This window comes from Novilysobacter longmucuonensis, from assembly GCF_046600735.1.
GTDB lineage: Bacteria > Pseudomonadota > Gammaproteobacteria > Xanthomonadales > Xanthomonadaceae > Novilysobacter_A > Novilysobacter_A longmucuonensis.
Window position 1 is genome coordinate 57,263 of record NZ_JBJMAW010000001.1, and the last position, 110,736, is coordinate 167,998.

At 68.7% G+C, this 110,736-nt stretch carries 110 protein-coding genes, 1 tRNA gene and 1 pseudogene (1 of these 112 running past the window's edge); 51 read left to right on the forward strand and 61 right to left on the reverse strand.

Annotated elements, in window-relative coordinates:
- Positions 1-88 precede the first annotated feature (88 nt).
- From ACJQWM_RS00250 to hslU, 8 genes are all read left to right on the forward strand, one after another.
- On the forward strand, positions 89-2,257 hold the full coding sequence (locus ACJQWM_RS00250) for a S9 family peptidase (protein ID WP_332703775.1): 2,169 nt from the start codon (positions 89-91) through the stop codon (positions 2,255-2,257).
- Positions 2,258-2,365: 108 nt separating this feature from the next.
- Positions 2,366-2,785 (forward strand): YbaN family protein, encoded by a 420-nt coding sequence (locus ACJQWM_RS00255; protein ID WP_332703773.1) that lies wholly within the window; start codon positions 2,366-2,368, stop codon positions 2,783-2,785.
- Between the two features lie 36 nt (positions 2,786-2,821).
- Positions 2,822-3,136, forward strand: coding sequence for an LPS translocon maturation chaperone LptM (gene lptM / locus ACJQWM_RS00260; RefSeq protein WP_332703771.1), 315 nt, complete (start codon positions 2,822-2,824; stop codon positions 3,134-3,136).
- Positions 3,129-3,983: a diaminopimelate epimerase gene (gene dapF, locus ACJQWM_RS00265; protein WP_332703769.1), complete on the forward strand. Its 855-nt coding sequence runs from the start codon at positions 3,129-3,131 to the stop codon at positions 3,981-3,983. The genes lptM and dapF overlap by 8 nt, the downstream gene beginning before the upstream one ends.
- Positions 3,980-4,654, forward strand: a complete 675-nt coding sequence (locus ACJQWM_RS00270; protein ID WP_332703767.1) for a DUF484 family protein — start codon at positions 3,980-3,982, stop codon at positions 4,652-4,654. Before dapF ends, ACJQWM_RS00270 begins: the two co-directional genes overlap by 4 nt.
- A gap of 159 nt (positions 4,655-4,813) precedes the next feature.
- Positions 4,814-5,695 carry a tyrosine recombinase XerC gene (gene xerC, locus ACJQWM_RS00275; RefSeq protein WP_332703765.1) on the forward strand — a complete coding sequence of 294 codons (882 nt, stop codon included), beginning with the start codon at positions 4,814-4,816 and terminating at the stop codon, positions 5,693-5,695.
- Between the two features lie 222 nt (positions 5,696-5,917).
- Entirely contained in the window at positions 5,918-6,469 is a 552-nt protein-coding gene (gene hslV / locus ACJQWM_RS00280; protein WP_332703763.1) for an ATP-dependent protease subunit HslV, read from the forward strand.
- Positions 6,470-6,622: 153 nt separating this feature from the next.
- Complete coding sequence (hslU, locus tag ACJQWM_RS00285; protein ID WP_332703761.1) at positions 6,623-8,029, forward strand: ATP-dependent protease ATPase subunit HslU; 1,407 nt, start codon at positions 6,623-6,625, stop codon at positions 8,027-8,029.
- Between the two features lie 132 nt (positions 8,030-8,161).
- On the opposite strand, the gene ACJQWM_RS00290 is transcribed toward hslU, so the two are convergent.
- Positions 8,162-8,617 (reverse strand): nucleoside deaminase, encoded by a 456-nt coding sequence (locus ACJQWM_RS00290; protein ID WP_332703785.1) that lies wholly within the window; start codon positions 8,615-8,617, stop codon positions 8,162-8,164.
- A 174-nt stretch (positions 8,618-8,791) separates the two neighbouring features.
- Between ACJQWM_RS00290 and ubiE the strand changes: the two genes are divergently transcribed.
- From ubiE to ACJQWM_RS00310, 4 genes are all read left to right on the forward strand, one after another.
- The gene (gene ubiE / locus ACJQWM_RS00295; protein WP_332703759.1) at positions 8,792-9,553 is read left to right on the forward strand and encodes a bifunctional demethylmenaquinone methyltransferase/2-methoxy-6-polyprenyl-1,4-benzoquinol methylase UbiE; all 762 of its coding nucleotides are present in this window, start codon (positions 8,792-8,794) and stop codon (positions 9,551-9,553) included.
- A gap of 120 nt (positions 9,554-9,673) precedes the next feature.
- Entirely contained in the window at positions 9,674-11,629 is a 1,956-nt protein-coding gene (locus ACJQWM_RS00300; protein WP_411306596.1) for a M1 family metallopeptidase, read from the forward strand.
- A gap of 224 nt (positions 11,630-11,853) precedes the next feature.
- Positions 11,854-12,561, forward strand: coding sequence for a hypothetical protein (locus ACJQWM_RS00305; protein WP_411306634.1), 708 nt, complete (start codon positions 11,854-11,856; stop codon positions 12,559-12,561).
- Positions 12,562-12,935: 374 nt separating this feature from the next.
- Positions 12,936-13,403 (forward strand): aminoacyl-tRNA deacylase, encoded by a 468-nt coding sequence (locus ACJQWM_RS00310; RefSeq protein WP_332703753.1) that lies wholly within the window; start codon positions 12,936-12,938, stop codon positions 13,401-13,403.
- Positions 13,404-13,613: 210 nt separating this feature from the next.
- Here ACJQWM_RS00310 and ACJQWM_RS00315 read toward each other — a convergent pair whose 3' ends face one another.
- Positions 13,614-14,546 (reverse strand): carbohydrate kinase family protein, encoded by a 933-nt coding sequence (locus tag ACJQWM_RS00315; RefSeq protein ID WP_332703751.1) that lies wholly within the window; start codon positions 14,544-14,546, stop codon positions 13,614-13,616.
- Between the two features lie 325 nt (positions 14,547-14,871).
- Here ACJQWM_RS00315 and ACJQWM_RS00320 point away from each other — a divergent pair, with 325 nt between their 5' ends.
- The 13 genes from ACJQWM_RS00320 to rarD all read left to right on the forward strand — a co-directional run bounded on the left by ACJQWM_RS00320 (position 14,872) and on the right by rarD (position 31,113).
- Positions 14,872-15,918, forward strand: coding sequence for a rod shape-determining protein (locus ACJQWM_RS00320; RefSeq protein ID WP_332703749.1), 1,047 nt, complete (start codon positions 14,872-14,874; stop codon positions 15,916-15,918).
- A 266-nt stretch (positions 15,919-16,184) separates the two neighbouring features.
- Entirely contained in the window at positions 16,185-17,204 is a 1,020-nt protein-coding gene (gene mreC / locus ACJQWM_RS00325; protein ID WP_332703747.1) for a rod shape-determining protein MreC, read from the forward strand.
- Positions 17,201-17,686 (forward strand): rod shape-determining protein MreD, encoded by a 486-nt coding sequence (gene mreD / locus ACJQWM_RS00330; protein ID WP_332703745.1) that lies wholly within the window; start codon positions 17,201-17,203, stop codon positions 17,684-17,686. Before mreC ends, mreD begins: the two co-directional genes overlap by 4 nt.
- Positions 17,686-19,641 carry a penicillin-binding protein 2 gene (gene mrdA, locus ACJQWM_RS00335; protein WP_332703743.1) on the forward strand — a complete coding sequence of 652 codons (1,956 nt, stop codon included), beginning with the start codon at positions 17,686-17,688 and terminating at the stop codon, positions 19,639-19,641. The genes mreD and mrdA overlap by 1 nt, the downstream gene beginning before the upstream one ends.
- The gene (gene rodA / locus ACJQWM_RS00340) at positions 19,638-20,750 is read left to right on the forward strand and encodes a rod shape-determining protein RodA (protein ID WP_332703741.1); all 1,113 of its coding nucleotides are present in this window, start codon (positions 19,638-19,640) and stop codon (positions 20,748-20,750) included. The genes mrdA and rodA overlap by 4 nt, the downstream gene beginning before the upstream one ends.
- A gap of 680 nt (positions 20,751-21,430) precedes the next feature.
- Positions 21,431-22,648 carry a lytic murein transglycosylase B gene (gene mltB / locus ACJQWM_RS00345; RefSeq protein ID WP_332703739.1) on the forward strand — a complete coding sequence of 406 codons (1,218 nt, stop codon included), beginning with the start codon at positions 21,431-21,433 and terminating at the stop codon, positions 22,646-22,648.
- Positions 22,645-23,748, forward strand: coding sequence for a septal ring lytic transglycosylase RlpA family protein (locus tag ACJQWM_RS00350; protein WP_332703737.1), 1,104 nt, complete (start codon positions 22,645-22,647; stop codon positions 23,746-23,748). Before mltB ends, ACJQWM_RS00350 begins: the two co-directional genes overlap by 4 nt.
- 52 nt (positions 23,749-23,800) lie before the next feature.
- Positions 23,801-25,018, forward strand: coding sequence for a D-alanyl-D-alanine carboxypeptidase family protein (locus tag ACJQWM_RS00355; RefSeq protein WP_332703735.1), 1,218 nt, complete (start codon positions 23,801-23,803; stop codon positions 25,016-25,018).
- A gap of 150 nt (positions 25,019-25,168) precedes the next feature.
- The gene (locus ACJQWM_RS00360) at positions 25,169-25,447 is read left to right on the forward strand and encodes a DUF493 family protein (protein ID WP_332703733.1); all 279 of its coding nucleotides are present in this window, start codon (positions 25,169-25,171) and stop codon (positions 25,445-25,447) included.
- Positions 25,435-26,130, forward strand: a complete 696-nt coding sequence (gene lipB / locus ACJQWM_RS00365) for a lipoyl(octanoyl) transferase LipB (RefSeq protein WP_332703731.1) — start codon at positions 25,435-25,437, stop codon at positions 26,128-26,130. Before ACJQWM_RS00360 ends, lipB begins: the two co-directional genes overlap by 13 nt.
- A 181-nt stretch (positions 26,131-26,311) precedes the next feature.
- Entirely contained in the window at positions 26,312-27,322 is a 1,011-nt protein-coding gene (gene lipA / locus ACJQWM_RS00370) for a lipoyl synthase (protein ID WP_332703729.1), read from the forward strand.
- 360 nt (positions 27,323-27,682) lie between these two features.
- Positions 27,683-29,938 (forward strand): carboxy terminal-processing peptidase, encoded by a 2,256-nt coding sequence (locus ACJQWM_RS00375; protein ID WP_411306598.1) that lies wholly within the window; start codon positions 27,683-27,685, stop codon positions 29,936-29,938.
- 266 nt (positions 29,939-30,204) lie between these two features.
- Complete coding sequence (gene rarD / locus ACJQWM_RS00380) at positions 30,205-31,113, forward strand: EamA family transporter RarD (RefSeq protein WP_332703727.1); 909 nt, start codon at positions 30,205-30,207, stop codon at positions 31,111-31,113.
- Between the two features lie 10 nt (positions 31,114-31,123).
- Here the strand turns inward: rarD and ACJQWM_RS00385 are convergent, their stop codons facing one another.
- The 12 genes from ACJQWM_RS00385 to ACJQWM_RS00440 form a co-directional block, all read right to left on the reverse strand.
- Entirely contained in the window at positions 31,124-32,440 is a 1,317-nt protein-coding gene (locus tag ACJQWM_RS00385; RefSeq protein ID WP_332703725.1) for an ABC transporter permease, read from the reverse strand.
- A 29-nt stretch (positions 32,441-32,469) separates the two neighbouring features.
- A complete protein-coding gene (locus ACJQWM_RS00390; RefSeq protein WP_332703723.1) occupies positions 32,470-33,627 on the reverse strand; it encodes an ABC transporter permease in 1,158 nt (385 codons plus the stop codon).
- 73 nt (positions 33,628-33,700) lie between these two features.
- Positions 33,701-34,414 (reverse strand): ABC transporter ATP-binding protein, encoded by a 714-nt coding sequence (locus ACJQWM_RS00395; protein ID WP_332703721.1) that lies wholly within the window; start codon positions 34,412-34,414, stop codon positions 33,701-33,703.
- A gap of 150 nt (positions 34,415-34,564) precedes the next feature.
- Positions 34,565-35,812 (reverse strand): efflux RND transporter periplasmic adaptor subunit, encoded by a 1,248-nt coding sequence (locus tag ACJQWM_RS00400; protein WP_332703719.1) that lies wholly within the window; start codon positions 35,810-35,812, stop codon positions 34,565-34,567.
- A gap of 171 nt (positions 35,813-35,983) precedes the next feature.
- On the reverse strand, positions 35,984-37,369 hold the full coding sequence (locus tag ACJQWM_RS00405) for a leucyl aminopeptidase family protein (RefSeq protein WP_332703717.1): 1,386 nt from the start codon (positions 37,367-37,369) through the stop codon (positions 35,984-35,986).
- Entirely contained in the window at positions 37,366-38,082 is a 717-nt protein-coding gene (locus ACJQWM_RS00410; protein WP_332703715.1) for an HAD family hydrolase, read from the reverse strand. The genes ACJQWM_RS00405 and ACJQWM_RS00410 overlap by 4 nt, the downstream gene beginning before the upstream one ends.
- Before the next feature lie 746 nt (positions 38,083-38,828).
- The gene (locus ACJQWM_RS00415; RefSeq protein ID WP_411306599.1) at positions 38,829-39,947 is read right to left on the reverse strand and encodes an AI-2E family transporter; all 1,119 of its coding nucleotides are present in this window, start codon (positions 39,945-39,947) and stop codon (positions 38,829-38,831) included.
- On the reverse strand, positions 39,944-40,348 hold the full coding sequence (locus ACJQWM_RS00420; RefSeq protein WP_332703711.1) for a hypothetical protein: 405 nt from the start codon (positions 40,346-40,348) through the stop codon (positions 39,944-39,946). The genes ACJQWM_RS00415 and ACJQWM_RS00420 overlap by 4 nt, the downstream gene beginning before the upstream one ends.
- 28 nt (positions 40,349-40,376) lie before the next feature.
- Positions 40,377-41,054: a phage holin family protein gene (locus ACJQWM_RS00425; protein ID WP_332703709.1), complete on the reverse strand. Its 678-nt coding sequence runs from the start codon at positions 41,052-41,054 to the stop codon at positions 40,377-40,379.
- Positions 41,055-41,067: 13 nt separating this feature from the next.
- Positions 41,068-41,430: a hypothetical protein gene (locus ACJQWM_RS00430; protein ID WP_332703707.1), complete on the reverse strand. Its 363-nt coding sequence runs from the start codon at positions 41,428-41,430 to the stop codon at positions 41,068-41,070.
- 50 nt (positions 41,431-41,480) lie between these two features.
- Entirely contained in the window at positions 41,481-42,914 is a 1,434-nt protein-coding gene (locus ACJQWM_RS00435) for a Do family serine endopeptidase (RefSeq protein WP_332703705.1), read from the reverse strand.
- Positions 42,915-43,077: 163 nt separating this feature from the next.
- Positions 43,078-43,242 carry a hypothetical protein gene (locus ACJQWM_RS00440; protein WP_332703703.1) on the reverse strand — a complete coding sequence of 55 codons (165 nt, stop codon included), beginning with the start codon at positions 43,240-43,242 and terminating at the stop codon, positions 43,078-43,080.
- Between the two features lie 508 nt (positions 43,243-43,750).
- On the opposite strand from ACJQWM_RS00440, the gene ACJQWM_RS00445 reads away from it, so the two are divergent.
- The 3 genes from ACJQWM_RS00445 to ACJQWM_RS00455 all read left to right on the forward strand — a co-directional run bounded on the left by ACJQWM_RS00445 (position 43,751) and on the right by ACJQWM_RS00455 (position 47,728).
- Positions 43,751-45,916 carry an adenosylcobalamin-dependent ribonucleoside-diphosphate reductase gene (locus ACJQWM_RS00445; RefSeq protein ID WP_332703701.1) on the forward strand — a complete coding sequence of 722 codons (2,166 nt, stop codon included), beginning with the start codon at positions 43,751-43,753 and terminating at the stop codon, positions 45,914-45,916.
- Positions 45,917-46,083: 167 nt separating this feature from the next.
- Positions 46,084-46,818 carry a hypothetical protein gene (locus ACJQWM_RS00450; protein ID WP_332703699.1) on the forward strand — a complete coding sequence of 245 codons (735 nt, stop codon included), beginning with the start codon at positions 46,084-46,086 and terminating at the stop codon, positions 46,816-46,818.
- 97 nt (positions 46,819-46,915) lie between these two features.
- Positions 46,916-47,728: a TSCPD domain-containing protein gene (locus tag ACJQWM_RS00455; protein WP_332703697.1), complete on the forward strand. Its 813-nt coding sequence runs from the start codon at positions 46,916-46,918 to the stop codon at positions 47,726-47,728.
- Here the strand turns inward: ACJQWM_RS00455 and ACJQWM_RS00460 are convergent, their stop codons facing one another.
- From ACJQWM_RS00460 to ACJQWM_RS00485, 6 genes and pseudogenes are all read right to left on the reverse strand, one after another.
- Positions 47,729-48,040 carry a hypothetical protein gene (locus tag ACJQWM_RS00460; RefSeq protein ID WP_332703787.1) on the reverse strand — a complete coding sequence of 104 codons (312 nt, stop codon included), beginning with the start codon at positions 48,038-48,040 and terminating at the stop codon, positions 47,729-47,731.
- A 73-nt stretch (positions 48,041-48,113) separates the two neighbouring features.
- Positions 48,114-48,242 (reverse strand): annotated as a pseudogene (locus ACJQWM_RS00465) (FAD-dependent oxidoreductase); the annotation flags it as partial.
- Positions 48,243-48,450: 208 nt separating this feature from the next.
- Positions 48,451-48,600: a hypothetical protein gene (locus ACJQWM_RS00470; protein WP_332703695.1), complete on the reverse strand. Its 150-nt coding sequence runs from the start codon at positions 48,598-48,600 to the stop codon at positions 48,451-48,453.
- 343 nt (positions 48,601-48,943) lie between these two features.
- Positions 48,944-49,384: an EF-hand domain-containing protein gene (locus ACJQWM_RS00475; protein ID WP_411306601.1), complete on the reverse strand. Its 441-nt coding sequence runs from the start codon at positions 49,382-49,384 to the stop codon at positions 48,944-48,946.
- A gap of 54 nt (positions 49,385-49,438) precedes the next feature.
- A complete protein-coding gene (locus ACJQWM_RS00480) occupies positions 49,439-50,869 on the reverse strand; it encodes a M28 family metallopeptidase (protein WP_332703691.1) in 1,431 nt (476 codons plus the stop codon).
- A 111-nt stretch (positions 50,870-50,980) separates the two neighbouring features.
- Entirely contained in the window at positions 50,981-51,985 is a 1,005-nt protein-coding gene (locus ACJQWM_RS00485) for a GGDEF domain-containing protein (RefSeq protein WP_332703781.1), read from the reverse strand.
- Between the two features lie 163 nt (positions 51,986-52,148).
- Between ACJQWM_RS00485 and ACJQWM_RS00490 the strand changes: the two genes are divergently transcribed.
- From ACJQWM_RS00490 to ACJQWM_RS00515, 6 genes are all read left to right on the forward strand, one after another.
- A complete protein-coding gene (locus ACJQWM_RS00490) occupies positions 52,149-52,973 on the forward strand; it encodes an N-acetylmuramoyl-L-alanine amidase (protein WP_411306604.1) in 825 nt (274 codons plus the stop codon).
- Positions 52,974-53,101: 128 nt separating this feature from the next.
- Entirely contained in the window at positions 53,102-53,677 is a 576-nt protein-coding gene (locus tag ACJQWM_RS00495) for an EF-hand domain-containing protein (RefSeq protein ID WP_332703687.1), read from the forward strand.
- 248 nt (positions 53,678-53,925) lie between these two features.
- Positions 53,926-54,999: a pyruvate dehydrogenase (acetyl-transferring) E1 component subunit alpha gene (gene pdhA, locus ACJQWM_RS00500; RefSeq protein WP_332703685.1), complete on the forward strand. Its 1,074-nt coding sequence runs from the start codon at positions 53,926-53,928 to the stop codon at positions 54,997-54,999.
- On the forward strand, positions 54,996-56,030 hold the full coding sequence (locus tag ACJQWM_RS00505) for an alpha-ketoacid dehydrogenase subunit beta (protein WP_332703683.1): 1,035 nt from the start codon (positions 54,996-54,998) through the stop codon (positions 56,028-56,030). Before pdhA ends, ACJQWM_RS00505 begins: the two co-directional genes overlap by 4 nt.
- A gap of 87 nt (positions 56,031-56,117) precedes the next feature.
- Positions 56,118-57,554 carry a dihydrolipoamide acetyltransferase family protein gene (locus tag ACJQWM_RS00510; RefSeq protein ID WP_332703681.1) on the forward strand — a complete coding sequence of 479 codons (1,437 nt, stop codon included), beginning with the start codon at positions 56,118-56,120 and terminating at the stop codon, positions 57,552-57,554.
- A 90-nt stretch (positions 57,555-57,644) separates the two neighbouring features.
- Positions 57,645-58,028 carry a VOC family protein gene (locus tag ACJQWM_RS00515; RefSeq protein WP_332703679.1) on the forward strand — a complete coding sequence of 128 codons (384 nt, stop codon included), beginning with the start codon at positions 57,645-57,647 and terminating at the stop codon, positions 58,026-58,028.
- Positions 58,029-58,148: 120 nt separating this feature from the next.
- On the opposite strand, the gene ACJQWM_RS00520 is transcribed toward ACJQWM_RS00515, so the two are convergent.
- The 12 genes from ACJQWM_RS00520 to birA form a co-directional block, all read right to left on the reverse strand.
- On the reverse strand, positions 58,149-59,270 hold the full coding sequence (locus tag ACJQWM_RS00520; RefSeq protein ID WP_332703677.1) for a sensor domain-containing diguanylate cyclase: 1,122 nt from the start codon (positions 59,268-59,270) through the stop codon (positions 58,149-58,151).
- Positions 59,271-59,360: 90 nt separating this feature from the next.
- The gene (locus tag ACJQWM_RS00525; protein WP_332703675.1) at positions 59,361-60,287 is read right to left on the reverse strand and encodes an MBL fold metallo-hydrolase; all 927 of its coding nucleotides are present in this window, start codon (positions 60,285-60,287) and stop codon (positions 59,361-59,363) included.
- 137 nt (positions 60,288-60,424) lie between these two features.
- Positions 60,425-60,736, reverse strand: a complete 312-nt coding sequence (locus ACJQWM_RS00530; protein ID WP_332703673.1) for a hypothetical protein — start codon at positions 60,734-60,736, stop codon at positions 60,425-60,427.
- A complete protein-coding gene (locus tag ACJQWM_RS00535) occupies positions 60,733-62,064 on the reverse strand; it encodes a tryptophan--tRNA ligase (protein ID WP_332703671.1) in 1,332 nt (443 codons plus the stop codon). The genes ACJQWM_RS00530 and ACJQWM_RS00535 overlap by 4 nt, the downstream gene beginning before the upstream one ends.
- Positions 62,065-62,235: 171 nt before the next feature.
- Positions 62,236-62,436, reverse strand: coding sequence for a CsbD family protein (locus tag ACJQWM_RS00540; RefSeq protein ID WP_330970009.1), 201 nt, complete (start codon positions 62,434-62,436; stop codon positions 62,236-62,238).
- A gap of 42 nt (positions 62,437-62,478) precedes the next feature.
- On the reverse strand, positions 62,479-62,643 hold the full coding sequence (locus ACJQWM_RS00545) for a hypothetical protein (protein WP_330970010.1): 165 nt from the start codon (positions 62,641-62,643) through the stop codon (positions 62,479-62,481).
- 19 nt (positions 62,644-62,662) lie between these two features.
- Positions 62,663-62,815, reverse strand: coding sequence for an entericidin A/B family lipoprotein (locus ACJQWM_RS00550; RefSeq protein WP_330970011.1), 153 nt, complete (start codon positions 62,813-62,815; stop codon positions 62,663-62,665).
- Positions 62,816-62,922: 107 nt separating this feature from the next.
- Positions 62,923-63,846 carry an arginase gene (rocF, locus tag ACJQWM_RS00555; protein ID WP_332703668.1) on the reverse strand — a complete coding sequence of 308 codons (924 nt, stop codon included), beginning with the start codon at positions 63,844-63,846 and terminating at the stop codon, positions 62,923-62,925.
- A gap of 131 nt (positions 63,847-63,977) precedes the next feature.
- Positions 63,978-64,053 (reverse strand) — tRNA-Thr (locus ACJQWM_RS00560).
- A 46-nt stretch (positions 64,054-64,099) separates the two neighbouring features.
- The gene (locus tag ACJQWM_RS00565) at positions 64,100-64,765 is read right to left on the reverse strand and encodes an SPOR domain-containing protein (protein ID WP_411306605.1); all 666 of its coding nucleotides are present in this window, start codon (positions 64,763-64,765) and stop codon (positions 64,100-64,102) included.
- A gap of 49 nt (positions 64,766-64,814) precedes the next feature.
- On the reverse strand, positions 64,815-65,552 hold the full coding sequence (locus ACJQWM_RS00570; RefSeq protein WP_332704244.1) for a type III pantothenate kinase: 738 nt from the start codon (positions 65,550-65,552) through the stop codon (positions 64,815-64,817).
- Positions 65,549-66,547, reverse strand: coding sequence for a bifunctional biotin--[acetyl-CoA-carboxylase] ligase/biotin operon repressor BirA (gene birA / locus ACJQWM_RS00575; protein ID WP_332704246.1), 999 nt, complete (start codon positions 66,545-66,547; stop codon positions 65,549-65,551). The genes ACJQWM_RS00570 and birA overlap by 4 nt, the downstream gene beginning before the upstream one ends.
- A 292-nt stretch (positions 66,548-66,839) precedes the next feature.
- Between birA and ACJQWM_RS00580 the strand changes: the two genes are divergently transcribed.
- On the forward strand, positions 66,840-67,100 hold the full coding sequence (locus ACJQWM_RS00580) for a hypothetical protein (protein ID WP_332704248.1): 261 nt from the start codon (positions 66,840-66,842) through the stop codon (positions 67,098-67,100).
- Positions 67,101-67,147: 47 nt separating this feature from the next.
- Entirely contained in the window at positions 67,148-67,894 is a 747-nt protein-coding gene (locus tag ACJQWM_RS00585; RefSeq protein WP_411306606.1) for a M90 family metallopeptidase, read from the forward strand.
- A gap of 261 nt (positions 67,895-68,155) precedes the next feature.
- Here ACJQWM_RS00585 and ACJQWM_RS00590 read toward each other — a convergent pair whose 3' ends face one another.
- From ACJQWM_RS00590 to ACJQWM_RS00640, 11 genes are all read right to left on the reverse strand, one after another.
- Positions 68,156-69,550, reverse strand: coding sequence for an ATP-binding protein (locus ACJQWM_RS00590; protein ID WP_332704250.1), 1,395 nt, complete (start codon positions 69,548-69,550; stop codon positions 68,156-68,158).
- A gap of 170 nt (positions 69,551-69,720) precedes the next feature.
- Positions 69,721-70,404 (reverse strand): response regulator transcription factor, encoded by a 684-nt coding sequence (locus ACJQWM_RS00595; protein WP_332704252.1) that lies wholly within the window; start codon positions 70,402-70,404, stop codon positions 69,721-69,723.
- Between the two features lie 81 nt (positions 70,405-70,485).
- Entirely contained in the window at positions 70,486-70,881 is a 396-nt protein-coding gene (locus ACJQWM_RS00600; protein ID WP_332704254.1) for a PepSY domain-containing protein, read from the reverse strand.
- Positions 70,882-71,074: 193 nt separating this feature from the next.
- A complete protein-coding gene (locus ACJQWM_RS00605; RefSeq protein WP_332704256.1) occupies positions 71,075-71,998 on the reverse strand; it encodes an arginine deiminase-related protein in 924 nt (307 codons plus the stop codon).
- Positions 71,995-73,050 carry a tRNA dihydrouridine(20/20a) synthase DusA gene (gene dusA / locus ACJQWM_RS00610; RefSeq protein WP_332704257.1) on the reverse strand — a complete coding sequence of 352 codons (1,056 nt, stop codon included), beginning with the start codon at positions 73,048-73,050 and terminating at the stop codon, positions 71,995-71,997. The genes ACJQWM_RS00605 and dusA overlap by 4 nt, the downstream gene beginning before the upstream one ends.
- Before the next feature lie 145 nt (positions 73,051-73,195).
- Positions 73,196-73,624, reverse strand: a complete 429-nt coding sequence (locus ACJQWM_RS00615; RefSeq protein ID WP_332704259.1) for a hypothetical protein — start codon at positions 73,622-73,624, stop codon at positions 73,196-73,198.
- A 30-nt stretch (positions 73,625-73,654) separates the two neighbouring features.
- Positions 73,655-74,629, reverse strand: a complete 975-nt coding sequence (gene arsS, locus ACJQWM_RS00620) for an arsenosugar biosynthesis radical SAM (seleno)protein ArsS (RefSeq protein ID WP_332704260.1) — start codon at positions 74,627-74,629, stop codon at positions 73,655-73,657.
- On the reverse strand, positions 74,622-75,485 hold the full coding sequence (locus tag ACJQWM_RS00625) for a sterol desaturase family protein (RefSeq protein ID WP_332704261.1): 864 nt from the start codon (positions 75,483-75,485) through the stop codon (positions 74,622-74,624). The genes arsS and ACJQWM_RS00625 overlap by 8 nt, the downstream gene beginning before the upstream one ends.
- Positions 75,482-76,327, reverse strand: coding sequence for a TIGR04282 family arsenosugar biosynthesis glycosyltransferase (locus ACJQWM_RS00630; protein ID WP_332704263.1), 846 nt, complete (start codon positions 76,325-76,327; stop codon positions 75,482-75,484). Before ACJQWM_RS00630 ends, ACJQWM_RS00625 begins: the two co-directional genes overlap by 4 nt.
- The gene (locus ACJQWM_RS00635) at positions 76,324-77,046 is read right to left on the reverse strand and encodes a glycosyltransferase (RefSeq protein WP_332704265.1); all 723 of its coding nucleotides are present in this window, start codon (positions 77,044-77,046) and stop codon (positions 76,324-76,326) included. Before ACJQWM_RS00635 ends, ACJQWM_RS00630 begins: the two co-directional genes overlap by 4 nt.
- Entirely contained in the window at positions 77,039-79,207 is a 2,169-nt protein-coding gene (locus tag ACJQWM_RS00640; protein WP_332704267.1) for a dihydrolipoyl dehydrogenase family protein, read from the reverse strand. Before ACJQWM_RS00640 ends, ACJQWM_RS00635 begins: the two co-directional genes overlap by 8 nt.
- 398 nt (positions 79,208-79,605) lie before the next feature.
- Here ACJQWM_RS00640 and msrB point away from each other — a divergent pair, with 398 nt between their 5' ends.
- The 3 genes from msrB to ACJQWM_RS00655 all read left to right on the forward strand — a co-directional run bounded on the left by msrB (position 79,606) and on the right by ACJQWM_RS00655 (position 81,627).
- Complete coding sequence (gene msrB, locus ACJQWM_RS00645; RefSeq protein WP_332704269.1) at positions 79,606-80,130, forward strand: peptide-methionine (R)-S-oxide reductase MsrB; 525 nt, start codon at positions 79,606-79,608, stop codon at positions 80,128-80,130.
- Position 80,131: 1 nt separating this feature from the next.
- Positions 80,132-80,800, forward strand: coding sequence for a peptide-methionine (S)-S-oxide reductase MsrA (gene msrA / locus ACJQWM_RS00650; RefSeq protein WP_332704271.1), 669 nt, complete (start codon positions 80,132-80,134; stop codon positions 80,798-80,800).
- Positions 80,801-80,916: 116 nt separating this feature from the next.
- Positions 80,917-81,627, forward strand: a complete 711-nt coding sequence (locus ACJQWM_RS00655; RefSeq protein ID WP_332704273.1) for a DUF1499 domain-containing protein — start codon at positions 80,917-80,919, stop codon at positions 81,625-81,627.
- Positions 81,628-81,705: 78 nt separating this feature from the next.
- On the opposite strand, the gene ACJQWM_RS00660 is transcribed toward ACJQWM_RS00655, so the two are convergent.
- The 8 genes from ACJQWM_RS00660 to ACJQWM_RS00695 all read right to left on the reverse strand — a co-directional run bounded on the left by ACJQWM_RS00660 (position 81,706) and on the right by ACJQWM_RS00695 (position 86,529).
- Positions 81,706-82,248, reverse strand: a complete 543-nt coding sequence (locus ACJQWM_RS00660) for a GNAT family N-acetyltransferase (RefSeq protein WP_332704275.1) — start codon at positions 82,246-82,248, stop codon at positions 81,706-81,708.
- Positions 82,245-82,661 (reverse strand): GFA family protein, encoded by a 417-nt coding sequence (locus ACJQWM_RS00665; protein ID WP_332704277.1) that lies wholly within the window; start codon positions 82,659-82,661, stop codon positions 82,245-82,247. Before ACJQWM_RS00665 ends, ACJQWM_RS00660 begins: the two co-directional genes overlap by 4 nt.
- A gap of 9 nt (positions 82,662-82,670) precedes the next feature.
- Entirely contained in the window at positions 82,671-83,381 is a 711-nt protein-coding gene (locus ACJQWM_RS00670) for a hypothetical protein (protein WP_332704279.1), read from the reverse strand.
- A gap of 41 nt (positions 83,382-83,422) precedes the next feature.
- Positions 83,423-83,857: a hypothetical protein gene (locus ACJQWM_RS00675; protein ID WP_332704281.1), complete on the reverse strand. Its 435-nt coding sequence runs from the start codon at positions 83,855-83,857 to the stop codon at positions 83,423-83,425.
- 135 nt (positions 83,858-83,992) lie between these two features.
- Positions 83,993-84,478: a hypothetical protein gene (locus ACJQWM_RS00680; protein ID WP_332704283.1), complete on the reverse strand. Its 486-nt coding sequence runs from the start codon at positions 84,476-84,478 to the stop codon at positions 83,993-83,995.
- Positions 84,479-84,697: 219 nt separating this feature from the next.
- The gene (locus tag ACJQWM_RS00685) at positions 84,698-85,450 is read right to left on the reverse strand and encodes an HAD family hydrolase (protein ID WP_332704285.1); all 753 of its coding nucleotides are present in this window, start codon (positions 85,448-85,450) and stop codon (positions 84,698-84,700) included.
- 154 nt (positions 85,451-85,604) lie between these two features.
- Entirely contained in the window at positions 85,605-86,027 is a 423-nt protein-coding gene (locus ACJQWM_RS00690; protein WP_332704287.1) for an EF-hand domain-containing protein, read from the reverse strand.
- A 304-nt stretch (positions 86,028-86,331) separates the two neighbouring features.
- Entirely contained in the window at positions 86,332-86,529 is a 198-nt protein-coding gene (locus tag ACJQWM_RS00695) for a CPXCG motif-containing cysteine-rich protein (RefSeq protein WP_332704289.1), read from the reverse strand.
- Between the two features lie 444 nt (positions 86,530-86,973).
- On the opposite strand from ACJQWM_RS00695, the gene ACJQWM_RS00700 reads away from it, so the two are divergent.
- The 5 genes from ACJQWM_RS00700 (at position 86,974) to ACJQWM_RS00720 (ending at position 93,345) form a co-directional block, all read left to right on the forward strand.
- The gene (locus tag ACJQWM_RS00700; protein WP_332704290.1) at positions 86,974-87,471 is read left to right on the forward strand and encodes a hypothetical protein; all 498 of its coding nucleotides are present in this window, start codon (positions 86,974-86,976) and stop codon (positions 87,469-87,471) included.
- 93 nt (positions 87,472-87,564) lie between these two features.
- Entirely contained in the window at positions 87,565-88,737 is a 1,173-nt protein-coding gene (locus tag ACJQWM_RS00705) for a PQQ-dependent sugar dehydrogenase (RefSeq protein WP_332704292.1), read from the forward strand.
- Positions 88,738-88,923: 186 nt separating this feature from the next.
- A complete protein-coding gene (locus ACJQWM_RS00710) occupies positions 88,924-89,808 on the forward strand; it encodes a tryptophan 2,3-dioxygenase (RefSeq protein WP_332704294.1) in 885 nt (294 codons plus the stop codon).
- A 75-nt stretch (positions 89,809-89,883) separates the two neighbouring features.
- Entirely contained in the window at positions 89,884-91,461 is a 1,578-nt protein-coding gene (locus tag ACJQWM_RS00715) for an AbgT family transporter (protein WP_332704298.1), read from the forward strand.
- A gap of 300 nt (positions 91,462-91,761) precedes the next feature.
- Positions 91,762-93,345 carry a peptide MFS transporter gene (locus ACJQWM_RS00720; protein ID WP_332704300.1) on the forward strand — a complete coding sequence of 528 codons (1,584 nt, stop codon included), beginning with the start codon at positions 91,762-91,764 and terminating at the stop codon, positions 93,343-93,345.
- A 195-nt stretch (positions 93,346-93,540) separates the two neighbouring features.
- Here ACJQWM_RS00720 and ACJQWM_RS00725 read toward each other — a convergent pair whose 3' ends face one another.
- The gene (locus tag ACJQWM_RS00725; protein ID WP_330970082.1) at positions 93,541-94,023 is read right to left on the reverse strand and encodes a MarR family winged helix-turn-helix transcriptional regulator; all 483 of its coding nucleotides are present in this window, start codon (positions 94,021-94,023) and stop codon (positions 93,541-93,543) included.
- 115 nt (positions 94,024-94,138) lie between these two features.
- On the opposite strand from ACJQWM_RS00725, the gene hppD reads away from it, so the two are divergent.
- Entirely contained in the window at positions 94,139-95,230 is a 1,092-nt protein-coding gene (gene hppD / locus ACJQWM_RS00730; RefSeq protein WP_332704303.1) for a 4-hydroxyphenylpyruvate dioxygenase, read from the forward strand.
- A gap of 143 nt (positions 95,231-95,373) precedes the next feature.
- On the forward strand, positions 95,374-96,705 hold the full coding sequence (hmgA, locus tag ACJQWM_RS00735) for a homogentisate 1,2-dioxygenase (protein WP_332704305.1): 1,332 nt from the start codon (positions 95,374-95,376) through the stop codon (positions 96,703-96,705).
- A gap of 33 nt (positions 96,706-96,738) precedes the next feature.
- Here hmgA and ACJQWM_RS00740 read toward each other — a convergent pair whose 3' ends face one another.
- Genes ACJQWM_RS00740 through ACJQWM_RS00765 form a run of 6 tightly spaced genes read right to left on the reverse strand, consistent with a single transcriptional unit; the run spans position 96,739 to position 102,723 of the window.
- Positions 96,739-97,143 (reverse strand): Na+/H+ antiporter subunit G, encoded by a 405-nt coding sequence (locus ACJQWM_RS00740; protein WP_332704307.1) that lies wholly within the window; start codon positions 97,141-97,143, stop codon positions 96,739-96,741.
- 13 nt (positions 97,144-97,156) lie between these two features.
- Positions 97,157-97,426, reverse strand: coding sequence for a K+/H+ antiporter subunit F (locus ACJQWM_RS00745; protein WP_332704359.1), 270 nt, complete (start codon positions 97,424-97,426; stop codon positions 97,157-97,159).
- Between the two features lie 41 nt (positions 97,427-97,467).
- Positions 97,468-97,953 carry a Na+/H+ antiporter subunit E gene (locus ACJQWM_RS00750; protein ID WP_332704309.1) on the reverse strand — a complete coding sequence of 162 codons (486 nt, stop codon included), beginning with the start codon at positions 97,951-97,953 and terminating at the stop codon, positions 97,468-97,470.
- Positions 97,950-99,482, reverse strand: coding sequence for a monovalent cation/H+ antiporter subunit D (locus tag ACJQWM_RS00755; protein WP_332704311.1), 1,533 nt, complete (start codon positions 99,480-99,482; stop codon positions 97,950-97,952). Before ACJQWM_RS00755 ends, ACJQWM_RS00750 begins: the two co-directional genes overlap by 4 nt.
- Positions 99,479-99,913, reverse strand: a complete 435-nt coding sequence (locus ACJQWM_RS00760; RefSeq protein ID WP_332704313.1) for a Na+/H+ antiporter subunit C — start codon at positions 99,911-99,913, stop codon at positions 99,479-99,481. Before ACJQWM_RS00760 ends, ACJQWM_RS00755 begins: the two co-directional genes overlap by 4 nt.
- Positions 99,913-102,723, reverse strand: coding sequence for a monovalent cation/H+ antiporter subunit A (locus ACJQWM_RS00765; RefSeq protein ID WP_332704315.1), 2,811 nt, complete (start codon positions 102,721-102,723; stop codon positions 99,913-99,915). The genes ACJQWM_RS00760 and ACJQWM_RS00765 overlap by 1 nt, the downstream gene beginning before the upstream one ends.
- Before the next feature lie 262 nt (positions 102,724-102,985).
- Between ACJQWM_RS00765 and ACJQWM_RS00770 the strand changes: the two genes are divergently transcribed.
- A complete protein-coding gene (locus tag ACJQWM_RS00770) occupies positions 102,986-103,852 on the forward strand; it encodes an NAD-dependent epimerase/dehydratase family protein (protein ID WP_332704317.1) in 867 nt (288 codons plus the stop codon).
- A gap of 140 nt (positions 103,853-103,992) precedes the next feature.
- Here the strand turns inward: ACJQWM_RS00770 and ACJQWM_RS00775 are convergent, their stop codons facing one another.
- The 3 genes from ACJQWM_RS00775 to ACJQWM_RS00785 form a co-directional block, all read right to left on the reverse strand.
- Positions 103,993-104,880 (reverse strand): DMT family transporter, encoded by an 888-nt coding sequence (locus ACJQWM_RS00775; protein ID WP_332704319.1) that lies wholly within the window; start codon positions 104,878-104,880, stop codon positions 103,993-103,995.
- Positions 104,881-105,024: 144 nt separating this feature from the next.
- On the reverse strand, positions 105,025-105,501 hold the full coding sequence (locus tag ACJQWM_RS00780) for an Mpo1 family 2-hydroxy fatty acid dioxygenase (protein WP_411306607.1): 477 nt from the start codon (positions 105,499-105,501) through the stop codon (positions 105,025-105,027).
- Between the two features lie 100 nt (positions 105,502-105,601).
- Complete coding sequence (locus tag ACJQWM_RS00785; protein ID WP_332704323.1) at positions 105,602-106,543, reverse strand: phosphoribosylaminoimidazolesuccinocarboxamide synthase; 942 nt, start codon at positions 106,541-106,543, stop codon at positions 105,602-105,604.
- Between the two features lie 267 nt (positions 106,544-106,810).
- Between ACJQWM_RS00785 and ACJQWM_RS00790 the strand changes: the two genes are divergently transcribed.
- From ACJQWM_RS00790 to trpE, 4 genes are all read left to right on the forward strand, one after another.
- Complete coding sequence (locus ACJQWM_RS00790) at positions 106,811-107,146, forward strand: J domain-containing protein (protein WP_332704325.1); 336 nt, start codon at positions 106,811-106,813, stop codon at positions 107,144-107,146.
- 46 nt (positions 107,147-107,192) lie between these two features.
- A complete protein-coding gene (rpe, locus tag ACJQWM_RS00795) occupies positions 107,193-107,894 on the forward strand; it encodes a ribulose-phosphate 3-epimerase (RefSeq protein WP_411306608.1) in 702 nt (233 codons plus the stop codon).
- Between the two features lie 189 nt (positions 107,895-108,083).
- Positions 108,084-109,097 (forward strand): lipid kinase YegS, encoded by a 1,014-nt coding sequence (gene yegS / locus ACJQWM_RS00800; protein ID WP_332704329.1) that lies wholly within the window; start codon positions 108,084-108,086, stop codon positions 109,095-109,097.
- A 151-nt stretch (positions 109,098-109,248) separates the two neighbouring features.
- Positions 109,249-110,736 carry the 5' portion of an anthranilate synthase component I gene (trpE, locus tag ACJQWM_RS00805; protein ID WP_332704331.1) on the forward strand. Its footprint extends 33 nt past the window's final position, so the window shows 1,488 of its 1,521 coding nt (coding positions 1-1,488); it begins with the start codon at positions 109,249-109,251; its stop codon lies off the right edge, out of view.

Genomic DNA, 110,736 nt, shown 5'->3' on the forward strand with positions numbered 1-110,736 from the left:
CCGGCGTTCGCCGGGATGACTAGATCAGGGTGACGGACGTGCGAAAGTTGCGTCACCCGTTGCGTATCCCGCCCCCGGACCCCATGCCATGAAGCCCACCTTCCTGTTCGCCGCCGTGATGACCCTCTCCAGCCCGTCCATCGCCCATAACCTGCCCGAGCCCCCCGACGTCGAAAAACGGCCGCACGTGGTCACCGCCCCGCACGGCGCCGAGCGCCAGGACGAGTACTACTGGCTGCGCGACGACAGCCGCAAGAACCCGGAGATGCTGGCGTACCTCGATGCCGAGAACGCCTACGTCGACACGGTGATGGCGCCGCTCAAGCCGCTCGAGGACAAGCTGTTTGATGAGATCGTCGGGCGCATCAAGCAGGACGACAGCTCGGTGCCGTACCGCGAGCGCGGCTGGTGGTACTACAGCCGCTTCGAGACCGGCCAGGACTACCCGATCTACGCGCGCCGCCAGGGCGACATGGAGGCGCCCGAGCAGGTCCTGCTCGACGTCAACCAGATGGCCGAGGGCCGCGACTACTTCAACGTCGGCGACTGGGAAGTCAGCCAGGACAACACGCTGCTGGCCTGGGCGGAGGATGACATCGGCCGCCGCCAGTACGTCATCCGCGTCAAGAACCTGGAGACCGGCGAGATCCATCCCGACGAGATCCGCGGTGCCGCGGCGAACATCGTCTGGGCCGACGACAACCGCACGATCTTCTACGTCGAGAACGACCCCGACACGCTGCTGACGGTGCGCGTCAGAAAGCACGTACTCGGCACCCCGGCCTCCGAAGACGAGCTCGTGTACGAGGAGCACGACGACAGCTTCTACATGGGCGTTGGCCGCACCCGCGACGATGCGTACATATGCATCGGGGTGGAAAGCACCGTTTCCAGCGAGACCCGCTGTGCTCCGGCCAGCGACCCGCGCGAGTTCGCCGTGCTGGCGCCGCGCCAGCGCGACGTCGAATACAGCGCCGACCACCACGGCGGCCGCTGGGTGATCCTGACCAACGACGGCGCGCCCAACTTCAAGCTCATGACCGCACCCAGTGACAGCACCTCGCGTGCGCAGTGGCAGGAGTGGATCGGCCACAGCGACGAGGTGTTCATCGACAGCTTCGAGCTGTTCGACGGTTTCACCGCGATCGGCGAGCGCTCCGGCGGCCTGGAGCGCATCCGTCTGGTCCGACAAGCATTGGAAAGTCCGCACATGGATGTGCGGGGTGTTGCGCAGGATGCGCAAAGTGAATACGTCCAGGCCGACGAGCCGGCGTACTCGATGGGCCTGTCGGTCAACTCCGAGCCCGACACCGATTGGCTGCGCTACAGCTACACCTCGATGACCACGCCGGCGACCACCTTTGAGGTCAACGTACGCACCGGCGAGCGCCGGCAGCTCAAGCAGCAGCCGGTGATCGGCTACGACCCCGCGCAGTACGTCACCGAGCGGCTGTGGGCGAGCGCGCGCGACGGCACCAGGATCCCGGTGTCGCTGGTCTACCGGAAGGGCTTCCAGAAGGACGGCAGCGCCGCGCTGCTGCAGTACGCCTACGGCAGCTACGGCAACTCGATCGATCCCAGTTTCAACCTGCCGGCGGTGAGCCTGCTCGACCGCGGCGTGGTGTATGCGATCGCGCACATCCGCGGCGGTCAGGAAATGGGCCGCAAGTGGTACGACGACGGCAAGCTGTTCAGCAAGAAGAACACCTTCACCGACTTCATCGACGTCACCGATTTCCTGGTCGCGGAGGGCTACGCCGCGAAGGACCGCACCGCCGCCTACGGTGGCAGCGCCGGCGGACTGCTGATGGGCGCGATCGCCAACATGTCGCCCGACACCTACCGCGTGATCCTGTCGCAGGTGCCGTTCGTCGACGTGGTCACCACGATGCTCGACCCCAGCATTCCGCTGACCACCAACGAGTACGACGAGTGGGGCAATCCCGAACAGAAGGCGTACTACGACTACATGCTGTCGTACTCGCCCTACGACAACCTTGAGGCGCAGGCCTATCCGGCGACGTTCGTCGGCACCGGCCTGTGGGATTCGCAGGTGCAGTACTTCGAACCGGCCAAGTACGTGGCGCGGCTGCGCGATCTCAACACTGGTGATGCGCCGGTGCTGTTCCGGACCAACATGGACGCCGGCCACGGCGGCAAGTCGGGGCGCTTCCGGCGTTATCGCGAGCTGGCCGAGATGTACGCGTTCGCGCTCGATCAGTTGGGTGCCAATGCCGGCGAGCCTGAAGAGCGGTAGAGCCGAGCTTGCTCGGCTGCATTTTCCCGCGATCGCAGTGCAACAGGTCACCTGGCCGGTGCGCCCAAAAGCAGCGGAGCAAGTTCCGCTCTACGGTGGAGTGCGTACGTGAGCGATGGGCCCGTGCCGCGGCCGCCGCCGTCGGGCCTGCACTCCCGCCGCCGGCTGCGCTGGGCCTGGTGGCTGCTCGCCTACGCCAGCCTTGGCCTCGGCCTGGCCGGCGTGCTCGTGCCCGGCCTGCCTACGGTGCCGTTCGTGCTGCTGTCGGCCTATGCCGCCGCGCGTGGCTCGCAGCGCCTGCATCGCCGGCTGCTCGCACATCGCCAGTTCGGTCCGATGATCCGCGACTGGCAGGCGCACGGCGCGGTCGGCCGTCGCGCCAAGGTCCTTGCGCTCACCTCGATGGGCGCGTGCGCGGCAATCCTGTTCGCCACCGCGCCGCGGACCTGGATGGCCGCCACCGGCACCGGGGTGATGGCTCTGGTCGCATTGTGGCTGTGGCACCGCCCTGAACCGCCGCCGCGCTGACTTCGCAGCCGCCTTGGCGACCGCTACACTGCCGGCATGAACGCACGCCCTGCCTTGTTGATGATCGCGTTGTCGCTGGGCCTTGCCGCCTGCGGCAACAAGGGCCCGCTGGTGCAGGCGCCGGTGCCGGTCGAGGATCCGGCCACGCCCGCCGGCGCGGTGCCGGTCGAAGTTGAACCGCAGACCACGTATCCCCAGGCGCCTCCAGCCAACGTCCTGCGCGATCCGACCGCGGTCGATCCACTCATCGATCCTCTGGCCGAGCCGGCGCCGGAGCCGGCGCTGCCGATCGATCCCGCTACGGTGCCCGACCCCGGACCGCCGCCGACCGACGACGACGGGAATGGCTGAACGCGACATGCGTTTCAGCCGCGTGCGTTTCAGCAAGATGCACGGCGCCGGCAACGATTTCGTCGTGCTCGACCTGCGCGGCGGAATGGCGGCACCAAGCCCGGAGCTGTGCCGTGCCCTGGCCGATCGCCGCACCGGCGTCGGCTGTGACCAGGTCCTGACCATCGAGCCGCCGCGCAGCCAGCGTGCGGCCGCCAGTTACCGCATCTGGAATGCCGACGGGTCGCCATCGCAGCAATGCGGCAACGGCGCGCGCTGCATCGCGGCGTGGCTGGTTCGCGACGGCGCGATCGGCACGGAAGCGTTCGCGCTCGACAGCCCCAGCGGCAGCCACGCGGTCACTCGCCTGGGCAGCGACCGCTTTGGCATCGACATGGGCGTGCCGCAGTTTGAGCCGGCGCGGATTCCGTTGCTGGGCTTCGAACAAGCCGAGCACTACGCGGTCGAATGCAACGGCGCCCAGATCGGATTCGGTGCAGTATCGATGGGCAACCCGCATGCGCTGGTCGAGGTCGACGACCTCGACGCCGCACCGGTCGAGGCGCTGGGGCCATGGCTGCAGCGGCACGGGATGTTCCCCGAGTCGGTCAACGTCGGCTTCGCACAGGTCCAGTCGCGCGGCAGGGTGCGGCTGCGCGTGTACGAGCGCGGCGCCGGCGAGACACGCGCCTGCGGTAGCGGCGCCTGCGCCGCGGCCGCGGTACTGATCCGGCGCGTCCGCATCGGGCGCGAGGTGACGGTTGCGCTGCCCGGCGGTGAGCTGCAGATCGCCTGGCCGCGCGACGACGCGCCGCTGGTGATGGCGGGGCCGGCGACATTCGTATTCGAAGGGGAGTGGCTGCAATGACCGACACAAACGACAAGCCCGGCGCGCACGAGATCGCCGCCTGGTTGCGCCGCCATCCGCGCTTCCTGCAACAGTTTCCTGACCTCGCGCTGAGCCTGGTGGTGCCGCGCGACGAAGGCTCGGCCGCCTCGCTGGCGAGCTACCAGCTCGAAGTGCTGCGCGACAAGAACCGCGAGCTCTCGCGCCGCCTGCACGAGCTGTTCGGCAACGCCCAGGAGAACGAGCGGCTGGCGGTGCGCACCCAGCAGCTGACGCTTGCTTTGATGAAGCAGGACAGCGCCGCCGATACCGTGCGGGCGATGGCGGCAAGCCTGGCCGAGGACTTCAACGGCGATCTGGTACGGCTGGTGCTGTTCGAGCCGGTCGACGGGCTGGACGAGAACGAATGGCTGCAGGTGATCGCGCCGGGCGATGCCCGTCTGCAGCCGTTCCGCGACTGTCTTGAGAACGGCGATCCGCTGTGCGGCCGCCTGCAGCCACAGAAGCATGCGTTGCTCTATGGCGAGCGCGCCGAGGACGTGCAATCGACCGCGCTGGTGCCGCTGCCCGGCGTCGGCCTGGTCGCGGTCGGCAGCCGCGACCCGAACCGGTTTTTCCCCGGCATGGGCACGCTGTTCCTGCGGATGATGGGCGAGGCGCTGGAGACGGCGCTGGCGAGGTATGCGCGTTAGGCGCACCTTGCCTTTGCGCGCGCGCGCAAATCCCCCCTGCCCCCCTTTTCCAAAGGGGGGAACTGCCGCTCGCGCCGCTAGACGTGCAGTGCTTCTGGCTCCCTCCTTTGGAAAAGGAGGGCTGGGGAGGATTTGCTCCACCGACTCTCGGGTGGCGCGGTGACTGCACAAGCGATCGAGGACTTCCTCGCCCATCTCGCGGTCGAGCGGCGCGTGTCCGCGCACACCCTGGACGCCTATCGCCGCGACCTGTCGTCGCTCAATCAATGGGCGCAGGCGCAAGGCAGCGAGATCAGCAATCTGCAGGGCGAACAGTTGCGCGCGTTCATCGCCGCCGAGCATCGCCGCGGCCTGTCGCCCAAGAGCCTGCAGCGGCGCCTGTCGGCCTGTCGCAGCTTCTACGGCTGGCAGCTCAGGCACGGCCGTATCGACGTGAACCCAACCACCGGCATTCGCGCGCCCAAGGCGCCACGCAAACTGCCGCAGGTGCTCGACCCGGATGAGGCCAAGGTGCTGGTGGAGGTGCCGACCGATGCGCCGCTGGGGCTGCGGGACCGGGCTTTGCTGGAGCTGTTCTATTCCTCGGGCCTGCGCCTGAGCGAGTTGTGCTCGCTGCACTGGCGCGAGCTCGACCTCGGTGATGGGCTGGTGAGGGTGCTCGGCAAGGGCGGCAAGCAGCGCAGCGTGCCGCTGGGTTCGCATGCGCGCCACGCGCTGTCGAACTGGCACGCATCGACCGGCGCTGGCAACGACGCGCCGGTATTTCCCGGCCGCGGCGTTGGTCCGATCACGCCACGCGCGGTGCAGTTGCGCATCCGCCTCCTGGCGCAGCGCCAGGGCCTGTTCAAACGCGTGCACCCGCACCTGCTGCGGCACTCCTTCGCCAGCCACATCCTGGAATCCTCAGGCGACCTGCGCGGCGTGCAGGAGCTGCTCGGCCATGCCGACATCGCCACCACCCAGATCTATACCCACCTGGATTTCCAGCACCTGGCCAAGGTCTACGACGCCGCCCATCCGCGCGCGAAACGCAAGCGCTGAAGCTCGGGACCGGGGACCCGGGCACAGCGAAGAGCGTTCCGCAAAGGGCGCAAAACACGCAAAGTTGTGCATTGCAGTTGCTCTTCGCTGCGCCTTTCCCGGACACGGCTCCTGATTTCTCGGGTCCCCGGTCCCGGGTCTCGGCTCCTGCGCCGCCCCGAGTCCCGCCCTTGCGTCGCCAGTCCCGAATCCCCATCCAGGGGGTTCGACCCCGGAGGCCGCATGGACCCCAGCCACAACCCGACCCGCTTTCACGCCACCACGATCGTCTCGGTGCGTCGCGGCGAGCACGTCGCCGTCGCTGGCGACGGCCAGGTCACGCTTGGCAACACGGTGATGAAGGGCAACGCGCGCAAGGTGCGCCGGCTCGGCCGCGACAACCAGGTACTGGCCGGGTTTGCCGGCGCCGCGGCCGACGCGTTCACGCTGTTCGAGTTGTTCGAGGCCAAGCTCGAGAAGCACGGGCAGTTGCAGCGCGCCGCGGTCGAGATGGCCAAGGATTGGCGCACCGAACGCCGGTTCGGCAAGCTTGAGGCGCTGCTTGCGGTGGCCGACAAGGAGACCTCGCTGATCATCAGCGGCACCGGCGATGTGATCGAGCCCGAGGACGGAATCATCGCGATCGGTTCGGGCGGCATGTACGCCCTGTCGGCCGCGCGCGCACTGATGGCGCACACCCAGCTGGACGCCCGCACCATCGCCAGTGAGGCGATCGGTATCGCCGGGGACGTGTGCATCTACACCAATCGCAACGTGGTGGTCGAGGAACTCTGATTTTCGCCCCCCTCTCCCGCCTGCGGGAGAGGGTTGGGTGAGCGCGCGCGAATCGGCGGTTGCGCCGTTACTGCCGAGGCGCTTGCCCTCATCCGCCCTTCGGGCACCTTCTCCCGCACGCGCGAGAAGGGGACGACAACCCTGTGGATCGACATGCCGAACCAAACCGACAACAACAACGCCACCATGACCCCGCGCGAAATCGTGCAGGCGCTCGACCGCCACATCGTCGGCCAGCACGACGCCAAGCGCGCGGTCGCCATCGCGTTGCGCAACCGCTGGCGGCGGATGCAGCTCGAGCCCGAGCTGCGCAACGAGGTCATGCCCAAGAACATCCTGATGATCGGCCCCACCGGAGTCGGCAAGACCGAAATCGCACGGCGCCTGGCGACGCTGGCCAACGCGCCGTTCGTCAAGGTCGAGGCGACGCGCTTCACCGAAGTGGGCTACGTCGGCAAGGACGTCGAGCAGATCATCCGCGACCTCGCCGACACCGCGGTCAAGCTGTATCGCGAGCAGGCCAAGGCGCGCGTGCGCACCCAGGCCGAGGAGCGCGCCGAGGATCGCATCCTGGATGCGCTGCTTCCCGGCCGCGAGCGGCAGCCCTCCGGCTTTGGTTTCGGTGCGACCAGCCAGACCACCACCACGGTCGACATCGGTGCCGAGCCGTCAGCGCGCGAGTCGGACACGCGGATCAAGCTGCGCCGGCAACTGCGTGCCGGCGAGCTGGACGAGCGCGAAATCGAGATCGAGACCGCGGTCAACGTCGGCGTCGACATCATGGCGCCGCCGGGCATGGAAGAGATGGGCCAGCAGCTGCGGCAGATGTTCTCGCAGGTCGCCGGCGCCAAGACCCACAAGAAGACCTTGTCGATCAAGTCCGCGCGCCCGCAACTGATCGAGGAGGAAGCCGGCCGGCTGGTCAACGAAGACGACGTGCGCGAGGCGGCGATCGAGTCGTGCGAACAGCATGGCATCGTGTTCATCGACGAGATCGACAAGGTCGCCAAGCGCGTCGAATCAGGCATTACTGGCGGCGACGTGTCGCGTGAGGGCGTGCAGCGCGACTTGCTGCCACTGGTGGAGGGCTCCACCGTCAGCACCAAGTACGGCGCGGTCAAGACCGACCACATCCTGTTCATCGCCAGCGGCGCATTCCACCTGGCCAAGCCCTCGGACCTGATTCCCGAACTGCAGGGGCGCTTCCCGATCCGGGTCGAGCTCAGCGCGTTGAGCAAGGACGACTTCGTCCGCATCCTGACCGAGCCCAAGGCTGCGCTGACGTTGCAGTACGTCGAGCTGCTCAAGACCGAGGGCGTGGACCTGAAGTTCACCGACGATGCGATCGACCGCCTTGCCGAGATCGCCGCCACCGTCAACGAGCGGCAGGAGAACATCGGCGCGCGGCGCCTGCACACGGTGCTTGAGCGCCTGCTCGACACGCTCAGCTATGAAGCCCCCGACCGCGACGGCCATTCGGTCAGCATCGACCGCGCGTATGTCGACGAGCACCTGGGCGAGCTGGTGCAGGACCCGGATCTGAGCCGCTACATCCTCTAGCGCCCGAGCCAGCGACTCTCGGGCTCAAGGCGCGCATTGCTGTCATCGGCTGGGCTGCCAAGCCCAGCCGCCCGGATGTCGCGAGCGCTGGGCTTGGCAGCCCAGCCTACGAAAATCGACCTCCGGCGTAGCTCAATCCTCGCCGATATCCTCGTTCCATACCTCGGGATTCGCGGCGATCCAGTCGCCGAGCATCGCGATGCATCCGGCATCGTTGAGGTCGATCACCTCGGTGCCGTTCTCGCGCAGCCAGTCGATGCCGCCGCGGAAGTTCACCGATTCGCCGACCACCACGGTGCCGATGTTGAACTGGCGCACCAGTCCGCTGCAGTACCAGCACGGGGCAAGCGTGGTGACCATGATGGTGTCGCGGTAGCGGCGCTGGCGACCGGCTTTGCGGAACGCGTCGGTTTCGCCGTGCACCGACGGGTCGTTCTCCTGCACGCGCCGGTTGTGGCCGCAGCCGAGCAGGCGGCCGTCCTGGTGGTACAGCGCGGCACCGATCGGGATGCCGCCCTCGCCCAGGCCCTGGCGGGCTTCGGTCACGGCGGTGGCGAGCAGGGCGCGGTAGTCGGGGGTGGCGATCATTGGGGATTCCTGCGCTGGAACGGGACGGCTCCCGCAGCTTACGACGCTTTCGTAGGAGCGGCTTCAGCCGCGATCGCATGCCTGCTCGCTCCGCCGGTTTCAGATCGCGGCTGAAGCCGCTCCTACAAAAAACGGGGAGCCCGGCCGGGCAGGAACCAGTGCGATAATCGGCGCATGAGCGATCCCCACCAGAAACCCGGTACCACCCACTTCGGCTTCCGCAACGTGCTGGTTGCGGACAAGCAGAAACTCGTGGGGCAGGTGTTTTCCTCGGTCGCGGGCAACTACGACCTGATGAACGATCTGATGTCGCTGGGTATTCACCGGGTCTGGAAACGCTACTTCGTCTCGACCGCGCAGGTGAAGCGCGGCGATCGCGTGCTGGACCTGGCCGGCGGCACCGGCGATATCGCGCTGCTGCTGCAGGGCCGCGTCGGCGAGGCCGGCAGCGTGGTGCTCGGTGACATCAACGGCGAGATGCTGCGCACCGGGCGCGACCGCATGGTGAACCGCGGCAAGGTCGCCGGCTTCGAATACGTGCAGTGCAACGCCGAGCAACTGCCGTTCGCTGAGGCGAGCTTCGACCTGGTCACCATCGCGTTCGGCCTGCGCAACGTCACCGATAAGGACGCGGCGCTGCGCGAGATGCACCGGGTGCTCAGGGTCGGCGGGCAGGCGCGGGTGCTGGAGTTCTCCGAGGTGAAGTCCGAATGGTTCAAGCCGATCTACGACTTCCATTCGTTCAACGTCCTGCCGCGGCTCGGCAAGCTGTTCGCCAAGGATGCCGACAGCTACCGGTACCTGGCCGAGAGCATCCGCCAGCATCCGCCGCAGGATGCCCTCAGGACGATGATGGCCGAGGCGGGCTTCGCGCGCTGCGACTACCGCAACCTGTCGGGCGGGATCGTCGCGATTCATACCGGCTACAAGGTCTGAGCGGGCGCGGCGCGCCGGCAGCGGCTCGCCGTTGGCTGGAGTGCGGCGGGACCGGGCACTTCGCGCCGGCCCGGCCACGGCGCTAGACTCGACGGCTCACCCGATACCGTGGGCCTGCCAATGCGTTTGCAACTCCTGATGACCCGTCTGCTGACGATATGTTTCGCCGCCACGCTCGCGGCCGGCTGCTCGCGCGATGCCGCGCCGCCGGCCGACGGCAGCGCCGGCGCCCCCGCCGCGACCGACCAGGCCGAGATGACCACCGCCGCCGAGCACGACGAGTACTCCTACGCCGAGCCCGACAAGGTCCGCACCGAGGACCTGGCGTTGCAGCTCGACGTCGACTTCGACAATCGCCAGCTCACTGGCACAGCGACCTATACGCTGGACTGGCTCGACGAGGACGCGACCCAACTGGTGCTCGACACCCGCGACCTGAGCATCGAGAAGGTCGTCGGCGAGCGCAGCGATGGCCGCTGGGAGGACCTGGAGTACGAGTTGGCCGACGCCGACGAGAACCTCGGCAGCAAGCTCACGATCGAGGCGCCGCAGCGCAGCTCGCGCATCCGCGTGACCTACGCGACCTCGCCGGACGCCTCGGGCCTGCAGTGGCTGACCCCGGCGATGACCGAGGGCGGCGAAACGCCGTTCATGTTCAGCCAGTCGCAGCAGATCCATGCGCGCTCCTGGGTGCCGGTGCAGGACACCACCCGGGTGCGTTTCACCTACACCGCCAACGTGACCGCGCCCGACGACGTGATGGTGCTGATGAGTGCCGACAACGATCCGGACGCGGCGCGAGACGGCACCTATAGCTTCGAGATGCCGCAGCCGATCCCGTCCTACCTGCTGGCGATCGCGGCGGGCGATCTGGTGTTCGAGCCGATCTCCGAGCGCGCCGGGGTGTGGGCTGAGCCGGCCGCGGTCGAGGCCGCGGTGGCCGAGTTCGCCGACACCGAAAAGATGATCCAGGTCACCGAGGAGTTGTACGGCCCGTACCGCTGGGGCCGCTACGACCTGCTGATCCTGCCGCCGTCGTTCCCGTACGGCGGCATGGAGAACCCGCGGCTGAGCTTCATCACCCCGACGGTGATCGTCGGCGACCAGTCGCTGGTCGCTCTGATCGCGCACGAGCTTGCGCACAGCTGGTCGGGCAACCTGGTCACGTTCTCGACCTCCAATGACGCCTGGCTCAACGAGGGCATCACCAGCTACGTCGAAAACCGGATCGTGGAAGAGCTCTACGGCAAGGCGCGCGCCGACATGGAGAACGTGATCGGCCGCAACGAGCTGGCGGTGGAGTTCGAGGAGATCGACCCGAGCCTGCAGCGGCTCGCGCTGAAGCCGGGAACCCTGGACGACCCCGATGGGTCCTCCAGCGCCACGGTCTACACCAAGGGCGCGTGGTTCATGCAGTTCCTGGAGCAGCGCTTCGGCCGCGAGACCTTCGATGCCTTCCTGCGCGGCTACTTCGACCACTTCGCGTTCCAGAGCATCCCGACCACCAAGTTCATCGAGTACACCAAGGCCCACCTGCTGGAGCCGAACCCGGGCATCGTCAGCGCGGCCGAGCTCGAGGAGTGGATCTACGAGCCTGGCATTCCCGACAACGCGCCGCAGACCGATTCGCCGCGCTTCAACGCGGTCGATACCGCGCGCGCCGCGTGGCTCGACGACGGCACCGTGCCGGCGCAGTCGCTGACCTCCGAATGGACCACGCAGGAGTGGGTGCATTTTCTCGAAGGCATGCCGGAGACGCTGAGCATCGAGCAACTGGATGCGCTGGATGACGCCTACGGGTTCACCGGCACGCCCAACGGCGAGCTGGCGCAGCGCTGGTATCCGCTGGCGGTACGCAGCGGTTACACCCAGGCCAACGATGCGATCGCCGAGTTCCTGGTGGACATCGGCCGGCGCAAGTTGATCATGCCGACCTATGCGGCGCTGGTGCAGACGCCCGAAGGCCTGCAGCTGGCCGAGGAGACCTTCGCCGAGGCGCGGCCGGGTTACCACCCGATCACCACCGGCTCGGTCGAGGCGGTCATCGCCGAGGCCAAGCAGGCGCCGGCGCAGTAGCAAGCCCTGTCGCCGCCCCCGCGAAAGCGGGGTCGGCGTCTCAGGCGTGGTGGCCGGATCGGCTGATATGCGGCCTCGCTTCGAAGTCACTGGATCCCGGCCTCCGTGGCGATGACGAGCCAAGGCACAACGGCCATGTGGATTTTCGCGAAGTGCTGCGTCGCTGGAATGACGGTGGTGCATGCGACACATCCGATACGAGGAGATACACGATGAACCCGAAGTTGCCGCTACTGCTCGCCGCCACGCTGCTCGCGGTGGCCTGCCAACCCAAACCCGATCCGGAGGCGCAACGCGCCGCGCGCGAAGCAGCGCGGGAGCAGGCGGCTGAGGTCATGGCCGCACAGTTCGACGCCGCCATCGATGCGCAGAACTGGCAGCTCGCCCGCGCGCACGGCGACGTGCTGATCGCCGAGTACCCGGGCAGCGAAGCGGCCGAGCGCATCCAGGCCCAGCACGCCGACGTCAAGGCCAAGGCCGAAGCTGCCAGCGAGGCACGCCGCACCGCGGCCTTGTGGACCTACCAGAGCCAGCCGGTCGATGGCGGCGAGCAGTTGTCGGCGGCCATTCATGCGAAGGACCGGGTCGACGTCGACGGCAGTGGTCCGCAGCCGGTGCGGCTGATCTTCCGCGATCATCCCGACTGGGGCCGCAGCAGCTACCTGGTGCTGCAGGCGGGCGACTTCGACTGCTACGGCGGCTGCAAGGTGCAGGTCACGGTTGACGATTCGGAACCACGCGCGATGGACGCCAGCCGTCCCGACACCGACGAGGCGATCGCCATGTTCATCGAGGACGAGCGCGCACTGTGGAACCTCGCCAAGGACGCCGACGAGATCGCAATCGAGTTTCCGGTCAAGGTCGGCGGCACGCGCACGGTGGTGTACGAGGTGGCCGGCCTGGACAGCAACAGGCTACCGGCCTGGAACTAGCTCGCAGCCGCGGCACGGTGTGCCGGATGGCGAAATATTTTCAACGCGGATCAACGCGGATAGAAGCAAACAATTGAGCATGGCCACGTAGCGGGCCAGTTACTGACCGATTTTTTTTACGTAACTTCTTTGCTTGATCCGTGACCATCCGCGTTGATCCGCGTCAAACACTTCTGCCTTTCCGCACATCGCGCCTGAATGCCACAGGCTGCGGCGGCATCACGCCGCCGCGATGGGCGCGCGGCGTACGATCGGAATGACGGCGTCGGCGTGCTTCGCGGACGCCACGCTGACGCAACGCCGGAGGCACGCGCCAGTCCACCCCGGCAGCGGCGTCGGATCGGAACCGCCGGCACGCTGCAGCGGAGGCGACCATGCTCAGTCCACGCCTGTACCATTTCCTCGACGAGCGCCACGCCCATTACGCGACGCTCACCCACGACCGCACGATCACCGCGCAACAGACCGCCAACGCCGCGCAGATCGGCGCGCTGCATTTCGCCAAGACCGTGATGCTCAAGATCGACGGCCGGCTGGCGATGCTGGTGATGCCGGCGGCGTACCGCGTCGACCTCGATCGCCTGTCGCGCGCAATCGGCGGCGGCGACATCGCGCTGGCCGGGGAGTCGGACTTCCGCGATGCGTTTCCCGACTGCGAACTCGGCGCAATGCCGCCGTTCGGCAATCTCTACGGCATGCCGGTCTACGTCGACGAGCGCATGGCCGAGCAGCCGGAGATCGCGTTCAACGCCGGATCGCACACCGACCTGGTACGCATGCCGTATGCCGAGTTCGAACAACTGGCCAAGCCGCGGCAGGTCTCGCTGGCGCAGGTGATGTAGCGGGGCGCGCAGGACCCCGCGGGGAGTCGACGTCGCGCGGGAGCGACCGCAACAGCAAATCCTCCCCAACCCGCCCGGCCCTCAGGCACAGCCTTCGGGCGTTCAGCGGTCCGCGAACCGGTGGTTCGCACGCGGACCGCTTCACCCTTTTCCAAAGGGGGGAGCCAGTGCGGTATCGCCGTGGGCTGGGCGGCGGGTTGGAAACCCGCCCTACAGCGCGTAGCCGAACTGCTGGCGGAACTGCTCGGCGAACTCGTCGTAGTCGAAGCGCTGGTTCTGGGTGCCCGGGTGCTCGACCTTGAGCGCGCCCATCAGGTTGCCCATGCGGCCGACGGTCATCCAGTCGTAGCCCTTCTCGATACCGAAGATCAGCCCGGCGCGGAACGCGTCGCCGCAACCGGTCGGGTCGGTGACGCGGCGCTCGTGCGCCGGCGGGATGTCGTAGCTCTTGCCGGGCGTGTGGATGTGCGAGCCCTGCGGGCCGCGCGTGGTGATGTAGGCCTTGACCCGCTTGACGATGTCGGCCTCGCTCCAGCCGGTGCGCTCCTGCAGCAGGTTGGACTCGTAGTCGTTGACGGTGACGTAGTCGGCCTGCTCGATGAAGTGGCGCAGTTCGGCGCCGTTGAACAGCGGCATCGCCTGGCCGGGATCGAAGATGAAGGGGATGCCGGCCTCGGCGAACTCGACCGCGTTCTGCAACATGCCCTCGCGCCCGTCGGGACTGACGATGCCGAAGCTCACCCCTTCCACGTCGCGCACGTGGTTCTCGTAGCTGCGCATCATCGCGCCGGGGTGGAACGCGGTGATCTGGTTGTTGTCGTGGTCGGTGGTGATGAACGCCTGCGGGGTGAACAGCTCGTCGATCACCTTGACCTGGTCCATGCGGATGCCGTGCTCCTCGAACCATTCGCGGTAGGGACCGAAGTCCTGGCCGACGGTCGCCATCGGGATCGGATCGCCGCCGAGCAACTTGAGGTTGTAGGCGATGTTGCCGGCGCAGCCGCCGAACTCGCGTCTCATCCGCGGCACCAGGAAAGAGACGTTGAGGATATGCACCTTGTCCGGGAGGATGTGGTTCTTGAACTGGTCGGGGAACACCATGATGGTGTCGTAGGCCAGCGAGCCGCAGATCAGGGCAGACATCGGATTTGATTCCTGGTGGGGGTGCACTGGTGGTGCAGTTGGGAAGGTCGGCGACGCGGGGCGGGCAGCGGCGGCCGGACGCCGCGCGGCGCGTAGGGTAGCCGCTGGGCCGCCGGCCGGCCAGCGTGAGCGCCGTCACAACCGGCGCGGTATCGCCGTAACGGACCCTGACCCCGGACGGCGAAAACCGCCGCAGGGCGCGGTTTTTCCTTGCCGGGGGTGGGGGTGGTTGCTAGGCTAACCGACCGTTTCGCGCACCCTTCACGGGTGTCGCACTTCCCGGCCCGCCTGCCCCAGGCCCGCCTTCATCAAGGCAACCCTCTCGATGTTCAAGAAGTTCCGCGGCATGTTCTCCAACGACCTGTCCATCGACCTGGGCACGGCCAACACCCTCATCTACGTGCGCGGGCAGGGCATCGTGCTGAACGAGCCGTCGGTGGTCGCGGTGCGCCAGGACCGGGTGATCGGCGGCAACCGCTCGGTCGCGGCGGTCGGCATGGAGGCCAAGATGATGCTGGGCCGCACCCCCGGCCACATCACCACGATCCGGCCGATGAAGGACGGCGTCATCGCCGACTTCACCTACACCGAGGAAATGCTCAAGCACTTCATCCGCAAGGTGCACAAGTCGCGCTTCCTGCGGCCGAGCCCGCGGGTGCTGGTGTGCGTGCCGTGCGGCAGCACCCAAGTCGAGCGCCGCGCGATCAAGGAATCGGCCGAGGAGGCCGGCGCGCGCGAGGTCTACCTGATCGAGGAACCCATGGCCGCCGCGATCGGCGCCGGCATGCCGGTGACCGAGGCGCGCGGCTCGATGGTGGTCGACATCGGCGGCGGCACCACCGAGGTCGCGGTGATCGCGCTCAACGGCATCGTCTATTCGGCCTCGGTGCGGATCGGCGGCGACCGCTTCGACGAGGCGATCATCGGCTACGTGCGCCGCGCCTACGGCACCCTGATCGGCGAGGCCACCGCCGAGCGGATCAAGCTCGACATCGGCTGCGCCTACCCGCAGGACGAGCCGCGCACGATCGAGGTGTCCGGCCGCAACCTCGCCGAGGGCGTGCCGAAGATGATCACCCTGCACGCCAACGAGGTGCTGGATGCATTGCGCGAGCCGCTGTCGGGGATCGTCACCAGCATCAAGCTGGCACTGGAGCAGACCCCGCCGGAACTGTGCGCCGACGTCGCCGAGCGCGGCATCGTGTTGACCGGCGGCGGCGCGTTGTTGCGCGACCTGGACCGCCTGGTCAGCGAGGAGACCGGCCTGCACGTGCAGGTCGCCGACGACCCGCTGACCTGCGTCGCCCGCGGCGGCGGCCGCGCGCTGGAGCTAGTCGACATGCACGGCAATGAGTTCTTTGCGCCTGACTGAAGCCGTGAGCGCCCGCTGCGCGGGCTGGAAAGGGGGGTAGGCGCCTGCTGCGCAGGCTGGGTGAAGTCGGCCGCTGTGCGGCCTGTCAGTAAAAGCAGAAACAGCAGCAGCAACACCAACACCAACAGCGGGTAGGTCTTGCTCTTACTTACTACTTACCAGGCGCGCAGCGCCGAACTCGCAGCCCGCACCGCGGGCGACTTGCGCGCGCCGAAACCGCGCGGCTCCGCCAGCCCGCGCACCCCCGACGATACCCGATAGACTCCGTGCCCCACTACGCCAGTCCCGCCACCCCCACCCGCACCGGTGAAGTCGCCGACACGCTGCGGTTACTGGCATATCTGGTCCTGGCGTTGGTGCTGATCGTGCTGGACCATCGCGGCGGCTGGCTCAACCGCGCGCGGCAGCAGGCCGACGTGCTGGTGCAACCGCTGTGGATGGTGGCCGGCTGGCCCGGGCGCATGGCCGAGAAGCTCTACGACGATGCCGGCACGCTGAGCCAGCTGACCGCGGAGAACGAGCGCCTGCGCAACGAGATGCTGGTCAGCAACGCACGGCTGGCGCGGCTGCGCACGGTGGCGGCCGACAATGCACGCCTGCGCGGACTGCTCGGCGCGGCCGAGCGTGGCGGCCTGGACGTACAGCTGGCGCCGATCCTGGACATCGATCTGGACCTGACCCGCCAGCGGCTGGTGCTCGACGCCGGCAGTGCCGATGGCGTGCGCGTCGGCCAGAGCGTCATCGACGCCGGCGGCCTGCTCGGCCAGGTGATCGACACCACGCCGATGCACGCCAGCGTGCTGCTGCTGACCGACGCCTCGCACGCGGTGCCGGTGGCGGTCACGCGCAACGGCGTGCGCCTGGTCGCCTATGGCACCGGCAGCAGCGACCGGCTGCGGCTGGCGAGTATTCCGCTGTCGAGCGACGTCAAGGTCGGCGACCTGCTGGTGACCTCGGGCCTGGGCGCGCGCTTCCCGGCCGGGTTCCTGGTCGGCACCGTGGCCGCGTTGCGGCCCGATGACAGCCGCGCGTTCCTGCTCGGCGACGTGCGGCCGGCGGCGCAGCTCGATCGCGGGCGCGACGTGTTGTTGCTGCGCACGGCGCCTGCGGCGCCGGGGACCGGGGACCGGGGACCCGCAAGCGCAGCGTCGGAGCCCGAAGCTGCGCAGACTGATCCATCGGTCGAGCCGGGAGCGGCTGGCACCGGCTCTTCCCGGGTCCCGGGTCCCCGGTCCCCGGTCCCGGACGGCGGAGCCACCCCGATCCCGACGGGCGAAACCCCATGAGCCGCCAGCGCCACCCCTGGGTGCTGCCGCTCAGCGTGCTGGTCGCGCTGCTGCTGGGGCTGTTGCCGCTGCCGCCGCTGCTGCAGCCGGTGCGCCCCTACTGGCTGGCGCTGGTGATCGCCTACTGGGTCATCGAAAGCCCCGATCGGGTCGGGCTGGGCGTGGCCTTCGTCGTCGGCCTGATCGCCGACCTGACCTTCGGCAGCCTGCTCGGCGAGCAGGCGCTGAGGCTGGTGGTGATGACCTTCATCCTGCAGCGATTCCGTGCGCGACTGCGGTTCTTTCCGCTGTCGCAACAGGCGATCGCCATCGGTGCGCTGCTGCTCAACGACCGCATCGTCACCGGCGCGATCCACCTGATCCTCGGCATACAGACCCTGCCGCTGGCGTTCTGGCTGGCCCCGCTGCTGGGCATGCTGCTGTGGCCGATGGTCTACCTGCTGCTTGACGCGCTGCGCCTGGGCAACTGGCGGAAGCGCTGATGGGACCGCGTCGCCGCCTGCTCAAGAACCCCGTCGCCGAGGCCCAGCAGTTCCGCCGCCGGGCGCTGCTGGCCTTCGCCATCGTGGTGCTGGCGCTGGCGGGGCTGGCGCTGTGGTACTTCCGGCTGCAGGTCTGGCAGCACGATGCCTACGCGATGCGGTCGGAGGCCAACCGGGTCCGGCTGCAGCCGGTGGTGCCGGGACGCGGGCTGATCTTCGATCGCAAGGGCCGGATCCTGGCCGACAACGTGCCGGCCTACCGGCTCGAGGTCATCCCCGAGGACGCCGGCGATCCGGACCAGTGGCTGCCGCAGCTGGCGGAGATCGTGGAGCTGTCACCGCAGGACATCGAGACCTTCCAGGAGACCCGCCGCGCCACCCGCGGTTTCCGCCCGGTCACGCTGAAGCTGCGCGTGACCGAGGAGGAGGCGGCGAGCTTCGCGGTCGACCGCTGGCGCTACCCGGGCGTGGAGCTGGTGCCCTACCTCAACCGACGCTACCCGCACGGCGCGCTGTTCTCGCACATCATCGGCTACGTCGGCCGGATCGACGTGGACGACCTGGCCGAGCTGGGCGAAGGCAAGTCGGCGCTGACGCATATCGGGAAAACGGGCCTGGAGCGCGCCTACGAGGACGTGCTGCGCGGCGAGATCGGCTACGAGAAGATCGAGACCAACGTCGACGGCCGCGCGATGGGCGAGGTCGGGCGGGTGCCGGCGGTGCCCGGCGCCGACCTGCGGCTGAGCGTCGACCTGGACCTGCAGCGGGCGATGGTGAATGCGTTCGGGACGATGGACGGCTCGGCGGTCGCGGTCGATCCGCGCACCGGCGAGGTGCTGGCGATGGTCAGCCTGCCCGGCTTCGATACCAATTTGTTCGTCAACGGCATCTCGCATGCCGACTACGCCACGCTGACCGAGGACCCCTCGCGGCCGCTGTTCAACCGCAACGTGCTCGGCGGCGGCCCGCCGGGCTCGACGGTCAAGCCGCTGATCGCGTTGGCCGGGCTCGACAGCGGGCTGCGCACGCCGCAGGAAGAGACGCTGTCCACCGGCGAGTTCCACCTGCCCGGCGTGCGCCGCGGCTACCGCGACTCACATGCCGGCGGGCACGGCTGGGTCGACCTGCGCGAGTCGATCGCGCAATCGGTCAACACCTACTACTACGAGCTGGCCCACGAGATGGGCATCGAGCGCTTCAGCCACTACATGCACCGCTACGGGTTCGGCGAGCGCACCGGCATCGACCTGCTCGGCGAGAACGAGGGCGTGGTGCCGTCGGTGGAATGGAAACGCGCCAACAGCAGCGAGCCCTGGTATCCGGGCGAGACCGTGATCGCCGGCATCGGCCAGGGCTACTGGATCGCCACCGCGCTGCAGCTGGCGCGTGCGACCGCGGCGGTGGCGGACGACGGGCAGTTGCGCCGCCTGCACCTGGTCGACGCGCGGCGCGACGGCTACCAGGCGCCGTGGTCGCCGCTGGCGCAGGCGCCGCCGCGGTCGATCACCGATCGTCCCGACCATCTGCAGGCGGTGCAGGAGGGCATGCTGGAGACCATCCACGGCCGTGGCACCGCCACCGCGATGGCCCGCGGCGCGCCCTACCTGATGGCCGGCAAGACCGGCACCGCGCAGAAGATCAGCCGCCAGGGCGAGCTCAGCGTCGATCCGGGTTCGCTGCCATACCACCTGCGCCACCAGGCGCTGTTCGTCGGCTACGCGCCGGCCGACAACCCGACCATTGCGGTGGCTGTCGTGGTGGAGCACGGCGGCTACGGCGGCAGCACCGCGGCCCCGATCGCACGCAAGGTTTTCGATGCCTGGCTGCTGGGCAAGATGCCCGAGCCGGTGCCCGCTGAAGAGCCGCCAGAGCCTTCATCCGCGGCGACGGCGACGGCGCCGAGCCCCTCGCCCGCCGCGAGCGGCGCGCGGCCAGCGGCGGACCCCACCCCATGAGCGTGATCCTGCGCTGGCTGCTCGACCTGCTGGCGCGCCTGCTACGCACGCTCGACTGGCCGTTGCTCGGTGCGCTGTCGGCGCTGATGGCGATCGGGCTGGCAGTGCTGTACAGCGCCGGCGGCCAGTCCACGTCGCTGGTGATCGCGCAGGGGGCGCGTTTCGGGGTCGGCCTGGCGGCGATGTGGGCGCTGTCGCGGATGCCGCCCTCGCAGCTGCGCAACTGGAGCCCGCTGGTGTTCGGGCTGTCGCTGGTGCCGCTGGTGTTGGTGCTGTTCCTCGGCAGCGGCCGCAGTGGTGCGCACTGGCTGAACCTGGGCGTGTTCTATTTTCAGCCGGCCGAGCTGCTCAAGCTGAGCCTTCCGATGATGGTCGCCTGGTACCTCAGCCGCGACGCGTTGCCGCCGCGGCTGCCGGCGGTGCTGGTCGGCTGCGCAATCATCGCCGCCCCGACCGCGCTGATCCTGCTGCAGCCGGACTTCGGCACGGCAATGCTGGTGGCCACCAGCGGCGCGTTCGCGCTGTACCTGGCGGGGCTGTCCTGGTGGTGGTTCGCGGCTGCGGCCGGCAGCATCGCCGCAATCGCCCCGGCCGCCTGGCTGTGGCTGCTGCGCCCCTACCAGAAGGACCGCATCCTGACCTTCCTGGACCCCGAGTCGGATCCGCTGGGCGCCGGCTGGAACATCATCCAGAGCAAGATCGCGATCGGCGGTGGCGGCCTGACCGGCAAGGGCTGGGGCGAGGGCACCCAGGCGCACCTGAACTACATTCCCGAGCACACCACCGACTTCATCTTCGCGGTGCTCAGCGAGGAGTTCGGCTGGGCCGGCGTGGCCGTGACCCTGGCGCTGTACCTGTTCGTGGTCGGGCGCTGCCTGTGGATCGCCGCGGAGGCACGCGACGGCTATTCGCGGCTGATCGCTGGCGCACTGGGGCTGGCGTTCTGCGTCTACGTGATCGTCAACGGCGGCATGATCGCGGGCCTGCTGCCGGTGGTCGGGGTGCCGATGCCGTTGCTGAGCTTCGGCGGCACGTCGGCGGTGTCGCTGCTGGCCGGTCTCGGGGTGGTGATGGCGGTGCGGGCGCACCGGCCGGTGCACATGCACTGAGGCGGGGGTGCGCAGCCACTCCGTGCATCGGCTGCGCATTTGCAGCACAGTCGATCCCGACATGCCGTCCTCCCACGATTGGTGGAGCGGCGTAGCCCCTAGCCCTTGTTTGGCCGTGCCCTTGCTTGCAGCTGTTGCCGTTCCGTTGCCGTTGCCGTTGCCGTTGCCGTTGCCGTTGATCTTGATCTGGTCTTGTCGCGACTTCCAAAAAGATCCGCAGGCGGTAGACAGGCAAGGATCAAATGCTTTCGCCTGAAGGCGAGTTACTTTCTTTGAAGGGCCAAAGAAAGTAACCAAAGAAGGGCCCTTCCTCGACACTTCAAACACCTCGCCGTGCGGGCGACGCGGGGATTTTTCCGACTCGCCATCCATGGCTCGGTCGGAAAACGACGGCCATCCATGGCCGCCGCCCTTCGGGGTCTGTGGAGAGGCGGCGGTGATTGATTTGCGTTGTGGAGCAACGACAAGTGCAACGGCAAGTGCAACGCCAGAGCGGGGATCTAGGCAAGACGGGTCACTGTTCGCTGGTATGGCGAGGGGCTGGCAGGAGCTCGGTCGCGGTGCGCGCCGGGGTCGCGTGCCGGGCGCACTGCAGCTGAACAACAACAGCACCTGACTCACTGACGCCGTCGGCTGCTCACACACTTTGAACGCCAAAGTGCCGTGCTAACCTCATTCAGATGAATCGACGCCTAGCCCGCTGCGCCTTGATCTGCGCGCTCCTGCTTGCGCCGGTAGCTTGTGCCACGCAGGTGCCGCCACCGACTGCGCAACCCGTCCAGACGCTTCCAGCCGAAGCAGCCGAACCGGCCGACGCCGCGGGCGCGCCACCAGTTACGACGACATCCAAGACGACGCCGACGCCCGGCACCGATCCGCTGCCCGAACCGCTGCCGCAGATGTCGCTGCCGGAGGCGCGTGCCGCCTTCGTCGCCGACACCGCCGCGCGCTACGGCATCGAATCGGCCCATATCGAGTCGGTGCTGGCCGGGGCCGAGATCCGCGACAGCATCATCAACGCGATGTCGCGGCCGGCTGAAGCCAAGCCGTGGCGCGATTACCGGCCGATCTTCATCAGCCAGGCGCGCATCGATGGCGGCCAGGCGTTCCTCGCCAGGCACCGCGATGCACTGGCCAGGGTCGAGGCCGAAACCGGGGTGCCGGCCGAGATCATCGTCTCGATCATCGGGGTGGAGACCAGTTACGGCGGCAACACCGGCAGCTATCCGGTGGTCGATGCGCTGTACACGTTGGCGTTCGCCTATCCGCGCACCGGCGACCCGGCCAAGGCCGATCGCGAGAACCGCCGCGAGGCGTTCTTCCGCGGCGAGCTGGCGCAACTGTTCGCGCTCGGCCAGGAGCAGGACCTGGACATCACCACGCTCAAGGGCAGCTACGCCGGGGCGATGGGCTGGGGCCAGTTCATGCCGTCGAGCTACCGCGAGTTCGCCGTGGATGGCGATGGCGACGGCCGCATCGACCTGTTCGGCAGCACCGACGACGTGTTCGCCTCGATCGCCAACTATTTCGTCAACAAGGGCGGCTGGGTCCGCGGTGGCCCGGTCGTGGTGCGCGCCGAGCGCGACCCGGACGCGCAGGACCACGAACCGGAAGGCCTGGCGCCGGACATGAGCCTGGCCGAGCTGGACGCACTGGGCTATCGCCCGGCCACGCCGGTCGCGCCGGACCAGCGCGCGGTGCTGCTGAACCTGGACGGCGTCGACGGCATGGAGCACTGGCTGGGCTTTCGCAACTTCCATGCGATCACCCGCTACAACATCTCCAAGCTCTACGCGATGGCCGTGTACCAGTTGGCCGAGGCGATCGCCGGCCGCGAGAATCCGCTCGCCGCCGGTGGCAACACGGGCGATGAGCCCGGTCTCCGCCCGGCCGCATGAGGTGGCCACTTGCCGCGGCCCTGGTGCTCGGCCTGGCGGCCTGCGCCGGTACGCCGGAGAAGCCGCCCGCGCCCGCCGCGCCCCAGGTTGAGCGCGAAACCGCAGGCGCGGGCACGCCGGTCTCGCCGTACGCGCCCGCGAAAGAAGACCCCAGCACCCGCGGCGATTACGTCGCCGGCGGGCTGTACAAGCCCGGCGTCCCCGACAGCACGCCGGAGCATGTGCCCGACGTCGACCGCATTCCCGAGCCCGAAGTGGTCGAGCTGCCGCGTTCCAGGGTCGGCAACCGCGCCCGCTACAGCGTGCTCGGCAAGACCTACCGCGTGATGGACGACGCGCGCGGCTATGTCGAGCAGGGCGAAGCCTCGTACTACGGCAAGAAGTTCCACGGCCGGCGCACCTCCAACATGGAGGTCTACGACATGTATGCCTTCACCGCCGCGCACAAGTCGTTGCCGCTGCCGAGCTTCGCGCGGGTCACCAACCTCGACAACGGCAAGTCGGTGGTGGTCCGGGTCAATGACCGGGGCCCGTTCCACGAGGGCCGCGTGATCGATCTCAGCTACGCCGCGGCGGTCAAGCTGGACTACGTCCGCAACGGCACCGCGCGGGTCGAGGTGCGTGCGCTGACGCCCGGCGATCCCGCCACCAGCATGCACGCCGCGGCCTCGCCCACCGATTCGGTAGCACCTGCACCCGGACCGGGCGTGCAGCCGCCGGCGAGCGCGATGGACCACCTGGTCGAGACGATTCCGGTCGGCAGCGCCGCCGCGGTCGAACTGCCGCCGGGCGTGCGCATCGCCACCGGCCAGCCGTCGCCGATGCCGGCGCAGACCGCCGCGCCCGTGATGGCGAGCGGGCCGGCCCCCAGCGCGCTGACCCTGCAGGTCGCTGCGTTCTCCACGCGGCGCAACGCCGAGCGCGCGCTGGCAATGATGCGCGAGGCCGGCATCGACGGCGCCCGGCTGCTGGCCGGTGATGCCGACGGCCGGCCGGTGTGGCGCCTGCGGATCAGCCCGGTCGCGACTGCGGCCGCGCCGGATTTGGCCGCGCGCATAGTTGAACTCGGCTTCGGCCAGCCGCAGCACGTGCACGACTGACTTTTTTCTCGATCTTTGGCCGGCACGGTCCGGCTCCCGGAGTAGTTGAACAATGAAATCCCGCTTCGTACTTGCCGCGCTGACCGCCTTCGTCGTCGGCATCGCCCTGGCCCAGACCCCGACGCCGCCAATCCCGCCCGTGCCGCAGCCGAACGCCGCCGCGCCGGCCAGTGATGCGCTGCCGGTGCCGCCGCCGCCGGAAATCACCGGCACCGCCTGGCTGCTGATGGACGCCACCAGCGGCAACATCCTGGCCGGCGAGAACGTCGACATGCAGGTCGAGCCGGCCAGCATCACCAAGGTCATGACCAGCTACGTGATCGCCGCGGAAATGGCCGGCGGCAAGGTCGCCAAGACCGACCAGGTGATGATGAGCGAGAACGCCTGGCGCACCGGCGGCGCCGCCACCGACGGCAGCTACTCCGGGTTCGAGGTCAACCAGACCGCGCCGCTGCTGGAGATGGAAAAGGGCATGGTGGTGCAGTCCGGCAACGACGCCGCGATCGCCCTGGCCGAGCATGTCGCCGGCAGCGTCGATGCGTTCGCCGCGTTGATGAACCAGTACGCCGCACGCATCGGCATGCAGAACTCGCATTTCGTCAATCCGACCGGACTGCCCGGCGAGGGCCATGTCTCGACCGCGCGAGATCTCGCCCTGCTGGCCCGCGCGCTGATCCACAACTACCCCGAGGCCTACTCCTACAACAGCATCAAGGAGTACACGGTCGGTTCGATCACCCAGCCAAACCGCAACGTGCTGCTGTGGCGCGATGACAGTGTCGATGGCATCAAGACCGGCCACACCTCGGCCGCCGGCTACTGCCTGATGGCCTCGGCGCAGCGCGGCGACCAGCGCCTGATCTCGGTGGTGATGGGCTCGACCTCCGAGAAGCAGCGTGCCGACGACAGCCAGGCGCTGCTCAACTGGGGCTTCCGCTTTTACGAGACCCACAAGCTGTTCGATGCCGGCACCCAGATCGCCGAGCAGAAGGTGTGGAAGGGCCAGGCCGACCAAGTGCAGCTCGGCCTGTCCCAGCCACTGCTGGTGACCGTGCCGCGCGGGCGCTACGAGCAGTTGCAGCCGATGATGGACGTGCCCACCGCCCTGGTCGCGCCGATCGAGCAGGGCCAGGCGATCGGCACGGTCAAGGTGATGCTCGACGGCGAGGTGCTCGCGCAGCGCCCGCTGGTCGCGATCAGCGCGATCGAGGAGGCCGGCTTCTTCAAGCGGCTGTGGCACGAGCTGCTGATGTGGTGGCACTCGGACTAGTGGTGCCTGCCTGTGTAGGAGCGGCTTCAGCCGCGAGCTTTCCGGTCCGGTGCCGGTCAAGATCAACTGCTCGCGGCTGAAGCCGCTCCTACAGTGCCCGAGGGGCGCCCGCGCTTGGGTTCGCTCCCGCGCGGACCCATAATCCCGGCCATGGACATCACCTCCGACAACCCGGACCACGGCTTCCAGTTTCCGGGCACGTTCGAGCTCAGCGCGGTCGGGCCGGCCGCGGCCGGTCTGGAGCGCGTGCTGCCGCAACGGCTGGCCGAGGCCGGCATCGGTGTGCGGACCGACGCGATCGGGTGCAAGCCCTCCAGCAACGGCAAGTACGTGTCGGTGCGGATCGGGTTCCATGCCGAGACCCGCGCGCAGTACGAGCTCGCGCACCAGGTCCTGCGCGCGCACCCGGACGTGAAGTGGACGCTGTAGCCGCACCGGCCGTCCCGGCGCGGCCCGCCCCGCTGACCGCGCAGCTGCGTGACCTCGGCCGCCAGCCCTACGAGCCGGTGTGGCGGGCGATGCAGGCCTTCACCGATGCGCGCGCCGCCGACACCCCTGACGAGCTGTGGCTGGTCGAACACGATCCGGTGTTCACCCTGGGGCAGGCCGGCAAGCCCGAACACGTCCTGATGCCGGGCGACATTCCGGTGATCCACGTCGATCGCGGTGGCCAGGTGACCTACCACGGCCCCGGCCAGATCGTGCTGTACCCGCTGCTGGACCTGAAGCGGCTGAAGGTGGGCGTGCGCGAGTACGTGTGCCGCATCGAGCAGGCCATCATCGACACCTTGGCCGACTGGAACATCGAGGCGGTCCGCCGTGCCGGCGCGCCCGGCGTCTACGTCGCCGACGCCAAGATCGCCGCACTCGGCATCCGGGTGCGCCGCGGCTGCAGCTTCCACGGCCTGGCGTTCAATGTCGCGATGGACCTGTCGCCGTTCGCGCGGATCAACCCCTGCGGTTTCGCGGGGCTGCAGGTGACCTCAATGTTAGACTTGGGCGGCCCGTCGCGGCTGGAGGCGGTCAAGCCGGCGCTGGTCGGGCATGTCGCGCGGCAGTTCGGATTGAGGGTTGAATCGGCAGCATTGCCGGAGTTGCCGGCGACAGCCTGACTTCCCTTCTCCCGCAAGCGGGAGGGCAGTCGTTTTTTCCTTCTCCCGCGAGCGGGAGAAGGTGCCCGCAGGGCGGATGAGGGCAAGCGCCACCGCGCATCCGACGCAGACCTGTTTCGCGAGCCCTCACCCCAGCCTGTTCCAAGCGGCAAAGAGCCGACATCAAGAGCACTGCAGCGCCATGACCCAGTCCACCACCAAGTCCATCCCGCTTGCGGTCGTAACCAGCGATGCGCCGGCGTCGCTGCAGCCCGGCGCCAAACAACTGGCCGGCGACAAGATCAACCGCTCGCCGGTGCAGTTCGCCGACGCGCCGGTGCTGCGCAAGCCGTCCTGGATCCGGGTGCGTATTCCGTCGGGCAACTCGGTCGCCCAGCTCAAGGCCAAGCTGCGCGAGAACCGTCTGGTCACGGTGTGCGAGGAAGCCAGCTGCCCGAACATCCACGAGTGCTTCAGCCACGGCACCGCCACGTTCATGATCCTGGGCGAGGTCTGCACGCGGCGCTGCTCGTTCTGCGACGTCGCCCACGGCCGGCCCAAGCCGCCGGACCCGTCCGAGCCGCTGACGCTGGCCCAGACCGTCGCCGACATGGGCCTGAAGTACGTGGTGGTGACCAGCGTCGACCGCGACGACCTGCGCGACGGCGGTGCCCAGCACTTCGTCGACTGCATCAAGGCGATCCGCAGCCACAGCCCCAAGACCAGGATCGAGATCCTGACCCCGGACTTCCGCGGCAAGGGCCGCATGGAGCGCGCGTTGGAGATCCTGGCGACCGCGCCGCCGGACGTGTTCAACCACAACCTGGAGACGGTGCCCGACCTGTACCGCAACGTACGCCCCGGGGCCGACTACCAGTGGTCGCTGACCCTGCTTTCACGGTTCAAGGCCCAGCACCCGCAGGTTGCGAGCAAATCCGGGATCATGCTCGGCCTGGGCGAGACGATGGAGCAGGTGCAGCAGACGCTGCGCGACCTGCGCGCGCACGATGTCGACATGATTACCATCGGCCAGTACCTGCAGCCCAGTGCCCACCATCACCCGGTGCTGCGTTACTGGACGCCCGACGAGTTCAAGCAGCTGGAGGTGTTTGGCCTGGCGTTGGGCTTCAGCCACGTCGCCTCCGGGCCGCTGGTGCGTTCGTCGTACCACGCGGATCGTTCCGCGATCGAAGCCGGTTTCGCCGCGGCCTAGAGGTTTTCGCCCGCGTCTTGGCCCGTGCACCGGACGGCGCATCCCGCGCAAATTCACCGGCCGGTCAGCACGGAAGTCACCTGGCAGCAGGGCCGGTCGGGCGCGGCCTGGCCGCACTCACGCCAAACTGAACCTCGCGCCGATAGCGTGTGCCTGAACCGGCTCCGGCAGATGACAGCGGACGCAACTTTCGGCACTGTGGATTTGTCCAAACCCCGTTGCATGCTCGTTTGCACCCCGCACGTGCCCGACCGCAGCGATCCGATTGCACCTCGTGACCGGACCGCCTGGCCGCAGCGCCCCCCACGCGTCATCCCACCCAAAGATCAGGCCGCCGTTGCCGGCCGCGAAGCCCCCGCGATGAATGCCAAGACCACCCTGCTCGCGTTCCTGCTGACCGTCCCGTTGGCGCTGCTTGCGCGCGACAACGGCGCGATGCCGCCGTCCTCGCAGGCGCCGGTTCCCGCCGCGGCCACCGGGCAGGGCCTGATCGAGGACAGCGCCGATGCGCTGAGCGTGCCCACCGCGCCGACTGCCGACCAGGCCATGGCCGCCAAGCTGGTCCACGGGCTGCTGTCGGACAGCCGCTACGCCTACCGCCCGCGAGCGCTCGACGACGCGCTGTCGGCCGACATGTACGCGCGCTACCTGGAGGCGCTCGACGGCAGCAAGCAGTTCTTCACCGCGGCGGACATCGCCCGCTTCGACCGCTACGAGACCGAGCTCGACGACGCGATCAAGAGCGGCGATCTCAGCCCGGCCTACGCGATGTTCGCCACCTACCGCGAGCGGGTGGAGGAGCGCGTGGCGTTCGCCCGCGACGTGCTCGGGCAGGAGGATGCGTTCGACTTCACCGGCGATGACCGTTACCACTACGACCGCGAGGACGCGCAGTGGGCGGAAAATACGGCAGCGCTGGATGACCTGTGGCGCCAATCGGTGCGCAACGACTGGTTGCGCCTGAAGCTGGCCGGCAAGGAGCGCGACGAGATCCGCAAAACCCTCGACAAGCGCTACGCCAACCTCGCCGAAAGCATCGCCGAGCTCAAGGGCGAGGACGTGTTCCAGACCTTCGTCAACAGCTACGCCAATGCGATCGATCCGCACACCGACTACCTGACCCCGCGCTCGGCGGAAAACTTCAACCTGTCGATGTCCTTGTCGCTGCAGGGCATCGGCGCGGTGCTGCAGAAGCAGGACGACGTGGTCGCGATCCGCGAGATCGTGCCCGGCGGCCCGGCCGGCAAGTCCGGCCTGCTGTCGCCCGGTGACCGCGTGGTCGGCGTCGGCCAGGGCACCAGCGGCGAGATGGAGGACGTGGTCGGCTGGCGCATCGACGACGTGGTTGCCAAGATCCGTGGCAAGAAGGGCACCGAGGTGCGGCTGGACGTGATCCCGGCCGAACTCGGGCTCGATACCCCCGCCAGCCGCGTGGTGCTGGTGCGCGACGAGGTGCGGCTGGAGGACCAGGCCGCCAAGTCCAAGATTCTCACCATCCCCGCCGCCGGCGACGGGCCGGACCAGCGCATCGGCGTGATCGAACTGCCCGGCTTCTACCAGGATTTCGAGGGCCGCCGCCGCAACGACGGCGAGTACACCTCGGCCACCCGCGACGTGGCCAAGCTTTTGACCCAGCTGCGCGCGGACAAGGTCGACGGCGTGGTGCTGGACCTGCGCAACAACGGTGGCGGCTCGCTCAACGAGGCGATCGAGCTGACCGGGTTGTTCATTGATCGCGGACCGGTGGTGCAGGTGCGCGAGTCCGGCGGCCGCGTGAGTGTCGAGGGCGACAACGACGCCGGCATCGCCTGGACCGGCCCGCTGGCGGTGCTGATCAACCGCGGTTCGGCCTCGGCCTCGGAGATCTTCGCCGGCGCGATCCAGGACTACGGCCGTGGCCTGGTGATCGGCGAGACCACCTTCGGCAAGGGCACGGTGCAGAACCTGCTCGACCTGGACCGCTGGCCGGCCAACGAGGAGCCGCGCTTCGGCCAGGTGAAGCTGACCATCGCGCAGTTCTTCCGGGTCAGCGGCGGCTCCACCCAGAACAAGGGCGTGGTGCCGGACATCGCGTTCCCGGTCTCGGTCGACGCCACCGAGTTCGGTGAGAGCACCTACGACAACGCGCTGCCGTGGACCAAGATCGCAGCGGTGCCGCACATCCGTTACGGCAATTTCGAGCCGCTGCTGCCGCGACTGGAGTCGCTGCACACCGCCCGGGTGGCCGACAACCGCGAGTTCCAGTGGTGGAAGGAGGACGTCGCCCAGTTCCGCGAGGAGCGCGACAAGACCTACATTTCGCTCAACGAAGCCGAGCGCCGCGCCGAACGCGAACGCAACCAGGAAAAGCGCCGGCAGCGTCAGGAAACCCGGCTCGAGCTGGGGCTGGCACTGGACCCGCTGGCCGACAGCGCACTGGATGACGGGCTGGCCGCGGCCGAGCGCAACATCGTCGAGGATGCCGCGCGCGAGAAGCTGGCCGAAGACCGCCCCGACCCGCTGCTGCGCGAGTCCGCCGCGATCCTGGCCGACGCCGTGCGCTTGCTCAACGACGACCGCCAGTTGTCGGCGCAGGTGCTCAAGCAGGTCGACACCCCGGGGCACTGGGCCGACTGAACGACCGCCCCACGATCCACAGCGAACGGGCGCCCTGGGCGCCCGTTTTTTTTCCGTCCCTTGCATAGGAAGGGCGCACGGCAATTGCCGACGCTGCGGCTTCCCGTCCTCGCGTATGCTCGCTCGCCCCACGTCCACCACTCTGCCGGCAGCCTGTTCGCCATGAGCAATTCCTCGACTGCGCTACCCGCCGCGGGTGACCGGCTGATCACCGCCAGGCCGCGTGGCATCCAACCGGTTACGGCAGCAACCGGCGAGCCGGCGGCATGACGCCGGCCGCCGCCGAGTACCGGCGCGGGCTGTGGATGGCCGCCGGCGCGTTCGTGCTGTGGGGACTGATGCCGCTGTACTGGCACCTGCTCAAGGCGGTGCCGTCGCTGCAGATCATCGCCCACCGCATCGTCTGGAGCGCGGTGCTGGTGCTCGCCTGGCTGTTCTGGAAGCACGGTCGCAGATGGCTGCAGGTCGTGCGCGAGCGGCCCCGCATCGCGGCGATGCTGGCGCTGAGCGGGCTTTTCATCGCGTTCAACTGGGGGCTGTACATCTGGGCGGTGAACGCCGGGCACGTGGTCGAGGCCAGCCTGGGTTACTTCATCAACCCGCTGCTCAACGTGGTGCTGGGCGTGTTGCTGCTGCGCGAGCGGCTCAGCCGGGGGCAATGGGTGGCGGTCGCCTGCGCCGCCGCCGGCGTGCTGTGGCTGACATTCCATTACGGCAGCTTTCCGTGGATCGCGCTGGCGCTGGCGGGCTCGTTCGGGATGTACGGCCTGCTGCGCAAGGTCACCGCGATCGACTCGTTGCCAGGGCTGGGCATCGAGAGCAGCTATCTGCTGCTGCCGGCGCTGGCGCTGCTGCTGTGGGGCGAATGGCATGGCCAGGGCGGCGTGCTGGGCGCGTGGTGGCCCTGGCTGGACCTGCTGCTGGTGCTCGGTGGCGCCCTGACCGCGCTGCCGCTGATCGGCTTTGCCTACGCGGTGCGGCGGGTGCCGCTGTCGACCGTGGGGCTGCTGCAATACGTCGCCCCGACCCTGCAGCTGCTGTGCGGCGTGCTGGTGTTCGGTGAGCCGTTCGGCAGCGACCGGGCGATCGGTTTCGTGCTGATCTGGGTCGCGCTTGCGATCTACGCCGGCGACGGCCTGCGGCGCGCGCGCCGGGCGCCGGTCGCGGTGGGCTGACGCCACCGCCTCATGCCGCGCGCAGCGCGTCGGTCACCGGCAGACGCGCAGCCCGCAGCGCGGGGAACAGGCCACCGACCAGGCCGATGCCGAGGGCCCACTTCAGCCCGGTCCACAGCAGTTCGGGCGAGACCCGGAACTGAAACACCACCTGGCTGAAGTTCGAGCTCAAGGTCGACACGCTGTAGCCGTTGAACACCAGCCACGCCACGCCGGCGCCGAGCAGCCCACCGAGCAGCGCCAGCAGCATCGTCTCCAGCATCACCGCGACCACCACCGGCAGCCCGCGGAAGCCGAGCGCGCGCATGGTCGCGATCTCGCGCGCACGGCCGGCAACCGCGGCGTACATCGTGTTGAGCGCGCCGAACACCGCGCCGATCGCCATGATCGTGCCGACTACCGTGCCGAGTATCCGGATGATCTTGGTAAGGCCCTCGGACTGCTTGCTGTAGTAGTCGCGCGTGGTGGTGACGTCGAGCTTGAGCCGCGGATCGGCGGCCATCGCCGCCTTGAGCTGGCGAAAGCCGTCAGCGCCGGCCAGCTTGGCGGTCACCGACTGGTAGGAGGTGCGCTGGTAGGTCGACGCGAGCGTTTCCGCATCGGCCCAGAGCTCGGACTCGTGCGAATCGCCGGAGGCGAACACGCCGACCACGGTCCACATCTGGTTGGCCAGCTCGAGCTGATTGCCAAGCTCCAGGCCGACGTACTGCTTCTGCGCGCCTTGCCCGACCACCAGCTCGCGGCGGCCGGTCTCGAACCTGCGCCCCTGCACCAGCTCGATCTGCGGACGCACCGCCCAGGCCGTGTCGCCGACCCCGCGCAGCTGCGCGTTCGCGTCGGTGCCGTCGGCGCGGGTGACCATGTTCACCACCTGCGACAGCTCCGGCGACACCAGCGGCCGGCCGTCGGCGCCCTGGGCGATGCCGGGCAGGCTGGTGATCAGCGGCACCTGGTCGCGGCTGATCACCGAGTTGGTTTCGGCCTGCGAGCCACCGCGCAGGATGATCGCGGTATCGGCGCTGCCGGTGCCGCGCAACGTGGCCTGGAAGCCTTCGCCCATCGCCAGCATCGCGACCAGCACGCCGACCACCCCGGCGATGCCGACCACGACCACCGACGAAGCCCCCCAGCGTTGCGGCAGGGTGGCGATGCCGATGCCGGCGACCGCGAGGGTCTGCTGCCCGGCCCGGCTCAGCAGCAGCCACGCGGCCAGTGCCGCCAACAGCGCGAGCACGCCGTACCACGGCAGGTAGGTCCACGCCGCCAGCCCCGCGGCCAGCGCCAGTACCACGCCCAGGTTGCCCAGCCATTCTTTCAGTCGGTTCATGTCAGTCGGTTCATGTGTGTTCTCCTGGCTCAGCGGCCGGCCAGTGCATCGACGATGTTGAGCCGCATCGCGCGCAGCGCCGGCAGCAGGCCGACCGCGAGCCCGATCGCGAGCATCAGGCCGATGCCCATCAGCCAGGTCGCGGCCGGGACCGTATCCAACTGGATCATGCCGCCGCTCGCCGCGGCCACCCCGGCGATCAAAAAGGAGGCAATCAGAAGGCCGATCACCCCACCCAGCACGACCAGCAGCACCGATTCGCCCAACACCAGCCACAGCACGCTGCCGTTGCTGAAACCAATCGTCTTGAGCACCGCCAGTTCCGGGATGCGCTCGCGCACCGCCTGCGCCATCGTGTTGCCGGTCAGCAACAGCAGGGTGAAGAACACCGCGGCCATGATCGCGGTGACGATCAGCCCGATGTCGGCGAACTGCTTGACCATCGCCTGGTTGAACGCCTGCTCGGTCTGGGTCTTGGTCTCGTGGTCGGAGTTCTCCGAGATGGCATCGATTGCCCGTGCCACTTCGGTCGCGCGGCTGGGGTCTTCGAGCTTGACCATGTACCAGCCGACCCGGTTCTTGACGAAGTCGTTGGCCTGGTCGAAGTAGTCCCAGCGGAACAGGAACTGGTTCTCCTCGCCGCGCCGTTTCTGGTCGCGCACCTTGAAGATGCCGACGAGCTTGAATGCCCAGTCATTGCTGCCCTGGGTCGGGAAGATCGTCGCCTGCAGAGGCACCACGTCGCCAAGCTTCCAGCCGTAACGCTCGGCCAAGGCGGCGCCGACCACCGCGCCGTCGCGGGTGGCGGCGAATGCCTGCAACTGCGCCGGGTCGATGTCGTATTCCGGGTACAGCTCGAAGAAACCAGGACCGGTCGACATGCTCGGAAAGAAGTTGCTCTGCTCGCGGTAGACGCCGCCGAACCAGGCCATGTGCACGACCTTCTGCACGCCCGGCGTCGCGGCGATGCGCGCTTCCAGGCTGATCGGCAACATCTGCGTGATCGACAGGCGCGAGGCGACCACGAGCCGGTCGTAACCGGCGACGTTGGTGCCGGCGCTGAATGCCAGGCGCACCGAGTCGAGCATGCCGAACAGCAGGAACGCGGTGACCACCGACAGCAGCGTGAGCAGCGTGCGGGTCTTGCTGCGGAACAGCGCGGCCCAGATCAGGTGCAGGTATTTCATGTTGGGTTCCTCAGTCCGTGCACTACCGCTACCGGCTTCGTCTGCCGAAGGCGAAGGCCGACCTTCGCTGCGCTCAGGACGACAGTGCCGTCGGAGCCGCCGCGGCGGAGGCGCGCTCGCCGGCGAGCGTGCCCTTGTCGAGATGGATCGTGCGCCGCGCGTGGTCGGCGGCCTTGGGGTCGTGGGTAACCATGACGATGGTCTTGCCGTGGTCGCGATTGAGGCTTTGCAGCAGCGCCAGGATCTCCTCGGCGGACTGCCGGTCGAGGTCGCCGGTGGGCTCGTCGCAGATCAGCAGCGTCGGATCGGACACGATCGCGCGCGCGATCGCCACGCGCTGTTGCTGGCCGCCGGACAGCTCGTTGGGCCGGTGTTTGGCACGCTCGGCCAGGCCAACCAACTGCAATGCGATAGCGGCATTGCGTCTGCGCTGCGCGGCCGAGAGCCGGGTCAGCAGCAGCGGCAGTTCGACGTTCTTCTGCGCGCTCAAGGTCGGCATCAGGTTGTAGAACTGGAATACGAAGCCGACGTGGTTGCTGCGCCACTGCGAGAGCTCGCCCGAGCGCATCGTGTCAATGCGCTGGCCCGCCACGTCGATCTCGCCGCCGCTGGGCGAATCCAGGCCGCCGATCAAATTGAGCAGGGTGGTCTTGCCCGAACCAGACGGCCCCATCAGCGCGACGAAGTCACCCTTCGGGATATCCAGATCGATGCCGTGCAGCACCTCGACCTTTTCCGGGCCGCGCTGGTAGGTCTTAGTGAGATTGCGGATGGTGACCAGTGGCATCGATGCGTCCCTCGTGATGCGTGGGTTTGCGCTTTGTCATTCCTGCGCAGGCAGGAGGTCGTTGTGTTCTTGCGTGTGCTGTCGCTTGTTCCTGCTTTCAGCCGTCATTCCCGCATTTTCGGGATTGACGAACAAAGCGCACCTTCGCTTCTAGTCCTCATCGCCGGCTTCATCAGCGACCCGCACGCTCATCCCCTCCATCAGCTCCTCCGGCGGATCGAGCACCACCATTTCGCCGCCGCCCAAGCCGCGGGTCACCTCGCGATCCTCGCCCAGGGTGCGTCCGAGCTGCAGCGTACGCTGCTCGACCTCAGCGCCGGCGACGACGAACGCGACCTGCTCGTCGTTGCGCACGACGATCGCCGACCCCGGCACCAGCACGCCCGGCGGCGGCGCGCCGGCATCGGCAGGCTGGGCCGTTTCCAGAAAGCTCACCCGCACGCCCATGTCCGGCACGATGCGCGGGTCGCGCACGTTCAGCGCAATCCGCACCTTGATGGTCGCCTTGCCGCGATCGGCGGTCGGCACGATCGCGATGACCTCGCCGGGGATCTTCCAGTCGGGGTAGGCATTGAGCGTGGCCTCCACCGGCATCTCCGGCTGCACCCGGCCGATGTAGGCCTCGCCGACGTCGACCTCGACCTCCAGTGAATCCATGTCGACCACGGTGCCGATGCCGGTGCGGGTAAAGCCGCCACCGGCCGACAGCGGCGAGACGATTTCGCCCGGCTGCGCCGCCTTGGCGATCACCACGCCGGCGAACGGCGCGCGGATCACGGTGTTGTCGACGCCGTTCTCGGCGATGCGCAACTGATCACTGGCCACCTGCGCGTTGCGCCGTGCGGTCACCAGTTGCGCGCGCAGCGCGTCGCGTTGGGCCACGGCCTGTTCATACTGCGCCTGCGACACCAGTTGTCCTTCGACCAGCGAGTCCAGGCGGGTCGCGTTGGCCTCGGCCTCTCGCAGTTGCGCCTGCACGCTGCCGCTCTGGCTGCGCGCGGCGGCCAGTTGCGCGGCGGCGAGGTCGCGCGCGGCGTCGGCATCAACCGGGTCGAGCGTGGCCATCACCTCGCCGTCTTTTACGTGCTGGCCTTCCTCGATCAGCACCTCGCGGACCCGGCCGGTGATCTTGGACGAGACCGTGGCGATCCGTCGGGCGACGACATAGCCGGTGGCGTCAAGCACCGAGACGCCGCCATTGCCGCCGCCGATCTCGACCGCTCTGGCGGTGCGCACCTGTGGCGTATCGTCGCGGCCGAACAAGATCCAACCGACAAGACCGACGGCCAATACGGCGCCGATGATCGCAAGCGCGATCCACAGTCGGCGCCGCGAGGGCGGGGGCGGGACGCTCCGGTCGATTCGCAGTTCCTTCAGCAGATCGGCAGAGGTGCTCATGGGCTACCCGGACGCGACAAGGGCCTCAGTGTGACCGCCGCGCGCGCCCGATCCAACCTGCCGGAGGTCACCACTTGATGGTCAGGCGTGCTGCCGCGATAGCCGTCGAGCCGAGCTTGCTCGGCTGCTTTGTTCAATCCCGGGCAGCAGCGGAGCAAGCTCCGCTCTACGCTAGGTCCGGCCGCGGGCAGCGCGCGCCTGCAGCATCGCAAATGCTGCGCGCAGTCCCTGAGCCTCGCCGCCGGCGGGGCGGCCGGGGCGGTCGGCCTCGTTCCAGCTGAAGACGTCCAGGTGCGCCCACGGCAGACCGGCCGGCACGAAGCGCTCCAGGTACAGCGCGGCGGTGACCGAGCCGGCCATCTTCGACGGTCCGCCGTTGGCGAGGTCGGCGATGGTGCTGGTGAGGTAACGCAGGTACGGGCGCCACAGCGGCATGCGCCAGAGCGGGTCGCGTTGTTGCTGGCCGGCGTCGAGCCATTGCGCGGCGAGCACATCGTCGTTGGCATACAGCGCCGGCAGGTCCGGCCCCAGCGCGACCCGGGCCGCGCCGGTCAAGGTGGCGAAGTCGAGGATCAGCTCGGGCGACTGCTCGCCGGCGTAGGTCAGCGCATCGCACAGCACCACGCGGCCCTCGGCGTCGGTGTTGTCGATCTCCACCGACAGGCCCTGGCGCGTGGCGATCACCTCGCCGGGGCGGAACGCATCCGGGCCGACCGCGTTCTCCACCGCCGGCACCAGCAGCGTGATCCGCAGCGGCAGCTTGCGCGCCATCAACCACTCGGCCAGCGCGATCGCATGCGCGGCGCCGCCCATGTCCTTCTTCATCCAGCGCATGCCGTCGGCCGGCTTGAGGTCGAGCCCGCCGGTGTCGAAGCACACCCCTTTGCCGACGAGCGCCACATGCGGGTGGGAGATGTCACCCCAGCGCAGCGCGATCAGCCGCGGCGCACGATGCGAGGCGCGCCCGACCGCGTGGATCGCCGGAAAATTGCGGGTGAGCAGGTCCTCGCCGCTGACCACCTCGATCTTCGCGCCGTGCTGCTCGGCGATTTCGCAGGCGACCTGCTCGAGCTGGTCCGGGCCCATGTGCTCGGTCGGCGTGTTGACCAGGTCGCGCACCCGCACGCAGGCCGCGAGCGCGTCGAACGATGCGGCGGCATCGTCCTCCACCAGCAGTTGCGCCGGCGCACGCGGCGGCTGCTTGTAGCGGCTGAAGCGGTAGCTGCCTAGGCCCCAGCCCAGTCGCAGCGCCGCAAGCGCGGCTGCGTCGTGCTGCCCGGCCAGCCGCCAGACCCGCGCCGGCAACGCCAGCGGTGCATGGCCGTAGCTGTAGGGGTCGAGCCGATCGCCGGTGCCGATCACCGCACCGGTGAGTTGGCCTTCGGCGTCGGGCCAGGTCGATACCGAACCGGCGGAGCCGTCGAAGTGCTGCGCGTCGAGCCAGTTGGCGACTTCGGCCGGCAGCGTCGCGCGCCAGTCAGCCAGTGAGGCGCGGTCGACTACGTGCAGCGGCAGGACATCGGTGGAGGTGGCGGTGAAGCCGAGTGGCAGGTTCATGCGGAAACGCACTCCGGGCGGTGTTGCGCGTCGAGCCAGTCGGCCAGCGCGGTGAGCGTGGTGAATTGGAGGTCGGGCTGCAGGTCGTCGTGCGGCCAGGCGCGGCCCTCGCGATTGAGCCAGCAGGTGCGCAGGCCGGCGCGCTGCGCGCCGACCACGTCCATCGCGATGTCGTCGCCGACGTGCAGCACGGTGGCCGGCTCGCACCCGAGCTGGTTGCAGGCGGCGTGGAAGATGCTGGCCGCCGGCTTGGCGACGCCGTGTTCGCGAGCGCCGAGCTGGAAACGGAACAGGTGCATGAGTCCGATCGTCTTCAGGCAGGCGTTGCCGTTGCTGAGCGCGGCCAGCGGCACGCACGCGGCGAGCCGGTCGAGCGCCTCCAGGCTGTCGTCGTAGTGCTCGACCGCGCAACGTGCGGCGAAGAACGCATCGAAGGCCGGATCGACGAATGCGACATCATCCTCGGCCTCGCTGAACATCCGCTCCAGCGCAAGCCGCCGCAGCTGGGTGTAGTCGTGGGCGAGATCGGGGTGCTCGTGCGTCATCTGCTCGCGCAATGCTAGCGTGGCCTCGACCGGCCAGCGCTCCGCAGTACGCGGCGCATGCTCACGCAGCCATTGCGCGAGCGCGGCCTCGGCGCGGACGATGACCGGCGCGATCGGCCAGATCGTGTCGTCGAGGTCGAGCGTGATCGCGTGGACGGGGAAGCTCACCGCGCCATTCTAGCGCCGCGGGCGCGAGGCTCCGTGTGCAACCGTTGATCCGGCCCGGAGCTCCGCACCCGGTCATCGTGCTCTTGCTGTGATTTCGCTTTGCCTTGCCGTTGCCGTAGTCGCGTAAATCGAGCCACCTCGTCACTCCACAGACCCCGAAGGGGCGGCGCACACGGATGTGCGCCGTTTTCCGACCGAGGCAGGATGCCGAGTCGGAAAATCCCCGCGTCGCCCCCACGGCGAGGTGTTTGAAGTGTCGAGGAAGGGCCTTTCTTTGGTTACTTTCTTTGGCCCTTGCAAAGAAAGTGACTCGCCTTTAGGCGAAAGCATTTGATCTTTGCCTGTCTACCGCCTGCGGATGTTTTTAAGGGTGCGGCGCGCTCAAGATCAAGGTCAACTTCAAGGTCAAGAGCTTCCGCCTGAAGGCGGGTCACTTTCTTTGACAAGCCCAAAGAAAGTAACCAAAGAAAGGGCTCTCCTCGACACACCTCCCGTGCGGGCGTGGAGCAGCGCGGGGATTTTCCGACTCGCCATCCATGGCTCGGTCGGAAAACGGCGGCCATCCATGGCCGCCGCCCCTTCGGGGTCTGTGGAGAGGCGGCGTCGAGTGATTTGCGTTGTGGAGCAAGAGCAACGGCAACGGCAATCGCAACGACCGAGCTGGATCTCACCTTCCGCTGCAATGACGGCGTGGAAGCGCGGCAGCGCCCGCCGGATAGAGCCGAAGACGCGGACAAGAAGATGCGTCATTCCAGCAATGTCGCCCACCGCTCGAACCCATCGATCCGCGACAGCACGATCTTCACGCACACCAGCAGCGGCACCGCCAGCAGCAGCCCGATGATCCCCCATAGCCAACCGAACAGCAGCAGCGCCAGGATCAGCACCAGCGGCGACAGCCGCATCCGGTGGCCGAGCACGATCGGGGTGAGGATCTGCCCCTCCAGTGTGTTCAACGCCAGATAGATTCCGGCGGGTAGCAGCGATTGCCACAGCTCGTCGAAGGCGACAAAGCCCACCAGCAGCATCACGGTGATGCCGATCAGCGGACCCACGTATGGCGCGAAGTTGAGCAGCGCCGCCATCGTGCCCCACAGCAACGCCTCCTTCAGCGGCATGTCGAGCAGGTAGAGGAGACCGGCGAAGGTCAGGCCTACGGTGGCGTTGATCAAGCTGATGGTCAATACGTAACGCGAGACCTCGCGCTCGATCGAGTGCAGGATTTCCACAGTCACCCGTTTCTGATGACGGTTCGGCAGCAGGGCGATGGCGTGGCGCTGCAGGCCCTCGCCATAGGCCATGAAGAACAGGGTCAGCAGCGCCACCGCCAATACCGATACGAGCAGTCGCGGGGTGGCGGTCAGGGCCTTGTACGGGTCGTTGGCCTCGGTGCGCACCACCTGGATCGGCTGGCGTTGGTCGTCGCCGCTGGCGACCCGCGCGATGTTCTCGGCCGCGTCGCTGGCGTCGTCGACCGGTTTGGTCATCTCGCGCAGCTTCGGTGCGAGCGTGGTCATCGCCCGCGGCGCCTGCCGCACCCATTCGGTGGCCGGCTCGATCAACTGGTAGGCCAGCGTGACGGTGCCGACAAAGCCGCCCAGCAGCACCAGCAGTGCAGCGAGGAAGGTCGGCAGGTACAGCCGGCGCAGCGCGCGGATGATCGGGTTGCCGATCAGGGCGAAGAACATCGCCAGCAGCACCGGCAGGACCACCGCCTGCGCCGCCCACAGGGTATAGCCGACCGCCAGCGTGGCGAGCACCGCTGTGGCCATCGAGCCCCGCGGTCTTGCTGGTGTACTTGCCGGCTCGCCACTGTCGCTAAGGATTGGCGGCTCTGGCGCCGGTACGTCCGGCGGCAGGCTCACGGTTCGACTGGCTCCCGCAGGCCCGCCGGAGCAGCCGCTGATGCGGCTTGCGCGTCGGGATGTCCGGTGTCGTGGTGCGGCGCCTGTCGGGCGACGTCTTCGACGCTGTCGGCGGCTTGCTCCGCCTCGTCGGCGGCCGAGCGCGCGCCGGTGCTGGCCATCAGCGTCGACAGCGTCGAGACGATGCGCAGCAGGCCGCCGCCCTGGCTGGCAGCGCGCAGCGGTTCGGCGCGGCCGCTCAGGAAGCCCCCGGCCAGTCCGGCGATGAGGATCCGCCCCGGTGTCCACAACGCCTGCCAGGTGCGTCTGAACTGGCGCACGTCGGCGGCGCACTGGCGCTCGCGGGCCTCCAGCGCAGCCTCGGCCTGTTCGACCTTGTGCAGCAACTTGTCGAAACTCATGGCACCTCCCCGGTGCTTGGCGGTGCGGTCAGGGCGGGGCCACTTCGACGCTGCGCCGGTCCCTGGCGGGCGGGCCGTCATCATCGGGCGGGTGCTGCCCGGTGGCGTCGTGGGTCGGGGCCACCCGGCCGGGCTCGGGGTTAGAGTCGGCTGGTTCGCCGATGCCGACCCGCGCCAGTTGCCGCCGGGTCGCCTGCATCCGCGTGTGATCGAAATAGCGCATCGCGCGCCAGCCGCAGTAGCCGGTGATGCCCGCGCTCAGCAACGCAACGGCCAACAGCGACAGCGACCAGGGCACGCCGAGCTGCAGGCTCAGGAACGTGACCAGCGCGGCCGACAGCAGCAGCCAAAACGACAGGCCCAGCGCGATGGCCGCGCCGGTGAGCGCCAGGGTGCGGCCGAATGCGCTGCGCGCCAGCGAGAGGTCCGCCGCCACCAGCGAGCGCAAGGCCTTGGCTGTGTCGCCGGCCGCGCCGGTGCCGGCCCGGGCGGTCTGCCCCAGCTGACGCAGCGTCTCGATCAGTTCCGGCGCCGGGTCCGGGCCAGCGACGTCGTCCTGCGCCTCTGCCTGATCTGCGGCATCAAGCTCGGCCTGCTCCGCGCTGGCATGGTGGCGCAGGGCCTCGCGTGCGGCCGCCGACAACTGGTCGGCCTGGGCGCCGTACTCGTCGTGTGCGGGCTCCCGGTGCGGCGGGCGCGAGTTCACCGCGCCGCCCCTCTTACTTGCCGCCGCTGCGCGCGAGCTTAGCGATGATGAAGCCGGCCGCGAACGCGGTGCCGAACGATGCCAGCGGACGCTCGCGGACCAGCTCGGCGGCGCTTTCGATCAGGTCGCGGCCCTTCTCCATGAGCACGTCGACCTGCTCGCTGGCAGCTGTGCCGGCCTGTTCGGCGGCGGCGATGCCGGCCAGGGCGCTGTCGGCCAGGTCGGACTTAACGTGCGCCTTGCCGAGCCGGAGCTCGTCGCCGGCCGCACCGGCCGCACCCTTGAACGCGGTACCGGCATCGCGCGCGGCCTGCTTGAGCTGGGCACCGGCTTCGCCGAGGTTGGACTTGACCTCATCGGTGGAGGTTGGGGACATCGGATCGCTCCTGGTCTGGGACGTAACGAGTATGAACCTTTCTACGCAGGTCACTGCATCGACAGGACACCGCGGCGGTTGCCGCGCACGATGCGCAGCACCAACTCTGCCGGAGCTCGCGTGAAGCCGGCGCGGAAGCCTGGCAGGTCGGCGAACGTGCCGCTGCTGGCCGCGACGATCACGTCGTTCGCGCGCAGCCCGTTGCGCGCGGCGCGCGAGTCGGCGGCGACCGACTCCACCCAGACGCCTGACACGCCCGACTGGCGCAGGCGCTCGGGCAGTTCGGCGATCGTCGCGCCGCCCAGGCGCTGATCGATCGCGCCCCCGGCCAGCGCGCGCGGCTGCTCGCGCAGCATCGCCGCCAGCTGCAGCGACTCGCCGTCGCGCAGCACGTCCAGCACCACCCGGCTGCCGAGCGGTTGCAGGCCTTCAAAATTGCGCAGCGCGGCGCGGTCGTCGATGCGTTGGCCGTTGGCGGCGACCACCACGTCCCCCACCCGCAGTCCCGCCGCGGCTGCGGCCGAATCGACCAATACCCGGGTGACCAGGGCGCCGCGCGCATCGTCCAGGCCGACTGCGCGGGCCAGCCGGGCATCAAGGTCCTGCGCGTCCACCCCGAGGGTGCCGCGGCGCACCTCGCCGGTGGCGATGAGCTGGGCCATCACGTCGCGCGCCAGACTGGTCGGGATCGCGAAGCTCAGGCCGATGTTGCCGGCCATGCTGCCCTGCGGGTTGAAGCTGGCGGTGTTGATGCCGATCAGCTCACCGTCCAGATTGACCAGCGCGCCGCCGGAGTTGCCGGGGTTGATCGAGGCGTCGGTCTGGATGAAGTTCTGGTAGCCCAGCCCGCGCAGGCCGGTGCGGCCGACCGCCGAGACGATGCCCGAGGTCACGGTCTGGCCGATGCCGAACGGGTTGCCGACCGCAACCACGAAGTCACCGACCCGCAGCGCATCCGAATCGGCCAGCGGCAGTGCGTCGAGATCCTCGGCCGCGATCCGCATCACGGCGATGTCGGTGTCCGGGTCGGAGCCGACGAACTCGGCCGGCAGCGTCCGGCCGTCGCTGAGCGTCACCGAGACCTCGTCGGCGTTGACGATGACGTGGTGGTTGGTCAGCACGTAGCCGTTGCCGGCGTCAACGATGACACCCGAGCCGAGTGACTCGTTGATGCGCTCCTGCGGGATGTCGGGGAACATCCGGCGGAACACCGGATCGTTCGCGAACGGGTTGTGGATGCGCACGCGCTGCTTGGTGTGCACGCTGACCACGGCCGGGGTGACGCGCGCCAGCATCGGCGCGAGCGATGGCAGTGGCTGGCCTTCGACCGCGGCTGGCAGTGCCGCCAGCGCTGGCGGCGCCGCGGCCGCAGCTTGCACCGGCGCCTGCAGCGCATCGCGGATTGCGGTCGCAGCAAAGCCACCGAACGCGGCGGCCAGGGTCAGGGCGAAAAGTGTGGTGAGCGTCGGGCGTGCAGGGCGCATCGGCGTCATCGTCCAGGAGGCGTGTGGTGGCATGAAATCGCGGTCTGCGGCGGACAATCAAGCCCGCCGCAGCCCGCAGTGCCGACCCCAGTGTCCCTGTATTCACCGAACCGCGAGTGAAAGCCCCTCAGGCGTTCGGTGGTGGACCTTGCACCGGACGCGATCAGATCCGCTCGGACACTTTCTCGCCGCAGCCCTTGCGGCCGTACACAACGCGCTGGGCGATCACGACGCCGCCCTCGGCCTGCTCGAGCGGGGCCATCGGGAGCGCGACAGCCGCCTGGCCTTCATCGCGACCGATGCGCGCTGGAACAACCTGCGCAGCCACCCGCGGTTCCGGGAGCTGGCGCAACGCTTGGGCTGGAAGCCCGACATGGCTACGGACGATTCTGAAGCCCGCAAGCGGCACGATACGAGGGCTCCGATAGAGGCGCCGGAGCGCCAGTGCCCGCCCTTCCGGGGCGCAGGCCGGCACGTCGGCCGCACCCCGCGCGGCTTCACAAAAAACCGTTTGACACCTCTCGACCCCCGGCGTAGTTTGATCCCTCGCGGCGACACTACATGTTGTGGTCATCGCCCTGAAGTAAGCCCAAGCAGTAGGGTTCGGCTTGGGCGGGTTACGCCCTGGAGGGAGGCGCGTGACGGAGCAAACCCGGCCCATGGCCACTGAAAACCGGCATTGACGCGGCGCGCACGACGCAGCCGCGGGCATGCGCGTCGGTGGCTTGTGGCAACGGTGCGCGATCGGCGAAACCCATCGACTGAAAACGTGATGACCAGACACAGAACCATCGGCCGCGGGCACTCCGGGCCTTGACGAGGGAGACAGGACAAGCATGAGCACGGTGCGCCTCGAGGCGGTCAAGACCGGGACGATCAAGTCGGCCCCCACGCGGGACGTGGTCCTGCAGCCCGCGTCCCAGGACATCTGGGACAAGAAGTACCGGCTGAAGACCAAGACCGGGCAGGCGGTGGATGCCGACATCGACGGCACCTACCAGCGCGTCGCCCGCGCACTGGCCGAGGCCGAGCCGTCCGAGGAGCAGCGGCAGCACTGGTTCGAGCGCTTCGTGTGGGCGCTGCGCCGAGGCGCGATCCCCGCCGGCCGCATCACCTCCAATGCCGGCGCGCTCGAGCACAAGCCGGCCACCTCGACGATCAACTGCACCGTCTCGGGGACCATCGAGGACTCGATGGACGGCATCCTCGACAAGGTCCATGAGGCCGGGCTGACGCTGAAGGCCGGCTGCGGCATCGGCTACGAGTTCAGCACCCTGCGCCCGCGCGGCGCGTTCGTCGCCGGCGCCGGTGCGTACACGTCCGGGCCGATGTCCTTCATGGATATCTACGACAAGATGTGTTTCACCGTGTCCAGCGCTGGCGGCCGCCGCGGCGCGCAGATGGGCACCTTCGACGTCAGCCATCCGGACGTGAAGGATTTCATCCGCGCCAAGCGCGAGGACGGCCGCCTGCGCCAGTTCAACCTGTCGCTGCTGATCACCGACGGCTTCATGGAGGCGGTCGCCGACGATGCCGACTGGCCGCTGCTGTTCCCGGTCAACAGCAAGGAACAGAACGACCTCGATCTGGACAACCCCGAGCAGGTGGTCTGGCGCGAGTGGCCGACCCACCGCAATTACGTCTCGCGCGAGGACGGGCTGGTCGCCTGCAAGATCTACGGCCAGATCCGCGCACGGCACCTGTGGGACATGATCATGGTCTCCACCTACGACTACGCCGAGCCGGGTTTCATCCTGATCGACCGGGTCAACGAGATGAACAACAACTGGTGGTGCGAAGCGATCCGAGCGACCAATCCTTGCGGCGAACAGCCATTGCCGCCGTACGGCGCCTGCCTGCTCGGCTCGGTCAACCTGACCAAATTCGTGCGCGACCCGTTCACCGACCGGGCCGAGTTCGACTGGGAGGAATACAAGGACGTCGTGCGCGTGTTCACCCGCATGCTCGACAACGTGGTCGAGGTCAATGGCCTGCCCTTGCAGCAGCAGCGCGACGAGATCATGCGCAAGCGCCGCCACGGCATGGGCTTCCTCGGCCTGGGCTCCACGGTGACCATGTTGCAGATGAAGTACGGCAGCGAGGCCTCGTGCGAGTTCACCGAGCGCGTCGCCCGCGAGATGGCGGTCGCCGGCTGGGAGATGGGCCTGGAGCTGGCGAAGGAGAAGGGCGCCGCGCCGATCATGGACGAGGCCTTCGAGGTCGACGCCGAAATGCTGCGCAAGCGGCCGGAGATGGTGGCCGACGGCTGGAAGATCGGCCAGCCGATCCAGGGCAAGGTGCTGCACGCCAGGTACTCGCGCTACATGCAGCGCGTGGCGGAAGTCGCGCCGGAACTGGTGGCCGAACTGGCCGAGGTCGGCGCGCGCTTCACCCACCACAGCTCGATCGCGCCGACCGGCACGATCTCGCTGAGCCTGGCCAACAACGCCTCCAACGGCATCGAGCCGAGCTTCGCCCACCACTACAGCCGCAACGTGATCCGCGAGGGCAAGAAGTCGAAGGAAAAGGTCGACGTGTGGTCGTACGAACTGCTCGCCTACCGCGAGCTGGTCAATCCCAAGGCGATGCCGTTCTCCGATGACACCGCGGCCCAGCTGCCGGATTACTTCATCGCCGCCGACGACGTCAGCCCCAAGCAGCACGTCGATGTGCAGGCCGCGGCGCAGAAGTGGGTCGACAGCTCGATCTCCAAGACCGCCAACGTCCCCACCGACTACGCCTACGAAGACTTCAAGGACATCTACCGCTACGCGCACGAAAAAGGGCTGAAGGGCTGCACCACGTTCCGCTTCAACCCGGCCGCCTTCCAGGGCGTGCTGGTCAAAGAGGCCGACCTGGAGAACACCCTCTACCGCTTCGAGCTGGAGGACGGCAGCGTGCTGGAGGTCAAGGGCAACGAGCAGATCGAGTACGACGGCGAGATGCATACCGCCGCCAACCTGTTCGATGCGCTCAAAGAGGGCTACTACGGCAAGTTCTGAGCGTATCGACTCGCCCGATCCGGGCCGCCCAACGCCCGGATCGACGGTCTCGCGGGAAGCGGCGGCCCGCTGTCGTTCGTACCCAAAGCAGGTATAGCATCGCTCCGGGGAGCACCGCTCTCCAGCACGCCAACAAAGCTGACTACCAGTGCCCGTCAGGAGGGCTCATGAGCAACGGCAACGGAGTGACGGCGACCTTGTCCCAGGCCGCCGACAACATGAAGGAAACGGTGACCAGTCTGGGCGGCGCCATCGCCGGCAACGCCCAGGGTGCATTGCTGTCGGTGCAGAAAACCGCGAGCCGCGCGCGCAAGGCCGCCGGCGAAGCCGGCACGTCCGCGCGCAAGGCCGTCGGCAGCGCCAAGAAGAGCCTGGCCGACGCCAGCGCCAAGGCGAAAAAGGAAGCCGACCGCCTGCAGCGCAGGTCTGCGACCGCAAAGAAAAGCGCTGGCAAGCGGGTACCGGCCGGTAAGGCTGCACCGGCCACCAAGTCGAAGACCACCACCGACAAGGCGGCGGGCAAGCAGGTAACCAGCACGCGCCCGCAGAAGGTTGCCGCACGCAAGCCCGCCGGCAGGAAAGCCGCGGCAACCGGCACCGTCGCAACCAGGAAAGCTGCCGCCGCCAAGTCGGCCACCGGAACGCCGGCGAGCCGGAAACCGGCCGCGAAAAAGCGCGCCGTCGCCCGGAAGGCACCGGCACGCAAGGGCGCGAGCAAGCAGGTCGCAGCCAGGAAAAGCGCAAGCAGGCCGGGCGCCGCACGCAGGGCCCCGTTGAACAAGGCCCCGCTGAAAAAGGCATCTGCAAAGAAGGCGCCGGCGAAGAAGGCATCCGCTGGTACCAGTGTCGGCAAGGCCGCCCCCGGCAAGGCCGCGAAAAGGACTGCGGCAAAGTCGAAGTAGGCCTACCGCCTCCCTCCCGATGGCGGAGGGAGGCCGGAAGGGTGCTCTGCATTCCCCTCAACAGAAAACAGCAACACCTGCATCAGGAGTCGGGCCGATGGCCGTCAAGATCGACAAGAAAATCAAGGGCTACAGCGTCGTCACCCCGGAAGACAAGGCCAAGGACGCGGCGAAGGCCGAAGCGGTCGCGCGTGAAGTCGCCGAGGCCGAGCTGCGTGCGCCGGACCCGGAGCTGGCCAACGTCATCCAGATGCACGAACGCATCGAACGCCCGGAAATCCTGATCGGTTCCACCTACAAGATCAAATCGCCGCTGTTCGAGCACGCGCTGTACGTGACCATCAACGACATCGTGCTCAACGCCGGCAGCGAGCACGAGCATCGCCGCCCGTTCGAGATATTCATCAACTCCAAGAACATGGACCACTTCCAGTGGATCGTCGCGCTGACCCGGATCATGTCCGCGGTGTTCCGCAAGGGCGGCGACGTGACCTTCCTGGTCGACGAGATGAAGGCCGTGTTCGACCCCAAGGGTGGCTACTTCAAGGCCGGCGGCGTCTACATGCCCTCGCTGGTGGCCGAGCTGGGCAGCATCGTGGAGGACCACCTCAAGTCGATCGGCCTGATGCACGACCCGGAAATGAGCGATGCCCAGCGCGCGCTGATCGCCGAGAAGCGCGCCGCGTATGCGCAGCTGAGTTCAAAAAAAAAAGCTGACGTAGGCAACGACCTGTTCCCGGAGCCGAAGGTCGCCGACGCGCCGCGCGAGGAGGACCTGGAAGTCACCGGCGACGGCGGCGTGTCGTTCCCGCCCTCGGCCAGCATGTGCCACAAGTGCAGCGCCAAGGCGATCGTGATCATGGACGGGTGTGCGACCTGCCTGAACTGCGGGTATTCCAAATGCGGGTAGTCAGGTAAGCATCACCTTCGCCCCGCCTCCCCAAGGAGCGGCCGCATCAACGCGCCGTGCGGCCGCCGACCAGGCGGACCAGGCCTTGCATCGGCGGTAGTGGGCACACCAGTTGCCGCGGCCGATTGGCGGCTGCCAATACCTGCTCGGCGGCAAGCCAGCCCCGAGCAAGCTTGGCAGCAGATGCAGCGGCGCCGGCAGCCGGTGCAACCGGATGGTCACCGGGTACGGCCGGTCGACCAGGGTCAGCAGTTGCTGCTGCTGCCACGCGACGCGGTCGCGCGTGCCCAGCTGCCCCAGCAGGCGGAGCATGTTGCGGTACTCCGTCAGCGTGATGTGCGGACCGAGATCGACCCGATCGCCGGTCTCCGCGGCGGTGCAGCTGCGCGCGCGCCCCCCCAAGGCTGTCGCTTTGTTCCAACAGGGTGACCCGCAGGCCGGCGTCGCCCAGCGCCAACGCGCACGCGAGCCCGGCGATACCGCCGCCGATAACGATCGCGTCCGGTTCGGTCATTGCCGCAGCATGCAGGCCTGCCTGTGCCCGGCACGTCGTCGGCGTGGGACTGCAGGCCCCAACTACAACAGGCGAGGAGAAGGCCAGGCCCGGCCGACCTGTTCCGGCTGGTGGTGCGCAATGCGGGCGTCTGCCCTCCACCCGGTCGGAAATGGGTTTGGTGAGATGGTGCGGACCGGCTGGAGCCACGCCGGGCTGTGCGCCTGCTTCAGCCCCGCAGGCGACCCAGGAATTCCCAGCCTAGGCCGCCGTCATTCGCCCATGCCCAGGTGACTGCGGTGATCAAGGCGAGCGCCAGCAGCCCCCGCGCGACACGCTCCAACCGGTCGGGTGGGGTCGGCTTGTTTGCGTTGATCATGATCGTGCCTCCTCGTGCGGCCATCTAACGCCGGCGCCGCGCGGAGGTCTGCGATTGCGGTCACAGCTTGCGATGCCCGACCTGGCGATCGGGACCCGGAGCGGCAGAACTCCGGCCCACAACAACGCTAGCGACGGCCGGGGCGGGCTGACAAGGTCAGTTGAGGCAGCTTGGCGCGGGCGGTCGGGATAAAAACGGACCGCCAACCACCTCGCCGGCCTGCCCGGCCGGCCCCGGATGGCGCGTTCGGCCGCCAACCCGAGCGCGATCGCCACTGCTGCAGCCGATCGCTCGGGGTGACAGGCGCCAGCGCGGCAGCGGAAGCTCCAGCTGCCGCCGGGCTTCACTCGATGGTGTTGGCGTCGACGTAGTCGAAGAATTCGAATTCGTTGATGCGGCCGTCGCCGTCGGTGTCGTAGGTGGCGAAGTTCATGCCGAGCACGTGGTTGGAATCGAGCTCATCGGGCGTAATGAAGCCGTCGAGGTTCTTGTCCAGCTCCTGCATGTGGATGCGTTTGAGCTTGTCCCGGGGCTCTTCGGGACGGTTGGCGCTGGCCGGTGGCACGGCGGTGTTCTGGCCGCCAGCCATCATCGGGGCTGCGTTTGCAGGCTCCATCGTCCGTGAGTCGGTCATGCAGGCGGCGGTGGCCACGGCGATGGTGAGCGCAAGGGAGATCGAAACGGCGGTTTTCATGGCGGTATCTCGGTGCGGGGGAAATGCCAGTCTCCTCCCGAGGCGGTCGAAGAAAAATGAAGTTCCGCCGGGCCGGTCAACCGCGGCCATGTGATGGTGGCTGGCCGGCCCCAGGGGACCGGCCGCGCCGCCATCCTCTCCAGCCTATTGGCCGGACTCGGCCTGGTAGCCGCCGAAGCTGCCGGCCGCGCCCGGGAACACCACCGGGCTTTCGCTGCCGTCGTTGGCCACCGCCGAGACGCCGAAGAAGTAGTTGTCGATCACCACGTTCTCCAGCGTGTGCTCGGTGACGTCGCCGACGAACACGCTGCGAGTCCACTGCGGTTCGGTGGTCAGCCGCCAGTGGACCTTGTAGCCGGCCAGGTTGGGCGCCTGTGCCGCGCTGGGGCGGGTCCAGCGCAGGGTGGTGTCGGCGCTGACCGCGCCTTCGATGGTCACCTGCGCCGGCGGCGGCGGGGCGGCGGCCAGCCCGGCCAGCGTGACCGCGTTGAGCGCGGTCAGCTTGGCGGCGTAGTCGAAATCGATTCCTTCGATGGTGTCGCCATAGACGATGCGCTGCCCGTCCGCGTTGGTCTCGGTGCGCAGGTCCTGGTGCTGGCGGTCGTAGTGCTCGTGGGTCTCCATGATCCGCACCGCCGGGTAGCCGAGATCGTTGAACGGGCGGTGGTGGCCGCCGCGGCCGAAACGATCCAGCCGGTAGATCATCATCACGTCCAGGTTGGGCACGTAGGTATCGGCCATGCGGTCGACGTAGCGCGCCAGGTTGCGCGTGGGCGAATCGACCTCGCCGCCGGTGAAGCGACGCTGGCGCGCTTCCTCCTCGGTCTCGTCCATGCGCGTGCCTTCGGCGAACACGCGCGCGGTGGTGTTGTCGCTGATGCCGGTGATGCCGGTGGTGTTGCCGATCATGTCGTTGTTGAGCACCGCCTCGATCCGCCAGCCCTCCTGCTGCGCCTTGGCGGCGAGGATCTTGCCGCCGAACAGCCCCTGCTCCTCGCCGGCGAGCGCGGCGTAGACGATCGTCGCGCCGAACCGGTGCTGGCTCAGCACCCGCGCCGCTTCCAGCGTGCCAGCCACGCCGGAGGCGTTGTCGTTGGCGCCCGGCGAGTCGTCGGTGAAGTTCATCACGTCGCTGATGCGCGAATCGATGTCGCCGCTCATGATCACGTGTCGGCCGGGATCCTGGTTGCCGCGCTGGACGGCGATCACGCTGACCACCTCGACCGGGTCGGGGATGCGCGACTCGCCCTGGATCACGTCGCTGACGTAACTGACCTCCAGGCAGCCGCCGCACTCGGCCGAAATGCGCTCGAACTCGGCGAAGATCCAGCGCCGTGCGGCACCGATGCCGCGGGTGTCGGACTCGGTTTCAGACAGCGTATGGCGGGTGCCGAAGCCGACCAGGGTGCGGATGTCGGCTTCGATGCGCTGCGCCGACGGCGCGGTGCCGATGGCATGCAGCAGCGGCACCTCGGCCGGCGGCCCGGCCGGGGCCGCGGCGCTTTGCGCGTGCGCGGCGGCGGGCGTGAGGGCGATCAGGCAGGCGACGGCGCCGAAAGCGGGATGACGGAACATGCGGAGCTCCAGGTCGGATGGTCAGCGCCTGACAGTAGCAATACCGGCGTTACGAGGCACGCGTCTGGATGTCGCGCCCGGCGCTCTTGGGTAGCTCAGAACCCCGGACCCTCATCGAAGCTCGCGCGGCGGCACCTGGCCGTCGCTGTCGACCACGATCACGCGGTTGCGCCCTTCGCCCTTGGCCAGGTACATCGCGCTGTCGGCGCGGCTCAACCAGCTGCTGGCGGATTCGCCGGCGGCCAGCGGCGTCGCCCCGATCGAGATGGTGACCGGCCGATCGCCGCACCGTACCGCGCGTTCCACGCTGGCACGCAGGTGCTCGGTGATGTCGCGCAACGCGTCGAGGTCCGCACCCGGAAGCAACAGCGCGAATTCCTCGCCACCGAGCCGGAAGAAACGGTCGCCCTTGCGCGTGGAGCTTCGCACCAGATCGGCGAACTGCACCAGCACCGCATCGCCGGCCTCGTGCCCGAAGCCGTCGTTGATCGCCTTGAAATGGTCCAGGTCGAACACCGCCAGGCCGAGCGGCGACTGGTTGCGCCGGCTGGCCTCGATCGCCAGCTCGAGCTCGGCCTTCATGCCGCGGCGGTTGTAGGCGCCGGTCAACGGATCGAGTGCGGCGGCAGCCTCGAGCTGGCGGTGCTGAAGCTCGGTGCGCGAGGCGAACATGAAGGCGAACAGGCTGACCACGATGGCGGTCACGATGAACACCGAGATGTGCACCTGCTCGCCGAACACCGGATTGAGCCACGCCAGGGCGCCCAGCGCAGCGATCGATATCGTCACCGCCTTGCCGCGGCTGACCAGTAGGAAGTTGCCCAGCAGCACCGGGTAGATCCACAGCGCGCCGGCCAGGCCGAGCAGCGTGGCCACGGTGACGCAGCCGCCCGCACATGCGAGCGACAACAGCAGGCATGCGCGGTCGAGCCGGCCGCTGCGCCAGGCGTAGCCGGCGATCAGGCAGATCCCGAGCACGATGAGCAGGTCGATCGTGCCGGCCAGCGGCTGACCATTGGCGAAGCGGTAGATCGCGAACGGAGTGATGCCGACCACCGCGGTCGCGCCGAACAGCGTCAGCAGTGCCAGGCGGAATTCGGTGCGCAGCCGGTGCATCAGCACCCGGGCGGCTCCTGGACGGTGGCGGACCTGCAGCCGCCGTTGTCGAGGCTGGAAGCGAATGGGCTGATGTCGACGCTTGGACTCATGTCGACGCTCCATGCAAGCGCTGTGCCGCGGGTGCGCTAAGGTGCATCCGATCGGCGCGGCAGAGGACAGCATGCAGTTGAACACACGCCAGGCATGGGCGCGAGCGATGCGCCGCGCGCTCGCCGCGGGGCTGCTGATCGCCCTGGCCGGCTGCGCCAGCGCGCCACCGCGCAACCCGATCGCGCAGTGGCGCGGCTCGCCCAACCACAACATGCGCCAGCCGCGCCTGATCGTGCTGCACCACACCCAGATGGACAGCGTTGAAGCGGCGCTGCTGACCCTGCAGACGCGCAACCGGCAAGGCCGGGTCAGCGCGCACTACCTGATCGGTGACGACGGCCGGCGGTACCAGCTGGTGTCCGAGGTCCACCGCGCCTGGCATGCCGGCGCCGGTCGGTGGGCGGGGATGGGCGACATCAATTCCGCCTCGATCGGTATCGAGCTCGACAACGACGGCGCGTCACCCTTCACCGAGCCGCAGATCCGCAGTCTGCTGCGCCTGCTTGAGGACATCACCACACGGCTCGGCATCCCGCCTCACCTGGTCCTCGCCCATGGCGATATCGCGCCCACGCGCAAGCAGGACCCCAGCGTGTACTTCCCATGGCGACGGTTGGCCGAGGCCGGCTTCGGACTGTGGCCGCGCGAGGTGCGGGCCGCGCCGCCGTCGGGCTTTGACCCGTGCGCGGCACTGCGCCTGATCGGGTACGACCTGCGAGATCCCGCGGCGGCGCTGCGTGCATTTCACCGGCGGTTCCGCGCCAGCGAATCGGCGAGTTGGCTGCCCGGCGACGCCGCAATCCTGTATGACCTGCAGCGCCAGTTGATGGCGATGCCGCCGCCAGCACCCCCGCCAAAAATGCTTGCGGAGCCTATGGATGGCCCAGTTCGCTAAGCCCGCGCATAAAGCGAATGAAGCTTGCGTTAGCCGGCGCCGCGGTCACCGCGGGTACACGCGCGCGGGCCGACGCTTGGCCCGCACCCGCTATGCGCGGGTGCCCATCCCCCGCAGGAGAAATCACAATGAACGCATGCAACCGCACCCTGATTGCGCTTGCCCTGACCGCCGTCTGGTCGTCGGCGGCATGGGCGTCACCCCCTGCAACGACGACGGCCGAGCCCGGTGCGCAGGACCGCACCACCCAGGAGCTCGACACCGCCGCCGATGCCGCCGCGGACACCACCATGCCACCGCCGGTCAACGACGCCGATCCGCGGCCGGTCGATCCGGAGGTCGATGCGATGACCCAGCCGCCGCAACCACCGCAGCCGGTCGAGGCACCCCGTGAGCCGGTCAGCGGACCGGACCGCACGGTCCAGCGCGGCATGTGGACCGAGCTGGACACCGATGGCGACGGACGCATCAGCGCCCAGGAAGCCAGCGTCAACGCGGACTTCAACAGCAACTTCGAGATGAGGGACCGCGACGGCGATGGCTATATCAGCCAGGCCGAATTCGACGCCGACGCGCAGGTTGACGACGGCTCCCGGGAGGAGCTCGACGACGGCACGATCGATGATGGCATGGAGCTGGAAGAAGAAGACCGCATGGAGCTGGAAGAAGAAGACCGCATGGAGCTGGAAGAAGACTACGACTGAGCTTCGCCGCCAAACTGTCGACCCGAGGGCGCCGCGTGGCGCCCTCGCTTTTTCCAGCGCCTGACCACGCCGTCGATGACGGCGCCGCGAGACCGCGCCCAGCCCGGCAGGCGCCGGGGCAGGCGTGTCGACCGGGTGCAGGCCGACCTGCACCGCCCCTGCCATGCCGCGCCGCGCAACGGCTGTTTACACTGCTGCGGTTATGATCGTCGGTCTCGTTGCCGACCTGCTGCATGAGGACCCCCGCGATGACCGTCGCCGCAAAGTTCGAAATCGAATACCTGCAATACCTCGGCCCCGACGGCCAACCCGTCGCCGAACTGCCCGAGGCATTCCGCGATCCCAAGGCGTTGCTGCCGCTGTTCAAGCAGATGCTGTTCGTGCGCACCTTCGATACCAAGTCGATCGCGCTGCAGCGCACCGGCAAGCTCGGCACCTACGCCGCAAGCCTCGGCCACGAAGCCACCCACGTCGGCATCGGCGCCTCGATGAAGCCCGAGGATGTGTTTGCGCCGAGCTATCGCGAGTACGGCGCGCAGTTCATGCGCGGCGTGCTGCCGCGCGAGGTGTTGCTGTACTGGGGCGGCGACGAGCGCGGCAACGACTTCTCCGGGCCGAAGCACGACTACTCGTGGAGCGTGCCCATCTCGACCCAGTGCCTGCACGCCGCCGGCGCCGCGCTGGCGTTCAAGCTGCGCAAGGAGAACCGGATCGCGGTGGCCTGCTGCGGCGACGGCGGCTCGTCCAAGACCGACTTCTACGCCGCGCTCAATTCGGCCGGCGCGTATACCGCGCCGCTGGTGTTGTGCGTGATCAACAACGGCTGGGCGATCTCGGTGCCGCGTTCGGCCCAGACCGGCGCGCAGACTCTCGCGCAGAAGGGCATCGCCGGCGGCCTGTATTGCCTGCAGGTCGACGGCAACGATCTGATCGCGGTGCTCGAAGGCATGCGTCGCTGCGTCGAGCGCGCGCGCAACGGCGAGGGCGGCAGCGTGATCGAGCTCCTGACCTACCGCCTGCACGACCACACCACCGCCGACGACGCACGCCGCTACCGCGAGGCGGACGAGGTGAAGGAGGCTTGGACCCGCGATCCGATCCCGCGCCTGCGCAGCTATCTCACCGCGCAGAAGTTGTGGAGCGAGGACGAGGAAAAGGCCTGGACCGAGGAGTGCGGCAAACAGGTCGATGTGGAGATCAACGCCTACCTGGAGACGCCGGTGCAGCCGGTGGAGGCGATGTTCGACTTCCTCTACGCCGATCCGCCGGCCGACCTGCTGGAGCAGCGTGCGGCCGCCATCGCGCGGGAGGGACGCGCATGAACAAGGCAGCCAAATCGACCAAGGCCAAGGCGACCGACGAGGCCAAGGCACCGGCCGCGATCACCCTGATCGAAGCGATCACCCAGGCGCTCGCCTACGAGATGCGCAACGACGAGACCGTCCTGGTGCTCGGCGAAGATGTCGGCGTCAACGGCGGCGTGTTCCGCGCCACCGCCGGGCTGCAATCGGCGTTCGGCCCCGAACGCGTGCTGGACACGCCGCTGGACGAGACCACCATCGCCGGCCTGACCGTCGGCCTGGCCTCGCAGGGCATGAAGCCGGTGGCCGAGTCGCAGTTCGACGGCTTCATGTACCCGATGGTCGACCACATCATCTGCCACGCCGCGCGTTTCCGTTACCGCACCCGCGGCCGGCTGACCTGTCCGATGGTGCTGCGCGTGCCGTGGGGCGGCGGGATCCGTGCGCCGGAGCACCACAGCGAGGCCAACGAGGCGATCTTCACCAACGTACCGGGCCTGCGCGTGGTGATGCCTTCCTCGCCGGCGCGCGCCTACGGGCTGCTGCTGGCGGCGATCCGCGACCCCGACCCGGTGATCTTCTTCGAGCCCAAGCGCATCTACCGCCAGTACAAGGAGCTCGTGCCCGACGACGGCGAGGCGCTGCCGCTGGATGTCTGCTACGTGTTGCGCGATGGCAGCGACGTGACCCTGGTGAGCTGGGGTGCGCAGATCAAGGAAGCGCTGGAGGCCGCCGACAAGCTGGCCGAGGACGGCATCAGCGCCGAGGTCATCGACGTGGCGACGCTGCGGCCGCTGGACTTCGCCACGATCGCCGAGTCGGTCGGCAAGACCGGTCGCTGCGTGATCGTGCACGAGGCGCCCAAGACCGCCGGTTTCGGTGCCGAGATCGCCGCGCGGCTGGCCGAGGAGTCGATGTACGACCTGCTCGCCCCGGTCGAGCGGGTGACCGGCTACGACACCCACATCCCGCTGTTCCGGTTGGAAATGAAGTACCTGCCGAGCGTGGAGCGGATCGTGGCCGCGGCCCGGCGCGCGGTCGAGGCCAGTTGACCTAGGGCGGGTTTCAACCCGCCGCTGCCATACACCACGCATTGAGATCACATGGCGGGTCAAGACCCGCCCTACCGAGCGAACCCAATGAGCGACAAGAAAAAGTTCTTCCTGCCCGATCTCGGCGAAGGCCTGCCGGACGCGACCATCGTGGAGTGGTCGGTCAAGGTCGGCGACACGATCCGCCTGGACGATGCGCTGGTGTCGATGGAAACGGCCAAGGCCGTGGTCGAGGTGCCGTCGCCGTTCTCCGGCAAGGTGCTCAAGCTGGCCGGCGAGGCCGGCGACGTGATCAATACCGGCGCGATGCTGGCCGAGTTCGAGATCGACCCCTCGCAACCGCAGCGCGCGGCTGGCCAGGACACCGGCCACCACCACGGCGGCGGGCAGGACGAGGACGAGCGCGAGCAGCCGTCGCAAGGCGTGGGCAGCCGGGACCCGGCGCCGGACGATCGGGTGGTCGCCTCCGATGACGGCGGCGCGATCGAGGACCAGGGCGAACCCGCGGCCAAGGGCAGCGTGGATGGCGAACGCGCCGACAGCGGCACCGTGGTTGGCGCGATGCAGTCCTCCGATGCGGTGCGCGCCGAGCAGGCCTTCGCAATCGGCGGGATCAAGGCGATGCCGGCGGTGCGTGCACTGGCGCGCAAGCTCAAGGTCGACCTGGCGCAGGTGGAGGCCACCGGCGCCGACGGTGTGGTGACCATGGCGGACGTGAAGCGCGCGGCGGCCGATGGCTCGGCCGCGATCGGCAACAAGAGCGCCGCTCCGTCGCGATCCGCTCCTCCGTCGGCGCAACAGCGTGAGCAGTCGCGGGAGGCGTCGCGTACGACCCTTTCGGCCGGCGGCAAGCCGATGCGCACCCAGCCGCCCGGGGTCAGCGCCAGCGGCCAGCCCGAGCAACTCAAGGGCGTGCGCCGCAACATGGCCCGGGTCATGGCCGATGCCCACGCCAAGGTCGTGCCGACCACGCTGAGCGACGATGCCGACATCCACGCCTGGATGCCGGGCAACGACATCACCGGGCGCCTGGTCCGCGCGATCGTGGCCGCGTGCAAGGCCGTGCCCGCGCTCAACGCCTGGTTCGACGGCGACAAGCTGACCCGGACCCTGCACCCGCACGTCGACATCGGCATCGCGGTGGACACCGACGACGGGCTGTTCGTGCCGGCGCTGCGCAACGCCGACGTGCTCGATGCGCGTGGCGTGCGCGAGGCGGTCAACCGCCTGCGCGTGCAGGTGCAGGAGCGCAGCATCCCGGCCTCGGAACTGTCGGGCTACACCATCTCGCTGTCGAACTTCGGCATGTTCGCCGGTCGCTACGCGACCCCGGTGATCGTGCCGCCGACGGTGGCGATCGTGGCCGCCGGCAAGGGCCGCCACCAGATGACCCCGGTGATGGGCGGGTTCGAATCGCACAAGGTGATCCCGCTGTCGGTCACCTTCGACCACCGCGCCTGCACCGGCGGCGAGGCCGCGCGGTTCCTCAAGGCGATGCTGGATGATCTGGCGCAGCCGCAATGAAGGCAGGGAGTAGGGAGTAAGGAGTAAGGAGTAAGGAGCCCCGGCAGGTCCGTCGCCTCGGCGGGGACGCCAATCGACAGGAGCACCGCCATGGCCCACCGCAGCCGCCTCGCCGGCTTCATCATCGACTGCCAGACCGGCGACCTCGGCGCTGCGGCCGCGTTCTGGAGCCGGGCACTCGGCGTGTCCATCGCCGATCCCGACTCGGGCGGCACCGGCCAGTACGCGGAGTTCGGCGACACCCCGGGCGACCTGCACATCGAGGTGCAGAAGGTCGAACACCCTTCGCGGGTGCACCTGGACATCGAAACGGACGACCTCGATGCCGAAGTCAGCCGACTGGAGGCGCTGGGCGCAAGCCGGGTCGGCTTCGTCAAGCGCTGGTGGGTGATGCAGGCGCCCGACGGCCAGCGCTTCTGCGTGGTGCCGCTGCGCGAGGACAACGCGCGCGCTGCCCCGACCGTCTGGGACTGAACCCCCGCTCCTGTAGGAGCGGCTTCAGCCGCGAGCCCTTGATTTGCCGGCGCGACTCACATCGCTCCCACGCAAGCGGACGGGCGCTGCGGCGATCGGGCTTCGCGACTGAAGCCGCTCCTACAAAGGCGTTGTGGGCGCGTCGCTGATCTGCAGCGTGTCGTCGGCCACCACGCAGTTGCGGCCACCGGCCTTGGCCCGATACAGCGCCTGGTCGGCGCGGTCGAACACCCGCTCGGGGGTGTCGCAGCCGGGCTCGCCGCCGGCCAGGCCGATCGATACGGTCAGCGCGAACGGCAGCGGCGCCAGCAGCACGCGCTGGCGCACGCGCTCGGCGACCTCGGCGGCGTCGGCCAGGCGCGTGTTGGGCAGCACCACCAGGAATTCCTCGCCGCCGTAGCGCACCGCCAGGTCGCCCTCGCGGATCGACGCGGCGACCGCATCGGCGACTGCGCGCAGCGCGCGATCACCGAGGAGATGGCCGTGGCGGTCATTGACCTGCTTGAAGCGGTCGACATCGATCAGCATCAGGCTATAGGGCGCCTGCTGCAGCCGTGCGAGCTCCCCGGGGGCAGCGCGCAGCTGGGCCAGCGCGGCGCGGTTGAGCAGACCAGTCAGTGGGTCGCGCGAGGCGCTGTACTGAAGCTTGTCATGGCGCCGCTGCAGGTCCGCGCGCGATGCCTCCAGCCGCTGGGAGATCGCCTCGCGCTCGATGAGCAGGCGGCGTTGTTCGCGTGCATAGCGGCTCAGCTCGAACAGGTGCTGGGTCTGCCGCGCCAGCACCTCCAGGCCCTCGCGCTGCGCTGCGTCCAGGCTGCGCGGCACCGCGTCCATCACGCACAGTGTGCCGAGCACGTGGCCATCGGGGCTGCGCAACGGCATGCCGGCGTAGAACCGCAGCGGGTGATCGCCGAGCTTCAACGACAACTTCGTAAAACGCGGATCGCGTGCCACGTCCTCGACCACCAGCAGCCGGCCGGGCTCGCGCAGCGCGTGCTCGCAGATCGTGTCGCGGCCCGCGGTTTCGTCCACCGCCAGGCCGATGCGCGCCTTGTGCCACAGGCGGTCGCGATCGATCAGCGAGATCGCCGCGGCCGGCACCTCGCACAACATCACCGCGAGCTTGACGATGTCCTCGTAGGCCTGCTCGCGCGCGCTGTCGAGCAGTTCGTACTCGTCGAGCGCGTCCTGGCGGCGTTGCTCGTCGGCGTGGATATCGCGGTGCGGGCGGTCGGAGGGCATCGGACAACGAGATTGTCTGTGGTGCGCGCAGGGATGCGCGAAGGCTAACGGTCCGGCGCAATCCGCATCGTGACGGCCGCCGCAGCCTGGTCAATTGCGATCGAGCCAGACCGCCAGTCCCTGCGCATTGAGTTCGATATCGACCGCGAGCAGCGCCTGGATCCGCGCGTCATCCAGCGGCACGCCATGCGCGCGCGCACGCCGCAGGTACAGCGCGGTCAAGGCCTCGGCCAGCCGCGCGTGGCGCTCCGGCCGGCCGTGCGTGGCACGCGCGGCGGCGACCATCGCGTCGATCTGTTCGATCAGGTCGCGCGCCAGCCGCGCGGCCCCGGTGACCCGACCGAAGTGGGTCAGGTACATCGCCTCGGGCGCGAAGTCGAGCAGGCGCGCGATCGATGCCTTCAGCGGCCCGGGCTCGAACTGCACCGGCGAGGTGGTCGGGATCACGAATGCACCGTGCTCGGTGTCGAACTCGCGGTACGACAGCCCGAAGGTGTCGCCGGTGAACCAGCTGCGGCTGCGTTCGTCCCATACGCACAGGTGATGGCGTGCATGGCCGGGTGTGTCGATGCACTGCAGCCGCCGCCCGGCCAGCTCGAGGGTGTGGCCGTCGTCCGCGGCGACCACGCGTTCGGCCGCCACCGGCTGGATCGCACCGTAGCTGCGTGCCATTTCCGCCTCGCCGTAGACCGCGGTGGCGCCGGCGATCAGACGCGCCGGATCGATCATGTGCGGTGCCCCGCGCGGGTGCACCAGCAGGCGTGCGTTGGGCAGGTGCTGCATCAGCAGGCCGGCGCCGCCGGCATGGTCGAGGTGGACGTGGGTCAGGACCAGCCAGTCGACCGCCTCGCGCGGCAGGCCGCGGTCCGCCAGCGCGGCCAGCATCGCCGGCACGCTGTGGTTGGTGCCGCAATCGACGAACGCCGCACGGCCGCCTTCGACGATCAGGTAGCACGCATCGAATCGCGGCCGCTGGAAGCCGGTGTCGATGGTGACGATGCCGTGGGTATCGGACATGGCAGTTCTCTCGAAGGCGCGGATATCGTGACCCGTTGGTAGGTAGACCCGTAGGCTGGGCTGCCAAGCCCAGCGCCTCTGCCCGGGCGGCGGACTTCGGCGGTAACCGGCGGCGTGCCATCGACACGCGCGCGGAATCAGCCGCGACGAGACAACCAGTGCCGCCGCACCAAGAAGGCGAGCGTCAGCACCGCCAGGAACACGCTGTAGCCCAGCGCGGTCGCCAGCACCTGCTGCCACATCGCGCCGTAGACCGGGTCGGCGCTGGCGTGCGACCAGTAGATGCTCAGCAGGAACGCGGCCAGCGACAAGCCCAGCGCCGCGACATCGAACAGCATGCGCGCCCGGTGCCGCGGCTGCTGTGGGAACAGCCAGTACAGCACGCCGAGGATCACGAACCACGGCAGGAACAGGATCAGGCTGAGGTTGAGCTCGACCAGCGGGTTCATGCCCTGGCTTGCGCCTTTTCGCGGGCGGCGGCAATCAGCGCGGCGATCGCCGCAGCGACCTCGCCGGTGTCGACACCGTCCGGTGCCGTGGCATGCGCTGCGAGACTTGCTGCATCGATCGCGCCGGACCTGATCGCGGCGACAACTTCACCGGCCTGCTTCGGCGAGTCGAAACCGCCGCTCTGAAGCAGCAAGCGTTCGCCCTCGACCAGCTTGAAATAGAACCTGCCGTCGGTGTCGCGGTACTGCTTGAGCTGCGGCAGCGCGGCTTTTGCCTGGACGGGGGCGGTCTCGCCGGTCACCCGCGAGAGATCGCGCAGGCCCACCGCCTCGCGCAGCCGCGCCAGCATCGGCGTGGCGTGGCGTACCCGCAGGCGCGCCGCGCCGTCGCGCAGGATCGCCTCGATCTCGGCCGGCTTCGCGATCAGCGCCTCGTACTTGTCGCGCAGCGGCGCGAGTTCGGCATCGATGCGTTCAAACAAGGCCTGCTTGGCCTCGCCCCAGGCGATGCCGTCGGCGAATGCCGCGCGCATCGCGGCGGTCTCATCGGCGTTGGCGAAAGCCTGGTACAGCTGGAACACGTTGGAGCTGTCGGTGTCCTTGGCCTCGCCCGGCGCTCGCGAGTCGGTGAGGATCGAATAGATCAGCTTCTTCAGCGTCGCGCGTGGGGCGAACAGCGCGATGGTGTTGTCGTAGCTCTTGCTCATCTTGCGGCCGTCCAGGCCCGGCAAGGTCGCCACGTGCTCCTCGATCACCGCCGCGGGCAAGGTGAAATAGCCCTCACCCGTCGCCTCCCCGTAAAGATGGTTGAAGCGCTGGCCGAAATCGCGCGCCATCTCGATGTGCTGCACCTGGTCGCGGCCGACCGGCACCCGGTGCGCATTGAACAGCAGGATGTCGGCGGCCATCAGCACCGGGTACATGAACAGGCCGGCGGTGACCGCGGCATCGTCGTCGAGCTGCTCGGCGCGATTCCTGTCGACCGCGGCCTTGTAGGCGTGCGCGCGGTTGAGCAGGCCCTTGCCGGCGACGCAGGTCAGCAGCCAGGTGAGCTCGGGGATCTCGGGGATGTCGGACTGGCGGTAGAACCACACCTTGTCTGGCTCCAGTCCGCAGGCGAGCCAGGTCGCGGCGATCTCCAGGGTCGAGCGCTGTACGCGCGCCGGCTCGCTGACCTTGATCAGGGCGTGATAGTCGGCCAGGAAATAGAAGCTCTCCACCCCCGGCGCTTGGCTGGCCGCCACCGCCGGGCGGATGGCGCCGACGTAGTTGCCCAGGTGCGGGGTGCCGGAGGTGGTAATGCCGGTCAGGACGCGGGTCTGACTCATCGTGGCTGCTGCTGTGGGAAAACGGAGGCCGTCCAGTTTACCCGCAGCGCCGCGATGGTCTCCGGCACGTCATCGGCATCGGCGCCAGAGCGGGCCGGAGCCCTCCCTGGCGCGTTTTCACAGTGGCTGCGCCCGTTGGCGCCGCGGCGGCCGAATGCATGCGCCGCTGCCTCAGTTGAGCGTGTCGCTGAAGTCGCGCACTTCCTGGTCGGCACGATCGCGCTGCCAGCCGTAGCGCTCCTGCAGCTTGCCGGCGAGGTACTCGGCGTTGCCTTCGGCCACGTCGAAATCGTCGTCGGTCAGATCGCCCCAGCGGGCCTGGGCCTTGCCCTTGAGCTGGGTCCACTTGCCGGAAATGATGTCGTTGTTCATGACTCGCGTCTCCTGTTGGCCAGCGGTTGTCGACCGCCGGGGTCAGCTTCGCAAGCGCGATGTCTGCGCAGGATCATGATCCCCAGGCGTGCCCCACACATGGCTGAACGGAGCCGCACTGTCTTGTGCGGCGGCGGCGAGCAGGAGGTGATCGCGAAAGCCCGGCTGCAATAAAAAAGGCCGGATCGCTCCGGCCTTTTTCTTCATGCGAAGGCGTACAGGCAATTCAGCACTCGCCGGCGTCACAATCCTCGGCCTGCTCTTCGATGGCGCCGCCGGCCTCCTGGATGTCCTCGCCGGCACCGGCCATGGTGTTGCAGGCGGTAAGGGTGCCCATCGAAAACATGGCCAGCAGCATCAGGGCTATCAAACGCTTCATAGTTACCTCCTCGGTCGGATGGCTTGCGATATGGCGGCCGCTGAACAGGAGGCGGCCCGCGCTTGCATCAGACGCGAGCAGGCGTGAAGCGCGTGTGCACTCGGCGCTCAGTCGCGCATCAGCGTCGATTTGCCGAACAGGCTCTCGACCAGGTCGACCGCGATCTCGGCGGTGGCGTTGCGGGTGTCGATCACCGGATTCAGCTCCATGATGTCGAGCGACGCCATGCGGCCGCTGTCGGCGATCATCTCCATGACCAGTTGCGCCTCGCGGTAGTTCGGACCGCCCGGCACGGTGGTGCCGACGCCCGGCCCGATGCTCGGGTCGAGGAAGTCGACATCGAAACTGACGTGCAGGTGGGTGTCGTCGTCCATGCCCTCCAACGCCTCCTCCATCACCCGCTTCATCCCGACCTCGTCGATGTAGCGCATGTCGTAGACGTCAAGGCCGTGCTCCTTGATCAGCCGCTTCTCGCCCTGGTCGACCGAACGGATACCGATCTGGCGGACCACGTCGGGGGAGATCGCCGGGGCGTTGCCGTCGAGATGGGTCAGCTCGCGCGGGCCGATCCCGCACAGGCACGCGACCGGCATGCCGTGGACGTTGCCCGACGGCGTGACCTGGCTGGTGTTGAAGTCGGCATGCGCATCGAGCCACAGCACGCGCAGCTGCTTGCCCGCCTCGCGGCAATAGCGCGCGACGCCGGTAATCGAGCCCAACCCGAGGCAGTGGTCGCCACCGAGCAGGATCGGCATGCGGCCGCCTTTGAGTTCGGCATACATTGCTTCCATCACGATGCGGTTCCACTCGGCTACCTCCGACAGGTGCCGGTAGCCCTCGACTGCCGCGGTCCACGGGTTGCGCGGACCATCCAGGTTGTCGCGGTCGATCACGTCGACGCCGCGGGCGACCAGCGCCTCGGCCAGGCCGGCGATGCGCAGCGCCTCGGGCCCGAGCCGGGCACCGCGGTCGCCGGCACCGACATCGGTGGGGGCGCCGATGAGCGAGACGGGCGTGTAGGTGCGATTCATGAGGGTCTCCTTGGGAATGGCGTCGCTGCGGCGATGGCGGCGTCTGCCGCCATCGCGGGCCAGCAGAAGCATCGGCCGGCACGCGGCCGTTGGATCGTCGATCCGGCGGTTGGTTCTACGCCGGGTTCACTTGGTGCCGGCTGTCAGAATCGAACTGACGACCTACTGATTACAAATCAGTTGCTCTACCAACTGAGCTAAGCCGGCGGTTTGCACAGTCTAGCGTGCGCCTCATGGCTCGCGTGCCCTCGCGTCATTGCAGCTCGGCGCAGTCGAGCGCCTCGCGCCGTGGCGCAGCGCTGATCTCCTGTGCCCGTGCGGGGTCGAAACCGGCGGCCGCCCGGAGGTCCAGCCACAGCGCCACCGGGCCGCTGCGGATCGGCTCGGCCAAAGCGGCAAAACCGGCCGCGGCCAACGCCGCCGCGTGCGCGCGTGCGGTCGCCTCGTCGGCATAGCGCCCGAGCGCGACAGCGTTGGCGTCCGCGCCCTGGCGCATCACGAAATAGTCGGTGAAACCGGCTTCGGCCACCCGTGCGGCGGCGGCCTGCGCGGCGGCGAGGTCCTCCGATGGCGGCAGGTAGACGCGCCAGCCGCTGATCGGCCCGGTCTGGACCCGGCGCCCGCGCACCTGCAGCGATGCGATCGGCCGGAGGGCGGCGCGCGCGCGCTCGATCTCGGCTGCGGTCTCGAATGGCCCCAGGCTCAGGCATTGGGGTGCGGTGGCCTGGCGTGCTGCAGCGCCCGCCGCGGCCGGGGCGGCGGCGGGCGCTCGGGAGCGCTCGCCGAGCAGTTGCAGCCGGGCGACGCCTGGCGGGTGCGCGGCGGGTTCGGCGGGCGTCGGCGGCGCGCGCAGCAGCCACCAGCCGGCGACGCCGAGGTTGAGCGCGAGCAGCAGGACGATCAGGGCGCGGATCAGCATCGGGCAATTCTAAAGGCCAGGCGTCCATGGGCCCGCTCGAGGGTGCTGCTCATGCGCACTCTGTCTTCGCCCACACCGCCAGTCCCTCGATCACCAGCCCCGGCACCCAGCGCGCCGTCGGCAGGTGCGGCATCAAATTTTCGCCGCCGCCGCCGTGCAGCAGCAGCGCCGGAGCAGTGCCCAGCCGTTGCCGCGCGGCCGCGACGCTGTGCTCGATCAAGCCCAACGCTGCGCCCTCGCAACCGGAGGCGAGCGCGTCCGCGGTATCGGCCGCGAATTCGCGGTACCCGCCGCCGGCCACCGGCAGTTGTGCGGCGCGGGCGTGCAGCACTTCGCGCATCAGGGTCGGCGAAGGCGCGATGCGCCCGCCGAGGTGGCACCCGTCGCGATCGAGCAGGTCCACGGTCAGCGCGGTGCCGACCCCGCACAGCAGTGACGGACCGTCGCCGCGCGCGTGCGCGGCGAGCAGCGCGAGAAAGCGATCCACCCCGAGCCTGTCCGGTTGGGCATAGGCGATGCGCACCCCGGCGCAGTCGGCGCGGGTGCGCGCCAGCGACACGTGCCGGCAGCGGCCTTCCAGTTCGCGGAGCACCGCGGCGGTCAGTTCCGGTGCGGCGACACTGGCAAGCCACGCCTGTTCAATGCGCCCCGGCAGCACGTCGGCCAGGCCGCCGCCGACCTGGTCGATGCGATGGGGCACCGCGATCACCTCGCCAATGCGGCCGTCCTCCAGCAGCGGCGCGCACTTCAGCCGGGTGTTGCCGAGATCGAACAACCACGCGCTCACGCCGGCACGCTGCGGCGCACGCTGATTTCGCCGGAATGGAAGTGCCGCTCCGCGCCGTCGTGCAGGCGCACGCGCAGGGCGCCGTCGGCGGCGATGCCCAGTGCGGTGCCGTGCTGCGCTGCAGCCTCGCCGTGCACGGTCAGCGGTTCGCCGGCCAATGCGTCGAGCGCGGCATAGCGCGGCAGGAACGGCGCCAGCCCGTCGGCGTCGAACTGCTCCAGTGCCGGCAGCCAGTGCGTGAGCAGCGCCGCGGCAAGAGCGTCGCGCGTGGGCGTGGGGGCGGTGGTCAACGCGCCCAGGTCACACCACGGCTGGTCGATTCGCGCCGCGGCGTGTTCCGGCGGCATCCGCACATTGAGTCCGAGCCCGATGACCGCGCGGACCGGACCGGCGTGCTCGCCGCCGCCCTCGACCAGCAGCCCGCCGAGCTTGCGCAGGCCGGTGTCGTGTTCGACCACCAAGTCGTTCGGCCACTTCAGCCGCACCGCATCGAAGCCGAGCCCGCGCAGGGCTTCGGCGGTGGCGATGCCGGCCACCAGGCTGAGTCCGCCCAGGCGCACCAGTCCGCCGGCAAAACTGCGCGACAGCGACAGGTACAGATGCGCGGCCAGCGGCGAGGCCCACTCGCGCCCGCGCCGTCCGCGGCCCGCACTCTGGCGCTCGGCCAGCAGTACCGTCGCCTGCGCGCCGGCCGGCCCCGGCCGTCGCAACAGCTCGCTGTTGGTCGAGTCGAGCGACCAGGCGACCTCCAGCGCGTCGAGCCGGGCACGCGTAGCGCCCGGCAGCGCAGCCCGGATCACCGCCGCATCGAGCAGGTCGAGCGGCTGCGACAGTGCATAGCCACGGCCGGGCTTGGCTTCGATCGGCACACCGGCCTCGCGCAGCGCCTCGATCCGCTTCCACACCGCCGCGCGGGTCTGGCCGGAGGCGCTGGCGAGCGCATCGCCGGACGCCGGGCCGGCCATCAGCCGCTTCAGCAGTTCGCGCTCGTTCATGGTTTCGCCGTACCCCGCGGCCAAAGGTCCGCAGCCGCCAGGGGCGGTGGTAGCGCCGTGCAGGGCGCACGCTGCGCCTCGGTCGGGCGCGCGGAGGGAGTGGATAGCCACGACATGCGCGCATTATGCGGGAGCCTGGAGTGCTTCCGGCAGCGCTGCGGCGGGCGAGGGAGGGTCGCCTGAAACAGGCTCGAGTGCGTGCTGCGTCGCAGCATTCCTGCCCGTCGGCTGCGCGTGAAATCGCGTTATAGTCAACGGCTAGCCGGACTCCGTCTTACGCGAGGACCTTTCCATGTTGCGGATTTGCCTATGCCTGCTGCTTGCCGTCGCCAGCACGTCCGTGACTGCGCGCGAGGTGAAACTGAGCGCGCCCGGTGGCGAGAGCTGCGATGACCAGGTCCACGGCAAACAAGCCGATCGCAACGCCGCCGCGGCGTCGGCTCCGTCGGCGCGCGAAACCAAGGTCAAACCGAGCGTCCACAGCGACGCCGGCCCGGCCGGCCGCATGCAGTCGCCGCGCTGGCACAGCTTCCTGCCCGGCATGTTCCGCTGAGCATGCATCGCTGAGCGTGCCCGCCTGATTCGCGCGACGGCAGTACGTTGTTCGAATGGCTCCGGCGCCTGCGGCGTCCCGACCCGATAGATCCGCAGCTGTGGCGCGAGACGCGCAATGCGGTGCCCTGGTTGCATGCGCTGGATGCGGAGCGCGACGCGCGCCTGGGCGGGCTCGCCGCACGATTCCTGCACGAGAAGACCATCAGCCCGATCGGCGAGCTGAGCCTGGACGGGCAGCAGCGCTGCATGCTCGCCGCCTTGTGCTGCCTGCCGCTGCTGGAGTTCGGCGCCGAGGGCCTGCACGGCTGGTCGCAACTGATCGTCTATCCCGAGGCGTTCCGCGTGCAGCGCAGCCATATCGATGCGGCCGGCGTGCTGCACGAGGGCCATGACGAGCTCATCGGCGAGGCGTGGGAATCCGGACCGCTGGTGCTGTCCTGGGCCGACGTGCTGGCCGACTGCGAAAGCCCGCGCGCCGGTTTCTGCGTCGCCGCGCACGAGATCGCGCACAAGCTGGACGTGCTCGACGGCGCGCTGGACGGCACCCCGCCGCTGCCGCGCCCGTGGCAACGCGAATGGGCGGGCGATTTCCAGCAGGGCTACGACCGGCTGGTGGCCGAGGTCGAAGCCGGCCGGGAGACTGCGATCGACGCCTACGCTGCCGAGGCCCCGGAGGAATTCTTCGCCGTCGCGACCGAGTACCACTTCAGCGACCCGGCCCTGCTGCGCGAGGCGATGCCACAGGTGGCCGCGCACCTAAGGCGCTTCTACGGACGCTCGCCGTTTGCCTGATCAAGAGCTGTTGGTCCGCAAAGGACGCAGAAGAAGCAAGTAAGAAGTAAGGGGGTAAGGAGCAAGGGGCGAGGGGCAAGGAGCAAGGAGTCGCCGTAGGCTGGGCTGACAAGCCCAGCATTCGTAGATCAAGGCGCTGGGCTTGCCAGCCCAGCCTACGGATCGCAACTCGCCGCTTCCTTGCTTTCTCTTGCTTCCTTGCCTCTTTCCTTCCTTGCCTTCTTTTGCGTCTTTCGCGTCCTTTGCGGACCGGAACGCTCTTCACAGCCCCGGCGGCAATTGCACTTCGAAGCGCGCGCCGCCGAGCTCCTCCGAGGGGCGCACGCCCAAGGTGCCGCGATAGCCGCGCACCAAGTCCTGCACGATCGCCAGGCCGATGCCGTGGCCTTGCACACGCTCGTCGCCGCGCACGCCGCGCTGCAGGATCAACGCGATCTTGTCCTGTGGGATGCCGGGACCGTCGTCGTCCACCGCCAGCAGCAGTCCGGGGCGGCGGTTTGGCACGACCTCGCTGGGCTTCACCGTCAGCAGCACGCGCGACCTGGCCCATTTGAAGGCGTTCTCCAGTAGGTTGCCGAGCAACTCCTGCAGGTCGCCGGGCTCGCCGTGGAACTGCACGCCCGGGCTGATCTCGAACTCGCACAAGACGCCCTTGGCTGCGTAGACCTTTTCCAGTCCACGGACGATCTGCTCGGCATGCGGCTCGATCGCGATCGGCGCGGCGAACAGAGCGTGACCGCCGGACGCCGCGCGCGCGAGCTGGTAGGAGACCAGGTCGTTCATGCGCCGCAACTGCAGGTCGACGTCCTCGCGCAGCTCGTGCTCCGCGGCGTTGTCGTCGAGCCGCGCGCGCAGTACCGCCAGCGGCGTCTTGAGGCTGTGGGCGAGGTCGGCGAGGGTGTTGCGCTGGCGGTCCAGGTTCTCACGCTCACTCTCGATGAAGGCGTTGATGCTGTCGGTCAGCGGCTCCAATTCGCGCGGATGCTGCTCACTCATGCGCGAGGTGATGCCGCGCTGCACCCGCTTGAGCTCCTCGATCACGCGCCGCAGCGGGCGCAGGCTCCAGCGCAGGATCAGACCCTGCAGCAGCAACAGGACCAGCCCGGCACCGCCGAGGTAGCGCCAGAGCGTGGCGCGGAACACGCCGACCTGGCGGCTCAGCGCGGTGGTGTCCTGCAGGATGTAGATCGTGTACGGAAACTCCGCGCGCGCATCGCCGCCGGCGTCCCAGATCAAGCCGATGCCATAGCGATAGGCCTGGCCGACATGGCCGTCGAGCTCGGTGATCTGCAGCGGGCCTTCAAAGCGCTCCTGGTTGGCCGCGAGCAGCCCCGCGACCGGCAGCAGCGGGCCCTGGGTGGAGGGTGAATCCCAGTGCCCGTTCGGGAACACGACCTCGGCATACAGGCCGCTGCCGGGCCGCTCGAAACGCGGGTCCGGCGGGGTGTAGGGTGGGATGAATGCGCCGTCGCGGGCGAAGTCGCTGTCGGCATACGCCAGCGCGTAGCTGCGCATGCGCTGGTAGAGATTGCTCTCGGCGGTTTCCAGGAAGGCCCGGTCCAGCGCGTAGCCAGCCAGCGCCAGGAAGGCGAGCAGTCCGAGACTGGCCGCCAGCAACTGCCGTGCCTGCAGCGATCGAGGTTGGCCCCAGCTCATGTGCGCGCGACGCGGTCAGGCGCCGATCAGTGGAGGACGCGCACGATCGTCGCATGCCCGGCCGGCGACGAGGTCGCGCGCCGGTGGTACGACCGTTGGCCACGCCCGTGCCGGCGCATCACTCCCCGGTGCGCGCGCACGCTTTCATTCACCGCTTCGCGCGCACGCTTTCATTCACCGCTTCGCGGTATGGCAAACCGGTAGCCGCGGCCGCGCACGGTCTCGATCGGCTTGAGTGCGCCGTCGGGATCGAGTTTCTTGCGCAGCCGGCCGATGAAGACCTCGAGCACGTTGGAGTCGCGGTCGAAGTCCTGCTGGTAGATGTGCTCGGTCAGGTCGGCCTTGGAGACCAATTCGCCGGCGTGCATCATCAGGTACTCGAGCACCTTGTATTCGTAGCTGGTCAGGTCGACGTTGTTGCCGTGCACATTGACCGTCTGCGCGGCCAGGTCGAGCGTGACCGGCCCGCACTCCAGGCTCGGCTTGCTCCAGCCGGCGGCGCGGCGCACCAGCGCGTTGAGCCGTGCCAGCAGCTCCTCGACGTGGAAGGGTTTGACCAGGTAGTCGTCGGCGCCCTGCTTGAGGCCCTCGACCTTGTCCTGCCAGCTCGAACGCGCGGTGAGGATCAGCACCGGGAACTTCTTGCCTTCCTCGCGCAGCGCCTTGACCAGTTCCATGCCCGACATCTTCGGCAGGCCCAGGTCGATGATGCCCAGGTCGAACGGCACCTCGCGACCCATGTAGAGGCCTTCCTCGCCGTCCTGCGCGGCATCCACCGCGAAACCCTCGCGCTTCAGGCGCGCGGCCAGGGTTTCGCGCAGCGGCGCTTCGTCTTCTACCAGCAGAATACGCATGGTGACTCCCGTGTCAGTAAGGCTTCTGTCGCAAGAAAAGTGCCGCGCACAACCGCGACCGTTGCGCCGCAGAGTGCGGCGTCAGTCGTCGTCGCGGCGTGTACGCGCTTGCTCACCACGCGCAGGCCGACCGGTCGCCCGCTCTGTCGCCACGGGGTCGTCCATGTAGATGCGCACCCGGCCGCTGGCATCGACCACCTTGACCCGGTTGACGTCGCGGCCATCGAACGGCACGCGCTCGGCGCTGAGGACCTGGCCGCCGGTGCGGCGCTCGACCCGGCGCACGGCATCCGACAGTGCGCGGTGGTCCTCGCGGCGGTCGTGGCCGCGGATCTCGCGGACCGGCACCTCCGCGCGGGCGCGGTTGGCACGAGCCCCGCGGGGTTCATCGCGATGCTGTGCCGCCGCACTGCCGAGGCCGGCGGTGAAGGTGGCGAGCAGGACCAGCGGAACGAGGCGGGGACGCGAGGTCGACATGGGACTCCGGGAGACGGTTCGGATGGCGCACGGGGCGCTGCGGAAACGGTCGATGCCGCGACAAGTGGCACCGACGTGAACCCGCATTCTCGGAACGGGGCAGTGAATCCGATCTGAACTTTATTTTCACATCTCGCGAAGGATTCAGCTATGTGAACACGCCGCGACGGCTTTATGCAAGCCTCTGGCGGGCCTAGAAAATTTCGCCGACGCAGCAGCGCAGCGAGCCGCCGCCGGCTTCGATCGCATCCAGCTCGACGCTGCGCGGCTCGAACCCGGCGGCCGTCAGCGCGCGGCGGCTTTCGGCGCTCAGGGCCTGGCCGGCCCGGGCGCTCATCCACACCGCGTCCTCGCTCAGTGCGATGGCGTTGCCGGCGAAGGCGGCGTGCTCGGCCGGCGACAGCAGCACCGCATGCGGCGCATACAGCGCGGTGATCGCCTCGACCACGGCCGGCTCGGCGAAGCCTTGCGGGCACACCAGCGCGGTGCGGCCGGCCAGCACCGCCAATACCACGTTGGTGTGGTATTCGCCTGCGGCCAGCTCGAACATCAGCGTGGCGCGCAGGCCGAGCGCGTCGTGTATCAGGCGTGCGCCCTCCCGGTCGCAGCGCTCCGACAAGCCGGCGAAGCCGAGGCCCCGCGCGCGGTCGATGACCAGCGCACCGGTCAGTTCGCAGGGGTGCGGCTGCGTCGAAAGATCGATCTCGGCGTAGTCGAGCACGCCACCGAAGAAGCCGCGGATGTCCGCCCGGGCGGCCTCGCGCTGGCGCACCGGATGGCGCATGCGGCCGACCACGTAGCGGGAGCTGCCATCCACCCGGGCGGTCGCGAACACGTTGTTGGGGAACAGCGCGTCGGGCGTTTGCGGGTCGCCGGCGAAACACACCGTCGGCACGACCCCGGCCAGTGCGCGATGAAGCTCGCGGTGCTGCGCGGACGCGCGCGCGGCATCGAACCCGGCCGCCTCGGCCATGTAGCGGTTGTCGGCGGCGGACTGCTCGGCCAGCCGGAAGCCATCGGGCGCGACCAGGAATGCACCCCGCGCGGTGGCCGGGCCGAAATCGGCGGCAGCACCGCGGGCGAACTCTAGGAAGGCAGCAGTGTCGCGGGTGATCATGCGGCGTCGGCTCGGGAGGCAGTGGAGGGTCGGTCGTTGAAGCTCTCGGTCACCGCCAGCGCGCGCTCGATGAGCGACCAATCGGCGCCGGGCTTGTGCGCGCCTTCGCTGAGAACCTGGCGGAACGCGCGGCCGCCGCGCTGCCCGCCGAACAGGCCGAGCAGGTGGCGGGTGATGTGCTTGAGGAACACGCCTTTCCCAAGCGGGCCGCCCGCGAGTTGCGCCTCGACATACGGCCGCAGTGCGCGCAACAGCTCGGCGCGCGATTTCAATTCGCCGCCGAACCACGCCACATCGAGTCGGTGCAGCAGGTAGGGGTCGTGGTAGGCGGCGCGGCCCAGCATCGCGCCGTCGGCATGCGCCAGGTGGGCGGCCGCCTCGTTCTGGCTGGCGATGCCGCCGTTGACGACCACCTGCAGGTCGGGCCGCTCGCGCTTGAGCCGGTAGGCCCAGTCGTAGCGCAACGGCGGCACTTCGCGGTTTTCCTTCGGCGACAGTCCCTGCAGCCACGCGTTGCGCGCATGCACCACGAACATCCGGCAGCCGGCTGCGGCGATGCGGTCGATGAAGGCGCGGAAGTGGTCGTAGTCGTGGTCGTCATCCACGCCGAGGCGGCATTTCACCGTCACCGGCACATCGTGGCCCAGGTCAGCACACGCCGCGATCATCGCCGCGACCGACTCGGCCACCAGCGCCGGCTCGCGCATCAGGCAGGCGCCGAAACGGCCAGCCTGCACCCGGTCGGACGGGCAGCCGCAGTTGAGGTTGATCTCGTCAAAGCCGAGCTCCGCCCCGATCCGCGCCGCCTGCGCCAGCAACTCCGGCTCACTGCCGCCGAGCTGCAACGCCACCGGATGCTCCACCGGATCCAGCGCCAGCAGGCGCGAGCGGTCGCCATGGATCACCGCATTGGCGTGCACCATCTCGCTGTACAGCCGCGCATGCGGCGCCAGCAACCGGTGAAACACGCGGCAGTGCGAGTCGGTCCAGTCCATCATTGGGGCGACGGACAGGCGCAGTTGCGACGGCGGAATGGCGGGTGCGGCGGTCATCGGCCGGAATTGTACGGTGCGGCCGCGGCACCCCGTTTGCGAGAGTACCGGCTGGGCGCGGCCTCATCGGCAACCGCGAGTCTGGTTCAGACCCGCCGCGTACCGCTCGAGCCACGCGGCAGCGGAACGCGGCGTGCCGTCGTGCTCAGCGGCGCTTCTGCTCCATGCTCAGCAGCTGGTCATAGTCGCGCAACAGGAACAGCGCGATACAGGCCGCGAGCATCGGCCAGGCGGCGAAGAACAGCAGGTTGGCGCCTTCGAAGGGGTTGAGGTACTGCTGCCACGAAGAAAAGGTCGAGCCGGCGTGCATCAGGGTGACCAATCCGTAGCTCCAGGTGCGCAGGGCGCCGAGCGCGAAACACAGCACCAGCAGGACCTGGGCGATGCCGATCGCATAGACCAGCGGTTCGGCGATGCCTGCGAGGCCGTAGAAGCCTTCGAACACCGCGATGGCATGACCGGGGTTGAGGAACTTGTCGGCGATCCACGGGGCCAGCATCAGCACGATACTGGCGCGGATCAGGAGCAGCGCCATCGGCAGATGGCGGGGAACGGTGGCGGCTGCTGCATTCATGCGGTATCTCCGGAGGGACGGCGGTGGGTGTCAATGCAGCGCGCCGCCGCAACTGGAGCCCTGGCCGGCGGTGCAACCGTAGCAGTGTTGGGCGGTGGCGATCCGCCGCGGCAGCGGGGCGTCGAGCAGGTCGCGCAGGTGCGGCCGGTCCCGGCCGGGGACGGCCGCGTCGGTCGCGCCCAGCGGCAGGTGCAGCATCTGGTTGAAATCGCAGTCGTACAGGTAGCCCTGGTAGTCGACGCTGATCAGCGAGCGGCACATCACGCCGTCGAGGTTGTCGGCGCGGTGGGCGTCCCGGAGCGTGCCCATGTACGCGGCGAAATGGCCCTTGGACAGCAGCCATGAGCCGTAGCGCTGGATCGGCATGTTGGCCAGCGCGAACAGCTGGTTGAACACGATGCCGAAGTTGTCGCCGAGCAGGCGCTTGTAGTCGGCCTGCAGTTGCTGCTGATCCGGCGGCAGGAACGCGCCGTTGGGGTTGTAGACCAGGTTCAGGACCAGCCCGCTGCCCTCGCGCCCGTAGCCCAGCGCGTTGAGGCTCTGCAGCGCGCTGATCGAGGCCTCGAACACGCCCTGGCCGCGCTGCTCGTCGACGTTGGCCTGGCTGTAGCAGGGCAGCGATGCGACCGCCTCGACCGCGTGGTCCGCGAGGAATTCGCCGACCCACTCAAAGCCCGGCTCGCGCATGATCGTCGGGTTGAGCCGGTCCATCACTTTCAGCCCGGCGCGGCGTGCCTGGCTCACCAGGGTCCGGAAGTGCGGATGCATCTCCGGCGAGCCGCCGGTCAGGTCGAGCGTGCCGATCGATTGCCGCTGCGCCACCTGCAGCGCCAGCTCGATCGTATCTAGGTCCATCAGCTCCTTGCGATGGGGCCCGGCCGCGACGTGGCAGTGGATGCAGCTGAGGTTGCACAGGTAGCCCAGGTTGAGCTGCAGCGTGTCGAGCCGGTCGCGCCGGATCGGCGGGAAGTCGCTGTCGCGCAGCATCGGCCAGGTGTCACGCATTCGGGCGGTCCTCCTCGCGGGCGTTGCTGTCGGTGGGTGCCAACGCGGCGGGCGGGCGCCGGAACGGTTGCAGCAACAAAGGCCACAAGCCTAGCGCGACCGGGTCGCGCCATTGCGGCAAGCCGATCGGCATCTCGCGCTCGGGTTGTTTAGGACATGCCCGGTAGCTGCCGAACACCCGGTCCCACAGCGACAGATTGAAGCTGTAGTTGCTGTCGGTCTCCTCGCGGCGGATCGAGTGGTGGATGCGGTGCATCGACGGGGTCACGATGAACCAGCGCAGCACGCGGTCCACGCGCGGCGGCAGGGCGAAGTCGGCATGGGTCAGCAGGCTCGATGCCGACAGCAGCACCTCGAAGATCACCACGGCCACCGGGTGCGGCCCCAGCACCACCACCAGCGCGAGCTTGATCGTCATAGACAGCGCGATCTCGACCGGATGGAAGCGCACGCCGGTGGTGACGTCGAACGCGGTGTCGCTGTGGTGCACGCGATGCAGCGGCCACAGCAGCGCGATGGAGTGCAGCAGCCGGTGCTGCCAGTACAGCGCCAGGTCGAACAGCAACAACGCCAGCACGATCTCGACCCACAGCGGCGCGTCGATCGCGCCAAGCAGCCCGCCGCCGCGGGCGTCGACCTCGATCGCCAATACCACCGCAAGCAGCGGAAAGGCCAGTCGCAGCACGGCGGTGTCCAGCGCCACCAGGCCCAGGTTGGCGAGCTGTCGCCGTGCCGGCCGCGCATCGCCGCGCGCCGGCCAGAGGCGCTCGGCGATCGCCAGCGACAGCAGCACCGCGATGAAGCCACCCAGCCGCAGTGTGGGCTCGTGCTCGAGGATGAAGTCGATGCCGTTCATGGGCGGCTCCGGACGGGTGCGGCAGTCACGGCAGGCGCGCGATCGACTTCGTCATTCCCGCGAACGTGGGAACCCAGCGACTTCGGCGCGTCGGCGCGCGGCGGCACTGGATCCCCGCCTTCGCGGGGATGACGAGCAAGAAGATGCTCCGCGGACGTGTCGGATGCGTCCTCGCACGTGCGCTCCTGTTCGCCCATCCAGTCGGCCAGCGAACGCTGCTCGGCGGTAGGCTCGGGCAGCGTTTCGAGGGCGTGCAACACCGCCGTCAGGTCATGGCCGTGGTCGGCATCGGTCAGGGTCGCCAGCGTGCGCCAGGCGCCGAGCGCTTCCATGTTGCGCCGGAACTGCCGGGCGGTGTCGTCGGCGCTGTAACGCACCTGGGTCCACGCCGGCAACGGCGGGGGCATATTGGCGCCGAACAGCCAGAACCCGCCATCGCTCGCCGGCCCGAGCGCCAGCCGCGGCGACGCCGAGGCCAGCCAGTCGCCTGCTTCACCCAGCAGTTGCACAGTCAGCTGCGGCGCGTCGGCGCCGATCAGCAGGCCGGAGCCATGGCGCGCGACCAGTTGCGCATGCACGCGCGCCATGCGCTCGCCGAGCTCGCCGCCGCCCTGCGCAAGTGCCGGCAGCTCCGGCCAATCGCCCAGCGCCTCGGGCTCGGCCACGGCCCAGTAGGCGGTCAGGCCATGACGCGCCTGCGCACTGCGGGCAACCGAAGCCACCGCCGCCGCGGCGTGTCGGTACCACGCCTGCGCATAGCGCTCGCCGCGGTCGGCGGCCAACCGGCTCTTGACCGCCGAATGGCCGGGTGTCTTGACGAAGATCGCCAGCGCGCCGCTCATCGTGGCGCCTGCGTGCGTGAAAACTGACGGGCCTGCCGCCAGGTTTCACTCAGGTGTTCGGTGGTGGTGGTCCACCAGCCGCGCTCGCGGTACTTGCGCGCGCTGGTATACAGCGGCGCTTGTAGGGGCCGCAGCCGCAGCCCGGCGCGGCGCGCGCGCCAAACCAGGTCGTGGTCTTCGCCGCCCGCCAGTGCCGGATCGAAGCCGCCGAGCCGCTCGAACGCCGCCCGCGACAGCACCAGGCCCTGGTCGCCGAACGGCATCCCCAGCCAGCGACTCCGCAGCCAGGCGCCGAGCGTGTTCAAGCGCATCAGGGCCGGGCCATCTTGGAGAAACCGCAGGTCGAAGTAGCCCAGCGCGTGCTCGCCGCGCTGGATGAATCGCGCCAGGGCCGGCAGCGTGTCCGGCGCCAGCACCGAATCGGCATGCAGGAACCACAACCATTCGCGCGCGCCGGACCGCGCGCCGGCGTTCTGTTGCGAGCCGCGCCCGGGCTCTGCCAGCAGGCATCGCCAATCCGGGCCGGACCGGGGCGACGCCACGTCGATGCGGGCCGGCTCCGCGCCTTCGGCGAATACCACCCGCAGCTCGGCGCCGCGTGGCAGCGCCGCGAGCTGCGCGTGCAACGCAGGCGCGAGTGCATCGCCCGGGCCGACCGGCATCACCACGGTCAGCTTCGCAAGCGCCTGTTCGAGCCGCGCCGCGTCCACGTCAACCACGTCGCCAGTCGAAGAACCGCTGGGCCCAGCGCAGCGCCGCCTGCGGCGCATGCGCACGCTTCCAGTTCCCGGCCACGTACTTGTTGGCCTCGGCCATGGTCGGGTAGATGTGGATGGTGCCGAGCAGCTTGTTCAGGCCGATGCCGTGCTTCATCGCCAGCACGAATTCGGCCAGCAGCTCGGCGGCGTGGACGCCGACGATCGTCGCGCCGAGGATCCGGTCCTTGCCCGGCGCGGTCAGCACCTTGACGAATCCGCGGTCGGCGCCATCAGCGATCGCGCGGTCGAGGTCGTCGAGTTCGTAACGGGTCACCTCGACGTCGACCTCCTGGCTCTTCGCCTCGTCCTCGGACAGGCCCACGCGCGCGACCTCGGGCTCGGTGAAGGTGGCCCACGGAATCACCCGGTAGTCGACATCGAACGACCAGAACGGCGCCAGCAGCGCGTTGACCGCGGCGTACCAGGCCTGGTGCGCGGCGACGTGGGTGAACTGGTAGGGGCCGGTGGCGTCGCCGCAGACGTGGATGTTGGGAAAGTTGGTGCGCAGTAGCGCGTCGGCCTCCACGGTCTTGCGGTCGGTCAGGCGCACGCCGAGTTCCTGCAGGCCGAAGCCTTCGACATTCGCCGCTCGCCCCAACGCCAGCAGCAGGACGTCGAACTCGAACGTGATCTCGTGGCCTTCGCGATCATCCAGACGCGCGCAGATCAGCCGCGCGCCCGCATCAGTCTGCTCGACGCGCAGCGCCTTGTGGGATGTGGCGACGGACACGCCCTCCTCGCGCAGCCGCGTCGCGACCAGCGCGGCGGCATCGGCGTCCTCGTGCGGCAACAGCCGCGGCGCCATCTCGACCTGGGTGACGGCGCTGCCCAGGCGCGCGAATGCCTGGGTCAGCTCGCATCCGACCGGTCCGCCGCCGAGCACGAGCAGCCGCTTCGGCAGGGTGCGCAGATTCCACACGGTGTCGCTGGTCAGGTAATCGACCGTGTCCAGTCCCGCGATCGGCGGCACCAGCGGCCGCGCGCCGGTGGCGAGGATCAGGCTGCGGGCGCTGATGCGGCGTCCGTCGACTTCGACCTCCCACGGCGACACCAGCTTCGCCTCGCCGCGGAGTACCTCCACCCCGAGCCCGCTGTAGCGCTCGACCGAATCGTGCGGCGCGATCTTCGCGATCACATCCCGCACGCGCTGCATCGCCTCGCCGAAGTCGAATTCGGCGTGCATCGCGCGAATGCCGAAACGCCGGCTGTCGCGTGCTTCGGCCAGCAGGCGCGCGGTGCGCAGCAGGGCCTTGGACGGCACGCAGCCGGTGTTGAGGCAATCGCCACCCATCTGGTGTTTTTCGATCAGCGCGACCCTGGCCTTGACCGTCGCACCGATGTAGGCCGACACCAGCCCGGCCGAGCCGGCGCCGATCACGATCAGGTTGTAGTCAAACTTCGCGGGCCTGGTGTAACCGCGATAGATGCGCCGCGCCGCCAGCCAGCGCGTAGCCCAGCGCGCCAGCAGCGGCAGTACCCCGAGCAGCACCAACGCGCCGATCAAACCGGGCGAGAGTACGTCGCGCAGCGTCTCGATTTGTGCCAGCTGGGTACCGGCGTACACATAAGCCAGGGTGCCGGCCAGCATGCCGAGCTGGCTGACCCAGTAGAACGTGCGCAACCGCAGCGAGGTCAATCCCGCCAGCAGGTTGACCAGGAAGAACGGAAACACCGGCACCAGCCGCAGGGTGAACAGGTAGAACGCGCCATCGCGCGCGATGCCGGCATCGATCTTCTTCAGCCGTTCGCCGTAGCGCGCGCGCAGGGTGTCGCGCAGTACGAAACGCGCCACCAGGAACGCCAGCGATGCACCGATGGTGCTGGCGAACGACACCAGCAACGTGCCCGCGAGCAGCCCGAACAAGGCGCCGGCGGCCAGCGTCATCACCGCCGCGCCCGGAATCGAGGCCGCCGCGACCGCGACGTACAGCACGAAGAAGCCGCCCGCCGCGCGCCACGGGTGGGCGCTCACCCACCCGCCCAGCTCGGCCTGCCGCGCCTTGAGGCCTTCGAGGGTCAACGCCTCGGCCGCTCCCGATTGCAGTGCCCACACCACCGCGGCGGCGAATGCCAGCAGCAGCGCCCAGCGCCACCAAGTCGTGTTTTTTTTGCGGCCTGGCATGAATCCTCCGAATCGGGCCGGGACCTGCGCTCTGCCGCTGGGGATCAGCGGGCGCCGCACATCGGCCAGTTGAACCGCCTGCCGCGCGGGGCGCATCCGCATCAGCGCGCCGCACGCAGGACCAGCGAATCCTCAAGCCGCCAGCGTAACGCCCATTGCTCTACGCGGCGGCACGGCAAAAAGAGGCAGGCAGGGCAACCGCCGCGGACCGCGCCCGCCGGCGAGCGGTGCGCATGTACCGCAGCCCAACGGCGGCCGCGAAACGCATCCGCACCGGCGACCTTTTCCGTACCTGGGAGGTCCAACGGTTCGAGTATTCCTCTGCACACCCACGTGACTGCACCGCCGCTAGCGTGTGCAGGCAGGAGATCTCGAGCCCCCGCCACCCGGAGAGCCGGATGAACCGTCGCACCATGTTGCAAAGCCTCGCCGCCCTGGCCGTGCTGCCGTTGTTGCCGGCCTGTTCGCGCGCCGCCGACCCGCCCGTGGCCGGCGGCAGCCGCGCCGTGGTGCCGTTGCAGAAAACCGCCCAGGCCTGGCGCGACCAGGTCAGCGCGCAAGCCTATGCGGTGCTGTTCGAGGACGGCACCGAGCCGGCCTTCAGCAGCCCGCTGGACCAGGAGAAGCGCGCCGGCACCTTTGTCTGCGCCGCGTGCCATCTGCCGCTGTTCGACAGTGCCGCCAAGTTCGACAGCGGCACTGGCTGGCCCAGTTTCACCCGGCCGATCGCCGGCCACATCGAGACCAAGCGCGACTTCAAGCTGATCTGGCCGCGCACCGAATATCACTGCGCACGCTGCGGCGGGCACCAGGGCCATGTCTTCAACGATGGCCCACCGCCACGCGGCGAACGCTGGTGCAACAACGGCGTTGCGCTGGCGTTCGTGCCCGAGGGCCAGTCGCTGCCCGCCTTGAGGAGTTGACATGACCATGCCGCCGCAACGCCTGCGCCGCCTGGCCGCCACCCTCGGTGGCCTGCTGATGCTGGGCGTGACCACCGCCTGCGCCCAGCAGCCGGCCAATCCGCCCGCCACCAACGCTCCGGACGCCGGGACGAGCGGCCAATCGGCGGTCGCGATCTTCGCCGGCGGCTGCTTCTGGTGCATGGAGCCGCCCTTCGATGAACTGCCCGGGGTCACCGCGACGACCTCCGGCTACATCGGTGGCCACGTTGCCGATCCGAGCTACCAGCAGGTCTCCGCCGGCGGCACCGGCCACACCGAAGCGGTGCGGGTGAATTACAACCCGGCCCAGGTCAGCTACGCGACCCTGCTGGACGTGTTCTGGCGCAACATCGACCCGGTCGCGGTCGACCGGCAGTTCTGCGACGTCGGGGACCAGTACCGCAGCGCGATCTTCACCACCGATGCCCAGCAGAAGCGCCTGGCCGAAGCGAGCAAGCGCGAGCTGCAGACCTCCGGCCGCTTCGAGCGGCCGATCGCGACCGAAATTGCCGCCGCGCCGACGTTCTATCCGGCCGAGCAGTATCACCAGGACTATTACGAAAAGAACCCGGTCCGCTACAAGTTCTATAGCTTCACCTGCGGACGCCAGCAGCGGCTAGACGAGGTCTGGGGCGCGGCGGGGGAGTAGCAGTGCCCCGACAGCGCTGGGCTTGTCAGCCCAGCCTACCGAAGCCCTGCGCCGCATCGGGCGCCTGACTGCAGCGGTTTGCGCCACACTGCGGGCTCCAACTACCGGAGTCCGCCATGAAACCTGCCCACTTCGCCGTCCTGCTCGGCGTGATCGCGCTCGCGCTGCTGTTGATTGCCGGCCCCGGCACCCGCCTGGGGCTGTGGGAATTCGGCACCGGCTTCCAGCTGATGCGCTGGGCTGCGTTCGTGGGGTTGGCGGCCGCGGCGCTGGCGCTGCTGATGCTGATCGTGCCGCGCACGCGGCGCTCCAGCGTGGCTGCCCTGGCGGCGGCGCTGGTGATCGGGCTGGGCGTGGCATTCGTGCCGTGGAACGCGATGCGGCAGGCCCGTGCGGTACCGCCGATCCACGACATCAGTACCGACACCCAGCGGCCGCCGGAGTTCGTCGCGGTGCTGCCGTTACGCGCCGATGCGCCGAACCCGGCATCCTACGGCGGTCCCGAGCTCGCTCAGGCGCAACTGGCCGGCTACCCCGACCTGCGCACGCATCGGCTGGCTGCTGCACCAGCGCAGGCATTCGAACGCGCGCTCGCCGCGGCACGCGACATGGGCTGGGAGATCGTCGCCGCCGAGCCGGCCGCCGGCCGCATCGAGGCGACCGACACCACGCCGTGGTTCGGCTTCAAGGACGACGTGGTCATCCGCATCGAAGGCGATGGCGACGGCAGCCGGATCGACGTGCGCTCGGTCTCTCGGGTCGGCGGCAGCGACGTGGGCGCCAACGCTGCGCGGATCCGCAAGTATCTGGACAGGCTCGACGGGTAGGGTGCTCCCTTTGGAGCAGCGATCCATGGGCGCGATCGCCTCTTCCCCGCGTGCGGCGGTCGCGGGCATGGCCTGTTCCTATAGGGGCGGGTGTTCGCGCGGGGGCGGCGGCTGCCACACCATGTAGACGTCGGCGCGTGCGTAGTGCGAGCCCGGCCGCGGCGCCGGGCGATGCACGAAGCCGACGCTCTCGTACAGCTTCAGTGCCGGCGCAAGCTTGCTGCTCGACTCCAGGAACAGCTCGCGCCCGCCGAGCGCGCGGTACGCATCGAGCGCGCCGCGCATCAGCAGCCGGCCGACACCGCTGCCGCGCATGCCCGGCTCGACCGCCATCTTGGTCAGTTCGAAGACGCCGTCGCCTTCGTGCTTGAGCGCGACCGTGCCGACCGCGCGCTCGTGCGCATCGATCGCGAACAGCACGCGGCCACCGTCGGCGAGCAAGTGGGTTTCCGGGTCGTGCAGCACTTCGTGATCGATCGGTTCGACCACGAACCAGCGCTGCAGCCATTCCAGGTTGAGCCGGGCGAAATCGGCGCGCCAGCGCGCGGCGAAGTCGACCACGCGCAGCGGGCCGGGTGCCGGCTCCGGGCAGGGGTCGAGGGCGGTTTGGATGGTGCTCATGACTGATCGTGCGAGAGGTGGGCGATCGCGGCCAGCGCGGCTTCGCGGTCGCGGTCATCGAACGCGATGACCCGCATCGAGGCGACGGTGCCGGGATCCAGGCAGCGCGCGTTGACGCTGTAACCGTCGGGATGGCTGCGTGGCACGTAGAAGCTCTTGATGCCGCAGTGGCGACAGAACAGGTGGCGCGCGGCGCCAGTGTTGAAGCGGTATTCGGCCAGCGCCGCTTCGCCGTCGATCAGGCGGAAGCGCGCGGCCGGCACGATCAGGTGCAGGTGGCCGGTCATGCGGCAGATAGAACAGTTGCAGTCGAGCACCTCGATCGCCGCCGGTGCGTCGAACTCGAAACGCACCCGGCGACAATGGCAGCCGCCGTGGTGGGTGACCGGATCCGGAGCAACGGGCAGGTTCATCGGCGCAGTCTAGTCGCGGCCCTTGCTTTTGCCTTTGCCGTTGTTGCCGCGGCCGCGTCCGGCGTCGCCCTGGCCGGGGCCATCACCGCGTCCGGGCTGGGCGCCGGCGGCGTGCGCGGGTTTGCCGTTGCCATTGCCGCCCGCAGGCCCGCGGCCAGCAGGCGCGCCTCGGTCATCGCGGTCGAGCCAGGTGCCGTCCGGCCCCTGGCCGCGCTGCGGAAAATCGGCGCGCAGGTCGCTGTCGATCTCGATCGGCCGGGCCCAGCGGTCGTAGGTCCCCACGAAGCCGCGCTTGAGCCGGTGGAACTCCGGCGAACCCGGCTTGATCCCGAGCTCCTGCGCGACCGCGCCCCAGCCCTGCGCGTGGTCGCGCTCCCAGCGCTCGACCACGTAGCGGCACGGGCGCCCGACGATCTGCGCGATCGCGCAGGCGTAGTACACGTCGCCCGGCGCCCAGCCGCGTTCGGCCAGCAGGGCGGTGACCAGATCGCGCGGCGCGCCGTAGTAGCGCACCATTTCGTCGATGAACGGGCTGCGATAGCGCGCGCCATAGCGGTTGACGTCCTCCAGGTAGCTGTCGACCCAGACATCGCCGCTGCGCGGATTCCAGCCGATGCTGAAGTCCTGCGCCGCGGCCGGGCCGACGAACAGCGCCATCATCATCATGGCGAGGGCGACGCAGGCGGACTTGAGCTTGCCGGTCGTGCGTTTGCTGATCATGCGGTCACCTTCGGTGGGGACAGGGTGGCGGTCTCGCGCGTTCAGCGCGAAATGGTGAAGCGACCGAACGCCACGCCGACGTCCCAGCCCTCGCCGGTGCCGGCCAGCGCCAGCGAGATGTCGCCCTTGCTCACGACCTGCGCCTTGCTCGACCTGACCGCGCCAGCGTGCGCCTCGGCGGTGGCGTAATGGCCGATCACCTCGCTGATGTCGCGCACCCCGGAGAACTCACCGACGCCGTTGTCGATCCGCGACTTGCCGAAACTCAGGCCTCCGCCCTTGGTGTCGAGGGTGACCGACATGCGTTGACCGTTGTCACAGCTGACCGTGCCGGTGCCGGAGGAAGTCTTGTAGAACAGCGACCAGCCCGACAGGTTGAAGTCCAGACGGCAGTCGACCGGGCCGCCCGCGTGCGCCGGCAACACCGGCGCGCCGGACCACAGGACTGCGCAACACAACAGGACAAGGCGCTTCATCGGACTGCCTCCGCTAGCCAGCCGGGGAAGACTAGCACCGTGGCGGCGTGCGGTCCGGCCGCGCCAGCGCCGCCGGCACCCACCGCAAGGGCGCCGCGGGGGCGCCCTTGCCGCTGATGCCGGCGATGGCCCGCGTCAGTCGTCGTCGCGGTCGCGGTCGCGACGACGGTAGTCACCCCGGTCGCGGCGGTCGTGGTGCGAGTAGTGGCGGCGGTCATCCCAGCCACGACCATCGTAGCGACGGTCGTGTTGCCCATCGTAGTAGATCACCTTGCATTTGCCGCGTGGATTGCAGTTGGCGCCGCGAAAAGTCCGCCGATGCTGGTAAGTCGGCCGATAGTAGTGGCGCGGCCCCGGGCGGTAACGGCTCTGCCGCGGCACCTGACGGTAGTAGGTCGGCCGGCCGTAGCGGTCGCGCACCACGATGACGCGATCGCGGTGGCCGTAGTTGCCGTGCCGGTAGTACGGCTGGCTGCCGCGAAAGATCACATCGGCGACGTCGACGATCACCCGCGCCAGTTCGTGGCCGCCCTGCGCCTGCGCGGTACCGGGGAACAGCCCGGCCAGGCCGCAAGCGGCGGCCAGGACGGCGGGGGCAATCCAGCGGGACAGATGGGCCATGTGCGCTCTCCTCGCATTCTTCCGACCGGCGCGATTGCCGGCTTGCCACCGACCATGCGGCCGGTTTGGTGAACGGTTTTTTAACCAGCGTGGCTCCGCCGCTCGATGGTCTGCTGCATACACTTGGCGTTCATCTGGAGAGCGCCCGCGCTCCATCCGAACGGGTAGTGGTGGAGCCATGCGACCATCAGCCGCCGCGGTCCTCGTCGTCGCGCTGTCCTACGGCTGCGTGAGCCAGGCCGCGGCCCGGCCCGCGATCTCCCTCAGCGCCCCCGGCAGGGCCTGCGCGGCATCGACCCGCAGCAGGCGTGGCGCGTCGCTGGCGACTTCGGCCTCGGCCTCATGGGCCCAGGTCAGGTGATACGGCATGTGGATGCCCCAACCGCCGAGCGCGAGCACCGGCGCGATGTCGGATCGCAACGAATTTCCGATCATCACGAAGCGCGATGCCGGCAGCTGGAACTCCTCGAGCACGCGCGCGTAAGTGGCGGGGTCTTTTTCGCTGACGATCTCGATGCGGCGGAACAGGTGCGCCAACCCGCACTGCTCGACCTTGGCCTCCTGATGGAACAGGTCGCCCTTGGTGATCAGTACGATCGGGTAGTCCGCAGCGATGGCGGCCACCGCCTCGCGCATGCCCGGCAGCAGTTCGACCGGGTGCCGCAGCAACTCCTTGCCGAGCCCGACGATGCGGTGCAGGTCGGTCGCGCTGATGCGCGCGTCTGTGATCGCCACGGCGGCCTCGACCATCGACAGGGTCATGCCCTTGACGCCGTATCCGAACAACGCAAGATTGCCTTTCTCCACCTCGTACAGGCGCTCGGCCACGCGTGCATCGCGCAGGTCGACGTATCCCCCGACGATCTGCTCGAACGCCAGCTGCGCGGCATCGAAGTAGTCCTGGCTGCGCCAGAGGGTGTCGTCGGCATCAAAGCCGACCAGGGCGATGGGGTCGCTGGTGGGAATGGCCATCGCAGCAGTATGCCGGTGTCGCCTGCGATCAGCCGCCGGCGCCGCCACGACCGAACACCAACAGCGGCCGTCGGAGCTCGGCTTCGCGCCACAAACTAATGAGGGGCGGCCTGCGCGGCCGCCCCTCCGGTTCCATGGTTATCGGCGCGTGCGCTTACTGCTCGGTGTCGTCCCAGGGTTCCGCGTCGGCTTCGACCTCGACGTCGGCATCGGCCTCGGCCTCGGCACCCGCCTCTGCGCCGGCACCCTGGCCGCCTTCGGCGAAGGTCTGGTATTCCTCGGCGGTCAGCATGCCGTCGGCGTTGGCGTCGATCTCGTTGAACATCTGCGTCAGCGCCGGCACCGCGGCGGCTTCGGCCGTGCTGATGTTGCCGTCCTGGTCGGTGTCGACATCGGCCCAGCTCAGCTGCCCGGCGCTCGTGGCCGGTGCGGCCGCGGGCGGGCTGCCGGCCGCGGTCTCTGCCGCGGTGGACTGCTCGAGGGCTGCCTCGGCCTCCTGAGCGAACGCCAGCGGTGCCGACAGCATGGCGACGAATGCAAAGGTGCCGATCAGTGACTTGGGCGATACGTTGGTCATGGTGACTCTCCTGGAAAGGGGGAACTGCGCGGCAGCCGCGCTCGGGTCGGTTGCCACGCCGACACGTTGCCGATGTCGGTATGAACGCATTCCCGCCGGCAATCGTTAAGGCAACGTTTGATTAACGCGTGCTCGGCGCGTTGCGATTAGGCCATGGCCGAAACCGCCGAATCGGGCACGAAAATTTTGCCAGCCGTGGGCTTCGTTGTTTCCGGGTGAGCATGGGCACATGAACAGAACAAAACGTTAGCAATCGCGTCAACGCCGCTGCGCCTGCGCTAACGGAAAACCCGCCGCGGTGTGGTCAAGCCTCGTCTTCGGCGGCCGCGGTGACCCGTGCGAGCCCGTCCTCGTCAATCCGCACGGTGATCTCGATCGGTCGGCAGCACACGTGGCAGTCCTCGATGTAACGCTGGTCGCCGGCCGAGTCGTCGACCAGCAGCTCGATGGTTTCGCCGCAGTACGGGCAGTGGACGTCGGCGGTCGGGAGTTGGGTGTTCATGGGACCTCGGGAGCGGCGCTCCGGACTCGGGGCGGGGCGGGACTCGGGCTCGGGACTCGGGAAGTCAAAGGCTGGTCCGCGAAGGGTGCAAAGGATGCAAATACAACCGGAGCAACAGCGGTTTTTGGAGTTTGCTCCCTTTGCGTCCTTCGCGCCCTTGCGCCCTTACTTGTCGCTTCCTCGCTTCCTCGCTTTCCGTTTCCTCGCCTCTCCCCTCTCCCCTCTCCCCTCTCCCCTCATCTCCTCATCTCCTCATCTCCTCATCTCCTCATCTCCTCATCTCCTCATCTCCTCATCTCCTCCCCCTCCTCCCCATGGCTGCTGCTGTGCTGCGTGTTCCATCACGTCTGGGTAACCCGTCCGGCGCAAAGCTTGCGATGAAGGCTTGGCGCGCGACGCTCTGGCGGTCGCTGCGTTGACCGAGGCCTCGGAGCGGAGCCGTCCATGAAGACCCGGCACGTATTCACCACACCCGATCTCGCCACCGCGCAGGCGGCCATGGATGCGGCGCTCGCGGCGGGGGTCGAGGACGAGGACATCCTGCTGATCGCGCGCTCGGACATCGAGTTGGACTCCATCCCCGACGAGCGCAAGGAAGCCGACACCGACTTCATGCCTGCCGCGCTGCGTGGCGCCGGCTATGGCGGTGCGGCTGGCCTGCTGGCCGGCGTGGTCGCGGTGGCGATGACGCCGGTGGGCTTCAGCCTGGCAGGCACCGCCGCGGCCACGGTGGCCGGGGCGGTGGTGGGGTGCTGGGCCTCGGCGCTGGTGGGCTCGTCGTTGCGCGACCCGATCCGGGTCAAGTTCGACCAGGAAATCAGGCAGGGCAACATCCTGGTGATCATCGACGGCGACAAGACGCTGATCGACGCGGCCGAATCGCGCATCACCGACACCGGTGCGCGGCTGCTGCCGTTCGAGTCGCTGAAGGCGATGGCCTGACACCGGCGTGTGCGCCCGGTCGGCTCCCGGCAGCCAGCGATCGCCTGAAGTGTCACGATTGGCATCCCTCATGCTTGCCGGGAGATCCTGACCATGACGATCCGTCTGCTGACCGCCGCCTGCTGTGCTGCCTTGTTGAGCGCCTGCAGCGGCAATGGCGATGCCGCCCCCGCCGCACAATCCGGTGGCGCCACGTCGGCCGATGCCGCCGGCGTGCCGGGCCAGCCGTTCGTCATCGAGGAAGTCGCGCAATTTGCCCAGCCATGGGCGATGACGTTCCTGCCCGACGGGCGCCTGCTGGTCACCGAGAAGCAGGGCGCGCTCAAACTGATGCAGGCCGATGGCGAGGCGCACGAGATCAGCGGCGTGCCCGAAGTGGCCTACGGCGGCCACGGCGGACTGGGCGACGTGGTGCTGCACCCGCGATTCGCGCGCAATCGATGGGTCTATCTGAGCTACGCCGAACCCGGCGAAGGCGACACCCGCGGCGCCGCGGTCGCGCGCGCGCGGCTTGACCTGGACGACAGCGGCGGCGGCACGCTGTCGGACCTGGAGGTGCTGTGGCGCCAGGTGCCCAAGGTCAGCGGTCGCGGCCACTACGGACACCGCCTCGCGTTCGGTCCCGACGGCGATCTGTGGATCAGCTCGGGCGACCGGCAGAAGTTCGATCCGGCCCAGGACATGGACTCCAACCTCGGCAAGGTGATCCGCCTGAACGCCGACGGCAGCGTGCCGGACGACAACCCGTTCGCCGACCAGGGTGAGGTCGCCGCGCAGGTGTGGTCGCTCGGCCACCGCAACATCCTCGGCATGGTGTTCGATGGACAGGGCCGGCTCTGGGCGCACGAGATGGGGCCGGCCGGCGGCGACGAGCTGAACCTGATCGAGCGTGGCGACAACTACGGTTATCCGATCGTCTCCAACGGCGACCACTACGACGGCCGCGAGATCCCCGACCACGACACCGCGCCGGAATTCAATGCGCCGGAAATCACCTGGACCGAGGTGATCTCGCCGGCGGGCTTCATCATCTACTCTGGAGATCGCTTTACCGACTGGCGGGGCGATGGCCTGGCCGGCGGCCTGAGTGGACAGGCGCTGGTGCGGGTCGAGTTCGACGGCGACCAGGCGCGAGAAGTCGAGCGCTACGACATGGAACAGCGCATCCGGGAAGTCGAGCAGGGCCCGGACGGCGATATCTGGGTGTTGGAAGACGAGCGCGAAGGCAGCGGCGGCCGGCTGTTGCGGCTGAGCCCGCCGGCCTGAGAACACGCCCTGAGGAGCACGCCGCCCGGCAGGCCCGGCCCGTACCCGGTGAACCGTAGGCTGGGCTGACAAGCCCAGCTCCCCCGGTGGATCAACCGGGGGAGCCCGATGCCGATCGGTGGCGGTGGCGGTGGGGGAAGCGGGCGGTCGCTGCGTTACCCTTCTGCGTCCTGCTGGGGAGTGGCAATGACCGTCGACAAGAACGAGCGCGAACTGGAAAGCGGCATCCATACCGACCTGGAAGGCCGGATGAGCTACGCCGGCTACCTGCACCTGGATCGCCTGCTCTCCGCGCAGCAGCGCTTGTCGGACCCGCCGCACCACGACGAGATGCTGTTCATCGTGCAGCACCAGGTCTCCGAGCTGTGGATGAAGCTGATGATTCACGAGCTCAGGGCGGCGCAGGCCCTGTTGCGCAACGACGAGCTCGGCGCCTGCCAGAAGATCTTCGCGCGCTGCAAGGCGATCCTGCGCCAGCTCACCGCGATGTGGTCGGTGCTGGAGACGCTGACGCCTTCGGAGTACATGCAGTTCCGCGAGATCCTCGGGCCGTCCTCGGGCTTCCAGTCGCTGCAGTACCGCACGATCGAGTTCCTGCTGGGCAACAAGAACGCGGCGATGCTCAAGGTGTTCGCACACGACGCCGCCGCCGCGCAGGAGCTCAAGGCGGCGCTGGACTCGCCCAGCCTGTATGAAGAGGCGCTGATGTATCTCGCCCGGCGCGGCCACGCGGTGCCGGCGCACCAGCTCGAGCGCGACTGGTCGCAGCCGCACGTGTCCGATCCGGCGCTGCTGCCGGTGTTCCAGCGCATCTACCAGGACACCGAGTCGCACTGGGCCGAGTACCACCTGTGCGAGGACCTGGTCGACCTGGAGACGCAGTTCCAGTCGTGGCGCTTTCGCCACATGCGCACCGTCATGCGGATCATCGGCTTCAAGCCGGGCACCGGCGGCTCCAGCGGGGTCGGTTTCCTGCGCCAGGCGCTGGACCTGACGTTCTTCCCGGAGCTGTTCGAGGTGCGCACCTTGATCGGCGCGGGCCCGGCCTACGGCGCGCCTGAGCCCGGGTGATCGAATCAGTGGCGTAGGCGGCATACGCGCGCGCCCGCTTGCTAGGATGCGGCGTCCGCAAACAGGGGAGCCGACATGAGCCAAGCCAACCCCGGGACCGCGCCGCGCGGCCTGGTCACCCGTTTTCTCGATGGCGTCGAGCGTGCCGGCAACAAGCTGCCCGATCCGGCGATGCTGTTCCTGATCCTGATGCTGGCGGTGTGGGCGCTCTCGGCGCTGCTGGCCAACGTGAGTTTCAGCGAGGTCGACCCGCGCAGCGGCGAGGCGATCGTGATCAACAACCTGCTCGCCGGCGGCAGCGTCGCGGCGTTTATGGCCACGATGGTCGCCACCTTCGTCAATTTCGCGCCGCTGGGCGTGGTGCTGGTGGCGATGATGGGCCTGGGTGTGGCCGAGCACACCGGTTTCATCAATGCCGCGCTGCGATCGATCCTGTCGGTCACCCCGAAGATGCTGCTGACCCCGGTACTGGTGGCGGTCGGCATCCTGAGTCATGTCGCGGTGGACGCCGGTTACGTGCTGGTGATCCCGCTGGGCGCGGTGATCTTCTATGCCGCCGGTCGGCATCCGCTGGCAGGCATCGCGGCGGCATTCGCGGGAGTGTCGGGCGGTTTCTCCGCGACGCTGATCGTGCCCTCCAGCCTGGATCCGTTGCTCGCCGGGCTGACCCAGGAGGCCGGGCACATCCTCGATGCGGGCCTGACGGTCAATCCGCTCAACAACTACTTCTTCACCACCGCCTCGTGCGTGCTGATCATCCTGGTCGGCTGGTTCCTCACCGACCGGGTGATCGAACCGCGCCTGCGCAACACCGAAGTCGACGGCGACATGAGCGAGATGCCGCGGATGGACGCGCTGGGCCCGCGCCAGCGCCGCGGCCTGCTGGTGTCGGTGCTGGCGATGGCGGCCGGCGCGCTGGTGCTGTTGCTGACCGCGTTGCCCGAAGCCTCGGCCTGGCGCGCGCCGGCCGCTGCGGTCGGACCGGGCGAGAACTCGTTGCTGGTCAGCGCCGCACCGCTGATGCAGTCGATCGTGGCACTGATCTTCGTGTTCTTCCTGATCCCCGGCGTGGTGTACGGCTACGTCGCCGGCACCGTCAAGTCGCACCGCGACGTCATCGGCGGGATGAGCAAGACGATGAGCGCGATGGGCTACTACATCGTCATGGCGTTCTTCGCCGCGCAATTCATCTATGCCTTCGCGCAGAGCAACCTCGGCGCGCTGATCGCGATCAAGGGCGCCAACTGGCTGCAGGCGATGGGTTTCCCGATGGGTCTGACCATCATCGGCATCGTGCTGCTGTCGGGGTTGGTCAACCTGATGGTCGGGTCGGCCTCGGCCAAGTGGGCGCTGATCGGCGCAATCATGGTGCCGATGCTGATGCAGCTGGGCGTGTCGCCGGACCTGACCCAGGCGGCGTACCGCGTCGGCGATTCCTCGACCAACATCATCACCCCGCTGATGCCGTACTTCCCGTTGATCGTGGTGTTCTGCCAGCGCTACGTGAAGTCGGCCGGCATCGGCACGCTGCTGGCGCTGATGCTGCCGTTCTCGGTCACCCTGCTGGTGCTATGGACCGCGTTCCTGCTGGGTTTCTGGGCACTGGGCGTGCCGCTGGGGGTGGATTCAAGCTACGTGTATCCGGCCGGTTGAGGACCAGGCGGCGCGGGCGAGCCATGAGTTCGCCATCTGAGCTCGCCATCGCGCCGCCGCCGGCTTTCGATCGCATCGGCGGGCCGGCGGTGGGCCACGGCTGAAACATGAATGGCCGGCCGCGAGCCGCCCTCTGCGCCGGGGAGCGTCATGTTGCACTGCCGCAATACGGTGCCGGTTTGACTAGGCCGTCACGCAACGGTTACACCTTGCCGTCGTTTCCGCGCCGACCGGCGTCGGGCGACATGATCCGCACCGTCCACGGCCGCCTCGAGGCGGGCCTCCAGGAGTCAATCACGCATGAGTTCCACTCCAGGTTCCTCCGTCGAAGAAGGCAAGACCTTCCTCGGCCACCCGCGCGGCCTGTACGTGCTGTTCTTCGCCGAAATGTGGGAGCGGTTCTCCTACTACGGCATGCGCGCGCTGCTGATCTTCTATCTCGTGCAGCACTGGTTGTTCTCCGACAGCGATGCCTCGGTCATCTACGGCGCCTACACCGCGCTGGTGTACATCACCCCGGTGGTCGGCGGATACCTTGCCGATCGATATCTGGGGCAACGCAAGGCGGTGTTGTTCGGCGCGGTCCTGCTGACGTTCGGCCATTTCCTGATGGCCTTCGAGGGCGATGGTGGCCAGGAGGGCGCGGCGATCAACGTCTTCTGGCTGGCGCTGTCGTTCATCATCGTCGGCTCGGGCTTCCTGAAAGCCAACATTTCGGTAATCGTCGGCCAGCTCTATTCGCGCACCGATGTCCGCCGCGACCCGGCCTACACGATCTTCTACGTGGGCATCAATTTGGGTGCCGCCCTGGGTGCGATCATCGCCGGCTGGCTCGGCCAGACCTACGGCTGGGCCTGGGGCTTCGGTGCGGCAGGCGTCGGCATGCTGCTGGGCCTGATCGTGTTCGTGATCGGCAAGCCGCTGCTGCTCGGCCGCGGCGAGTCGCGCGACCCGGCGCGGTTGGAAAGATCGGTGATGGGGATCAAGTTCGAGTGGCTGCTGTACATCATCAGCTTCGCCGCGGTGGGCCTGGTATGGCTGCTGATCCAGTACCAGTCGCTGGTCGGCGGCCTGCTGATGGGCGCCGGAGCGATCCTGGTCGGCTATGTGCTGTACACGGCGGTGTTCAAGCTGCCCAAACACGATCGCGACCGGATCTTTGCCGCGCTTTACCTGATCTTCGGTTCGATCCTGTTCTGGGCCCTGTTCGAGCAGGCCGGCTCATCGCTGAACCTGTATACCGACCGCTCGGTGGACCGGGACATGTTCGGGGTCGAGGTGCCGGCCTCGGTGTTCCAGTCGATCAACGCGATCTACATCGTGTTGCTCGGGCCGCTGTTCGCGGCGCTATGGCTGTGGCTCGGGCGCCGCGGCATGGAGCCATCCGCGCCGGCCAAGTTCGGGCTGGGCATCATCCAGCTCGGTGCCGGCTTCCTGGTCCTGGTGGCCGGTGCGGCGGCCGCCGGACCCGGTGCCCTCACGCCGGTGTTGTTCATCTTCCTGATCTACCTGCTGCACACCACCGGTGAGCTCTGCCTGTCGCCGGTCGGGCTGTCGGCGATGAACCGCCTTTCGCCCGCGCACATGGCCAGCCTGATCATGGGCACTTGGTTCTTCGCCTCGGCGACCGGCAACTTCGCTGCCGGCCTGATCGCCGCGGCAACCGGGGCCGAAGGCGCCGGTCCGGAGCGGGTGACGGAGGTCTATTCCACGGTTGGCTGGACCGCGGTCGCGGTCGGCGTCGGCATGATCGTCATCTCGCCGCTGGTCAAGCGGCTCATGCACCTGGACACGCTGACCGACGAGGAGCCGGCGATGGCGGGGCAGCGCGAGATCGGCGAGCCCACGGCGGCCGGCATCCATATCGAGGATGAGCGCAGGTAGCATGCTGCTGCAGTCGAAGGACGGAACGGCGGCCCACTCGGCCGCCGTTTTCGTTTGCGGCTCTACGCTTTTGTAGGAGCGGCTTCAGCCGCGAAAGCCAGGTCGCGGCGCATTCGCCTGACATGCTGGTCAAGCGAGACGCGCCGAACTTCGGCAATGCGAACGATCGGTTCCGGTTCGCGGCTGAAGCCGCTCCTACTTGGCCGGGCCCTGTCCGGCCTCGGCCTGCAGTTCCAGTTCGTCGAGGCGGTCGAGCAGGCGGAACAGCAGTTCGCGCTCGGCCGCGTCGATGCCGTCAAGCAGCCGCCGCTCGAAGGCCAGCGCCAGCGGTGCGATCTCGTCGTAGATGGTGTACCCGGCCCGGCTCAGCCGCAGCACCGAGCGCCGCCGGTCGTCGTCGTGCATCTCACGCAGCAGCCGGCCGGCGTCGACCATGCGCGACACCGCACGGCTGACCGCAACCTTGTCCATGGCGGTGCGCTGCGCGACCTCGTTGGCCGACAGGTCCGGGTAGCGGCCGAGCACCGCCATCACCCGCCACTCGGTCACGTTCAAGGAGAACCGCTCGGAATACACCTGCGCGATCGCGCTGCTGACGCGGTTGCTCAGCACCGACAGCCGGTAGGGCAGGAAGTGCTCGAGATCGAGCTCGGCGTGCGACGGCGTGCGGGTGTTCATGTTGCGCTGTGCCTTGCCTATGGTTTCATGTGAAACTATAACGACATTACGCGAGTCCTTCGCACAGCCGCACCTCCGCGTGCGGACGTCCCATGGCACAGCCCGGAGTTTCCCCATGAGCGCCCAGCCCAACCTCGGCATGCAGGTCACCACCTTCGAGAACCCGCTCGGCATCGACGGTTTCGAGTTCGTCGAGTTCGCAGCGCCGCAGGGCCAGGCAGCGTTGCTGCACGACTACTTCGGCAAGATGGGTTTCACCGCGGTGCTCAAGCACAAGAGCCGCCCGATCACGGTGTACCGCCAGGGCGGGGTGAACTTCCTGGTCAATGAAGACCCCGACAGCTTCGCCGCGGATTTCGCCCGCGCCCACGGCCCCAGCGCCTGCGGTTTCGCGATCCGCTTCAAGAAGCCGTCCAGCGAGGTATTCGAGACTGTCATCGGCAACGGCGGCGAGGCGATCACCGACAAGGCCCACAGCCGCGCGGTCGACGCGCCGGTGGTCAAGGGCATCGGCGACTGCATGCTCTATCTGGTCGACCGCTACGGCGCCAACGGTTCGATGTACGAGGAGTTCGAGCCGCTGGCCGGCGCCGACCAGGACCCGGCCGGATTTGGCCTGACCTTCATCGACCACCTCACCCACAATCTGTATTTCGGCAACATGCAGAAGTGGTCGGACTACTACGAGCGGCTGTTCAACTTCCGCGAGATCCGCTACTTCGACATCAAGGGCGCCAAAACCGGCCTGGTATCCAAGGCGATGACCGCGCCGGACGGCATCGTGCGCATCCCGCTCAACGAGTCCAACGACCCCAAGAGCCAGATCAACGAGTACCTCGATGCGTACAAGGGCGAGGGCATCCAGCACATCGCCTGCTTCACCGATGATATCTACCAGACGGTAGAAGCGATGCGCGCGCAGGGTGTCGAGTTTCTCGACACCCCCGACACCTACTTCGAGGTGATCGACCAGCGCGTGCCCAACCACGGCGAGGACGTGCCGCGGCTGGCCAAAAACAAGATCCTGATCGACGCCGACGCCGAGACCAAGCAGCGCCTGCTGCTGCAGATATTCACCACCAATGCGATTGGCCCGATCTTCTTCGAGATCATCCAGCGCAAGGGCAACGAGGGATTCGGCGAAGGCAACTTCCAGGCGCTGTTCGAGAGCATTGAGCGCGACCAGATGAAGCGCGGGGTGTTGTAAGGCTTTTTTGGACACGGATGAACACGGATAACCACGGATCAAGGCAAAAGCTTTCTTGAGTTGCTCTGCCTCATCCGTGTCTATCCGTGTAAGTCCGTGTCGAAACCGCTTTTTGTCCTGGGAGACCACGTTTGAACGGATACATGTCGGGCTTCGGCAACGAGTTCGCGACCGAGGCGATCCCCGGCACCTTGCCGGTCGGGCAGAACTCGCCACAGAAGGTCGCGCACGGGTTGTACGCCGAGCAGCTATCGGGCACCGCGTTCACCGCGCCACGCGCTGAGAACCGGCGCAGCTGGCTGTACCGGATACGCCCGGCGGCGATGCACGGCACCTTCGAGCCGTACCTGCAGCCGCGACTGCACAACGACTTCGACACCGGCCCGGTCTCGCCCGACCAGTTGCGCTGGAATCCGCTGCCACTCCAGCAGACCCCGGTCGATTTCATCGACGGGCTGTTCACCATGGGCGGCAACGGTTCGCCGCAGGCGCAGCACGGAGTCGGCATCCACACCTATGCGGCCAACAAGTCGATGGACGGCCGCTTCTTCTACGACGCCGACGGCGAGCTGCTGATCGTGCCGCAGCTCGGCCGGCTGCATATCGCGACCGAGCTCGGCGTGCTCGAGGTCGAGCCGCAGGAGATCGCGGTGATCCCGCGTGGCGTGCGGTTCCGGGTCGAGTTGCCGGATGTCGATGAGGCGCGCGATGCACAGGGAGGTGCGAGTGTCGCGGGCGCAGGATGCGCAGGAGCGACCGGCTATATCTGCGAGAACTTCGGCGCACCGCTGCGGCTGCCCGACCTGGGGCCGATCGGCAGCAACGGCCTGGCCAACCCGCGTGATTTCCTCACTCCCAGCGCCGCCTACGAGGATCGCGAGGGGAAGTTCGAGCTGATCGGCAAGTTCCAGGGCCACCTGTGGCGCGCCGACATCGGCCACTCGCCGCTGGACGTGGTCGGCTGGCACGGCAACTACGCGCCGTACAAGTACGACCTGCGCCGCTTCAATGCCATCGGCTCGATCAGCTTCGACCACCCCGACCCGAGCATCTTCCTGGTGCTGCACGCGCCCAGCGACACGCCGGGCACCAGCAACCTGGATTTCGTGATCTTCCCGCCGCGCTGGCTGGTCGCGCAGCACACCTTCCGGCCGCCGTGGTTCCACCGCAACATCGCCAGCGAGTTCATGGGGCTGATCTTTGGTGCCTACGACGCCAAGGCCGAGGGCTTCGTGCCCGGCGGCTGCTCGCTGCACAACTCGATGAGCGGCCACGGCCCGGATGCGGCGACGTTCGAGAAGGCCAGCCAGGCCGATCTCGCGCGACCCGACGTGGTCGAGAACACCATGGCATTCATGTTCGAGACCCGCGCGGTGATCCGGCCCACCGCGCAGGCGCTGCAGGCCGCGCACCGCCAGCGCGACTACCAGGCGTGCTGGGCCGGGCTGCGCAAGCACTTCGCTCCGGACGCCTGAGCGTTCGCCGCCGGAGGCATTGCCCCACGGCGCTCAGCGATCGCGCGGCTGCCCGTCCCGGGTCGCGCCATCCGCCACCGCCGACCCATCTTCGGCGGCTTCCGAAAGCGAAGCGGCGTCCGCTTCGGGTTGCTTCGGCCGCTGCTCCGGCGCGAGCCTGAGCGCGGCGCGTGCCATCAGGTGCGCGCTGATCGGCGCGGTGATGAACAGGAACAGGGTAATCAGGATCTCGCGCAGGCCCAGCCCGTCGCCGCGCAGCGCGTGGTAGCCGATCGAAGCGATCAGGATGCAGCCGACCCCCAGCGTGGTCGCCTTGGTCGGGCCGTGCAGGCGCTTGAAGAACTCCGAGAGCTTGACCAGCCCGAACGAGCCGACCAGCACGAAGAAGCTGCCGACCGCCAGCAGCGCCACCAGCGCGAGTTCGACGAGCAGGCTCATGAGGGCATCCGGTTCATTCGACGATATCCCGCCGCAGCACGTACTTGCTGAGCATCACGGTGCCGACGAAACCGAGCATCGCGATGATCAGCGCGGCCTCGAAGTAGATCGACGATTTCAAGTGCATGCCGAACAGGATCAGCGCGGCGATGGTGTTCACGTACAGGGTGTCGAGCGCGAGGATGCGGTCGGGCACGCCGGGGCCGCGCAGCAGGCGCCACAGGCTCAGCAGCATGGCCACACCAATCGCGTACAGCGCCACGACGACGGCGGTGTCGATCATGCCGGGTTGAGTCGCGCCTGTGACGATCATGCCTGTATGGATCATGGAAAGATCTCCTTCAACGGCGCCTCGTAGCGCGCCTTGATGATCGCCAGCATGTCCTCGGCGTCGGCCAGGTTGAAGCAGTGGATCAGCAGGTGGCGGCGGTCGTCGCTGAGTTCGGCCGACACCGTGCCCGGGGTCAGCGTGATGATGCTGGCCAAGGTGGTGATGCCGTGGATGTTGCTCAGCTCCAGCGGCAGCCACAGGAAGGTCGGGGTCAGCACGCGCTCGGGCCCGAGGATGCGGCGAGCGACCTCGATGTTCGACAGCAGCATGTCCCACAGCACGCGCCGCGCCAGCACCAGGATCATCAGCGTGCGGCCGAAGCGGGCGCGCTCGGGCTGCAGCGCGCCGGCCAGCAGCGGCAACAGCAGCGCCAGAATCGCCGCCAGCGTCACCTGTCCGGCGCTGAAGTCGGCCACCAGCAACAGCCACAGCACGAATACCGCGACGCTCAAGGGCAGCGATGGCAGGAAACGCTTCATGGTGACGGCGCCCGCAGTTGCGGCGCGGTGTCGCGCGCGGCCTGGATGTAGTCGGCCGGGGCCAGCAGCTGTTCGGCGGCGGCCTGCGCATAGCGCACCACCGGCCCGCCGGCCAGCACCAGGGCGATGCCGTAGGCCACCAGCAGCGCTGCGCCGGCGACCTGCAGCCGCCGTGGCGCGGCCGGTGCGTGGGCATCGGCCGGCCATGGCTCGGCGCGCCAGAACACCTGGCTGGCGGTGCGTGCCAGCGCGATCAGGCTCAGCAGGCTGGTGACCAGCACCACCGTCCAGACCCAGCCGCGCGAGCCGACCGGCACCGCATCGAGCAGCATCAGCTTGCCCACGAAGCCCGGCAGCGGCGGCAGCCCGACCACCGACACTGCCGCAAGTCCGAACAGCAAGCCGAGCAGCGCCGCATGCCGCAGCGGCCCGGCACAATCGAGCTGCTCGCCGATGCGGCCGCGCTGCTGGCGGATCAGGTCTACGATCAGGAACAGCGCCGCGGTGATGAAGGTGCTGTGCAGCAGGTAGTACAGGCCGGCCGCCACGGTCTCGGGGGTGGCCAGTGCGAAGGCGATGAACAGGGTCGCCGTCGAGGCGATCACCAGGTACGCGACCTGCATGCGCAGGGTCGAGGCCGCAAGCGCGCCGAGCGTCGCCAGCACCAGCGTGATCGCGCCGGCCGGCAGCAGCCAGTCCCAGGCCCAGCCCGCCAGCGCGCCGGCCTCGCTGCCGAACACCAGCGTGTACACGCGCAGCACCGCGTACACGCCGACCTTGGTCATGATCGCGAACAGCGCCATGACCGCCGCCGGCGCACGCGAGTAGGCGCTGGGCAGCCACAGGTACAGCGGCAGCAGCGCGGCCTTGGCGCAGAACACCACCAGCAGCAGCCCCGAGGCGGCCCGGATCAGCGCGATGTCGCTGGCGGCCGCGCCGGCCACGCGCGCGGCCATCTCGGCCATGTTGAGCGTGCCGAGCAGTCCGTACAGCAGGCCCAGCGCGATCAGGAACAGGGTCGAGGCGGTGATATTGAACACCACGTAGTGCAGCCCGGCGCGCATGCGCGGCCCGCGCCCGCCGCTGAGCAGCAGGCCGTAGGAGGCGATCAGCATCACCTCGAAGAACACGAACAGGTTGAACAGGTCGCCGGTCAGGAACGCGCCGTTGAGGCCGGCGAGCTGCAGCTGGACCAGGGCATGGAAGTGCGTGGCGCGTTTGTCCCAGCCGGTGGCCGCATAGAGCAGGCAGGCGATGCCAAGCAGCGTGGTGGTCAGCACCAGCAGCGCGCTGAGGCGATCGGCGACCAGCGCGATGCCGAGCCGCGCCGGCCAGTCGCCGACCAGGTACATGTCGATGATCCCCGCGTCGGCGCGTGCCACCAGCGACGCGGCGACCAGGAGCAAGCCCGACAGCCCGGCCCAGCCGACCACGCGCTGGGCGGTGATGCCGCGACGCTCGACCAGCAGCAACAGCGCCGCGGTCAGCAGCGGCACGACGATCGCGAGCACCGGAAGATGCGCGTTCACGGCCGGTCCCCGGGCTGGATGTCGGCAGGGCGGCTCTCACGAGGTCGGCTCTCATCAGGGCTGTCGTCGTCAGCCCGGTCTTCGCCAGGCGCGTCTTCGCCGCCTGCATCGACATGGTCGCTGCCGTTGTCGGCGCGGCTGCGCATCGCGACGACGATGGTGACGGCGGTCATCGCGAATGCGATCACGATCGCGGTCAGCACCAGCGCCTGCGGCAGCGGATCGGTGTGGTTGGCCAGCGTCGCGGCGGTGCCGGGTTCCAGCACTGGCGGCTTGCCCACCGCGAGCCGGCCGGCCGAGAAGATCAGCAGGTTGGTCGCATATGACAGCAGGGTCAGCCCGAGAATCACGTCGAAGCTGCGCGAGCGCAGCAGCAGGTAGACCCCGGCCGCGGTCAGCACGCCGATCGCGCTGGCCAGTGCGAACTCCATCAGCGCGCCTCCTGACCGGCTGCCGGGTCCGCTGTCACCCGGCCCGCCGCGGCGCGAGGCAGCGGCGGCTTGATTGTGCCCATCATCGACAGGATCAGCATCGCGCCGCCGAACACCACCAGGTACACGCCGATGTCGAAGCCCAGCGCGCTGGTCAGTGGCAGCTCCCCGATTAGCGGCAGCCACGGCTCGACGTGGCCGCTGGTCAGGAACGGGTAGCCCAGCAGCATCGGCGCCACGCCGGTCAGCAACGCGACCAGCAGGCCGACGCCGATGCAACGCGTGTAGTCGAAGCCCATGCGCGATTCGACGTATTGCGAGCCCAGCAGTACGTACTGCAGCAGCAACGGGATCGCCAGCACCAGTCCGGCGATGAAGCCGCCGCCCGGCGCGTTGTGGCCGCGCAGGAACAGGTACACCGACACCGCCAGCGCGAACGGGAACAGCAGGTGGCTCAGGTTGGCCGGCATCGGCAGGCGGTCGGGCTCGCCCGGGATCACCTCCTCGGCCCTGATCCGCACGCGCCGCAGCAGCGCGTGCACGACCAGTCCGGCGATGCCGAACACGGTGATCTCTCCAAGCGTATCGAAGCCGCGGAAGTCGACCAGAATCACGTTGACCACGTTGCTGCCGTAGGCCTCCGGCAGCGAACGGGCGAGCAGCTCGCTGGCGATGGTATCGGCCGGGCGGGTCATCATCGCGTAGGCCAGGCCGCCGATGCCGCCGCCGACCATCAGCGCGATCGCGCCGTCGCGCCAGCGCCGCGCGCGTGAATTGCTCGGCACCGATTCCTTGGGCAGGTAGTTCAGCGCCAGCAGCATCAGCGCGACGGTCACCAGCTCCACCAGCAACTGGGTAAGTGCCAGGTCCGGCGCCGACAGGAACACGAACACCACGCTGACCCCGAGCCCGACCGCACCGAGTACGATCAACGCGAGCAGTCGCTGGCGGTGCAGTACGACGGTCATGCCGGTGGCGGCGACGAGGATCGCCCACAGCGCCCAGCCGACCAGCGGCAGCGGCTGGTCCGGTGCCTGCAGCCCGCTCGGGATCACCGAGAGCGCTGGCACGATCGCGATCACCACCAGCGTCGCCAGGACCCACCACAGCGAGCGCTGCAGGCTGCCGTTGGTGAGCTTGAGGGTGGCGCGCCGGGCGATGCCGAGCAGCGCGTCGGCATTGGCCCAGAACACGCGCCGGCCGAACGCGCGGCGGGCAATGGCATGCAGGTCGAACAGCCGCCGCAGGCCGAAGTACAGCGTCACGCCGCCGATCAACCCGCCCAGGCTCATCAGCAGCGGCAGGTTGAAGCCGTGCCACAGCGCCAGGCTGTACTCGGGCGTGGCCTCGCCCAGCACGCCATGCGCGGCAGCCGCCAGCACCGGCGCGACCGTGTACGCCGGCACGATGCCGACCGCCAGGCAAAGCACCACCAGCACCTCGACCGGGATCTTCATGAAGCGCGGCGGCTCGTGGATCTCGCGATCGACCGCGCGCGGGCCGGCGCCGAAGAACGTGTCGTGCACGAAACGCAGGCTGTAGGCGACGCCGAACACGCCGGCCAGGAACGCCGCGATCGTGATGACGACCTGCATTGAACCGTGACCTTCGATCTCCAGCGCCTGGGCGAAGAACATCTCCTTCGACAGGAACCCATTGAGCAACGGGATGCCGGCCATCGCCAGGGTCGCGATGATCGCCAGCGCACTGGTGAACGGCAGGTGCCGGCGCAGGTTGCCGAGCCGTCGCATGTCGCGGGTGCCGGTCTCGTGGTCGATGATGCCCGCGGCCATGAACAGCGAGGCCTTGAAGGTGGCGTGGTTGATGATGTGGAACAGCCCGGCCACCACCGCCAGCGGGGTCGACAGCCCGAACAGCAGCGTGATCAGGCCCAGGTGCGAGATCGTCGAATACGCCAGCAGGCCCTTGAGGTCGTGCTGGAAGATCGCGTGCCAGGCCCCGATCAGCACCGTGATCGCGCCGACGCTGCTGACCACGTAGAAGAACAGGTCGGTGCCGGCCAGGGTCGGGTGCAGGCGCGCCAGCAGGAACACGCCGGCCTTGACCATCGTCGCCGAATGCAGGTAGGCCGAGACCGGCGTCGGCGCGGCCATCGCGTGCGGCAGCCAGAAGTGGAACGGGAACTGCGCGCTCTTGGTGAAGATCGCCAGCAGCACCAGCCCGAGGATCGCCGGGTAGGTCGCGTGCGCGCGGATCGCATCGCCGGCGGCGAACACCGCGTCGAGTTCAAAGCTGCCGACGATCTGCCCGATCAGCAGCACGCCGCCGAGCAGCGCCAGCCCGCCGGCGCCGGTGATCGTGAGCGCCATGCGCGCGCCTTCGCGCGCTTCCTTCTGGTGCGACCAGTAGCCGATCAGCAGGAAGGAACTGATCGAGGTCAGCTCCCAGAAGATGGTCAGCAGCAGCAGGTTGCCGGCCAGCACCATGCCGAGCATCGCGCCCATGAACAGCAACAGGTAGGCGAAGAACTTCGGCACGTCCTCGCGCGCGCCCAGGTAGTAGTGCGCGTACATCACCACCAGCCCGCCGATCGCCAGCACCATCAAGGCGAACATCCACGCCAGGCCATCCAGCCGCAGCGAGAAGGCCAGGCCGATCTGCGGGATCCATGCATGGCTGACCTGCGGCACCTCGCCGCCGAGCACCGGCGCGGTCAGCGCGCCGAGCAGCACCAGTCCCAGCAGCGGTGCCGCGCCGGCCAGCCATGCCGTCGTCCTGCGCGACACGTTGCGGGCCAGCAGCACCCACACGGCCAACACGAACGGCAGGGCTAGCAGCAGTTCCAGCATCTCGCTCCAAGGGTGCGGCGCGGCGTGCGCGGCAGGGTCGCGGGTCGGGACAGGCGGGGCGCGGAGCAGGCGTGCGCTCCGCGGCCGGTGATTCTAACCGAAGCGCGCGTGCGCGCCGGTCGCCGGAGGCGGTGCGTATGCTATGCGCAGCGTCCTTTTCCGGTGTTTTCCATTCGGTGATGCGTATTAATACATCGGCGCCTGCACAGGCCCTGCTGATCGTGTCCGCCGCGTGCCGGCGCCGCGCGGATGGAGCGCGGTTTTGCGCGAAGCCCTGATCTTCGGCGGCAGCGGTCAGATCGGCCGCCCGCTGCTGCACCGGCTGCGAGGCGAGGGCTGGCACATCACCGCGCTGTCGCGAGGGACCCCGCCCGACGAGCCCGGCGTGCAGTGGCTGCGCGGCGATCTCCAGACGCCGCCGGCGTTGCCGGCCCGGGTCGATGCGATCTTCAGTTGCGGGCCGCTGGATGCGTTCGCGCGCTGGTACGCCGACAGTGGCATCGACTCGGCGCGCGTGATCGCATTCGGCTCGACCAGCCTGGACACCAAGCGCGCGTCCAGCGATCGGCATGAGCGCGAGGTTGCGGCACGCCTGCACCAGGGCGAATCGACGGTGTTCGCCACCGCAAGCGCGCGCGGCGCGGCCGCCACGCTGCTGCGCCCGACCCTGGTCTACGGCGCCGGACGCGATGCCACCTTGAGCCGGATCGCGGCGATCGCGCGGCGTTTCGGTTGCTTCCCGCTGCCGCGCGGCGCCTGCGGTTTGCGCCAGCCGGTCCATGTCGAGGACCTCGCCGATGCGGCACTGCGCGCAATCGATGCGCCCGCCAGCGCCGGCCAGGCCTACGCACTGCCGGGCGGCGAGACGCTGCCGTATCGGGAGATGGTCGTGCGGGTGCTGTCGGCGCTGCAGCCGCCGGCCAGGCTGCTGGAGCTGCCGGCGCCGCTGTTCCGGCTGGCGTTGCAGGCCGCACGCCTGGGCGGCCGCGCCCCGGGATTCGGCAGCGCCGCGCTGCGGCGCATGCACCAGGACCTGGTGTTCGACGCGATGCCTGCCGTGCGCGACCTTGATTACGCACCGCGTGCGTTCGCGCCGACCGCGGAGATGTTCGTGGCTTCGGAGGCGTGAATCGAAAAGCCTTCTGACGCGGATCAGAGCGAAAAAAGGCGGATTAAAGCGAAAGAGAGGTGCTTGACCAGGAGCATGCTCTATGTGCTCTGATCCGTCTTTTTTCTGCTCTGATCCGCGTCGAACGCTTCTGCGCTCTGCTAGATTTCCTGCGCGCGCGGCACCGTGCGCGCCTTGGCCAGCGCGCGCAGCGCGACCATCAGTACGCCGCCGAGCACCATCGCACCGCCGATCCACATCGCCGGACCGGGCCTGTCGCCCCAGAACGCGATGCCGAGCGCGACCGCCAGTACCGGCGTCAGCAGCAGCCACGGCATCACCTGGGCGACCGGGTGGCGCTGGATCAGCACGTAGTACAGCCCGTGCCCGAGCAGCGAGGACATGAACGCCGCGTACGCCACCCCGGCCCACGCCACCCAACTGGCCTGCTGCACCTGCGCAAAGCCGCCCGGCTCGAACACCATGCTCATCGCCAGCAGCGGCAAAACGCTGACCAGCGCGGTCCAGCCCTGCATGCTGAACACATCGAGCCCGCGCAGGCGCTTCATCAGCACCGTGCCGAAGGCCAGCGCCAGCGCCGAGAGCAGCATCAGCACCAGCGCATCGGGCCGCTGGAACACCAGCGGATCGAAGCCCAGCACCAGCACCCCGCCGAAGCTCACCCCGATCGCCAGCGCGGTGCGCCAGCCGAAGCGCTCGCCAAGCAGCCACCAAGCCAGCAGCGCGGTCATCGGCACGTAGCTCTGGATCACGATCGCCGGCGAGGACAGATTCCCGGCCAGCTTCAGCGCGAGGAAGCTCAGGCCGAAGTGGGCCACGCCGATGCACAGGCATACCGCCACCAGCCGCGGCCACTGGCCGGGCAGCGGCCGCTTGAGCACGAACAGCAGCGGCAGGCCGAGCATCGCGAAACGCAGCGCGGTGAACAGGAACGGCGGTATCTCGCGCAGCGCCAGTGCGGAGGTCAGGAAGTTCAGTGCCCAGACGATGCAGATCAGCAGGACGAGGATTAGGTCGCGTGGCGGCATGGCGACATCATCCTCGCAAGTAAGTGAATGCGCTTTGCTGCTTCAGCTCCCCGCGCTGATTTCTGGCTCCCTTCTTTGGCAAAGAGGGGTTGGGGGAGCTTTGCAGGCGCGATGGTGGGCACAAGAAACCTGCCCACCCTGCGTTCAATACGTCCACCCGAGCCGGCGATAGAGGTTCGCCAACACCCAGGCCGGCCCGATCAGCAGGTAGGTCAGGTCGGTCAGAAAGCTCGGCTTGCGGCCCTCGATCTTGTGCCCGAGGAACTGCGCGATCCAGGCGAGCACGAATACGCCGAGCGCCAACCACAGCAGGTCCGTCGGCCCCAGTGCGCGGTATAGCGCATGGGTCAGCCCGGCCAGCAGCACGAACGCCGCGGCCATGCCGAGCCCGAGCCGGCGTGAGGCGCGATAGTAGAAGCACCACGCCGTGAACATCGCCAGCGCCGCCCAGAAGCCGGGCTTGAACAGCGTGCCCGGCGCCGGAATGCACCACAGCAGCGCGATCACGCTCCACGCGATCGCCGGCACCGCGACCACATGGATCGCCTGATTGGTGGGGTTGCGGTGATCGCCGGAGTAGCTGGCGAACCAGCGGTCGATCGGGCGTGCGGTGGCGTCCATCGTGGGCCTCTGTGTAGCACCTGTAGGAGCGGCTTCAGCCGCGAGCTCTTCGATCGGCCCGCGGCGGAGCCCAGCTTTATCTACAAAAAACCGGGAATGCCTAGTCGACGCTGATGCCGGCCAGCTTCTGCAGCGCTTCGGCGTACTTGGCACGGGTGCGCTCGATCACCTCCGGTGGCAGCGTCGGCCCCGGCGCGATCTTGTCCCAGGCCTGTGTTTCCAGCCAGTCGCGCACGAACTGCTTGTCGTAGCTCGGTGGGCTGGTGCCGAGCCGGTACTCGTCGGCCGGCCAGTAGCGCGAGGAATCCGGCGTCAGCATCTCGTCCATGACGTACAGGCGGCCGTCGGCGTCGGTGCCGAACTCGAACTTGGTATCGGCCAGCAGGATCCCGCGCGCAGCGGCGAAGTCCGCGGCAAAGCGATACAGCCGCAGCGTCGCGTCGCGCACCGCCTCGGCCAGCTCGGCGCCGCACAGGCGCACGGCGGTGTCGAAGTCGATGTTCTCGTCGTGATCGCCCGCCGCGGCCTTGGTCGAGGGAGTGAAGATCGGCTTGTCGAGCTCCTGCGCCTGTTGCAGTCCATCGGGCAGGGCGATGCCGCTGATCCGGCCGGTGCGCTGGTAGTCCTTCCAGCCGCTGCCGATCACGTAACCGCGGGCGATGCATTCGATCGGCACCGGCTTGAGACGCTTGGTCACCACCGCCCGTCGCTCGTACAGCGCCGCATCGACTCCGGCGGGCAGCACGTCGGCGACCTCGATGCCGGTCAGGTGGTTGGCGGCGATGTGCTCGGTTTTGCCGAACCAGAAGTTGCTGATCTGGCACAGCATCTCGCCCTTGCCGGGGATCGGGTCGGGCAGGACCACGTCGAAGGCGCTGAGCCGATCGGTCGCCACCATTAGCAGGTAGTCACCGTAGGGCGTGCCTTCCGGCAGGCGGTCGGCGGGCAGATCGAAGACGTCGCGGACCTTGCCGCGGTGGCGCAGCGGCAGGCCGGGCAGGTCCGAATCGGACAGGGAGGGTCGCAGCGAGGTGGTGGACAACGTAAAGCCCCTGGATGACACGAGGACCCCATCGCACTTGAGCTGCAGCGCACTGAGCCGCTGCCCTTGCCACGCGTCCCTGGGGCCGCGCGCCGCGCGCGGGCGCGACAGGGCCGGGCAGTGTACGCCGGTCGGCCGCGCCATGCAGTTACACTGCGGGCCGGATTTTCGACCGCCGTGCCGCCGCCGGTTCAGCTGCCAACGGCGGCCCGGATGAGCGTCGTCGACTGAGCGCCGGTCGACGGCATGGGCGCGCTGGAGGTATCGATGAAACGCTGGTACGGCAAGCTGCTGGGACTGTTGGCCGGAGCCGCCCTGTTGCGCTTCAACCCGCTGCTGGGTGCGCTGATCGGGCTGCTGATCGGCCATGCCTTCGACACCGACTGGTTCAGGCTGCGCCGCGACAACCCCTACGCCGTGCTTGGCCTGAGCGCCGACGCAAGCGACGCCGAGGTCGACCAGGCCTACCGCCGGCTGATCTCGCAGTACCACCCCGACCGCCTGTCCAACGTCGCCATCGATCTGCGCAAGCAGGCCGAGGCCAAGGCGCGAGAGATCAACGGCGCCTACGACCGCATCAAGGCCCAGCGCAAGCGGTCGTAGGCGCGGCCCATGGCCCCGACCGTGCGCCGGTCATTCCATCGCGGCCATGGGCCGCTCCTACAGTGAAGCCGCCATGCAATCGACCGTCATCGCCCCGTCCATTCTGTCCGCCAACTTCGCCCGACTCGGCGAGGAGGTGGATGCCGTGTTGGAAGCCGGTGCCGACTGGGTCCATTTCGACGTCATGGACAACCATTACGTGCCCAACCTCACCATCGGGCCGATGGTCTGCGAGGCGCTGCGCAAGCACGGCGTGACCGCGCCGATCGACGTGCACCTGATGGTCGAACCAGTCGACCGCATCGTGCCGGACTTCGCCAAGGCCGGTGCCAGCCTCATCAGCTTCCACCCCGAAGCCAGCCGCCACGTCCATCGGACCATCCAGCTGATCCATTCGCACGGGTGCAAGGCGGGGCTGGTGCTCAATCCCGGCACGCCGGTCGAGGTGCTCGACTTCGTGCTGGAGGAGCTCGACCTGGTGCTGGTGATGTCGGTCAACCCGGGCTTCGGTGGCCAGACCTTCATCCCTTCCGCGCTGGAGAAGCTGCGCATGGTGCGCGGGATGATTGACGGGCGCGCCCCGCACGTCCGGCTGGAGATCGACGGCGGGGTGAAGGCTGACAACATCGGCGAGATCGCCGCGGCCGGCGCCGACAGCTTCGTGTCCGGCTCGGCGATCTTCAACGCGGCCGACTACGCCGACGTGATCGGTCGGATGAAGGCGGCCGTGGCCGGCGCACGCGGCTGACCCGCGCCGCACCGGAGCCGCGGCGCACAATCCCGTAGAGCCGAGCTTGCTCGGCTGCCCCTGCCCCAAGGCCCCGCGACAGCCGGGCAAGCCCCGCTCTACCAAGCACGAGCGGCCGGCGGCCCCGGTTCACGGCAATTTTCCGCGCCGCTGCTAGCCTTCCGCACACCCCCTGACCTCGAGCCGGACATGCCCGACCCGCGCTGGTGCCTGATCCTCAACGGCAAATCCGCCGGCGACGAGGCCTTGCGAGAAGCGGTAGCGGCGATGCGCGGGCGCGGCATTGATCTGGCCGTGCGGGTGACCTGGGAGCATGGCGACGCCGACCGCTACGTCGACGAGGCGATCGCCAGTGGCACCGACACGCTCATTGCAGCCGGCGGCGACGGCACCCTCAGCGCCGTGGCCAGCAGCCTGGCACGCCGCGAGGAGGACGCCGAAACGCTGCCCAGCCTCGCACTGGTGCCATTGGGCACGGCCAACGATCTGGCCACCGCCGCGGAACTCCCCGAAGACCCGATGGAGGCGTTTGAGCTGGTACGCAGCAGCGCCGCGCAGCCGATCGACCTGCTGCGCATCGACAGCGGCGGGCGCAGCCACTGGTGCGCCAATCTCGCCAGCGGCGGCTTCGGCACCCGGGTCACGGTCGAGACCGACGAGGGCCTCAAGAAGATGCTCGGCGGCCTGGCCTACCTGATCACCGGCATCGCCAAGCTGGGCCGGATCGATCCGATCCAGGCACGCATCCGCGGCCAGGGCGCGGACGGACAGCCGTTCGACTGGCACGGCGGCTTCATCGCGCTGGGCCTGGGCAACGGCCGCCAGGCCGGCGGCGGCCAGGTGCTGTGCCCGGATGCGGTGATCGACGACGGCCTGCTCGAACTGACCGTGGTGCCGGAACTGACCGGCGAGGTCGGCGGCACCGTCGCCAGCCTGCTGACCGAAGGCAAGCAGGGCGCGCTGGACCGCGTCGCAGTGCGCGCGCAGCTGCCGTGGGTCGACATCGAAGCCGCGCAGCCGCTGACCCTCAACCTCGACGGTGAGCCGGTCGACTCCACCGGCTTCCACGTCGTTTGCGTCGCCCGCCGCGTGCGCATGCACCTGCCGTCGGGCTGTCCGCTGTTGCGCACCCCGGGCAATCCGCTGCCGCAGTCCGGCGGCGGCGACGCCGCCGAGCCGCCGCCGACGCTGGTGCCGGCCTGAGGGCGGCGGCCGTCGCACCGATTGCGCGAAGCGGCTAAAATGCCGCCGATGAGTCCCCGGGCGAACCCGCATTCCTTCTGTGCCGACACGGGTTGGCGATGGCCGTCGGCCGCCATCGTCCCCGCCCCGTCGCACCCCAAGGAAGTGCCGCATGTCTTCGTCCCACACGCTCACCGCCGAGCAGTTCCAGCAGCAGGCCGCTGACGGCCACAGCCGCATTCCGGTCGTGCGCGAGGTCCTGTCCGACCTCGACACCCCGCTTTCGGTCTACCTCAAGCTCGCCGACGGCCCGCACACCTACCTGTTCGAGTCGGTCGAGGGCGGGGAGCGCTTCGGCCGCTACTCGATCATCGGCCTGCCGGCGCAGCGCGTGTACGCATTCGCCGGGCACATGCTGTTCGTCACCGAACACGGCGAACTGGTCGAGAGCCGCGCGGTGGACGACCCGTTCGCCGAGGTCGAGCGCCTGCGCACGCAGTACTCGGTGCCGAAAATCGACGGCCTGCCCGGCTTCAGCGGCGGGCTGGTCGGCTGGTTCGGCTTCGAGTGCATCCAGTACATCGAAGCGCGCCTGTCCGGTGCCGACCAGACCGGCGGGCATCCCGTCGACGAGCTCGGCACCCCCGACATCCTGCTGATGCTCAGCGAGGAAGTCGCGGTGTTCGACAACCTCAAGGGCCGGCTGTACCTGATCGTGCATGCCGACCCGCGCGAGCCGCAGGCCTTCGCCCGCGCCAACCGCCGGCTCGACCAACTCGTGCACCGCCTGCGCAACAGCGGCGCGACCTACCCCGAAACCCTCGACTCCAATGCGTTGGACGAGACCGACTTCGTCTCCGGTTTCACCCGCGAGGGCTTCATCGACGCGGTCGAGAAGTCGAAGCAATACATCCGCGACGGCGACATCTTCCAGGTCGTGCTGAGCCAGCGCCTGAGCGTGCCGTTCAAGGCACGCCCGGTCGATGTATACCGCGCGCTGCGTGCACTGAACCCCTCGCCGTACATGTACTTTCTCGATGTCGGCGACATGCAGGTGGTGGGTTCCTCGCCGGAGATCCTGGTGCGTCTGCAGCATGATGATGCGGGGCGGGGCGAGGTCACCGTGCGCCCGATCGCCGGCACCCGCCCGCGCGGCGCCACGCCCGAGGAAGACGCCGCGCTCGAGGCCGAACTGCTGGCCGACCCGAAGGAGCGCGCCGAGCACCTGATGCTCATCGACCTGGGCCGCAACGACGTCGGCAAGGTCAGCGAGGCCGGCACGGTGCAGGTCGGCGAGCAGTTCGTGATCGAGCGCTACAGCCACGTCATGCACATCGTCAGCGAGGTCACCGGCACGCTCAAGGACGGCCTGAGCTACAGCGACGTGCTGCGCGCGACCTTCCCGGCCGGCACCGTCAGCGGCGCCCCAAAGATCCGCGCGCTCGAGGTGATCCGCGAGCTCGAGCCGATCAAGCGCAATGTCTACGCCGGCAGCATCGGCTACCTCGGCTGGCACGGCGACGCCGATACCGCCATCGCCATCCGCACCGCGGTGATCCAGGACGGCCGCCTGCACGTGCAGGCCGGCGCCGGCATCGTCTACGACTCCGATCCGGCAAAGGAATGGGAAGAGACGATGAGCAAGGGGCGGGCGCTGTTC

What these genes read in the sequence shown, in the direction of transcription:
- ACJQWM_RS00540 (WP_330970009.1), bottom strand. Translation starts at nt 62,436, where the DNA reads ATGAACAACGACATCATTTCCGGCAAGTGGACCCAGCTCAAGGGCAAG.
- rocF (WP_332703668.1), bottom strand. Translation starts at nt 63,846, where the DNA reads ATGAATCGCACCTACACGCCCGTCTCGCTCATCGGCGCCCCCACCGAT.
- ACJQWM_RS00400 (WP_332703719.1), bottom strand. Translation starts at nt 35,812, where the DNA reads ATGAGCACCTCTGCCGATCTGCTGAAGGAACTGCGAATCGACCGGAGC.
- birA (WP_332704246.1), bottom strand. Translation starts at nt 66,547, where the DNA reads ATGAACGAGCGCGAACTGCTGAAGCGGCTGATGGCCGGCCCGGCGTCC.
- ACJQWM_RS00630 (WP_332704263.1), bottom strand. Translation starts at nt 76,327, where the DNA reads ATGAGCGGCGCGCTGGCGATCTTCGTCAAGACACCCGGCCATTCGGCG.
- ACJQWM_RS00655 (WP_332704273.1), top strand. Translation starts at nt 80,917, where the DNA reads ATGAAACCTGCCCACTTCGCCGTCCTGCTCGGCGTGATCGCGCTCGCG.
- ACJQWM_RS00290 (WP_332703785.1), bottom strand. Translation starts at nt 8,617, where the DNA reads ATGATCGCCACCCCCGACTACCGCGCCCTGCTCGCCACCGCCGTGACC.
- ACJQWM_RS00695 (WP_332704289.1), bottom strand. Translation starts at nt 86,529, where the DNA reads ATGAACACCCAACTCCCGACCGCCGACGTCCACTGCCCGTACTGCGGC.
- ubiE (WP_332703759.1), top strand. Translation starts at nt 8,792, where the DNA reads ATGAGCGATCCCCACCAGAAACCCGGTACCACCCACTTCGGCTTCCGC.
- ACJQWM_RS00705 (WP_332704292.1), top strand. Translation starts at nt 87,565, where the DNA reads ATGACGATCCGTCTGCTGACCGCCGCCTGCTGTGCTGCCTTGTTGAGC.
- ACJQWM_RS00360 (WP_332703733.1), top strand. Translation starts at nt 25,169, where the DNA reads ATGGACATCACCTCCGACAACCCGGACCACGGCTTCCAGTTTCCGGGC.
- ACJQWM_RS00355 (WP_332703735.1), top strand. Translation starts at nt 23,801, where the DNA reads ATGAAATCCCGCTTCGTACTTGCCGCGCTGACCGCCTTCGTCGTCGGC.
- ACJQWM_RS00315 (WP_332703751.1), bottom strand. Translation starts at nt 14,546, where the DNA reads ATGTCTGCCCTGATCTGCGGCTCGCTGGCCTACGACACCATCATGGTG.
- ACJQWM_RS00390 (WP_332703723.1), bottom strand. Translation starts at nt 33,627, where the DNA reads ATGAAATACCTGCACCTGATCTGGGCCGCGCTGTTCCGCAGCAAGACC.
- ACJQWM_RS00675 (WP_332704281.1), bottom strand. Translation starts at nt 83,857, where the DNA reads ATGAAGCGCCTTGTCCTGTTGTGTTGCGCAGTCCTGTGGTCCGGCGCG.
- ACJQWM_RS00685 (WP_332704285.1), bottom strand. Translation starts at nt 85,450, where the DNA reads ATGGCCATTCCCACCAGCGACCCCATCGCCCTGGTCGGCTTTGATGCC.
- yegS (WP_332704329.1), top strand. Translation starts at nt 108,084, where the DNA reads ATGCCCGACCCGCGCTGGTGCCTGATCCTCAACGGCAAATCCGCCGGC.
- ACJQWM_RS00445 (WP_332703701.1), top strand. Translation starts at nt 43,751, where the DNA reads ATGAGCACGGTGCGCCTCGAGGCGGTCAAGACCGGGACGATCAAGTCG.
- rarD (WP_332703727.1), top strand. Translation starts at nt 30,205, where the DNA reads ATGACGCCGGCCGCCGCCGAGTACCGGCGCGGGCTGTGGATGGCCGCC.
- arsS (WP_332704260.1), bottom strand. Translation starts at nt 74,629, where the DNA reads ATGCGTGACACCTGGCCGATGCTGCGCGACAGCGACTTCCCGCCGATC.
- hslU (WP_332703761.1), top strand. Translation starts at nt 6,623, where the DNA reads ATGCCGAACCAAACCGACAACAACAACGCCACCATGACCCCGCGCGAA.
- ACJQWM_RS00395 (WP_332703721.1), bottom strand. Translation starts at nt 34,414, where the DNA reads ATGCCACTGGTCACCATCCGCAATCTCACTAAGACCTACCAGCGCGGC.
- ACJQWM_RS00725 (WP_330970082.1), bottom strand. Translation starts at nt 94,023, where the DNA reads ATGAACACCCGCACGCCGTCGCACGCCGAGCTCGATCTCGAGCACTTC.
- ACJQWM_RS00790 (WP_332704325.1), top strand. Translation starts at nt 106,811, where the DNA reads ATGAAACGCTGGTACGGCAAGCTGCTGGGACTGTTGGCCGGAGCCGCC.
- ACJQWM_RS00750 (WP_332704309.1), bottom strand. Translation starts at nt 97,953, where the DNA reads ATGAAGCGTTTCCTGCCATCGCTGCCCTTGAGCGTCGCGGTATTCGTG.
- ACJQWM_RS00350 (WP_332703737.1), top strand. Translation starts at nt 22,645, where the DNA reads ATGAGGTGGCCACTTGCCGCGGCCCTGGTGCTCGGCCTGGCGGCCTGC.
- ACJQWM_RS00605 (WP_332704256.1), bottom strand. Translation starts at nt 71,998, where the DNA reads ATGATCACCCGCGACACTGCTGCCTTCCTAGAGTTCGCCCGCGGTGCT.
- ACJQWM_RS00485 (WP_332703781.1), bottom strand. Translation starts at nt 51,985, where the DNA reads ATGCACCGGCTGCGCACCGAATTCCGCCTGGCACTGCTGACGCTGTTC.
- ACJQWM_RS00535 (WP_332703671.1), bottom strand. Translation starts at nt 62,064, where the DNA reads ATGAGTCAGACCCGCGTCCTGACCGGCATTACCACCTCCGGCACCCCG.
- ACJQWM_RS00300 (WP_411306596.1), top strand. Translation starts at nt 9,674, where the DNA reads ATGCGTTTGCAACTCCTGATGACCCGTCTGCTGACGATATGTTTCGCC.
- ACJQWM_RS00765 (WP_332704315.1), bottom strand. Translation starts at nt 102,723, where the DNA reads ATGCTGGAACTGCTGCTAGCCCTGCCGTTCGTGTTGGCCGTGTGGGTG.
- ACJQWM_RS00505 (WP_332703683.1), top strand. Translation starts at nt 54,996, where the DNA reads ATGAACAAGGCAGCCAAATCGACCAAGGCCAAGGCGACCGACGAGGCC.
- ACJQWM_RS00250 (WP_332703775.1), top strand. Translation starts at nt 89, where the DNA reads ATGAAGCCCACCTTCCTGTTCGCCGCCGTGATGACCCTCTCCAGCCCG.
- ACJQWM_RS00615 (WP_332704259.1), bottom strand. Translation starts at nt 73,624, where the DNA reads ATGAATGCAGCAGCCGCCACCGTTCCCCGCCATCTGCCGATGGCGCTG.
- lptM (WP_332703771.1), top strand. Translation starts at nt 2,822, where the DNA reads ATGAACGCACGCCCTGCCTTGTTGATGATCGCGTTGTCGCTGGGCCTT.
- ACJQWM_RS00475 (WP_411306601.1), bottom strand. Translation starts at nt 49,384, where the DNA reads ATGGCCGCGGTTGACCGGCCCGGCGGAACTTCATTTTTCTTCGACCGC.
- ACJQWM_RS00460 (WP_332703787.1), bottom strand. Translation starts at nt 48,040, where the DNA reads ATGCTCCGCCTGCTGGGGCAGCTGGGCACGCGCGACCGCGTCGCGTGG.
- dapF (WP_332703769.1), top strand. Translation starts at nt 3,129, where the DNA reads ATGGCTGAACGCGACATGCGTTTCAGCCGCGTGCGTTTCAGCAAGATG.
- msrA (WP_332704271.1), top strand. Translation starts at nt 80,132, where the DNA reads ATGACCATGCCGCCGCAACGCCTGCGCCGCCTGGCCGCCACCCTCGGT.
- ACJQWM_RS00745 (WP_332704359.1), bottom strand. Translation starts at nt 97,426, where the DNA reads ATGATCGACACCGCCGTCGTCGTGGCGCTGTACGCGATTGGTGTGGCC.
- ACJQWM_RS00715 (WP_332704298.1), top strand. Translation starts at nt 89,884, where the DNA reads ATGAGCCAAGCCAACCCCGGGACCGCGCCGCGCGGCCTGGTCACCCGT.
- ACJQWM_RS00580 (WP_332704248.1), top strand. Translation starts at nt 66,840, where the DNA reads ATGTTGCGGATTTGCCTATGCCTGCTGCTTGCCGTCGCCAGCACGTCC.
- ACJQWM_RS00515 (WP_332703679.1), top strand. Translation starts at nt 57,645, where the DNA reads ATGGCCCACCGCAGCCGCCTCGCCGGCTTCATCATCGACTGCCAGACC.
- ACJQWM_RS00435 (WP_332703705.1), bottom strand. Translation starts at nt 42,914, where the DNA reads ATGCGCCCTGCACGCCCGACGCTCACCACACTTTTCGCCCTGACCCTG.
- ACJQWM_RS00375 (WP_411306598.1), top strand. Translation starts at nt 27,683, where the DNA reads ATGAATGCCAAGACCACCCTGCTCGCGTTCCTGCTGACCGTCCCGTTG.
- pdhA (WP_332703685.1), top strand. Translation starts at nt 53,926, where the DNA reads ATGACCGTCGCCGCAAAGTTCGAAATCGAATACCTGCAATACCTCGGC.
- msrB (WP_332704269.1), top strand. Translation starts at nt 79,606, where the DNA reads ATGAACCGTCGCACCATGTTGCAAAGCCTCGCCGCCCTGGCCGTGCTG.
- ACJQWM_RS00640 (WP_332704267.1), bottom strand. Translation starts at nt 79,207, where the DNA reads ATGCCAGGCCGCAAAAAAAACACGACTTGGTGGCGCTGGGCGCTGCTG.
- ACJQWM_RS00270 (WP_332703767.1), top strand. Translation starts at nt 3,980, where the DNA reads ATGACCGACACAAACGACAAGCCCGGCGCGCACGAGATCGCCGCCTGG.
- ACJQWM_RS00760 (WP_332704313.1), bottom strand. Translation starts at nt 99,913, where the DNA reads ATGGAGTTCGCACTGGCCAGCGCGATCGGCGTGCTGACCGCGGCCGGG.
- ACJQWM_RS00470 (WP_332703695.1), bottom strand. Translation starts at nt 48,600, where the DNA reads ATGATCAACGCAAACAAGCCGACCCCACCCGACCGGTTGGAGCGTGTC.
- ACJQWM_RS00310 (WP_332703753.1), top strand. Translation starts at nt 12,936, where the DNA reads ATGCTCAGTCCACGCCTGTACCATTTCCTCGACGAGCGCCACGCCCAT.
- ACJQWM_RS00690 (WP_332704287.1), bottom strand. Translation starts at nt 86,027, where the DNA reads ATGACCAACGTATCGCCCAAGTCACTGATCGGCACCTTTGCATTCGTC.
- ACJQWM_RS00740 (WP_332704307.1), bottom strand. Translation starts at nt 97,143, where the DNA reads ATGAGCCTGCTCGTCGAACTCGCGCTGGTGGCGCTGCTGGCGGTCGGC.
- ACJQWM_RS00565 (WP_411306605.1), bottom strand. Translation starts at nt 64,765, where the DNA reads ATGCTGATCCGCGCCCTGATCGTCCTGCTGCTCGCGCTCAACCTCGGC.
- ACJQWM_RS00665 (WP_332704277.1), bottom strand. Translation starts at nt 82,661, where the DNA reads ATGAACCTGCCCGTTGCTCCGGATCCGGTCACCCACCACGGCGGCTGC.
- ACJQWM_RS00670 (WP_332704279.1), bottom strand. Translation starts at nt 83,381, where the DNA reads ATGATCAGCAAACGCACGACCGGCAAGCTCAAGTCCGCCTGCGTCGCC.
- lipA (WP_332703729.1), top strand. Translation starts at nt 26,312, where the DNA reads ATGACCCAGTCCACCACCAAGTCCATCCCGCTTGCGGTCGTAACCAGC.
- ACJQWM_RS00680 (WP_332704283.1), bottom strand. Translation starts at nt 84,478, where the DNA reads ATGGCCCATCTGTCCCGCTGGATTGCCCCCGCCGTCCTGGCCGCCGCT.
- ACJQWM_RS00420 (WP_332703711.1), bottom strand. Translation starts at nt 40,348, where the DNA reads ATGAGTTTCGACAAGTTGCTGCACAAGGTCGAACAGGCCGAGGCTGCG.
- ACJQWM_RS00720 (WP_332704300.1), top strand. Translation starts at nt 91,762, where the DNA reads ATGAGTTCCACTCCAGGTTCCTCCGTCGAAGAAGGCAAGACCTTCCTC.
- mreD (WP_332703745.1), top strand. Translation starts at nt 17,201, where the DNA reads ATGAGCCGCCAGCGCCACCCCTGGGTGCTGCCGCTCAGCGTGCTGGTC.
- ACJQWM_RS00545 (WP_330970010.1), bottom strand. Translation starts at nt 62,643, where the DNA reads ATGAAGAAAAAGGCCGGAGCGATCCGGCCTTTTTTATTGCAGCCGGGC.
- ACJQWM_RS00780 (WP_411306607.1), bottom strand. Translation starts at nt 105,501, where the DNA reads ATGGACGCCACCGCACGCCCGATCGACCGCTGGTTCGCCAGCTACTCC.
- ACJQWM_RS00525 (WP_332703675.1), bottom strand. Translation starts at nt 60,287, where the DNA reads ATGTCCGATACCCACGGCATCGTCACCATCGACACCGGCTTCCAGCGG.
- ACJQWM_RS00385 (WP_332703725.1), bottom strand. Translation starts at nt 32,440, where the DNA reads ATGAACCGACTGAAAGAATGGCTGGGCAACCTGGGCGTGGTACTGGCG.
- ACJQWM_RS00595 (WP_332704252.1), bottom strand. Translation starts at nt 70,404, where the DNA reads ATGCGTATTCTGCTGGTAGAAGACGAAGCGCCGCTGCGCGAAACCCTG.
- ACJQWM_RS00700 (WP_332704290.1), top strand. Translation starts at nt 86,974, where the DNA reads ATGAAGACCCGGCACGTATTCACCACACCCGATCTCGCCACCGCGCAG.
- ACJQWM_RS00320 (WP_332703749.1), top strand. Translation starts at nt 14,872, where the DNA reads ATGTTCAAGAAGTTCCGCGGCATGTTCTCCAACGACCTGTCCATCGAC.
- ACJQWM_RS00495 (WP_332703687.1), top strand. Translation starts at nt 53,102, where the DNA reads ATGAACGCATGCAACCGCACCCTGATTGCGCTTGCCCTGACCGCCGTC.
- ACJQWM_RS00490 (WP_411306604.1), top strand. Translation starts at nt 52,149, where the DNA reads ATGCAGTTGAACACACGCCAGGCATGGGCGCGAGCGATGCGCCGCGCG.
- ACJQWM_RS00520 (WP_332703677.1), bottom strand. Translation starts at nt 59,270, where the DNA reads ATGCCCTCCGACCGCCCGCACCGCGATATCCACGCCGACGAGCAACGC.
- ACJQWM_RS00405 (WP_332703717.1), bottom strand. Translation starts at nt 37,369, where the DNA reads ATGAACCTGCCACTCGGCTTCACCGCCACCTCCACCGATGTCCTGCCG.
- hmgA (WP_332704305.1), top strand. Translation starts at nt 95,374, where the DNA reads ATGTCGGGCTTCGGCAACGAGTTCGCGACCGAGGCGATCCCCGGCACC.
- ACJQWM_RS00430 (WP_332703707.1), bottom strand. Translation starts at nt 41,430, where the DNA reads ATGTCCCCAACCTCCACCGATGAGGTCAAGTCCAACCTCGGCGAAGCC.
- rodA (WP_332703741.1), top strand. Translation starts at nt 19,638, where the DNA reads ATGAGCGTGATCCTGCGCTGGCTGCTCGACCTGCTGGCGCGCCTGCTA.
- ACJQWM_RS00625 (WP_332704261.1), bottom strand. Translation starts at nt 75,485, where the DNA reads ATGAACGGCATCGACTTCATCCTCGAGCACGAGCCCACACTGCGGCTG.
- mltB (WP_332703739.1), top strand. Translation starts at nt 21,431, where the DNA reads ATGAATCGACGCCTAGCCCGCTGCGCCTTGATCTGCGCGCTCCTGCTT.
- ACJQWM_RS00510 (WP_332703681.1), top strand. Translation starts at nt 56,118, where the DNA reads ATGAGCGACAAGAAAAAGTTCTTCCTGCCCGATCTCGGCGAAGGCCTG.
- ACJQWM_RS00710 (WP_332704294.1), top strand. Translation starts at nt 88,924, where the DNA reads ATGACCGTCGACAAGAACGAGCGCGAACTGGAAAGCGGCATCCATACC.
- ACJQWM_RS00450 (WP_332703699.1), top strand. Translation starts at nt 46,084, where the DNA reads ATGAGCAACGGCAACGGAGTGACGGCGACCTTGTCCCAGGCCGCCGAC.
- rpe (WP_411306608.1), top strand. Translation starts at nt 107,193, where the DNA reads ATGGGCCGCTCCTACAGTGAAGCCGCCATGCAATCGACCGTCATCGCC.
- ACJQWM_RS00530 (WP_332703673.1), bottom strand. Translation starts at nt 60,736, where the DNA reads ATGAACCCGCTGGTCGAGCTCAACCTCAGCCTGATCCTGTTCCTGCCG.
- hslV (WP_332703763.1), top strand. Translation starts at nt 5,918, where the DNA reads ATGGACCCCAGCCACAACCCGACCCGCTTTCACGCCACCACGATCGTC.
- hppD (WP_332704303.1), top strand. Translation starts at nt 94,139, where the DNA reads ATGAGCGCCCAGCCCAACCTCGGCATGCAGGTCACCACCTTCGAGAAC.
- ACJQWM_RS00550 (WP_330970011.1), bottom strand. Translation starts at nt 62,815, where the DNA reads ATGAAGCGTTTGATAGCCCTGATGCTGCTGGCCATGTTTTCGATGGGC.
- ACJQWM_RS00590 (WP_332704250.1), bottom strand. Translation starts at nt 69,550, where the DNA reads ATGAGCTGGGGCCAACCTCGATCGCTGCAGGCACGGCAGTTGCTGGCG.
- ACJQWM_RS00600 (WP_332704254.1), bottom strand. Translation starts at nt 70,881, where the DNA reads ATGTCGACCTCGCGTCCCCGCCTCGTTCCGCTGGTCCTGCTCGCCACC.
- ACJQWM_RS00455 (WP_332703697.1), top strand. Translation starts at nt 46,916, where the DNA reads ATGGCCGTCAAGATCGACAAGAAAATCAAGGGCTACAGCGTCGTCACC.
- mrdA (WP_332703743.1), top strand. Translation starts at nt 17,686, where the DNA reads ATGGGACCGCGTCGCCGCCTGCTCAAGAACCCCGTCGCCGAGGCCCAG.
- ACJQWM_RS00660 (WP_332704275.1), bottom strand. Translation starts at nt 82,248, where the DNA reads ATGAGCACCATCCAAACCGCCCTCGACCCCTGCCCGGAGCCGGCACCC.
- ACJQWM_RS00480 (WP_332703691.1), bottom strand. Translation starts at nt 50,869, where the DNA reads ATGTTCCGTCATCCCGCTTTCGGCGCCGTCGCCTGCCTGATCGCCCTC.
- dusA (WP_332704257.1), bottom strand. Translation starts at nt 73,050, where the DNA reads ATGACCGCCGCACCCGCCATTCCGCCGTCGCAACTGCGCCTGTCCGTC.
- ACJQWM_RS00775 (WP_332704319.1), bottom strand. Translation starts at nt 104,880, where the DNA reads ATGCCGCCACGCGACCTAATCCTCGTCCTGCTGATCTGCATCGTCTGG.